This window comes from Pseudonocardia sp. Ae505_Ps2 (genome assembly GCF_001932425.1).
Classification (GTDB): Bacteria; Actinomycetota; Actinomycetes; order Mycobacteriales; family Pseudonocardiaceae; genus Pseudonocardia.
On the sequence record NZ_MCIP01000001.1, the window covers coordinates 215,471 to 330,813 of the forward strand.

Below are 115,343 nucleotides of genomic sequence, written 5' to 3' on the forward strand. Positions count from 1 at the left end.
TCAGGGTGCCGTCGAGATTCACGTGGGTGTGCCCGGCTGTGCGGGCGGCGAGCAGGGCTCCGTGCAGGCCGGGTGCGGCCGCGGCGAGGACGTCGATGCCTTCGTGCAGGTAACGGTAGGCCGTTGCAGTGCTGATCGCGTTGTCACCGGCCGAACATCGGACCCGGGTAGCATCACAGAACCAGCGGATCACCAGCACTGCCTGGGCGAACGGGGTCAACGCCCGCCGCCGGGTGCCACGTCGACGGCGTTGAAGGACCAGGAGCCGCGCCAGATAGGCCACGGTGCGCTCCCCGATCGGGAGGACAGCGGTGTAGGTGACAGGATCAGACATGCAGGACCTCGGTGACGGTGTCGATCTGTGCTGGACCGAACCGATCTACCGGGGTCCTGCCCCGTTCCCGCTCATCTCACCACCCTCGGCGTGTCGCCACGACCTGCCACCCCGCTACTGAGAACACCTCAGTGTCCCGCCGATGTCGCCGACGCGGCCACGGATCGAGCGGGACACCCCCATCCGGCCCTGCGCCTCGGCCTCGGCGAGGCGGCCCTCGGGGATGCCGGGGCCGTCGTCGCGGACGCTGACCTCGACCGCCCCGGGCAGCTCCTCGACCAGCACCCAGGCGCGCGCGTCCGGGCCCGCGTGCAGTGCCACGTTCGCGAGCGCGGCCCGCACCGCGCCCTCCACCTCGTCGACGACCGGCCCGCTCAGCTCGACCGGCCGTCCGGGGGCCGAGACGGTGACCCGGTCCGAGGCGAGGATCCGCAGCGCGGCGGCGAGGTCGCGGCGCCCGGACGCGTCGGTGGTCCCCGACCCGGACAGCAGCGCGCGCAGCGCGGTCTCCTGCTCCCCGGCGAGCACACCCAGCTCGGTCGCCCCGCCGCCCAGCTCCGCACCGCGGCGCTGGACGTGCGCCAGCACCTGCAGGACGCCGTCGTGCACGGCCCGGGTGAGCCGCTCGCGTTCGGCGGTCGCGGCCTGTTCGGCGACGAGGCGGCGCAGCCGGGCGGCGGTGCGCTCCAGCACGTGCGCGGCGAACCCGACGGTCAGCCCGGCCAGCAGGAGCAGCTGCATGTCGCCCAGCTCCAGCACCCCGAACCGCTGCTTGGACAGCACCAGCGCCACCGTGATCACGGCGGCGGCGAGCACGCCGCCGGTGATCCGGAACGCGACCGCGCAGGCCAGCACCGCGCCGGAGGTCCAGATCGACCCCATGCCGGGACCACCCTCGTCGAGGTGGGCGACGCGCACGACCAGTGGGGTCGTCGCCATGACCGCGACGCAGACACCGAGGTCGGCCAGGGCCAGCAGGCCGCGGCGGTCCGGGGCGCCGGGCAGCCCACCGAGGTAGCCCCACGACGTCACGGCCGTCCACGCCACCATCACGCCGAGCACGGCGACCGCGGCCAGCGGGCGCTCGTAGCCGGTGCGCAGGTGGTAGAGCGTCACGCCGACGACGGTCAGCAGGGTCAGCAGGCGGTAGGCGATGACGCCGCGCCAGAACGGCTCCAGCGGGTGCTCCACGTCGTCGAGTCTGACGGCGAGGGCGCCCCGGCGGGGCCGAACGCTCATCTCGGCTTCGTCCCGGTGATCAGCGCGTTGTAGAACCAGCTGCGCGGCACGACATGGGTGAGCAGGTGCTCGTCGAGCCAGGACAGCCGCTGCCAGCCGTGGTAGGCGAACATCGCCCAGTTCCACCCGAGTCGCCCGGGCGGGACGGCGGCCTCGAAGGTCCGCACCGGCCAGCCGAGCATGGCCGCGGCGAACTCCTCGGTGTGCGCGGCGACGCCCTCGGCACCGGCCCGGCGGGCGGTGGCCTCCAGCGCGGCCGGGTCGAAGGTGTGGATGTCGACCACGGACTCCAGCGCGGCGGCACGCGAGGACTCGTCGAGCTCGTGCTGCGGGCGGCGCCAGCCCCGCAGCGGGCCGAGCTTGGTCAGCGTGGTGGTGGCCTTCCAGGTCCACTGCCCGAGCGTGCGGGCGTAGGCGTCGCCGACGGTGGTCGGCTCGCCCGCGAACACGAACCGCCCGCCCGGCTCCAGCACCCGCAGGACCTCGCGGAACGCGGCCTCGACGTCGGGGATGTGGTGCAGCACCGCGTGCCCGACGACGAGGTCGAAGCTGTCGTCGGGGAAGGGGATGTGCTCGCCGTCGACGACGGCCCCCTCCACCTCCAGCCCGAGGTGCTCGGCGTTGCGGGTGGCGGCGGCGACCATGCCCGGCGAGAGGTCGGTGACGACGCCGCGGTCGGCGACGCCGGCCTGCATGAGGTTCAGCAGGAAGAACCCGGTGCCGCTGCCCAGCTCCAGGGCGCGCAGGTAGGGGCGGCCGTCCCACGGGGCCGCGGCGCGGAAGCGGCCGACGGCGTAGTCGATGCAGCGCTCGTCGTAGCTGATCGACCACTTCTCGTCGTAGGTGCCCGCCTCCCAGTCGTGGTAGAGCACGTTGGCGAGCTTCGGGTCGTGCCAGGCCGCCTCGACCTGCTCGGCGGTGGCGTGCGGGGTGGGCGCCGGGTCCGAACTCATGAGTAGGAGTTTTGCAGAACGGCGCCGCCGACCCGCTCCCCGCCCGGGCGCGTCGCGCGTCCGGGCGGGGCGGTGCGGCTCAGCGGCCGGTGAAGGTGGCCTTGCCGGGGCCGTTCTCGACGAAGCTGGCCATGCCGGCCTTCGCGTCGTCGGTGGCGAACACGCCCGCGAACAGCTCGGACTCGATGTCCAGGCCGGTGCGCAGGTCGGTGTCGAGGCCGTTGTCGATCGCCTTCTTCGCGGCGGCGTAGGCCAGGGCGGGGCCCGCGGTGAACTGCTGCGCCCACGCAACGGCGCGGGTGTAGACCTCGTCGGCGGGCACGACCTCGTCGACCAGGCCGATCGCCAGGGCCTCGTCGGCCTTGACCATGCGGCCGGTGTAGATCAGGTCCTTGGTGCGGGACGGGCCGATCAGCCGCGCGGCGCGCTGGGTGCCGCCGCCGCCGGGGAAGATGCCGAGCAGGATCTCCGGGAAGCCGAGCTTGACGTTGTCGCCCGCGATGCGGCGGTCCGCACCGAGCACGACCTCCAGGCCGCCGCCGAGGGCGTAGCCGGTCACCGCGGCGACCGTCGGCTTCGGGATGGTGGAGATCGCGCCCAGCCCGGCGGAGAGCTTGCGGGCCTGCGGGGCCATGTCCGAGTAGGACATCGACGCCATCTCCTTGACGTCCGCTCCCGCGGCGAAGGTCTTCTCCCCGCCGTGGACGACGACCGCACGCACGTCGGCGCGGGTGGCGGCTTCGTCGGCCACCTCCAGCAGCTCGCCCTGGATCTGGCGGTTCAGGGCGTTCATCGGCGGGCGGTCGATCCGGATCGTCCCGACGCCGGCGTCCACGGACAGGCTCACGAATTCGGTCACGCAGCGGACTCTAACGGGCCCCGACGCCGGGTTCCCACGGCTCGGGAGCCAGCCCGGTGAGCCGGCCCGCCAGGTGCGCGACGACCAGCTCGCGCCGGTTGCGGCAGCCGGTCTTGCCGAAGAGCCGGGTGAGGTGGTTCTCGACCGTCTTCTCGCTCATCGTGATCCTGGCCGCGATCTGCCGGTTCGAGCGGCCCTCGGTGATGAGCTCGACCAGCTGCATCTCCAGCTCGGACAGCCGCTGCTCGGTGAGCTCGGGGGTCCGCACGGCGATCCCGTACCGCGCCATCGCCCGCCGCACCGAGCGCCGGAGCCGGACCGCCTTCAGGTCGTCGGCGATGGCGAGCGCCTCGTGCAGCAGGGGCTCCGCCTCCTCGGCCCCGACGACGTCGGCGGCCTGCAGGCACGCCTGTGCCAGGTCCGGCAGGCTGCCCCGTTCACGCCACCACGCGACGCCCCGGCGGGCGGCGGCGGGGTCGTCGTGGAGCATCGCCCGGATCAGATCGCCGTACTCCGGGCCGACCGACTCGGGCTCCGCGGCGACCGCCTCCTCGACCGCCTCGCCGATCCGGCGCCGCCACCCGTCGTCGCCGCTGCTGCGGGCGAGCATCGCCAGCCAGTTCAGGACCTCACCGGCGTGCGGCCCCGGGGAGCCGCGCCGCAGCTCGCGGCAGTACACCGCCCAGGTCAGGGGCAGCGCCTCCAGCGGGTTCTCCCCGGTGTAGGCGAGCCGCGCCTGCGCCCACTCCCGCAACGCGGGCACGGCGGTGTCGGTGTCGGTGTCGTCGAGCTCGGGGATCATCTGCGCCCACGCCAGTGCACGCCGTTCCCGGCCCCGGTAGCGATGGACGGCCGCGGCGGCCAGCGCCGCCCACGGCCGGGAGACCAGGTCCGCGGACTCCTGGGTCTGCAGCAGCCGGGCCGCCGACAACGCCCGGTTCCAGCGCCCGTCCCCGTAGGCGATCATCATGCGCTCGAACGCCGCGAACGGGCCCTCGGCCGGCGGCCGGTAGCCGGGTCCCTGCAGCCACCGGAGCAGCGGCACCAGCCGCCGCCGGGAGTACGCGTGCCGGACGTCCGCGGGCACCCGCAGCGAGTCCGCGGACAGGTCCCGCAGCGTCGACACCGGCCCGCCGGGCGCGAGCGGCGCGAAGCCCCGCACCAGCTCACCGATCGAGAGGTGGTCACCGCGCCACCAGCGCTCGCACAGCTCCAGCGGGCAGTAGGGGTCCCCGATCCCGGCCAGGGCCGAGCGGACCGGCGTGCTCACCCGGCGGCCGAGCTGCAGGGCGGCGAGCGCGGCGGCCGCGGTCAGCTCGGTGCGGGAGCCCGTCGTCCGGTACCCACCCTCGTCGACGGCGTCGGCGACGAAGTCGGCCAGCTCGTCGAAGCGGCCCGCGGCCCGGGTCGTGCGGATCAGCTCGGTCTGCACACGACGCCGGCCGTGTCCGGGCCCGGCGTGCCGCCACGCGGACCGGAGACGGGTGATCGCGCGGTCCGGGTCGCTGTCGGCGACGCGGACGGCCTCGTCGTGCAACACGACCGTCAGCCGCTGCTGGGCGGGCCACGCCGTTCCGGCCGCGGCGACGTGGTCGGCGAGTGCGGACAGGTCGTCGCGGCCGCTGAGCTCGACCGTGGACTGCAGCCGGCGGCCGATCCGCACGTGCAGGTCGCGCAGCGCGTCCTCCCCCGGCCCGGCCCGCACCGTGGTCCCCAGCGCCCGGCACAGCGGTGTCAGGCGCCCCCGGAAGTCGCACTCGAGCGCGGACTCCGCGGCGAGGGCGTCGACGACGGCGCCACAGCCCACCGCGGTCCGCCCGGTCGCCCCGGCGACGGCGTCGAGGTCGGCGATCCGGAGCCCGGTGGGGCCCGCCGCGAGGGCGACGAGCTCCTCCGCGACACGACCTGCGGTGCGCACCGCCTCCACCAGGAAGTGCCCGGTCGGGAGCCCGATCGGCGCGCGGTCGTCGCGGAGGCAGAGGTTGCGGTCCACGCGCACGACACGGTCGTCCGCACGCAACGCGGCCAGGGTGGAGATCAGGGTTCCCGGGCACCCGAACAACAGCCCGAGCGCGCCCCGCAGGGCGTCGACGAGTCCCGGGTCGACCGGGCCGCCCGCCGCAGGATCTCCACCGATGCCTCGTCCGGCAGCATCGGGAGGTCGATGATCTCGTCGGCGACGTCACCGACCTCGGCGACCTGCTCGGTCGGGAGCTGTGCCGTCCGCGTCGCGGCGAGCACGCGGTGCCCGGCGCGTCGGGCCTCCGCGAGCACGAACAGCGGAGCCTCGACGTGGTCGGCGTCGTCGACGGCGACGGTGACCGGGCCCCGGGCGCCGACCGCGGCGAGGAGGCGACCGGTCTCCGCGCGCAGCCGGGAGCGCCCGGCGATCGACTCGTAGGTCTCGGCGGTGGCCAGGTGGCGCACCGACCGCATCGCCCCGGGCAGTTCGAGCCCGGGGTCGAGCTGCTCGAAGGATCGACGGACCGCGGCCAGCAGCGGGCGGACCCCGAACCGGTCCCAGTCCGCGTGGTCCTGGACCGCGTCCACGAACAGGACGGTGGAACCCGACTCGCGCAGCTCGTCACCGATCCGGGTGAGCAGTGCGGTCCGTCCGCTGGAGGTGGGGCCACGGAGGACCGTCAACGACGCCCCTGGAGTGCCGCGCAGAGCGTCCAGCACCTCGTCCCGACCACAGAGCTCGATCCGTTCCCTGCCCACGTCACCGTCCCTGTCGTGCGGCCCTGTCATGCGGCCCCGCAAGCTGCGACGATCATGACATGTAGCGCGGAACGGTACGATCGACCGACGAGGCACGATCCGCACCGCCGCGACCGGCCCCCGGGAAGACCGGGCACCGGCCCGATGTCCGCTCGTCGTCCGCGGTGCGAGGACTCCCCCGTCCTGTCACGCCGTCGTCGACGACCGCCCTGTGGAGGCACCCTTGCCCGTCCCGGACCTTCCGGACGACGGAACCCGCCCGGCCCTCGTGCACGGACCGCCGGGTATCGGGCGCACCGCCCTGCTCGACCGGCTGGGCGCCGGGATCGGGGACCGCGGCGGCGAGGTCCTGCGCCTGCGCTACACCCCCGACGGTCCGGTGATCGACGGGAGCACGGCCGTCCTCGACCGGGTCCCGCCGACGCTGCTGCACCCGGTCGACGGCGCCCGGCACTCCCCCGCCCTCGCCGCCCGGGTGGCGGCACCGATCGCGATGGTGCTCGACCGGCACCGGCTGACCCTGCTCGTCGACGACCTGCATCGCAGCGATCCCGACTCGGTCGCGGTGCTCGCCGCGCTGGTGCCGTCCCTGGCCGAGGCCGGAGTCCGGGCGGTGTTCACCGTCCAGACCCCGGTCCCGGGGTTCCTGCGTCCCTTCGTCCCGGTGGTCCGTGCGCTGCGTCGCGACGGCGTCCTCGACTCGCACCGGCTGCGGCCGCTCGACCGTGCGCAGATCGCGCGCCTGCTGGCCGAGCAGCTGCGCAGCCGTCCGGCACCCGAGCTGGTCGACCTCGTGCTCGCGCGGACGCGGGGGGTGCCGGAGGCGGTGCTGGACCTGTTGGGAAGCCTCTCGGCGGGAGGCCGGGTGGTGATCTCCGACCGGCACGCCTACCTCGGTCCGGGGCAGGGGCCGACCCCCCGTCCGGACGGGCCGCTGCTGCGCCCGGTGCGTCGCCTGGGACCCGCCATGTGGCCGGTCGCGACCGCCGTCGCCCTGCTCGCGCCGCTCGGGCCCGCACTGCCCCGGCTGCTCGCCGCGAGCCTCGACATCGGCGTCGAGCAGGCCCACGACCACCTCGGCGAGCTCGTCGACGCCGGAGTGCTGCACCGTGGCGGGGCGGACGGCGGCTGGCGCTTCCCGGTCCCGCAGGTGGCGGTCGAGCTCGCCGCCTGTCTGGGCCCCTACGAGCGGCGCTGGGTGGCCGTCACCGCCGTCGTCGCGGTGTGGACGGGCGCCGCCCGCGCCGAGGACCCCGACTACCTCACCGACCGGATCGCCGAGGCGGGCGCGCTGCTGGACACCGGCCGGGCCCGGACCGAGCTGGTCCAGCGGGCCACGATCCGTGCCGCCGACGACCCGGGCCGGACGAAGGCCTGGTGGCTGGCCGCCGCGGAACTGTCCTCCGACCGCGCCGACGAGGCGATGGCCCGCTGGATGTACGCCACCAGCTGCTACCGCACCGGTGACTACGCCACCGCCGTCACGATCATCGAGTCCGTCCTGGACGACCTCGGCGACGTCCTGCCCGAGGAGTGGGTGATCGACGCCGGTGCGACGCTGCTCGGCTCGATGCGCAGCCTCGGCGACATCGAGGGGCTCCGCGCCGTCGCCCACGGCCGCCGCGAACTCCCCGGTGACGTGGCCGCCCGGTCCTCGTGGCGGGCGCTGGCCCTGTTCATGCTCGGCCGGTGGCGGGACGCCCTGGAGCTGCTCGACGAGACACGGTGGGCGTGGCGCGGTCCGGGGGCGAACTCCTACCTCGGGGACACGATCTCGATGATGGCCGAGCTGGGTGCGGGACGTCCGGCGACGTTCGAGACGCTGCTCGCCGACCGCGAACTGTGGCCGAAGGACAACTCCGCCCGTCGGCAACTGGCCTTCGTCCAGGGGCTGGTCACACTCCTGCTCCAGCTCAGCGAGGTCGACCGGGCCCGCCGACTGATGGCGAGCGAGGGGCTGACCCCGGAGATGCTGAGCCTGTCCGACCGGGCCTCGCTGGCGTTCCTGGAGGGCCGGACCACCGAGGCGAAGGACCTGGCCCGCCGCTACCGCGTCGGTGGGCTCGTCGTGGGGCACGACGCGGGCCTGGAGCTGACCCAGCAGCACCACGCCTTCCTGCTGCTGGCCCGGGGCGACATCACCCGGGCCCGGGAGTTCCTGGACGAGGCGATCGCGGCGAAGTCGTCGCTGCGACATCTGCTCGCCGCCCCCCGTGCCCTCGCCGACGTCGCCGTCGGGGACCTCGACGAGGCGATGGACCGGCTGCAGAGCTCGGTCGCCGACGCGGAGGAGCGCGGTGTCCTCATCGGGACCGAGGCGACCCACCTCCAGGTGGCGCGCATCGCCATGGCTCGCGGCGACGCCGACGGCGCACGGCGCGTGGGCGGGGCGCTGGAACGTCTGCACGGGATGCTGGGAACCTCGCGGACGGAGCTGTACCTGCTGCTCGTGCGCTCTTTCGTCGACCGCGACGGGGCGACCGTCGAGAGCTGTCTGCGGCTCGCCCGGGAGCGCGGGATCCCCCTCGAACTGGCGACGGTCATCGGCATGCTGGGCGAGCTCGATCTCGTGGGGCCCGACGACCTGTGGGAGTGCTACGACCTCTTCGGGGAGCTCGGCGCGCTGCTGTGCCGCAGCTGGGTCCGCGGCCTGATGACCCGCGCCGGCGTGACCGTGCCGGGCCGGGCCTCGGTCGTGGCGGAGAACGAGCGGCTGCTGGGCCTGCTGGTGGGGCAGGGCTTCGGCAACCGGACGATCGCCACGATCCTCCAGGTCAGCGAGAAGAGTGTGGAGGGCAGGCTGGGCCGGATGTTCGCGCGCGCCGGCTACCGGTCGCGCACCGAGCTCATGACGGCGATGCAGGACCCGGGGTTCTCCGGCTGACCGGTCGAGCCCCGGACCTGCGACGGCCTCAGACGGCGAGTTCGAGGTCATCCACGGTCAGCAGTGTCAGGTCGGCGGGATCCACGGCGCCGCCGGAGCTCAGCCGGGACGCCTGCCGGTCGGCCATCCGCTCGAACACCCGACGGGCGGTGCGCCCGTTGCCGAACGTGCCGTCCTTCGGAATCCGTTCGAAGTAGGCGAGCAGGGCCTGCTCGGCCTCCGGGGCGAGGCGGTAGTCGTGGCGCTCGCACTGGCTGCGCACGATCGTGACCAGCTCGGGGGCGTCGTAGTTGGCGAACTCGATGGTCCGGCTGAAGCGGGACTCCATGCCCGGGTTGGCCTCCAGGAACTGCTGCATCTCCTTCGAGTAGCCGGCGGCGATGACGACGACGTCGTCGCGGTGGTCCTCCATCAGCTTGACCAGGGTGTCGATCGCCTCGCGCCCGAAGTCGGGGCCGGTGCCGCCTCGTCCGCTGGACAGCGTGTAGGCCTCGTCGATGAACAGGACACCGCCCAGCGCGCTGGTGAACGCCTCGGTGGTCTTGATCGCGGTGCCGCCGATGATCTGGGCGACCAGGTCCGCGCGCGCCACCTCGACCAGGTGCCCGGACCGCAGCACCCCGAGGCGGGCGAGGATCTCGCCGTAGAGCCGGGCGACGGTCGTCTTGCCGGTGCCGGGCGCGCCGGCGAACACCAGGTGGCGGGCCATCGGCGGGGCGGACAGCCCGGCGTCGACGCGGCGCTTGGCCATCTTGTTGAGGTTCACCAGCGAGGTGACGTCGGCCTTCACCCCCTCCAGACCGACGAGCGCGTGCAGGGCGTCGAGCGGGTCGTTGGTCGGCCGCCGGGCCGATGTCGCGCCCGGTGCGGGTGCGGCGACCTCCGTGGGGCCGCCGTCGGCCACCGCGGCCTGGCCACCGGACCGGGGCCCCGGCGCGTCTGGGATCCCGTTGGCGAGGCTGGCCAGCCGTTCGACGGTCAGCGACGCCGCGGGGGCCGTGACCCGCAGCCCGGCACCGGCGTTGCCCTGTGCGGTGCAGCCGGTCAGCCGGACCGGTTCGGCCGTGGCGACGACGATCCCGTCCGCTCCCCCGTCGACGGCCCCGCAGCCCTCGAGGGTGCCGCCGGAGCCCGTGCCCAGGCGGAACCCGGCGCCCGGCGCCCCGACGACACGGCAGTGCTGCAGGGTCAGGTCGGCGCCGGTGCCGGCGGTGACGCCGTCGCCGCCGACCGCGGACAGGTCGCCGTCGGCCAGCGACAACGCCGCACCGCCGACGGCCACACCGGACCCGGTGGCGCCGCGCAGGCGCAGCCCGTCGATCTGCGGGCGGGCCCCGTCGGTGACCCGCACCCCGTCGGCGCCCGCGCGTTCGATCTCCACGTTCTCCAGGCGGCCGCGGGCACCACCGGAGACGACCAGGGCACAGGTCCCGGCGTCCAGGACGCGCAGCCGGCGCAGGAACGGGTCGGCGCCGTCGTCGACGACGACACCGGCGCCGGTGTCGCCACTGGTCTCGACGGCGTCGAGCTCGGGGGTGCTGCGCCCGGTCACCCGCAGCCCGTCGCCCTCGGTGGACCCGACGGTGCATCCGGTGGCGGTGCCCGAGGCCCGGCCGGTCCACAGCAGCCCGGCCCCGGTGGCGGCGCGCACGGTCAGCGCGCGCAGCTGCGGGCGGCAGGCCTGGTCGACGTGCACGCCGACGGCGCCGCACGGCCCGATCTCGGCGCCGTCGACCTGCACCGCGGCACTGCTCGCGAAGTACAGCCCGGCCCCGGCGGTGTCGGTGACCCGCAGGTCGGAAGCGGTGAGCGCACCCTCCTGCTCGACGGCGACGGCCGGCTTGCCCGCCGCGGACACCGACGTCCCCGAGAGCGTGAGCCGGCCCCGCTCGTGGACGAACACGCCGTTGCCGGCGGGGTTCTCGATCCGGGTCGCGGCGAGGTCCAGCACGCCGTCGCCGGCCACCACGACCGCGGTGGTGCCGACGTCGGTGATGCGGCACAGCGACACGGTGCTGCCCACCGGGGAGCTGACGACGACCCCCGCGCCCGTCGGGGCGGTCAGCGTGCAGTCGCGGGCGTGCACCGCGCCGTCGTCGCGGGCGAGCACCGCCGACCAGCCCGCGCCGGTGACCGCGCACTCGCTCAGCTGCAGCGCCCCGCTGGTCACCAGCACCGCCGCGACCACCCCCTCGGCGCCCGCCACGGTGATGCCGGACAGCTGCGCGGTCGCCGACGGCGGCCCGGCCAGCACCACCGCGACCCCCTCGCGAGGGGCGATCCGGACGGTGCCCGGGCCCTCCTCGGCGAGGATCGTCACGGCCTGCCGCAGGACGAGGGGCTCGGTGTAGGTTCCCGGCGCCACGCTGATGACGGCACCCTCGGGTGCCGCGGCCACGGCGTCGGCGAGGCTGCGGTGCCCGGTACCGCCCATCGGCGAGACGGCCAGTGCCGCGCTCATCGCGGCACCGGTCCCGTACGGCGTCGCGGCTCCATCGCGCCCCTTCGGCAGAGTCGGTTCCGGCGGTCCTCCCCTGTCTAGTGCGGGCCCCGGCACCGCGGAGCGACGACGGGACCCCACGCGCGCGCCACGGGGGAGATCCCCCGCGAACCGGTCACCCGGTGGGGGCCCCGCCCACGAGCGAGCGCAGCCTCGCGGCCGGGATCAGCGCAGGGGCGGGCGAGTCGGGGTTGACCACGATGTCGACGCCCTCGGTGGGGAGGGCGGCGGCCAGCTCCGCGGCGGTGGTCTCGCGCCAGGACGCGACGCCGGTGACCCGGTCGCGGTGCGCGGCGGCGGTGACGACGGGGACGACTCCCCCGCCGGGTGCCGCCCGGACGACCGCGACGCCGTTCTCGTCGAGAGCGACGCCGAGCCGGGCCTCGACCAGCACCGTGTCGAGCAGCTCCATGGTCTCGTCCTCGGGGCGCAGGCCGTCCTCCCGGTCGAGGGCCAGGATCTGCAGGACGGCGTCGACGGGGTCGGTCGGTGACCCGGGGTCCGACGGGACGTAGTCGGGGTTGCTCTGGAACCCCTCGATCCCGCCGTCGGCGCGCAGGATCCAGGCCCCCACCACCTGGGCCGGCCCGGGATCGGGCTGCCCGGGGGTCGGCCGCCAGCCCGGGTCGATGAGGTAGGCGATCTGGTCCTCGGCCGTGTCGGGGACCTCGGGCTCGGCGGGCCCGCCATCCGGGGTGGGCGTGTGGCCGGGGGAGGTGCTCATGGACAGCGCTCCGTTCGGGGGGCGGTTCGTGGTGTCAGCGGGCGGGCGGCCGGGGCGCTGCCACGCGTGGGTCGGGACGCCCCAGGTCCCGGATCGCGTCCACGTGCCGCGCACCGGGTGCCGTCCTTGCCGTGGGCCACACGCCCGGCCGTCGCGGGGCCGACCGGATCTCCGGCAGGTCCCACATCGACAGCACGGCGGGAGCCTACGGCGTCGGGGGTGTCCGGGCGGACTGACCGCTGTGCCCGGCCCGGACGGCGTCGTCCTCGTGGGCCGACCGGACGGGCTCGCGAGTGGACACGTCGCCGTCGACGTCCCAGCTCGGAACCGCCTCGGAGACCCAGCTCTCGTGAGCCGGCGGGACCGCGGGGCCGGGTGGCACGCCAGGACCGTCGGCGGGGGCGGGGTCACGCGGGGGGTCCCCTCGCATTGGGAGGGGGCTGTCGGAACGGGTGCCGGTCCGGGCCAGCTCGGCGTCGTAGTTCCCCTTGGCCGACCACCAGGCCTCGGCGGCGGCCCGCTCGCGCTCCGCGGCGGCCGACTGGTCGTTCGCGGCGGCATCGGCCCCGGTGCCCCTCTCCGCGGCCCGCAGCTCCGACCGGGCCCGGCCCCACTCCCGGTCCCTGACACCCAGCTGGTGCACCGCGGCCACGAGCGCGGCGGGCAGGCTCTCGCCGCGGTCGGTGCGCCGGACCACGTACCCCTGGTCGAGGTCGACGTCGACGACGCCGGTCCGCCGGCCGGAGCCGAGCGGCACGGACCGGGGCTCGGCGACCACCCTGAACCGGGTCCCGTGCGTGTGGAGGGTGCTGATCGGGCTCACGTCACCCGGCCCGCGTGCGGGGCGTTCGGTGCCGCCCGAGGAGGTCGCGCCGCGCTGCTCGTGCTCGGCCCCGGCCGCGCCCAGCGGCTCCAGGCCCAGCGCCCAGCCCGAGGCCTGGCCGAACGGCTGCCGCCCCTCGGAGTAGGTGTTCGACTCGGGCGGGTGCGGGACCCCGCCGGACACGACGGGCATGGCACCGACGAGGTGCTCGCTGGCGGACCCGTACTCGACGTGCTCCGCGCCGGTCCGGGCGGTGGAGCCACCCAGCCGGATGCGGTCGCTGGCCCCCACCAGCTCGCCGGTGTCGGGGAGCACGGCGTGCAGGGTCAGGTCGAAGCCGGAGCTGGTGGGGACGACCAGGGGCATCCCGTGCTCGAGCTGTTCGCGGGCCGAGGCCGTCAACCGGCTCGGGGTCAGGTCCGCCTGCAGGGCACGGGTGGTCGCCGCGGTGACCGTCCCGCCGCCCTCACGGACGGCCTGCTCGGCGGCCCGGACGAGGTCGCCGGTGTCGCCGGCGAAGTCGACGGCCCGGGCACGGGCGGGATCGGCGGGCAGCGCGGCCGCGTCCGCGGACCGCCAGGCCGCCAGCGCGTCCGGCCGGGCCTCGTCCGCCGACCGGATCGTGGTCCGCGAGGCCGGGACCTGCCGGTGGGCCTGCGGCATACGACCGGCCGGCGTGTCCTCGACCAGGGACCGGAGCTCGACCGTCCGGACCGCGGGGGCAGCGGCGATCCGCTCACCGTGCCGCTCGATCCGCACGTCGAACAGGACCTCTGCACGGTGTGCCGCCAGGACCCCCGACGCCGTCTCCGAGGATTGCCGGGCCGTCGCCCACTCCTCGACCGTCTGCCGGGTCTGGGCCAGCCACTCCCCGACGTAGGCCAGCCCCAGACCGGCCGCGAGGTACGGGGCACCATGTCGAGCGGTACCCGCCTCGGTCGAGGGGACGAACATCCCGCCCGGCACCACGGTCATGATGACCTCGGCCAGGACCCGGCGCAGGGTGCGCGCGGCGGTCCGGGTGAACGTGGAGACCGTCGTCGTCGTGAGCTCGCCGTGGGTCACGCCCAGCGGCTCGGGCGGTGCGAGCAGCTCGGCTCCGACGCGCAGGTCGTAGGTCCGGCCGCTGAGCCGGTCCTCCAACCTCAGCGCGATACCCACCCCGTCGGCCATCGCGTCACGCAACGAGCCCTGCAGGGCCGACAGCAGGGTGTGCGCCTCGCGGTGGCCGTCGTGCGGGGTCGTCACGGCCGAGGACGAGAGCAGTCGTTCGGCCCGCTCCGGCCCGAGCCGGTGCACCAGCTGCTCGCGCAGCAGCGGGAGAGTGTCGCTGAAGTCGACCGGCTGCAGGACGCCGCCCACCCGGTCCGGCGCCGGCAGCGACCGCCCCTCGGGCACCGGTTCGACCGCCGGACGCGACGAGGCGGCCAGGATCGACCCGCCGGGGGTGTGGTCCAGGACCAGCTCCGGCAGGCGGGGCGGTCCGGTCTCCGCGGCGCGGAGGGCGTCCTCCTCCGCCTGCAGGGTCCGGATCGCGTGGAGCTTCTCGTCCGTCACCAGGGCGTGCACTGCTCCCGGCAGCGTGAAGCGCTCCGCGGAGCGTCCCACCGGGGACCGCCCGAACACCTCCCATCGGTCGAGGTTGCCCCGGCGGCTCGCCTCGGCGGCGACGGTGGAGCCCAGGTCGGCCCGGATCAGGTGCAGTGCCCGGGGCTCACCGGAGATCGTGCGTGTGGTCTGCGCGGCAGCACTCTCCCCGTCCCGGAAGGACTGCGAGCCACCCCACAGGCCGATCTCGCCGAGGAACAGGCCGATCGCGTTGCCGGCACCGCCACCGATGGCGCCCGGGTCGCCCGTGGCGAGGTACGCCGGTTCGATCGAGTTCGTCAGCGACCAGCCGCTCCCGGCCTCGCGGGCCAGGACGCTGCCGCCGGTGATCGCCCCCGAGGGCTGCTCCCACACCGTGTCCAGCACCTGAGGTTCGCGGAGGGAGAACGAGACCGCCGCCGCTGCCTGGGTGTCGGCCCGGCGACGCGCCCAGCCGAGCCCGTCCAGGTGCACCGGCCGGGAGAACAGGTGCGGGTCGCCGCGCAGCGCGCTCTGCGAGAGCGCGGTGTCGATCAGGCCGGAGTTCGCTCCGTCGGCGAACCCGAGGGCCGGGTCACCGGAGGCGTCGACGGTCTGGTCGCGCACCGAGGTCCGGACGTGTTCGAGGCCGTGCACCGACAGCAGCCGGATCCCGTCGAGCTCGCGGGACGTGCCCCGGCGCAGCGCCGGGTCCCCGTTCAGCGCGATCCCGGGGAGGGCGGTGCGGTCGGTCGGTACGACGGTGCGCTCCAGCTCGGCGCGCACGGCGGCGGCATCGGACCCGGCGGGCAGTTCGAGCACGACGTCAGCGACGACCGTCCCCGGCGCACGTCCGGCCTCCGCGGCTCCGGGATCGACGATGGTCAGGTCCTGACGGGTCGGGACCCCGAGGCCGGAACCGCCGACGGTGACCCCCCGGACCAGGGCGTTGGGCCGGGACCAGTGGTGCCCGGTGACGGTGTACTCGACCCGGGCCCGGTACCGGTGCAGGGGCTCGGGCACCGGCGCGCCGTCGGCGTCGAGCCGGGGGCCGCGGGCCCCCCCGACGTCGGACCCGGTGGTGTGCCTGATCGTCGTCGAGGTGGAACGGTGGTACCCGAGCTTGCTGTAGAAGGTGGCCAGTGCGAGGTTCCCGGCAAGCTGCGAGTACACCCGGCCGACGACTCCCCCGGTGACCGACCAGCCCCGCTTCGCGGTGTGCTCGCCGCTACCGGTCTCGCCGATCCGCGTGGTCGAGGGGCGCTCCGGGGCGGGGCCCAGGTCGACCAGCTCGCCGTCGAGCCGGGCCGAGACCCGCAGCGCGACGTGGTAGTCGTGGCCGCGGCCGGGTTCGGGGGTGAGCTCGACGGTGAGCGGCCCGTCCACGAGCAGGTCCGGGGTGATGCGGGGCAGCCGGTCCGCCGACAGCGCCGCCTCGACCGCGTCCGTGCGGCCGAGTTCGCGCTCGTGGCGGTCGGAGATCCCGCCGCTCAGCCGGGTGTCGTCGAAAGAGGTGGCGAAGGTCGAGTCCCGCCACGACCACCGGTGGTGGCCCGGCAGCAACGCCACCGAGTCCCGCATGATCGCGGCGAGCTTCTCGCTCGTCGCCTGCGGCTCGGGAGACGCCGACGGGCCTCCCGGGAGGCCGTCCGCCGTGGGGAGGACGCCGGTGCCGGCCGCCTCCTCCGGGGTTGTCCAGTGCTGCGCGGTGAGCGCACGGTCGAAGGTGATCGGCGCCTGGCCCGGGAGGCGGGCCTCCAGGTCGTAGACCGTGCGGTAGCGCACGACCGGGCCCGTCCGGTCCTGCGTCGACTCGTGGGTGGTCGTGCGGTCGTGGGCGTGGGAGGTCTCGGCCGAGCGGCCGCCCGCCCCGAGCGGACCGGCCGCCGCGGTGACCAGGCCGACGTCGACGCCCGCTCCGGCCCCGAGTGAGCCCTCGCCCGCCCGGCTCGCCCGGGTGCCGCCGGCGGCCGTCGCGGCGCCCTTCGTCGTGGTGGACCAGCTCGCTCCCTCGATGGTCTCCAGGTACTCGACCTCCCGGGCGACCGCCCGCAGCTGGAGCCTGCGGCCGTGCGAGCTGAACAGCGAGAGCAGCGGGTTGCTCTTGGGGAGCAACGACACCGAGTCCACCCAGCCGGCGCCGCTGCCGGCCTGGCGCGGGCCGACCGCCATCCGTGGCAGCTGCGAGGCGAGGCCGTCCGCGCTCAGCGCCGTCCGCAGCGCACGCAGGGTGTGGGGGTTCGCCGACCCGATGTGCTCGGCCAGCTGTCGCGCCACGTCCGGCGTCCGCTCCGGGGTGGCGGGCAGTGCCGTCCGCTGGTGCCGTCCGGGCGTCGAGGAGTCCAGGTGCGCGCCCTCCACCAACGACGGAGGCAGGGTCGGCGGCAGCGGCACCGTCGTCCCGGTGCTGCGGAGCCCGACAGGCACGGTCATCCCGGCCGAGACCCGGGGGTCACCGGGACGGTCCCCGACCGTCGTCGTCGGGCCGATCGGGTCGCCTGCGGCGTCGACCCTGGTGAGGCTGAAGCGCAGCGGCACCTCGACCGTACGCATGCCCCGGAACCCGGTGCCGCCCTCGGGCCGCTCGGGCAGCGTCACCGAGATCGCGACCTGCTCGGACTCCGAGCGGACGGCCGTGCGGTGCGTCGACGCCCCGGTCGGCAGGGTCACCCCACCGAGGCCGAACAGACCGGGGACCGCCGGGACGAAGAGGAACCAACGGGTCATCGGCGACCGCGACGACGACGTCGCCGCCGAGGAGCCCCGGTGGGACTCACGGGACGCGCCTGCGGGCTCGGGTGAGCCACCGTGGACCGGGGTCGCCGCCGACCAGTCCGGGGCCACGGTGACGAGGACCTTCTCCCGGCCGACCCGCACGATGCGGCCGTCGAGCAGGGCACCCACGTCGTCCCGGACGGCGTGCCGCAGGGAGGCGAGATCGTTGTCGGCGGGCGGGCGCGGCAACAGTGCGGCGGCCACCGTGACGACGTGGTCGACGCCCGTGGTCGGACCGCTCTGGGTCGCTGGGGCCAGGGTGTTGCCCGGGGCGGGGGCGTAGGCCGGCTCGGGCGTGGGAGCAGCTTCGGGTGCGGGGGTGGGTTCCGGGGCGGCGTCGGTGGGCACGACGTCGGTGGGCACGACGTCGGTGGGCACGCCGTCGGTGGGCACGCCGTCGGTGGATACGCCGTCGGTGGATACGCCGTCGGCCGGCGCGGGATCGTGCAGTCGCAGCAGGTTGCCGTCGCGGCCCGTCGCGACGGCCGAGACGACCACGCCGGCGCCCGGCTCCCGCCGCACCGCGGCGACGACGCCGCCGTCGGACGGAGTCAGCACGACCACGGCTCCCCGGCTGTGGATCATCGACACCGTCTCGGTCCGTCCCGTGGCCGGGTCATGCATCCGGACCAGCGCCGAGCTGCCGTCACCGCCGTGGACCAGGCCGTTGTGGACCTGCACCCAGGCGGCGACGCCGGTGCCGATCTCCGCCAGCGGGGCGCCGAACGTCTGCTCGACCGCATCCGCGGCGGGCTCGGCGACGACCTCCCGTGGGCGTCCACGCCACAGGTCGTGCAGCGCCAGGTGCCCGTCGAGACCGCTGCCCGCCAACTCCTCCCACGCCCCACGATGCAGCGCGAACCGGTCCGTCCGGTCGGTGGTGAACGGGAGCAGATCGCGCACCAGGTTGCGCATCTCGGCCAGTGAGACGGTCGCCCGGGCGAGCGTGTCGACGTCGAAGGGGAGCGGAGAGGTCCGCCGCCGCCACGCGTCGTAGGCGTCCAGCAACGCCGTGCGGTAGGCCTCGTTCCCGTGGTACGCCGCGCGGTCCCGCGCGGTCGCCGCGGCATCGCCGGACGCGGTCGGGTGGTCCGGGGCGGTCGGCTCCGGACGATCGTCCCGGACGACGGGGAGACCCAGCTCCCTCAGCACGTTCTGGATCGCTGCCCACTGGTGGTTGCCCGGCACCAGCCGATCCCGGGCCGTCGGCGTGGTGACCGACGGAAGCGGCCTGCTCGGCAGCTGTGGCCCGCCGAACAGGGCGTCGAGGCGTGCCAGATCGGCCTCGGTGTACACCAGGATGCCGTCGGGGCCCATCAAGGCGCCGTACGTGACGGTCCCGCCGACGGCCGCGGCGTTCCCGTGCGGGCCGTACCTGTCCGGCAGGCCGAACACGTGGGAGAGCTCGTGCGCCGCGACGGCGGACCCCATCGCCTTCAGGCTGCGGATCTGGTCCAGCTGCCAGCGCTCCTGGTGCGACGTGGGCGACTGCCCGCGAACCCACGGCACGTCCTCCACCACGACGACCTGATGCTCGGGGCGGGTGGGCGAGAGATCGAGACTCAGGTACAGCTGGTCCCCGCCGGGAAGCCGGTAGCGGTAGTTGAGCAGCTCCAGCTGTTCGACGGCCAACGCAGTGGCCTCGGCGACCGCGGCCGGGTCACCCACCAGCCGCACTGCGGCGGTGAGCTCACGGACGAAGTGCCCGGGGAACACCTCGTAGCGGCGCACCTCCACCGGCGCGAGGTCGGCGAACCGGGAGATGCCGACGTCCCGTTCACCGGGCGGGAGCACCGTGATGGCGTCGGCCCGCACGAGGGTCACCGGTGCCGCGGCCCGCTGGGCGTCCCAGACGACGTCGCGGCGGTGCAGCTGCTCGGAGTCCGCCGCAGGCTCGTGCCCCTGCTGCCACCGGGGGCCGGTGCGGTGCAGCGGCTCCGCGCGCCCGGAGCGGGCGGCCGGAACCGCGTCCACGGGGGGCGCCTCGGGCACCGATGGCCCGGGCACGAACGGTTCCGGCTCGTCGGCCGGGACGGCCCGCACACGGTCGCCCGTGCTGGTGACCCCTACCGCCGTGAGGCGCGCATCGTCGGGGACGACGACGTGCTCGGCGAGGACGACGCCGCCGTCGGACGGAGTCAGTACGAGCACGTCACCCTCGACCTGCAGCAGGGAGAGCGTCTCGACGCGCCCGTCGCCGGGGTGCTCGATCCGGACCAGCCCGGAGCCGCCGTGGCCACCGCCGTGCAGCGCGTCGGCGAACCGGGCCCACGCGTCCGGGCCGGTGCCGATCTCGACCGGCGGGAACCCGAACGTCCGCTCGATCTCGTCCCGGACGTTCCTCCGACCCCGGTCGCTCTCGGTCGGAGCCCGGGTGCCGACCGGATCGGGGGTCGCGGCCGGTGCGGGCGTCGCGCCAGAGTCCGGCGTGGCGCGGGGGCGGCCCCACCAGAGATCGTGCACCGCCAGGTGCCCGTCGAGACCGGATCCCCGCAGCTGTCGCCAGATCGGCTCGTGCAGCCCGAACACGGCCGTCGGGTCGTCGGCGAACGGGGGCCGCGGAACGGACCGGTGGTCTGTCCGGGGGAAGACCAACGGCACGCCGTCGGCGCCGGTCCCGACCGCCTCGACCCGGCCCAGGTAGCTCAGGTGGTCGGCGGTGGCCGGGACGACGTCGCCGGTGCGCAGCTCGACGAGCTGCACCGTGCCGCCGTCGTTGAGCAGGTTCCAGTGGGTCGGCCCGATCAGCCGGGGGTGTCCCTCTCCGGTCGGTGGAACGGCGGGGTCGCGCTCGAACGCGCCCCAGACCACCGCGTCGGCGCCCGGCCCGGCGGCCCGGACGGTGTCGATGACCGCGCCGAGCGCGGCCGGACCGGTGCCGACCGCGGTCCACGGAGCGCCGAAGGTCCGTTCCAGAATCCGACGGGTACCGACGGGCCCGGACGGCTCCTCGCGCGGGGCGTGCGGCTGCCCGTGCCAGGCCTCGTGCAGCTCGGCGGCGGCGGTGGGACGGGATCCGGAGTAGGTCCAGGCCAGGTCGTCCACCGTCCGGGGCGCCGACGACGTCGTCGTGGCGGAGCCCACCGCGCCGGGATCGAGGACGACGAACGGCGGCACGGTCGGGCTCTGCGTTCCGGACCCACCGGGTTCGGTCGGGTCGCCGGGGCGATCCCCCTGGGGCAAGGAGGACCCGGCGGGGCCGGACCGGTCCGCCGCGGGGTCCGCGACGGCGGGCTCCGGCCGAGGGGTCGGCTCCGGGGTCGGCTCCGGGGTCGGCGCGGTCTCCGGCACGGCCGAGTGGCTGGGCAGCGGCAGCGGCGCCCGACCGCCGGTGACCGCGGCGGCGCGCACCTCGCGGACGGCGGGCAGACCGTCCGGCCCGACCCGCGTCGCGGTACCGGCCCGCGGATCGACGAGCCACTGGGTGTCCCCGTCCTGGAGCAGCACCCAGATGGCGGGAACCGTGCGCGGTCCCCGGCCGGTCTCCCGGGCGGCTTCCACGACGGCCGAGGCGCCGTGTCCCGCGCCCCGGACGGCCGCGGACACCGCGGCCCACGCGTCCGCGCCCACCCCGACGGTGGTCAGCTCGGTGCCGAGTCCCGCGGCGACGACGTCTTCCGCCACGCGGCCGTGGTCCGAGTCGGGTAGCCGGGGAGTCCCGTGCCAGGTCTCCACGACGGCCACGGCGGCGTCCGCGGGGTCGCCCTGCAGCAGGTGTGCCCAGCGGTCCGGCGTCACGAACGGCTGCGGCCGACCGTCCCGGTCGGTGATCGCGGCGGCGAGACGTCCCTCGGCGGTGTGGCCGTTGCGGTCGGCGTGCTCGACCGCGGCGCGGGCCAGCTCGGTCGGCGACGGCGGTACCGGGAGGCCCTGCTCGCGCCAGCGCTGGTAGATCTCGAACGAGTCGTCCCGGCTGGAGCGCAGCCCACGGCCGTCCAGGGCGACGCGGATGGCGTCCATCTGCGGTCGCGTCGGCGTCTCCGGTGCCCGGAAGGGCTGGTGCACGACCGTCCCGGGGTCTCCCGGGGCCGTGCTCCTCCCCGACCGGGTGGGCGCCGGGGGCTCGTCGTCCTCGGGGATCGTGCCCAGCCGCCGCGCGCGGGGCGGCAGCGGCGCGGGCGCCACCGGACGCTGCTGCACCCACTGGGCGGTGCGGCGGTCCAGCTCGGTCTTGGCCTCGGCCCACTCGCGGGCGGCGTCGGCGTAGCGTTCGCCGGCCACGCGGAGGTCGGTCGCGATGCGGCCGGTCGCCTCACCACGCAGGCTCTCCAGCCGACGGCGGTCCTCCGCGGGCGTGTCCAGCCAGAGCTCGTCGTAGCGGTGCTGGACCGCGACGAGCTCCGTGTCGGCGGCGCGCCAGGCGTCGGCGCGCACCTTCTCGTCGGTCATCGCGGCACGCACCTCGGCCGGCATCGGCCCCAGCAGCGCCTCGGCGTCGCGTTCGCCGATGAACAGGCGCAGGTCCCCGCCCCGGACCGTGCCCGTGATGTCCAGGTCGGCGCGACCGGGCCGGGTGAGGACCGCCCCGACCTCGTAGCGGTAGGAGCCGCCGAGGATGCGGACCGAGCCGCCGAGCTTGGTCTCGTGCTCGCGTCCGGTCAGTGGGAGCTGCATGGACCGGTTGCTGGCCGACGACTGTCCCTGGGCGTCGCCGCGCAGGTCGCCGCGGGACTCGTCGACGGTACGGCCGTCCCCGACCAGGCCACTCCGGACACCGCTGGAGACCTCGCTGTAGGGACCGGCGACCGTCGAGGTCATGGAGTTGGACTCCGCACCGACCCCGAGCTGGGCCGACACGGCCTCGGTGTGCAGCGACTCGGGCACGATGCGCAGCCGCGGCGTCAGCGTGGAGCCGGGCAGGCTCGGGTGCGCGACCGGCGGCAGGTCGGTCGGGCCGTCCAGCAGCAGCGGGATCCAGGGGTCGAGGTACTCGGGGGTGAACATCGCGTCGAGGGCGTGGTGGGCGGGCGCCCCCGGGGCCGTCCAGGCCCGAGGGACGTCCGCGGCCCGCAACGCCTGCTGCAACGCGGTCCGGGCGCGCTGCGCGTCGCCGCGGATGTTGCCGAGGACGGTCTCCGGGTCGACCGCCGCCGCCGGACGCATCTGGTTCGGCGGCGGGACCGCAGGGTCGGGCAGGGTGGACAGGAACGACGCCGGGACCCGCTGACGCAGGGTGAACGGCACCGAGGCCAGCGACGGGGTGGTCGTCCCGTCCCGGGACACCGACAGCTCCAGATGTCCGTCGCGGCCGAGGATCGCGGTCGGGCCGTCGGACCCCAGCCAGCGCCAGCCGCGGTAGGTGTGGGCCGTCGCGTCGGGGCGGTGGCTCGTCGACGACCAGGATGCGCCCCCGGCGGCGAGCCCGCCGCCGTAGTGCGGGCTCCCGTCGACGGAGCCCTCCCGGCCCCCCGCGCTGCCACCGATGTCGGCGCTCGGCCCGGACGACACCGCGGTCACACTCATCCGCTGGTCGCTGAGGTACTGCTCGACCTTGGGCGCGTGCCCGTCGTGGACGACCCGCTCCACCCGCGCGGCGTCCGGCGCCGGGTCGGGCACGAACCGCAGGGTCCCGGTCAGGTCGTGGTGGCCGACCACACCGCCGCGGGAGCCGGTGAAGGTCAGGCCGTTGCCGGCCAGGCTGTCCTGCATGCCCTTCAGGTCCGAGGCGGTGAACCCGCGCTGCGGATCGGTGAACCGCTCGGTCACGGTGCGGATGTCGGCCTCCGACAGCACCCCGTCGAAGTGCGCGGGGATCTTCGCCGCCAGGTCGGCGAGGGGTCCGGCGACGCCCTCGTCCATGGCCCAGCCGAGGCCGCCCACCGGCGACGCGGCGCGCAGCCGCGACGGCACCTGCAGCGGCACGTCGGCCGTGTCCGGACGCGGCAGCTCCGGGGGCAGCAGGCCCCAGTCCCGCAGCTGTGCCTCACCCGCGGACACGTAGACCTGCCGGGGCAGGTTCACGTAGCGGGTCGCGGTCCGCTCGGTGGGCGTGCGGAACAGGTCCAGCGCCCGGTTGGTGGCCGTCGTGCGCGCCGTCGCCTTGAACACCCCGTCCATCACGACGACGTAGGAACGGCTGCTGCCCAGGTCGTGGAACGTCTCGCTGGCCCCCGACGTACCGCGCGAGCGGCCCGCCCGGTGCGACGCCCGGTAGCCGCCGTGCACGCCCCCCGATCCGGTCGGGTGCCCGTTCGCGGCGGCGATGTCCTGTGCCGTCAGCGCCGTGTCGTTGGCCTCGACGCCTGCGGTCCCGGTGACGGTGTGCGTGCGGTTGCTGCTGCCCGACGCCAGGCCACCGCTGAAGACGACCTCGCTGCGGGAGCGGTCGACGGGTGGTGCGTGGTCCACCGACAGGATCCGCGGGCGGAACAGCATCAGCTCGCCCTCCCCCGTGCCGCGCTGGTCGAACAGGCGACCCTTGTGCACGAAGACCGGTGTCCCGATCCCCTTCTGCGTCACGGTGCGGTCGTTGGCGATCCGCTCCGGGCCGAAGGTCATGTCGAGGGCGCGGCCGTCGTCGGTGCCGGACCGGGCGAGCACCCCGGCCCCGGTCGTGGCGTCGAAGGCCTGCTCCATCGCCGCGCGGCGGGCGGCCGCCCCGCCGACCCAGGTGAGGATCGTGTCGGGTCGCAGGGTCGGGGCGAGGTTGGTCCTGTTCCGTCCGATCGGGGTCGCCGTCGGTGCGCCCGGCATCGGGACGCGCTGCAGACGCGACGGCGTCCCCGGCTGCAGCATCTCCTCCTTCGGCACGTCGAGGGCGAACGGCTCGGCGACGGGCGGCTCGGCGACGTCGGGCACCGGGGTCCGTTCGACGGCCTGCAGGCCCGGCCGGCCGATGCCGGTGACCCGGCCGAACGCGTTGGTGACGGAGAACCTCTCCGCCGTGACGCGGTAGGTGTTGAGTCCGGTGACGCGGTGCGCGTCGCCGCCGGGGCCTCCGACGCTGCGCCGGCCGGTGACGGTGCCGACCGCGTTCCCGGCGTCGCCGCCGTGGGCGTAGCCGGCACGGGCCGTCCCGCCCAGGTACATCGGGCCGACGTCGAAGCTCAGGCCGAACCGGGCGCCGAAGCCGGCGTCGAACGCGCTGGCCGCGCTCGCCGTGGACTCCGTGCGGTGGCCGGCGCTGCTCTTCGCGGCGACGCCGGCCCGCGGTCCCTCGTCGACGACGCCGGACATCTCCGCGTCGACGCGGACGTGCAGATACTCGGTGTGCCGCACGCCGTCCCGGGCGAACAGCAGGTGCACGCCGCCGTCGTGGAGCTGGTCCGCCGTCGCACCGAGGACGGCGTGGGTGGTCTGGTGGTCGAGCATCCGCCAGCTCTCGCCGAAGCCCTCGACGGTGCCGGCCTTCGACGCGGTGCGGTGTGCCCCGTCGTGGTCGACCAGCGAGGCCATGCCGCCCTCCTCGGAGGCGGCGATCCGCTCGATCCGCTCCCGCAGCCGGGCCGGGGCGTCGCCGAGGGAGTGCACGTGGGCGCGACCGATGCCGCGGCCCGCAGCGAGGTAGGGCGGCAGGGTGTCGGTGCGGGCCGAGCGGGGGGCGTCGCGGATCTCGTCGGGCACCGGGAGACCCGCGTCGCGGGCGTTGTGCGGGTCGTCGGCGAGCAGCGTCTCGACCGGCACCCGCACCGGCGGGGCGGTCTCGCTCGTCGAACCCCAGGCGACCTTCATCTCCAGGTCGAAGTCGACGTCGAAGGCCTGCAGGCGGGTCTGGTCGACGTTGCGCCGGGAGGCGCTGATGTGGTTGGCGGACCACCCGCGGCGGTGGCTCCAGCCCGCACCGACATAGGGACCCAGGTTCAGGAACAGGAACTTCGGGGCGACCCGCCAGCCGCCGCGCAGCTCACCGGACACACCGCGGCCCCGGCTGCGGCCGGACTCGACGCCCCAGTCGATGCGCTGGGACAGCGTCGTCTTGCCGGCGATCGGGCCGCGCCACGACCCGGCCCTGGGGACCAGCCGGGCCATGACGTACGCCGACCGGCCACCGCCCACGCTCAGCTCGTCGGACTTCATCCAGCCGCCGGTCAGCCGCTGGAAGTGGTGGGTGAGGGTGTTGTCGGACAGGAAGTGGGCAAGCCGGTTGTGTCCCGGCGTCCCGGGCCTGACCAGCTCCGGAGGGAGCTGGCCGGCCAGCCGGGCCAGTGCTGCGTCGACGCCGGGGGTGCGGATGTCGAGGACCGTGGCGTTGGACAGTGCGGGGCCGGCGGTGCCGTCGAGCCGGGCGGGGACGCGCCCGCCGGACCGGCGGTCGGCGGTGTCGAACCAGCCGCTCGCGGTGCCGGCGAGGGTACGTGGGCCCGGTCCGACGAGGGCCCCGGTGTCGTCGCGCAGCGTCACGGTGAACCGCACCGGGACGTCGCCGGCCGGGGGGTGCTTGCCGTCGTAGCCGATGTCGACGTTCACGGTCTTGCGTGTGCGGTGGTGCACGGTGTCGCTGCCGCCGAGGGTGACCCCGCCGCCACCGAAGCCGGTGATGGAGCCGCCGGTGCCGACCACCGGGACCGACAGGCCGGAGGTGTGGGCGAGGCCCTCGACGTAGGTGGCGGTGCCCCGGCGGATCTGCTCGGTGCCGTCGGTCGCGGCCGGGGCGTCGGGGCCGCGGACCGGGCCGGGCCGGGCCGGGTCCTGGTCGATCGCGACGACGGCCTCGAAGACGCGGCCCCCGACCCGGACGTCGAACGGCAGGCCGCTGTGCAGCGCCTCCGGCCGGGCACGCAGCATCTCGTCGAGCTGCTCGGCCACCGCCGGTTCCCGACGGCGGTGGCGGCCGGGGACCATCTCGTCGATCAGCTCGGCGACGGCGCGGCGCTGGTCGGCCCCGACGGTCCGCACACGCAGCAGCCGGTCGGGCCCCGGGCCGGCGGTGCGGGTCGCCGATCCCGTCCCGGCGGGCCCGGCGCCGCGCCGGGGGCCGGGGTCCGGGCCCGTCCAGGGGGCCAGGACGTCGTCGTCGAACCGGTAGCGGCCCGACTCCAGGTCGTCGCGCAGCGCGCGCACCGCGTTCGGGTCGCGGGGCGCGTCGAGGTCCACCAGACCCCGGGTCTCCAGGTACCCGTGCAGACGGCCGGCGACGAAGCCGTCCTCGGCCAGGCGCGGGGAGCCCAGCAGCGCACCGAGGAACGGGGACCCGGGCGGGGCGACCATCAACCCGGTGGGCGGCGTTCCCGAGCCGTCGTCGGGGCGGGTGAGCAGGGGGAACAGCGGCTCGCCGTCGGTGAGACCGCGGGGCATCAGCGGCATCACCTCAGGCAGCGGCTCCAGGGTGTCCGGGAGGACACCGGGCTCGGCCCAGATGCCCCCGTCGCGGTGCAGGACGGCGACGGCGACGTCGGCGCCGGCCCGGTCGAGGTCGTCGGTGAGCAGGCGGCTGAGGATGCGGTCCGAGGCGCGGGTTCCGGCGGGGAACTCGGTGGCGACGTCGCGGACGGTGAACCCGCGTCGGTCCAGGCTGACCCGCGCGGTCTCGGTGAGTCGTCCCGCGTCGGTCCAGACGTGCACGGCGGCGGGGTCACCGGTCCGCTGCGCCCACGCGGCCAGCGACCGCAGGCTCCGGGAGTCGAGCCGGCCGTTCAGCAGGGGGACGTGCACCCGGCGCGGGACGTCGGCGAGGTGACGCCCCTGCGGGTCGCCCATCACGGTGCGCCGGACCGGCTGGTCGACGAGCGCCTGCACCCCGCGCGACGGGGGCGGGACGACGCCGTCGGGCGCGTCGACGGCGGACCGGGCGGTGACCCGGACCCCGCCCTCGACGTCGGCGAGCAGGCCGCGCAGGTACACGGCGGCCGCGGTGGCGCGGGCGTGGCCGGTGGCGCGACGGTGCGCGACGTCGTCGCGCGGGCGGCCCGCCCGGTCGGTGTCGGCGTCGCCCAGCTGCCGGCGCACGGCGCCGAGGAGCCGGTCGGCGTGGTGTCCGATGCCGTCGCCGACGAGCTGTAGGCGGGGCGGCGGCAGCCCCAGGGCGCGGGCCAGGCGGGCCCGTTCGCGGACCTGTTCGGCGATGCTCTGCAGCTCGCGTCGGGCGGCGGCGTCCAGGCGGGTGGCGCCGCTGCGGAACGGCACGTCGTGCACCGAGTCCACGGCGGTGACGTCGGAGGTGTCGTGTCCCAGCACCGCGACGCGGTGCTCGGCCGGGGACGCCCCGGGCGACGGCGGCCGCACCGTCCCGGTGGCGACGATCCGGAAGTCGCGCTCCGCGAGCCCGTCGGTCCCGCCGTCGGCGATCCGTGCGCGCAGGCGGGCCCGGGCGATCGCCTCGACCGCGCGGGCCCGGTCGAGGCCGGTCCGCTCCGCAGCGGTGCGGTCGGCCCACGCCCGGGACGCCGACCGGGAGCCGTTGCCGTGCCCGGTCACCGTCAGGGCGGGAGTGGGACGGCCCTCGTTGCGGGCCGCGACGACGTCGTCGATCCACCGGTCGGTGGCGGCCTGCACGGCGACCCGCCCGGTCGGGTCCACGCGGTGGTCACCCTCGCCGAACGCGACGGTGAGCCGGGTCGCGTCGTCGGGCCCGTGAGCGGTGTCGGTGTCGTACGCGGAGTCGGTGTCGTACGCGGAGTCGTACGGGTGCTCCGAGCCGGGTGTGCTGTCGCGGTCGCCGGACGGGACCGGGCCCCAGTCGAAGGAGTCCGGCGCGATCGGTTCCCCGTCGGGACCGCGGCGCGCTGCCGGGCTCCCCGCGACCGGCGGTGCGGCGCTCCTGGACCCCGGCAGCGGCAGATCGTGGGTGGGGGCCTGGCGCGCGACCTGGTCGATCCGGGCCAGGTCGGCGTCGGTGAGCAGCGTGCTGCGCCAGTCCGTGCCCATCACGCCGGTCGCGTCGACGGCCCCGCCGAGGACGGCACCGGGGACCCGGTAACGGTCGGGCAGACCCACGCGGTGCAGCAGCTCGTGGAACGTGCGGCCGACCGCGAGTGCGGGGTCGTCGCCGCGCTCGAGGTGCTCCAGCCGCCAGTGCAGCGACGTCGAGTTCGCCCCGGTGTAGTCCGGTTCGGAGGTCACCAGGACGCGGTTCGCGTCGGCACGCGTGGACGGCTCGATGCGCAGGTGCAGCTGGTCGCCGCCGGGCAGCTCGTAGCGGCCGTCGACGTGCTCGCGCAGCGCCTGTGCGGCCAGGTCCGTGGCGCGGGCGACGTGTGCGGGGTCCCCGACCAGGTGCAGCGGCAGGGTCAGCTCGCGCACCCAGCGTCCCGGCTCGACCTCGATCCGGCGTACGTCGACGGTCACCGGGTTGCCCTGCGGGGTCAGGGTGCCGTCCGGCTGCCGCAGCACGCGGACGAGCTCGGTGTGCGCGGTCCCGGACGGCGCGTCGCCGCGGCGTGCCTCCCACTGCGCGGGCAGCAGCGGGTCCGGCAGCTGCGGGGCGGCGGCCGTGGTCCCGTCCGTGTGCCACAACGGGCCCGGCCGCCACGACCGGGTGGGGGCGGGCGGCCCGGTCGTGGTGTCCGGGCCGTCGCCGGGCGGGCCGGTCTCGGGGCGGGCCCCCGCTCCCGGGGAGCTCGCAGCGGCCCCGGACGCGTCGTCGGAGGCGAACCGGATCGGGGCCGCATCCGGATCGGCGCCCACGGCGAACACCCGGCCGGTCCGCGGGATCGAGTCGGGACCGGCGACGGCGGCCGTACCGGTCCGCGGGTCGACGATCCAGACGGTGCCCTCGTGGTTGACCAGGTTCCAGACACGGCGCACCGGCCCGACCCACTCGTCGCGGCCGTAGGAACGACGGGGGTCGGCTGCCGCCGGATAGGCGTGGACGATCGCGTCGGCCCCGTGGCCGGCGTGGCGGACCCGGTCGACGACGGTGGTGAACGCCGCCGGCCCGTCCCCGACCGGGGCCAGCCGGGCACCGAAGGCGTTCTCGACCTCGGCGACGGCCGCCGGGACCCGGGTGGGGTCGGTGCCTGGGGAGACCGTCGGCCTCCCCCGCCAGGTCTCGTGGGCGGCGACCCCGGCGCCGAGGCTCTCGCCGCGCACGGCACGGGCCCAGGTCCCCGGGGCGGCGAACGGCGTCGCCTCGATCGTCTCCTGTACGCGCAGTGCCTCCGCCGCGGCGTAGGCGTTCCGGCTCGCCGCACCGATCTCACGGATGCCGGTCAGCACGTCCTGGCGGCCGGCCAAGGGCGACCCGCCGACGTGCAGGGAGCGCGGCCCCTCCTGGCGCATCTCCCCGACGGCGGCGGGCGGGTCCAGGCGGGGGGTGCCGTTCGCGGCGCGGTTGTGGTCGAGCTCCGGCAGCACCGTGTGGATGCCCAGTGCCTCGTCGGGACCCACCCGGCGCCGGTGCGGGTCGTCGCCGAACCCGCCGTACAACCAGTCGCGCAGGGTCGCGGTGCTCCGCTCGGTGTCGTCTCTCCAGCGTGGCGGGAGCCGTCGGTCGAGCAGGCCGGCGTCGGGGTCACCGCGCCCCTCGCCCGTGTCCACCGCACGGAACGTCGAGGCGAACCGGTCCATCACCGTGGCCGAGTGGCGGCGCAGCCAGGCCGCGCCCTCCGGGCCGGTCCCCTCGACGACGTGGTCGGGGAAGTGCCGCAGGTTGAACGCGGAGAAGTTCTTGGTCAGCGACACCCCGGCATTGGCGTGCAGATGCTGTGCCATGGCCGCGAACTGCAGGTACAGCGCGGCGACGGTGCCGTGCACGGCCGCCCGGGTCGCGGCCCAGGTGTGCGGCGCCCGACCGGCGAACGCCGGGTCCGTCGCCATCTCCTCGGCCAGCCGCCGTCCCAGGTCCAACCCGTCCGCCAGGTGCAGGCGCGCCGCGCGGGCCGGGAACACGTCGACCGCTGCCGGACGACCGGACAACCACGTCAGCAGGTCGGCGAGACCCGCGACGGCGGTCCCGGCGGTGTAGTGGGGCGACACCGCCACGCCGACGCCCCCCGTCGTCGGTTCGACCCGGACGCCGTCGGCATCGGGCGAGAGCCGGTACTCGGGCGAGGGGAAGATGGTGGAGAGCGGCGTGGACCCGGTCATGGCCGCCAGCCGGTTCAGCACCCCGTCCAGGGCCGCCGTGCTCTCCTCGACGGGGATCCGGTCGACGTCGCCGTCGAGGAGGCGAGCCGGCTCGGTGATCAGCTCCAGCGTCATCCCCGCCGGGCCGATCTCGGCCACCGCGGTCAGCGCCGCGGAGCCGGCGAGCTCGTCGCCGGAGGAGACGTACTCCTCGAGGTTGACCAGCCGGTGGCGCAGGAACTCCGCCTCCACACCGATCGCGTGGGCCCCGGGTCCGTCGCCGGCCCGGTCCGGGTTCGCGACGGCCGCGGCCAGCGACCAGTCGCCGCCGCGCGGCATCGGCTCGCCGCGCCCGCGCCACTGCGTGTACGCCTCGCGCACCTCGTCCGGGCCGGACGGGCGGTCGTAGACCTGCAGGGCCCGGCCGATCGCCGCGGCCTGGGCGTCGGTGGGCACCTCGGGCACCGACGGGTGCGGCACGGCCGGGGGCGGCGGCGCATCGCTCGGCGGCGGAGGGGCAGCACGTGTCGGTGCGGGCGGCGGGACGTCCCGGGCCGGCGCAGGGACCGGCGGGGCCGGGCGGTCCGGAGGGGGTGGCGGGGCCGGACGCACGGGCGGGGGCGGGACGGCATCGTCGCGGCCGGTACCGGGGCTCACCCATTCACGGACGCGGCGGTCGAGGTCGGTCTTGGCCCGTGCCCAGGCCCGGGCCGCCTCCTCGAACCGGGTGGCGGCGGCCCGGCGGTCGGCGTCGATCGCCGCGATCTCGGTGGCTCGGTCCCGGGCGAGGGTCGCGCGACCGCGGGGACCGGCGTCGAGCCACAGCTGGTCGTTGCGACGCTGCAGCTCCACCAGGGCGGCGTCGGCGGTCCGCCACTCCCCGGCGCGGGCCTTCTCCTGCTCCATCGCGGTGCGCACCGTCTCGGGCATCGGGCCGAGCAGGTCCGCGGCGTGCCGTTCGGCCAGGAAGAGCTGCATCCCGCGGCCGGTCACCGTCGGCACCGTGAACGTCTGCGGCGCCCGGCCCGGCCGGTTCAGCTCCAGGTCGACCCGGTACTCGAACCGGCCGCCGAGCAGCCGGACGGGATCACCGAGCTTCGTCTCGTGCTCGCGGGCGGCCAACGGGGCCTGACCGCCGCGGTTGCTGGTCGCGGCGCCCGCCGCACCCTCGGCGCGCGCGTCACCGCGGCTGCTGCCGACGTCACGGCCCTCGCCGATGACCGAGCCGACGACGTCACCGGAGTGGCTCTGCGACGAGGCGGTCTGGTTCCCGATGTGGAGGTTGGACTCGGCGCCGAGGGTCAGCGCAGCGGACACCCCGTCGGTGTGCAGGGACGACGGGGTCACCGAGATCCGCGGGGTCAGCGTCACCCCCACCTGCGTGGGGTGCACGACCGGCGGGAACGTCGCCGGGCCCTTCAGCATCGACGGGATCCAGGAGTCCAGGTGCTCGGGCGAGAACAGCACGTCGAGCTGGTGGCGGCCCGGTTCGCCGGGCCGGCGGAACGCGTCCGGCACGTCCACCGTCGCGAGGTGGTCCTGCACAGCGCGGCTGATCGCGACGCCGTCAGTGCGGACGGTGCCCATCGTCGTGTCCGGGTCGATCCGCGGCGCGTCACCGCCGGGGGCGGCGGGGCGGGTCTGGTCCGGCGGCGGCTGCGGAAGGTCCGGCAGCGAGGACAGGAAGGCCGCGGGTACGCGGTGCCGGAGCGTGAACGGCGCCGACGTCGGCCCGGGGATGGTCTCGCCGTCGCGGGCGACGGTCAGCGCGAGGCGACCGGTCTGCCCGATGATCGCGGTGGGCCCGTCGTAGCCGAGGAAGCGCCACCCGCGGACGGTGTCGGCCGTGGTGTCGGTGTGCGTGTCGGTCCGCGACGAGGACGCACCCAGCCCACCGGAGCCGCCGCCGTAGTACGGGTCCTCGCCCCCGCTGCCGCCGCGGCCGCCGAGTGCGCCGCCGACCTGCGCGACCGGTCCGGAGGTGTGCGCCGACGTCGACGACACCTGGTCGGCGAGGTACTGCTCGACCTTGGGCGCGTGTCCGTCGTGGACGACCTGCTCGACGCGGGTGGCGCCCGGCGCGGTGTCCGGCACGAACGACAGGTGCGCGGACAGGTCGTGGTGGACGAAGAAGCCCCGCCGGGAGGCGGCGAGCGGCACCCCGTCCCCGCCGAGGCTGCTGTGCAGCCCCTTCAGGTCGGCTGCGGAGACACCCCGCTGCGGATCGGTGAGGCGCTCGGCGATCAGCGCGACGTCCTCGGCGTCGAGCCGGCCCGCGAAGTGCCTCCGGAGCTGCCGCTCGATGTCCCCCAGGGGGGCACGCAGCCCGTCGTCGGTCGGCCAGCCCAGCCCGCCGACGGGGTCGTCACCGCGCAGCGTCGGCGGCACCTGCAGGTCCACCGGGGCCTGGTGCGGGCGGTTCTCCTCCGCCGGGAGCAGCCCCCACGCCCGCATCTGTTCCTCTCCGACGGAGAGGAACACGTGGTCGGGCAGGTCGACGTAGCGGGTCGCCGTCCGGCGGGTGGGGGTGTGCACGGTGTCGAGGAGCTGGTTGCTCTCCCAGGACGTCGCCCGATGGGTGACCACGCCACGGGCCTTCACGACGAACGACCTGCCGCCGGACCCGTCGTTGAACGTCTCCCGCGCGCCGAGGGTCGCCCGGGCCTCGGTCTCGCGGGCGCCGACCTGGTAGCCGCCGTAGATCCCGCCCGACCCCGTCGGGTACCGCGAGGACCGTTCCAGCTCCTGGGCGGTCAGCGACGAGTCGTTCACCTCGAATCCCCCGCGGGCCTGGGCGCCCCGGGCGTTCGAGGAGGAGCCGGAGGCCAGGTAGCCGCCGTAGACGACCTCGCTGCGGGCCCGCTCGGTGGACGGCGAGTGCCGCACGTCGACGACCCTCAGGTCGTAGAGGCCCAGCGTGGACACGACGGTGCCCCTCCGGTCCCGCCAGCGCCGCTTGTGCACCTGCTCGGGCGTGGCGATTCCGCGTTCGGTGACCCCGCGGTCGTTGGACACCCGCTGCGGGGCCAGGACGGCTTCCAGCGCGCGGCCGTCCTCCGTCCCGCGGCGGCCCAGCACCGCGTCGCCCCCGGCGGCGGCGGCCAGCGCGGCCTCGGCGGCGGTGCGGCGTTCCTTGACCCCGCCGATCCAGGTGAACGTGCTGTCGGCCAGCAGGGTCTGCGCGAAGTCCCGTTGCCGGGGGCCGACGGGACTGTCCATGGTGATCCGCGGGCGGCTCCGGATGCGCTGGGCCTCGGGCGGTGTGCCCGGCGTGAGCATCTCGTCGACCGGCACGTCCAGCGCGAAGGGCTCCCGGATCGGCGCGGCGTTGTCGGGCAGCGCCACCGGTGTCCTGGGGCTCACGTGCCGACCGGGTGCCCCGATGCCGGTGAGCCGCCCGAGCGCGTTGGTCTCGCTGAACCGCTCCGCGGTGATCGTGTAGACGTTCTGGCCGGTGACCCGGTGCGAGGGGCCGGCAGGACCGGCGACCGCGCGACGACCGGTGATGGTGCCGCCGGCACCGCTGTCGCTGTGGCCGAGGGCGGCCGAGGCCCGTCCTCCCAGGCCCGGGTAGGCCACGCCGGCCTCGAACCCCAGTCCGGCCCGCAGGCCCAGCGAGCCCTCGATCCCGGTTCCGGCGCCGCTGACGGACTCGGTGCGGTTGCCGGCGCTGGTCTTGACGCTGATCCCGGACAGCGGGCCCTCGTCGCCGACGTCGCGCATCTCGGCGCTGATCCTCAGGTGCAGGTACTCGGTGCGGCGGAAGCGGTCGCGCGCGAGCACGAGGTCGACGCCGCCGTCGTAGAGGGAGTCGGCGCTGCTTCCCAGCACTGTCTGGGTGGTGTTGTGGTCGAGCATCCGCCAGGTCTCACCGAGGTCGCGGACCGTCGAGCTGCTCGTCGACACACGGTGGCTGCCGTCGCCGACGGCGAGGTCGGCGAACGGGCCGCCCACCGAGGCGATGATCTGGTCGATCCGCTCCCGCAGCCGGGTCGGTGCGGCGCCGAGGGAGTGCACGTGTGCCCGGCCGATGCCCAGGCCCGCGGCCAGGTAGGGCGGGAGGGTGTCGGTCCGGCGGTCGGTGTTGCGGGCGTCGCGGACGGCGTCGGTGACGGGCAGGCCGGCGTCGCGGGCGTTGTGCGGGGAGTCGGCGAGCACCAGCTCCACCGGTGTCCGGGCCGGTGGCGCGACGGCGCTGGTGGACCCCCACCGCACCCTGGTCTCGCGGACGAACTCGACGTCGTAGGCGCCCAGGGAGCTCTGGTCGACGTTGCGCCGGGAGGCTCCGATGTGGGTGGCCGCCCACCCACGGCTGCGCTGCCACCCCACCCCGAGGTACGGGCCCAGGTGCAGGAAGGCCAGCTTCGGGATGAACCGCCAGCCCCCGCGCAGCTCCCCGGACACGCCGAGCCGCGAGCTGCTGCTGCCTTCGACACCCCAGTCGATGCGCTGCTGCTTGGTGGTCTTGCCGTCGAGCTCGGCCAGCCACGACCCCTTCTTCGGCACCAGCCGGGACTCGACGTAGACCGGTGGTCCACCGGGGTTGCGCAGCTCGTCCGAGCGCACCCAGCCCGTGGTGAAGCGCTCGTAGTGGTGGGCCAGGTTGTTGTCGGAGAGGAAGTGCACCAGCCGGTTGCGGCCCGGCGAGTCGGGGCGCAGCAACCCGGGCGGGAGCTGGTCGGCCAATGCAGCGAGGACCGCGTCGGGGCCGGCCCCGCGGACGTCGAGGACGGCCGCGTTGGACAGCGCCGGGCCGGCGGCGGGACCGAGCTCGACGGCGGGGCGGGCGCCGGGGTTCGGTTTCGGTTCGTCGAACCACCCGGTGGCGGTGCCGTCCAGGGCACGCGGCCCGGGCCCGACGACGGCGCCGGACTCGTCGCGCACGGTGACCGTGAAGCGGACCGGGACGTCGGCGGCCGGGGTGTGCTTGGCGTCGTAGCCGACATCGTTGTTGACCGTCTTGCGGGTCCGGTGGCCGACGGTGTCGCCCCCGGACACGGTGATCGCGGCGCCGCCGTACCCGGCGAGCGACCCACCGGAACCGGCGATCGGGACGGCCCGGCTGCTGTCGTCGTAGCGGCCCTCGACGAGGTTGTCGGTGCCGCGCCGGATCTGCTCGGTGCCGTCGGTCTTCGGCGCGGCGGGATCGGGCCCCTCGGCCCGCCGTCCGGGGACGTGGTCGATGGCGACGACGGCCTCGTAGCGGCGGCCGCCGATCTCGACGTCGAAGGGCAGCCCCTGGTGCAGCGCCGACGGCCGGTGGGTGAGCAGTGCGTCGAGCTGCGCGGACGTCGCCGTCCCCGACCGGCGTGCCGATGCACCCGGGACCATCGACGCGATGAGGTCCGCCACGGCCTGCCGCTGCTGTGGGCCCACCGACTGCACCCGCAGCATCGAGCGGGAGGCGGCGGCCGGGGCGGGCACGTCACGGCCGGTCCACGGCGACAGGACGTGGTCGTCGACCCGGAACCGGCCGGCGCCGAGGTCGGTGCGCAGGTCGGCCTCGGTGCCGCGGTCGGCCCGCGCCGTCAGGTCCACCGGGCGCCCGTCGAGGTGCTCCTGCAGGCGGCCGGTGAGGAACCCGTCCTCGCCGAGCCGGTCGGAGTTGAGCAGGGTCTGCAGCAACGCCGAGCCCGGAGGCGCGACGAACAGTCCGGTGCCGGGCCCCGCAAGGCCGTCGACATGGCCGGTGAGCAGCGGGAACAGCGGTTCCCCGTCGGTGACGCCGGCGGGCATGCGCGGCATCGTCGCCGGGAGCGGAGCGGGTGGGCCGTCGCCGGTGGCGCGCACGGCCGGGTCGGCCCAGATCCCACCCTCGGAGTGGATGACCGACAGCGCGACGTCCGTGCCGACACCGGTGAAGGACCCGGTGCGCACCCGGTGGTGGAGGATCCGGTCGGTGGCACGGGTGCCGGACGGGAGGTCGGTGGAGATGTCACGGACCGTGACCCCGAGCTCGGTCAGGCGGCGCCGGGCCATGTCCGAGAGGCCACCGGGACGACCGGGGGCGTCGGCCCACACATGTACTGCGGAGGGGTCGCCGGTCCTGGCGATCCACAGGTCCAGCGCGCGGCGGACGTCGGCGGTGAACCGGCCGCCCAGCAACGGGACGTGCACCCGGCGGGGCACGTCCTGCAGGTGACGGCCCTGCGGGTCGCCCATGACGGTGCGCGGCACCGGCGCGTCGACGTGCGCCTGCACGCCGCGGCTCGGCCGGGGCACGACACCGTCCGGTGCGTCGACCGCGGCGCGATGCACGATCCGCACCCCGGGGACATCGGCGAGCTGCCCGCGCAGGAACACGGCCGCGGCCAGTGCCCGCGCCCGGCCCGTCGCCAGCCGCTGGGCCACGTCGTTGCGGGGACGCCCGGCCCGGTCGGTGTCGGCCCGACCGACGAGGGACTCCGCACCGCCGCGGAGGCGGTCGGCGCGGTGGCCCATCCCGTCGCCGACCAGCTCCACCCGCGGCGGGGGCTCCCCGGCCTCGGCGGCCAGGCGGGCGCGTTCGCGGACCTCGCCGGCCAAGGTCGTGAGGTCACGGCGGGCATCGTCGCCGAGGCGGGTGACGTGGGAGTCGAAGGCGACGTCGTGCACCGAGTCGGTGCGGGTGACGTCGTCGGCGCGCTGCTCGATGACGGCGACGCGGCGCTGCTCGGCGGGCGCGTCCGGGGTGGGCGGGAGCGCGCTGCCGGCGGACACGATGCGGAAGTCCTCGCGGGTGAGACCACCGGGCCGGTCGGTGCGCAGCCGCTCGGCCAGGCGCTGCTCGACGACGTCGTGCACCGAGCGGGCCCGGTCACGGCCGGTGACCTCGGCGCCGGTGCGGTCGGCCCACGGCCGCACGACCTCACGTGACCCGTTGCCGTGCCCGGTGACCACCAGCGCGGGCGTCGGGCCCCCTGCCCTGCGGGCGGCGACGACGTCGGCGATCCACGCATCGGTGGCACGGTCGACCGCCGCGCGGTGGCTGTGGGCGATCCGGTGGGAGCCCTCGGCGAACGGGATGTGGACGGGCGCGGCGGCGAGGGCGGCGTCGCTCAGGGCGGCATCGCTCAGGTCACTGTCGCTCCGCCCGCTGTCGCTCCGCCCACTGTCGCTCCCGTCGCCGTCGCGGGCGCTGTCCCGTTCGAGGTCACGGAGCCCGTCACGAAGCCCGTCACGGTCGCGCGGGGGCGCGAGGTCCTCGCCGGGATCGCGGCGTCCGAGCGTCTCGGGCCGGCGCGCCGCGTCCTGCTCGACGACGGCCCGCACCGTCCGCGACGGCTCCGGGACCGAGCCGTCCGGGGTGTCGACGGCGGCCCGGGTCGCGATGTGGACGCGGTCGGCCTGCGGGCCGAGCAGCTCGCGGAGCCGCTCGGCGACGTTGCCGGCCCGCTCCCGGCCGGCGACACGCCGTTGCTCCAGGAGCGCCTCGGGCCCGGGCGACGGCGGCCGGACCACCCACCGGCTGGGGGGACGGGGGTCGTCGGCGGGGTGGCTGACCAGGTCGCGGGCCCACTTCTCGGCACTGCCGAGCCGGGTCTTGGCCACCCGGCCGGACGACTCGATCAGTGCCCCGCCGTGGTGCGCCAGCCGCTGCGCCGGACGGCCGGTGCCGTCACCGATGATCTCCGCCCGGACCGAGCCGCCGCCGCGGAGGCGTTCGCGGATCTGTCCCGCGAGCGCGACGATGTCGGCGTCGGCCCCCGGATCGGGGCGGTGCTGGCCGGAGCCGAACGTCACCGTGCTCTCCGACCGGGTGCCGGCGACGTCGTCGGTGGTGTAGTCGATGATCGCGACCCGGTTCGTGTCGCGCAGCGCCCCGGACGTGAGCGGCGTCGCGTCCGCTCGTACCAGGACGCGGAACTCGGAGGGCTCCCGGCCGCCCAGGCCACCCTCCCTCGCGAGCTCGTCGAGCCGCTCCAGGACGACCGCCCGCACGGCCTCGGCGCGGGCCCGTCCGGTGGAGGTGCCGTCGACCGACCAGGGCATGCGGCGCATCGACCCGTTGCCGTGGCCGGTGATCGTCATGGCACGGGCCGGGCGGTCCGGGGGTGTGGTCAGGACGTCGCGGACGAACGCGTCGGTGGCGTCACGGATCGGGCCGCGGGCGTCCTCACCGACCGCGCTGCTGAACTCACGGAAGCCGACCGGCGTGACCGGCGCGCCGTGCTCCGGGCGTAGCGATGCGGACCGTCCCCCGTCGTCGCCGCTGCGTGGGGCGGGCGGACCGACGTCGGCGGGATGGGGGGCCGGCACCGGCAGGACGACCGCGGAGTCCTCCTCGTCGCGGGTGCGCGTGCGGCCGGCCGACGTCGCCGGGCGCGACTCGGTGCCGCGGGACTCCCCGTCCGGGGTACGGGAGGTGGTCGTGCGGTGCTCGCCGGACGAGGGATCTCCCGTCCGCGCCGTGGTGTCCGTGCCGGTGCGTACCGCGGCCGGCGGGGCGCCGTCGGTGCGGGTCGCGGTGGACGTCGTGGCCGGACCGGCCGTCGTGGCCGGGGTGGCCGAGGACGCTGCAGACACCGGTGCGGGCGGGGCCGGTGTCGCCCCGGACGGGACCGGGGTGGGGACCCGAGGGGGCGTGCTGCTCGTCGGGGGGACGCTGCTCGTCGCCGGCGGCGTGCTGCCGGCCGCGGCCGGCGTGCTGGTCGTCGGGGGTGTGCCGCTGGTCGGCGTGTGCGACACGGTCGCCGGCAGGACCGGGGACTCACCGCGCTCGACGAGCGGGGACACGGCGTCGGTGGCGAAGGGGGATCCCGAGGTCTCCCACGTGGCCCGGTCCCCGTCGACCGGGCCGACCGGGGACACCTCGTCCCGGGGGCCGTCCCCGGCACGGGACCCGTCGGCGGTGACGGGATCGCCGCCGCGGCCGCCACTCGTCGGTGTGGGGGCGGTGGACCCGCCCCCGACGGTGCGCCCGTCCCCGGCCGCGGTCTCGACCGACAGCCCCGGACGACCGGAACGGGAGGTGCCCGCCCCGGACCCGGTGCCGGTCGCAGTGGTGTCGGTGCGTCCCCCGCCGGACGACGACGCGGTGTCCCTCCCGCCACCGGACGACGTCGTGGCGTCCCGGCCGCCACCGGACGGCGCGACGGCGTCGCGGCCGCCGCCCGACGTCGTGGGCTGCGGCGTCACCGCCGTGACGGACGTCGGCGCGGACAGGACGGAGCCGTCCACCGCACGGCCCCCGCTGTCGTCGGCGCTCCGGGGCGGAGACGCCTCGGGGCCGCTCGGGGCCGCGGTGCCTCCGGAGTCCCCCCTCGTGGTCTGCGCACCAGGGACCGGCTCCCGGGACACACCACCGGGGGAGTCGGTCGTCGTGTCGCGGGTGGCCGGCGTGGGCTCGGTCGGGCGGGTCGTGTCGACGTCCCGGGCGATGCCGGGGGTGGGCGGACCGTCGCCGGTGGAGACCGCGCCCGGCGTGGCACCACCATCCGGCCGCACCGTTCCGACGGCGCCGGGCGTCTCGGCACCGCGGCCGGAACCCTCACCCTCGACGACGGCGTCCCGGGGGGAGGTGCTCTCCCCACGGCCCTCGCTGACCGACGCGGGGGTCGGGGTCTCCGCGGAACCTCCGACCGCCGTTTCAGGGGTCGTCCCGTGGGCGTTCGAGCTGCTCCCGGGCGGGGTGTTGCCCGCCGCCCCGCCGCCCGTGGAGCTCCCGTTCGCCGTGGTGGCGCCGGGCGTGGCGGAGCCCGCCGCGCTTCCGCCGGGCGTGGCAGAACCCGCCGCGCTCCCGCCGGACGCGGCAGAGCTCGCTGTGGTGCCGCCGGGCGTGGCGGAGCCCGCCACACTGCCGCCGGGCGTGGCGGAGCTCGCCGCATCTCCGCCGGAGGTACTGCCGAACTCCGCGTTGCCGCCGGGGGTGCTGCCGAGCTCCGTGGTGGAGCCGTGCGCACCGCCGAGCCCGGTGTCGCCGAGACCGGGCTCGGCGCCGAGCACGCCGCCACCGGCCGCGTCGCCTCCGGACGTCCCGCCGGCCGTCACGTCGGCCCGGGGAATCGCCCCGCCCGTCGTGTCGCTGCCGCGGGTGCCGTTCCCGGCTGCCGCGTCGGTACCCGTGTCGGGGCCACTCGTGGAGGCGCCGCCCGTCCGATCGCCACCCGTCGGGTTCCCGGCCGCTGCGCTGCCCGCAGCGGTGCCACCGGCCGAGTCGATCCCCGCGGCACCACGGCCCGCCGGATCGCCGCCGGCCGCGCTGCCCGTCGCGTTCCCGGCGGCATCGTTCCCGGCGGCGCTGTTCCCCGCGGCGCTGTTCCCCGCGGCGCTGTTCTCAGCCGCAGTGCTGCCCGCGGCGCTGCTCCCCGCCGCGCTGCTCCCGGCCGCACTGCTCCCGGCCGGGGACGACGCGTCGGGGTCGACCACGGACGACGCAGAGGACGGCGCAGGGGACGGCGGAGCGGACGAGAACACCGGTTCCGGTCGGGCACCCGCGGCCGAGCTCCACGGCTGGGAGGACGCCGCGGACGATCCGGTGACGGCCCCCGGGGACGAGGACTCCGGCACCGCGGAGAGGGGGGTCCCCACCGTCGGCGCCGACGGGATCACCAGCGGCGGACGGTCCCCCACCCCCTGCTCCGGGGACCGCGTCGACGGCGAGGAGTCCCCGTCGTCGCCGCGGGTCGTCGTCCCGTCGTCGGCGAGCTGGGGCCCGGTCGGCGGCCCCCCTCCGTCGAACGTCGTGGGGGTGGTGACGCCGGCTCCCGGGCCACCGGAGGCCATCCAGGGCGGCGGGGTCGCGGAGGGCCCCAGCCCCTCCTTCTTCATGTGGTCCAGCAGCGAGGTCGGGCTCAGTGCGGGGAACTTGCTCGCGGCGATCCCGAAGTCGCCACCGGGCCGGCTGCGCATTCCGCCGAGCGCGCCGATGGCGCCGAAGAACGGGTTGGAGTCCTCCCCGAACACCGCGTTGATGACCGCACCGGACGCAGGCGCCGTCATGATCTGTGCGCCGGCGTAGCCGAGGATGCCGAACGCGCGGACGTGGCGGGCGAGCTGCAGGGGCGGGGTTTCCGGCCGGCGCGCCCGGTTGAGGTTGCGCATCGCGCTGTTGCTCCAGCTGCGGACGCCGCCGGCCGCCGCGCGCGCGAGCCCGGCGCCGGCCCCGCCGATCGCACCACCGATCGCGCTGTGCCCGATGGAGTCGAGGTCGTAGCCCTCGCGGCCACCCGCGCTGTTCTGCCCGACCTGGATGAGACCGTCGAGGCCGGCCATGAGCCCGGCGCCGCCCGCCCCGTAGAGCGCCGCCCGCTTGGTCGCCTCGGCGAGCGCCTTCGAGATCCCCCGCAGCAACGTCTGGGCGGACGCCTTGTTCAACCCCAGCCGCGCGACCGCCTGGATCATCTGCTTGACCATCTGCCGCAGCAGCGCCCACAAAGTGACCCGGGCCGCGGCGAGGACGGCCGGGACGAAGATCGCCCCGAACAGCGACACGAGCAGTTCGATGACGGCCGCGAGGGTCATCGCGGCCATCACGACCAGCATGATCTTGCCCTTTTGGATGTCCGCGGCGGCGTTCTTCGTCGCCTTCCGGAACTCGTCGGCGCCGTTGGCCAGCTCGGTGAGGCTGGCGGCGTAGTCCTCGCCGATGAGCTTCGCGTTCGCGGCGCCGGTGTCACCGCGCAGGACGTCGTCGAGCGCGTCACCGGACCGCCGCGCATCGAGCGCGGCCCGCTCGAGCGCGGCCGCGAGGTCGGCCCATGCTGCGCTCAGCTCTCGGAGGTTGCCCTCGTTGCCCTCCGGCCACTCCATCCCGAGGGTGACCTTGAAGAACTTCTGGAGGGAGTCGGGCAGCTCGGTCGATCCGCCTTGTCCTGCCATCGCAGGGATCCCTCCTTCCTCGTTCCGGGTGGTGCGATGCCCCGGCGCTGCCGCCGGGCGGGGTCGGGTCGGGCCGCCTCCGGGCCGGCGGACGGGTCCGCTGCGGGCTCCTCGGCGCCGGTGGGCACTACGCGGGCGTCCACGCCCCACCCGCAGGTGCGGGCCCGCACGGGTCGGTGCGGGTGGTCATCTCGCGTCGGGCATCGGCGGGACGTGCGAGCCGTTGTCCTCGTCGAGCCGCGTCAGGTTCTCCGCCGAGATCTCGAGGTTGTCGGCGTAGAGGTCGAGCCCCTCGGTCGTCTCGCCGACGCCGGCGCGGGCCTCGGTCGAGTCCGGCGAGTACTTCTCCCCGAAGGCCTTGCCGATGTCGTCGCTGCCCCAGCAGCCCTCGTACTGCGCGCTGAGTGCGTTCAGACGCTCCAACGGGCCCGCCAGGTCGCTGCGGATGCGACGCACCCCGTCGGCGTTGCGCCGGACGCCGGGGAGGTCGACGTAGGTCTCATCGGCCACGACGCTCACCCCGGGTCGGGTCCTCGACGCCCATCTCGGCGAACATCGAACCCATCAGGGACTCGATCATCTCGGCGGGGTCGACCTTGCCGGTCGCGAGTCCGACCAGGTCCAGCCCGTCCGCGCCGCCGCCCTCCTGGACGATCGCCGCGGTGCGCTCCAGGGCCTGCAACCGCCCGGACTGCAGCGTCGCGACGATCAGGTGCGCGAGCTCGGTGGGTGCCAGCGAGCGGTACCGGGTGCCGTGGAAGCTGAGGTCGGTGAGGTCACCACGGCCGTCGAAGGTCATGGTGAACGACCGGTCCTTGGCGACGACCGTCGTCTGCTCCTCCTTCCACACCCGGCTGACCTCGCCGACCCGCGCACGTTCCTGCTCGAGCTGGTCGAAGGACTCGTCGAGCCGCCTGGCGTAGTAGGCCTCGTGGTCGGTGGCGTCGCTCATGGGTGTCTCCTCCTCGTGTGGTCGGGCGGGTGCGGGACTCAGGTTCGGCCCAGCACGCCCGGTACGCCGTCGTCGCGCCAGTTGCTGGGATCAGCGGTCAGCGAGGTCTCGCGGGTGCGGTCGTCGTTCTGGTTCATCCCGCCGGCCATCCCGGCACCCATCGGCATGAACGGGGCCCCCGTCGGCCCGGCGCCGGGCGTTCCCACGTCGGCGCCGGCCGGGCCGAGGGGGAGGCGACCGCCGCTGCGGGGGTCCGGGGTGGGGGTGGTGACCGGCAGCGTCGCGATGGCCGCCGTGTCGCCGGTGACCGGAAGGGTCGGCATCCGGGTCGCCGCTCCCCCGGACGACGCGGGAAGCGAGGACGACGGAGCCGGCGCCGACGGCACCGGGCCCAGGTCCGGACGGACCCGCTCCGGGGTCGTGGAGGAGGCGGACACCCCCGCGGTCCGCGGTGCCTCGAGCTGCGGCACCGCCACGGCATCGACCGTCTCCGCGCCGGTCGCGCGCTCCGACCCGCGACGGGTCGCGTCGGTCCGCTCCACCGCCGGGGACGGAGCCGTCCCGGCCGGGGTCCGGCCTTCGGTCCCGCCGCGTCCGAGCACCCCGCCGGTGGCCATCCCGACGACGCCGCCCGGCATCGCGGCGTCGCTCTGGGCGGACGAGCCCGGGACGACGGCCCCGAGCGACCGCACGGGCGCGACGGGCTCCTGCGTGGCCGGAGCCGTCCGGGTGCCGTCCGGCACGGTGACCGTCGCCGGCGTGACCGCCCGGCCGGTCTCGGTCGGGCGTCCCAGCACCCCCGACGGGGCCACGGTCGGGGCCCGCGCGGCGAGCACCGGAGCGGACTGCAGCGTGCCGCTGGGAACCGCCGCGGCCGGAGCGGCGGCCGGGGCACCGAGCGCCTGACCACCGAGTGCGAACGCCGCCGGAGCGAACGCCACCTCGCCCGGCGCCGCGGGCGTGCCCTCCGGTACCGCGCCGACGGTCGCCGGGGTCGGGGTCGCCTGAACCGAGGCCGCACGGACGCCGGCCGCCTCCGGGCCGGGTGCGGTCAGCCCCGGGATCCCGGCCGTGGGGGCCGGCGAGGTCTGCTGCATCGCGGTGACCACCGTCGGCTGTGGCGGTGCGGTGGCCGACGTCGGCGTCGCCGTGGTGCCGCCGGCGGGCACCGATCCCGGCACCGCCGCGATCGGCTGCTGTGTGCCGCCGGCGGCGCCGAGCACGGTCTCCACGCGGGCCAGCTCGGCCCGGGCCGCCGCGGCGAAGGTCTCCTCGACCTCGGCTGCCTGCGGGTGCCCGGCCCAGGCGGCGCGCTGTTCACGCAACGACTGCGCCGCGCTGCGGGCACGGGCGAGCTCGTCGGCCGCGCGGCGCAGCGCGGGCGACCAGCTCCGGACGGCGTCCAGTGACCGTTCCATCGCGGCCGCCTTCGCCGCGGACTCGGCGACGAACCCGTCGGCGGTCGCGCCGAGCATCACCTCCTGGACGCGGTGGGTCTCGCGGCGCAGGCCGTCGCGGGCCGTCTCCAGCTCGGCGACGACCGCGTCGACCGCGGCCGCCCGCCGATACAGCACGTCCGGGTCGGCCGCGAGCAGCTGGGCGACGACCGCGTCGAAACCGGCGTCCACCGGTGGGACGCGGGCGGTCACGGTCAGGTCCGTCCGATCACACCGGGCGCGAGGTGGTCGGTGTCCTCGTCCCAGATCCCGCCCTCGGCCTGCAGCCAGGTGTGCGGCTCGCGGTCGCGCTCCTGTCCCATGCCCTGCGGCGACATCCCGGCGCCACCCATGGGCATGCCACCCATCGGCATGCCGCCACCCATCGGACCGGCGGCACCGCCGTTGGCGGCGGGCAGGACCTGCCCGTTCGGGATCCCACCGGGTGGGGTGCTGAAGCCACGTTCGGACGCGACGTCGGTGTCGAACTGTGCGTGGCTCGGGTCGAGGGAACCCGGGCCGCCACCTGCACCACCGCCGAGACCACCCCCGGCACCACCGGCGCCGTCGCCCGAGCCGCCGCCCGCGCCACCGCCGGTACCGTCCTCGCCCATCAGCTCCGACGACGACGGCAGATCCGGCGGCGTCACCGAGCTGCCACTGCCGGAGCCGCCTCCCGGGCCACTCCCGGCACCGTCGCCGGAACCGTCGCCCGCACCACCGCCGCTGCCGTCCTCGCCCATCAGCTCCGACGCCGACGGCAGATCCGGCGGCGTCACCGAGCTGCCACTGCCGGAGCCGCCGCCCTCGCTCGCCGTGCTGCCCCCGGCGTCGCCGCCGAGGCCGGTCTTGTCGGCCGCGTCCTGACCGAGCGCCTCGAACGCCTTGTCCATCGCGTCCGAGGTCCGGCCGTGCGGATCGTCGCCCAGGGCGTCGGTCGCCGTGTCCTTCAGCTCGTCCAGGACGGCCTGGCGGTGCGGGTCGCCGGTGGGGTTGCCCAGGTCGTCGATCGCCTTCTCGACGGCCGCCCGCCGCTCCTCCGGCGTGGCGTCCGCTCCCAGCTCGGCGAGTGCCTTGTTGGCCGCCCCGTGTGCCTGGTCGAGCAGGCCGCGGTCGCCGGGGTTCAGCGCCGTGTCGCCCTCGCGGCCCATGTCGTCGATGGCCTTGTTCGCGGCCTCCTTGGCCTGGTCGAGTGCCTCGTTGCGGGCCGGGTCGTCGGTACGCAGCTCGTCGATCGCCTTCTGGGCGGCCGACTTCGCGTCCTCCATCGCCTGGTCGCGCGTGGGATCGCTGCTCGCCCCGCCGGAACCGCTCCCCGTGTCGGAGCCGCTCCCCGTGTCAGAACCGCTCCCCGTGTCCGAGCCGCTCCCGTCGCCGGAGCCGCCCTCGGACACCGGATTCTGCAGATCGTCGATGGCCTCGTTCGCGGCCTTCTTCGCGTCCTCCAGGGCCTGGTCGCGCTTGGCTGCCTCCGCCCCGGACCCGCTGCCGCCGCCCGACGACGGTGACTTCGCCCCGCCGCCCGTCCCCGATCCGGGCGTGCCACCACCCGATCCCGGCAGGCCACCGCCCGATCCCGGCAGGCCACCGCCGGACGAACCGTCGCCGGGGCCACCGGCGCCGCCCGCCAGGTCGTCGATCGCACGGTTCGCGGCGTTCTTCGCGTCCTCGAGAGCCGAGTCCCGGGTCGGGTCGGAGCCCCCGCCGCGGAGGTCGTCGATCGCCTCTCCGGCTGCCTTCTTCGCCTGGTCGAGCGCGGCCTGACGCTGCGGGTCCGTGCCACCGCCGCCGGTCCCGCCGCCGGTCCCGCCCCCGGTGCCGTCCGCGGCGCCGCCGCCCGGCGACTCGGTGGACAGATCCGGGATCTCGGGGGCCGGGGCGCCTCCGCCGGAGCCGCCCTTCTCCCCGGAGCCGGAACCGGGGCCCCCACCGGTACCACTGCCCGGTCCCCCGCCGGTGGCGCCACCACCGGCCAGATCGTCGATCGCCTTGCCGGCCGCGTTCTTGGCGTCGTTCAGGGCCTTGTCGCGGGCGGAGTCGCCGCCTCCGCTCCCACCGCCGGAGCCCGTGCCACCGCCCGTGCCCCCGCCGGTACCGGAGCCCTCACCAGAGCCAGAGCCAGAGCCGTCGCCGAGGTCGTCGCCCAAGCCACCGGTGCCCTCGCCGCCGGACTCCAGTTTCTCGACCCGCTCCTCCAGCTCGTCGACGCGTTCCTCCAGCTCCTCGACGGCCGGAGACTTCTCCCCGTCCGTGCCGCCGTCCTTGCCCTCGTCGTCCTCGTCCTTGTACTTGTCGTCGTGCCTGTCCCTTTCGACCTCATCGTCGTCCTTGTCCTTGTCCTTGTCCTTGTCGCCGTCCTTCTTGTCGTCGTCCTTGTCGAGCTTGGCGACGGCCGACTTCGACCCCTGCGCCTTCTCGCCACGCACGATGTCCAGCGAAGCCATGTCCTTGGCCGCCGTCGAGTAGTCGTCCGCCAGCCCGCCCAGCTGCTTCTGGAGCTCCTTGACGAGCTTGTCCTCGTACTCGTTCTCGATGCGGCGGACCACGTTCTTGTACGTCTGCACGACATCGGCGATCAGGGACGTGTCCCCCACCGCCGCGGCGAGCGTCACGGCCGAGATGGCCTTCGCCCGCACCTTGTCCTGGGCCGCGCGACGGTCCTTCCAACTCTGCTGGACCGTCTCCCACCACTTGTCGCGGAACGCGGCGATGTCGGTGCCGATGCCGCGGACGGTGTCGGCGTACTTCTTGTCCGCCAGGACCGCGGCGAAGGCCTTGCTCTCCTTCAGCACGCCGTTCGCGTAGTCCTGGAAGGCCGATCCGGCCTGCCCCTCCAGCGCCTCGTCGACCTGCTTGACCAGCTTCGCGACGTCGTCGTTGATCGACTGGAGACGCTCGGTGGCGGTCTGGAACTGGTCGCCGAACTTCTTCCACGCCGCCGGGGCGGGCGACTGACCCTCCTGGGGCGCGATGCCCTCGACCTGGAACTGCAACGTCGTCCAGGTCTTGAAGTCCGCGGCGTCGAACGCCGGCGGGGGTGCGGTGTCCTGTCCGGCGAGGCCGAACGCGTCCGGGTCGTCGGCGTCAGGCATCGACGACCTCGTCACCGGGCAGGTCGGTCACCCGCGTACCGGAGACGACGTCGGTCTCGACCAGGTTGCGGGCGGTGTCGGCGAGGGCGCCGCCGAACTCCCCGAGCTCGGTGCGGAGAGCGGTGACGTGGTCGAGCAGCTCCCGGGTGCGCGCATCGGTCACCGCGTCGAGCTGCTGCGCCGCCGCGAACGGCCCCGAGGGCGACCAGTCCGCGCCGAGCCGGTCCCGGGAGGCCGAGCTCGGGGGCAGCAGAGCACCGACCGCGTCGGCAGATGCGGTGACGGCGCCGACGTCGACGCGTGTCTGATCGACCATGGTCCTGGGTGTCCTCTCGGGAATGCGGTGACAGCGCGGCGGAGACCGGGATCAGGAGCCGGGTTTGTCCTTCTTGTACTCGTCCAGGAACTCCTCATCAGTGGTGTCCTGGTCGGTGTCCTCGGTCTGGCTCGGGGCGTTGAGCACCTCGTCCTTCGGGACGCTGCCCACGCCCTCCTCGCCCTTGGGCACACCGGTGATGATCTGGCCCTGGGTGTCGTCGTAGCCGTCGCCGTCGGAGGTGTTGCTCGCCTCCGACTCGTCGCCGGTGGTGAAGTTGTGCTGCTCGTGCTCGATCTCGTTGGCGCGGTCGACGATCTGCTTGTCCGCGTCGGCGCGAAGCTGGTCGATGCGCTTGCCGACCGCGGCGGCGCTGTCGGAGTCGACCTCCGTGAGCAGCTTCGACACGTCCTTCAGCGAGGGCTCCATCGCGTCCAGGATCGTCTTCAGCCGCTTCGCGTGGTCGATCACGGCGTTGCGCCGGTCGTCGACCCGCCGCTCGACGTACTGGGCCACGGAGAACTTGCCCGCGTCCGGCCAGTGCGGGTCGAGATCGGTGAACGCCTTCATGTCGTCCATCAGCTTGCCGAGCTTGCCCGCGGCATCCTCGATGGCCGTCCGGTCGACCTTCGTGTCCTCAGCCATCTCTGCTCCGTTCCTCGCAGCGGAGACCGGCCGGTGTCACCCCGGTCCGGGGTGACACCGGCCGAGTCGTCAGAACCTGCCCGCGCCCGCACGGTCCTGGAGCTGCACGTCCTCGGCGCCCTGCTGGACCATCCGGTGGAGCTCGTTCAGGTGCTCGATCTTGGCCTGCAGCTGCCGCGAGAGCTCCACGGCCTTGCCGTCGTAGGCGGAGGCCGACTGACCGGTGTAGTCGTCCGGGGCCCCGACGAGCTGGTTCACCTCGCGCTTGAGCGACTCGGTCTCCTCCAGCATCGACCCAGCGGTCCGCTTCATCTCGGACACCGCCTCGCTGATGTTCTCGTACTCGTACTTGATGTGGTCCACGACGGATCTCCTTCGACGGTGACGACGAACGGTGACGTGCTCAGATCAGTTGGTGCCCTGCGGAATGCCCTGGGCGCCGGCCTCGTCCTGAGCGATGTTCTCGCGGGCGGTCTCCCGCATACCGGTGGCGAGATGCTGCAGCTCCTGCTGGTTGCGCTGGGCGAAGGTCACCAGGTCGTCCCACGCCTGGTTCGTCGCCACACCGAGCGCGCTGTTCTTGGTACCGAGCAGACCCTCAACGGTGCCGGCCGAGCGACTGACGAGACTCATGAGCGTCGAGCCGGTCTGCTCGTGCCGGGCCGCGACCTGCTCGATGACTGCCGCATTGGCCTTCGTGTTCTGCTGGGCCATTTCCGTCCTCCGGATTCCCGGCCCACCGCATCGGGGCGTGGGCGATGGTCCTTACACATGTCGATGGTCGGACGTTCTCCGATGCTGCAGATGCTGGTGGCCCCGCGTGAACACTCCGTTATCACCACCCCGGACGGGTGGATATCAGGGGATATCCCCCGCGGGTCGCTCGCGCAGGGTCATCGCCCTGCCCGGGACTGCGGTGACCTGGTCTGCAGCGCCGGTTCCCGGTCGAGCACCGGACCGGTGGGGAGCAGCTCCAGCAGCTGCTCGGGCACCGCGACCGCGCTGCTGCCCTGCATGCCCAGCGCGGACAGGGCGTCGTCGTCGTCGACCGGGAACCGCACCCCGATGTCGGTGACGAGGAACGCCGCTCCGGGCGCGGCCCCGGGCGCGGACGCCACCCGCGCGAGCACTCCGGACGCGGCGGGGATCCCGATCCGGTCGGCCTGCACCCCCGGCGTGTGCGTCCCGGCCGGGACGGTGGCCGCCGCGACCGCGGTGGCCGGCAGGGTCCCGATCCGCACCGGGGCGGCTGCGTCGGCGACGTCGACCCGGACACAGGGGACGTCCTCCTGGTGGGTCACCACCAACCGGGGCGGCACCGGGGGCAGGTCATGACCGAGCTCCACACCGGCCGCCCGTGGCACCGTCGCGATGTCCGCGGGGCCCACCCGGACCGTGCTCCCGCCGCTCGACATCGCCAGTGCGGCCATCGTCCGGGTGAGCGGGACGACGCCGTCGGCGCGCACCAGGTAGAGATCGTCCGAGGCGAGCGCGGGGTTGCTGACCTGGTACACCTGCCCGACCCGGCTGGGCCGCCCGGCGATGGTGGGCCCCGGGGCGCCGGGGGTGCTCACCGCCGGCGCGACGAGGTCCGGACCGGCCGGCACCGCCGACAGCCAGCCGGGTTGCACCGGTGCCGGGGCGACGTCGTCGTAGCCCAGCGCGGCGGCCACACGGGGTCCACCGATCCGGTGCCGACGGCCCTGCCAGACCAGGCTCTCCTGGCCGTCGGGGGTGGCGACGAGCAGTCCCTCGTCGTCCGCCGGCTCGGGACCGGCGGGGGCGCCGAGCAGCAGCGACAGGGTGGGCGGCCCGACGCTGCCCGCGGTGGGCGGGCTCGCACACACCGTCCAGGGGGCCCGGTTCAGCGAGGTGGCGCTGGGGAGGGAGTCCGGCGCGTCCGGGATGCCGATCGGTGCCCCCACCGGGGTGCCGGCCAGCGACGCGGCCGACACCGACGTCGGCGCCGCGGCCGAGCCGCTCGCCAGCCGGGCCGAGGCGAGGTTGAGCACCGGGTGCAGCGTCCCGTTCAGGTACACGAACCGGGCCCCGGAGGTCTTCTCGGTGACGAGCGCGCCCGCCGTGCGCCACGAGGTGTTCCCACCCGGCTGGAACAACCCGTACACGCCGAACCCCGCGCAGAGGACCGCCGCGATCAGCACGCCGATGGCGAGCCCGGTGCTGAGCCGGCGCCCCGGCGGACGGACGACGTCCGGCCGGCCGTGGGTGACCGCGGAGGTCATCCGCCCGACGACGTAGAAGTAGGCCTGGACCTGGTCCCGACGCGACTGCACCTGCTCAGCCCGCCAGTCCGCGCATCCAGGCGAACACGCCCAGCACCTGCAACAGCAGCGGCAGCACCGCGACCGCCGTGAGCGACTCGACGATCTCGACGGCCCGTCCCCAGTACGGCCGCAGCCGCTGGCCGGGCAGCCGCTCGGCCGCCACGGCGAGCATCGCGCCCGCCGCGAGCACCGGCAGCCACAGCCCCAGCACCCGGGCGGTCGGCGACAGCACCGGGGCGACCCCGACCGCGCACGCCACGAGCGCGGTGAGCACCGGCGCGAGCGCCGCCCACCGGGCCACCACCGAGTCCAGGTGCCGGGCACGCAGCGCCATCAGCGCCGCCACGACGAGCACGAACACCACCGCCCAGACGGTGCCCTCGACGAGCACCACGGGCAGCAGCACGAGCTGTGCCGCCCCGAGCCCGACGTGCAGGGCCGCGGTGTACCCGACCGTCGCCGTCCCCCGCTCCACGACGAGCGCGTAGGGCACCGGCTCGACGTCGTCGGAGAGCTGCTCGGGCTCCCCCGGCAGCAGCGGGAGCTGCAGGCCGGACAGCCGGAAGGCCATGGAGGGAACGAAGACCCCGGCCACCAGCGACAGCACCACCGCGATCGCCGCGGCCCTCGGCGCCGACACCCCGCCCAGCGCTCCGGCCAGGCCGGCGGCGGCCGTGACCAGGCCCGCCGTCGCGGCCCCGACGAACAGCAGCGCGCCGTCGGCGACCAGCGCGGTCCCGACGGCGAGTGCCATCAGGCCCAGGGCCGCGGCGCAGGCGACCACCGTCATCACCGGGGCGGCCGGCTCGATGAGCCGGATCAGCAGCGCACCACCGGTGGTGGCGTAGCAGACGGCGACACCGGCCAGCCCGGCCGCGGGCACCGTCCCGGCGCCGCTGCGCGCGACCAGCCCCGCCGCTCCCAGAAGGACCACCGCCGTGGCCCCGGCCAGCGCGAGCGCCAGCGCCGGCACGGTGACCTGGAGGACCAGCGGGACACCGGTCAGCAGCGCGAGCGCCGCCAGGAGTCGCAGCATGGCCCGGGTCCGGCCGTCGGTCCACGACCAGGGATGGTTGCGGACCTGCTCCCCCACACCGTCCACGACGTCGTCGTAGTCGATCGGGGCCAGCCCGTCGGCCCGTGGCCGGACGTGCACCACCTCGCCGTCGCGCAGGCCCAGCTCGCCGGTCGTGCGTTCCTCGTCGAACGGCGGGTCGCCCAGCCGTTGCAGCACCCAGCCCTCGTGCTCGGCACCCTGCTCGATCACGTCCCCGCCGAAGTGCGGCAGCACCGCCGGCAGCAGGTCGGCGAGCGGCACCTCGGCCGGCACGGTGATGTCCGCGGACTTCTCACCGAGGACGAAACGTAGCCGGGCCGAGCTGCGTGTGCGATGCTGGATCTGCTCTTGCGTCACGGTTCCTCGGGTCCTCTCCTGCCAGGGTGTCGACCACCGCGAACCGCCCGGAACGCTAGGTCCGCCCCCGCGTACGCACGCGGCGCCGCGGCCCCGCCCGGGCTTTCCAGGGGAGATCACCCACGAAGGGGAAGCGCGTGAGCACCGAACTGTTCGCCCGCCGGGCGCGCCGTCAGAAGCCCCCGGTGCCCGACGAGACCGTCGAGATCCAGGAGCCGCCCGCGGTCCCCGAGGAGACGGGCGGCGGCATGAGCTCGGCACTCATGTACGCGCCGATGGGCCTCGGATCGCTGGCCATGGTCATGATGTTCGTCCGGCCCGGCGGCGGACCGCTGATCTACGTCGGCGGCGGTCTGATGGTGCTCTCCGCCATGGGCATGATGCTGGTCGGGCTGCTGCGCAACTCCGTCAACCACAAGCAGAAGCTGCACGGGCTGCGCCGCGACTACGTCCGCTATCTCACCCAGCTGCGCGGTCGTGTCCGCCGCTCGCTGGCCGCCCAGCAGACGGCCGCGAAGTGGCTGCACCCGGATCCGCGCTCGCTCTGGTCGATCGCCCTGGGCTACCGGTTGTGGGAACGCCGTCCCTCGCACGACGACTTCGGCGAGATCCGGATCGGGCTGGGGACCCGGCGGTCGTCGCTGGCGCTCACGCCGCCGGAGACCAAGCCCGTGGAGGACCTGGAACCGCTGTCGGCACATGCGCTCCGCCGCTTCCTGCGCGCCTACTCGACCGTCCCCAACGCCCCGATCGCGGTCTACGTCCGCGGGTTCGCCCAGATCCAGATGAGCGGCGACGACGAGGCGGTCCTCGGGCTGGCCCGCGCCATGCTGGCCCAGCTGGTCACCGCGCACGGCCCCGCCGACCTGCGGGTCGCGGTGGCCTGCAGCGACGAGAACCGGCACCGCTGGGACTGGTGCAAGTGGCTGCCGCACGGCCAGGACCCCGACTCCCCCGACGCCGCAGGCGCGCGGCGGATCGTGACCGACAGCCTGGCCGAGGCGGAGGACCTGCTCGGTGGCCCGGCGTTCGCCGGACGCCCGCGGTTCGAGGCGGGCTCCCCGGTCACCGCGACCGAGCCGCTGGTCGTGCTGGTCCTCGACGGGGTCGGCGTGCACCCGGAGCACCGCTGTGTGCTGGAGGGCTACCGCAACACGGTGATCCTGGACGTCGGCGGGTCGCTGCCGTGGACCCAGCGGGCCGACGCGCTGTTCCTGGAGGTCGACCCGGACGAGGTCCGCACCGTGGTCTTCGACCGGCTGGGCCGCCCGCGACCGCGACCGCTCTGCCGCCCGGACAGGCTGGGGCCGGCCGCGGCCGCGGCGCTGGCACGCACCGTGGCCCGCTTCCGGATCGGGACCGCGACCGGGACGGCCGAGGAGCCGCTGGCCTCGGACTACGACCTAGCCGCGCTGCTCGGGCTCGGCGACGTACGGACCTTCGACCCGGTCCGCTACCGCAGCGGCCGGGCCGGCGCCCAGCGACGGCTGCGGGTGCCGATCGGCATCTCCGCCGCCGGTGCGCCGCTCGAGCTGGACCTCAAGGAGTCCGCCGAGGACGGCATGGGCCCGCACGGCATGTGCATCGGCGCGACCGGGTCGGGCAAGTCCGAGCTGCTGCGGACGCTGGTGCTCGCGCTGGCGACGACGCACACCTCCGAGGACCTCAACTTCGTGCTCGTCGACTTCAAGGGTGGTGCCGCGTTCCTCGGGTTCGACTCGCTGCCCCACACCTCCGCGGTCATCACGAACCTGGAGGACGAGCTGGAGCTCGTCGACCGGATGCAGGACGCGCTGACCGGTGAGCTGAACCGACGCCAGGAGCACCTGCGCCGGTTCGAGCACGCCTCGCGTCGGGGCTACGAGGCCGCCCGCGCCGCCGGGGCGCCGCTGGAACCGATGCCCGCCCTGCTCGTCGTCGTCGACGAGTTCAGCGAGATGCTGGCCTCCAAGCCGGAGTTCGTCGACGTGTTCGCCATGATCGGCCGGTTGGGCCGCAGCCTCGGGGTGCACCTGCTGCTCGCCAGCCAGCGCCTCGACGAGGGCAGGATCTCCAAGGTCGAGACCCACCTGTCCTACCGGATCGGGCTGCGCACCTTCTCCGCCGGGGACAGCCGCAGCATCATCGGCGTCCCGGACGCCTACGAGCTGCCCTCCGCCCCGGGCAACGGCTACCTCCGTCCGGACACCCAGACCCTGCTGCGGTTCAAGGGCGCCTACTCCTCGGCCACCTACCGCCCGGCCCGGCGGCGCCGGCGCCGCGACGACGTCGAGCAGCAGGTGGTGGCGTTCGGGACCGAGTACCTCCCGCCACCCGTCCTCCCGGAGGCCGAGGAGCCGGAGCCCGAGGAGCCGACCGAGACCCGCACGATGATCGACGTGCTGCTGGGGCGGCTGACCGGGATCGGGCCGCGGGCCCACCAGGTGTGGCTGCCGCCGCTCGTCGTCCCGGCCGCGCTGGACCAGCTGCTCCCCCCGTTGGTCGACGACCCGGAGCTGGGGCTGCGTGCCGTCGGCGCCCTGGACTCGGGCACCCTGCGCGCCCCGGTCGGGCTGATCGACCTGCCGGCCCAGCAGCGACGCGAGCTGCTGACCGCCGACCTGTCCGGGGCCGGCGGCAACGTCGGCGTCGTCGGCGGGCCGCAGACCGGCAAGTCCACCCTGCTGCGCACGGTCATCGCGTCGCTGGCGCTGACCCACTCCGCCGCGCAGGTGCAGTTCTACTGCCTCGACTTCGGCGGCACGCTGTCGTCGCTGTCCGGGCTGCCGCACGTGGGCTCGGTGGCGAACCGGCTCGACCGGGACCGGGTGACCCGCACGGTGCTGGAGGTGACCAACCTGCTGGCGAGGCGGGAGGCCCTGTTCGCCGAACACAACATCGACTCCATGGCGACCTACCGGCGCGCCCGCCGCGACGGCCGCTTCCTCGACGTCGACCCCTACGGCGACGTGATGCTCGTCGTCGACGGCTGGTACACGGTCCGGCAGGACTACGAGGAGCTGGAGGAACGGTTCCAGGAGCTGGCCGCGCGCGGACTCGGCTTCGGCATCCACCTGATCATCGCCTCCAACCGCTGGGCGGAGATGCGCCCCTGGCTGCGCGACGTCCTCGGCACCCGCTTCGAGCTGCGGCTCGGTGACCCGGTGGACTCGGAGGTGGGGAGCCGGGTGGCGGCGACCGTGCCGGAGGGGCGACCCGGCCGCGGTCTCACCCGGGACAAGCTGCACTTCCTGGCCGCGCTGCCGCGCATCGACGGTTCCGGCGCCACCGACGACCTGTCCGAGGCGACCGTCGAGCTCACCGAGGCCCTGACCACGCCACGGGCACCGGTCGCCCCTCCGGTACGGCTGCTGCCCGGGCGGCTCTCGCCCGCGGACCTGCCCGCGCCGACGGCGGCGAGCGCGACCGCGGAGATGCGGATGGCGCTGGGTGTCGAGGAGACCCGGCTCGGTGTGCAGTGGTGGGATCTCGACGCCAGCCCGCACCTGCTGGTGTACGGCGACACCGAGACCGGCAAGACGGGTCTGCTGCGCCACGTCGCGCGCAGCGTCGCCGCCCACCACACCCCCGACGAGGTCCGGATCGTGTTCGGCGACGTGCGCCGCGAGCTCTACGACGCGGTCGGCCAGGAGTACCAGCAGGACTACTCCGTCGGCGTCGACGCACTGACGACGGCACTGCGGACGGTCGGGGAGACGCTGCGCGCCCGGGTTCCCGGACCGGACATCACCCCGGACCGGCTGCCGCGCCGGGACTGGTGGACCGGCCCGCGCTACTACGTGCTCGTCGACGACTTCGAGCTGATGGAGGGCGGGATGGGCGCCGGCGCGCTCGAACCGCTGGTGCCGCTGCTCGCCCAGGGCGCCGACATCGGCCTGCACCTGGTGATCGCCCGCAGCACCGGTGGCGCCTCGCGGTCGATGATGAACGCCGGGATCCGGCGGATGTGGGAGCTCGGCACCCCCGCGCTGCTGCTGTCCTGCCCGCGCGAGGAGGGTCGCTTCCTCGGGACGGTGCGGCCGCGCACGCTGCCGCCAGGGCGCGGCCAGTTCGTCGACCGCAGGCGGTCGGTGCGCCTGGTGCAGACACCCCGCACCGACGACGGCGGGTGACCGGCGCGGTGCCGGCGCGGCGGGTACCGCGCCGGCACCGGGTCAGCCGAGCTGGTTGGTCGCGAACAGCTCCGTGATGTGCCCGCCGAGCCGCTCCCAGTGCTGCCCCGACGAGGCCGCGGCGGCCGCGCCGTCGCCGGTGGCGCAGAGGTCCACGAACGCGTCGTGGTGCTCGATCGTGTTGCGACCGCCCAGCAGCGTGGAGAACTTGCGGTAGAGGATCCGGTGGATCTGCGGGTGCAGCTGCTCGACGATCCGGGTCAGCGTCGGGTTGTCGGCGACGCGCAGCGGCACGCCGTGGAAGCGGTCGTCGGCCTCCAGGGCGGCGTCGGTGTCGTCGGAGACCACCGCACGCTCGAAGTCGCGGTTGGCCGCGCGCATCTCCTCCAGGTCGGCCGCGGTCATCCGGGGCACCGCGGTGCCGACGGCGAGGGTGTCCAGCGCCCGCAGCACCGCCAGCGCGCGCTCGGCATCGGTCCGGTCCAGCGGGGTGATCCGGGTGTAGACACCGGGCTTGGCCTCGACCAGCCCGGTGTCCGCCAACCGGTTGAGCGCCTCCCGCACCGGGGTCCGGCTCAGGCCGAACCGCTCCGCGAGCTCGGTGTCACGGACCTTCTCCCCCGGCAGCAGCTCGAACCGGACGATGGCGTCGCGCAGACGCGCGAACACCTCGTCACTGAGCAGGCGGCGCGGGACGGGAGCGATCTGCATGCAGCACACGATATATCAACGACACGTTAAATCGGTGCGGTCAACGCGACCATCGCCCGGGCCAGGATCCGTGCCGGGTCCAGCAGCGGCACCGTGACATCGGTCGTGGCCAGGCACAACGGGATCTCCGTGCACCCGGCCACGACCGCCTCCGCACCGGCCCGGGCGAGCCGGTCGGCGACCGCGGCCAGGACCGCGGTCTCGGTCGCACCGCGACGACCGGCCTTGATCGACAGGATCGCTGTCATCACGGCCTGCTGGTCGCGGGCGTCGGGCACGATCACCTCGACCCCCCTGCGGTGCAACCAGTCCTGGTAGAGCCCGGTGCCGACGGTCCCGTCGGTCGCGAGCAGGCCCGCGCACCGGACCGGCGGCGCCGCGCCGGCGAGGTGTCGGGCGACCTCGTCGATCATGTGCACGACCGGGACGTCGACGTAGCGCAGCAGCTCCGGAACGAACGCGTGGGCGGTGTTGCAGGGGATGGCGATGTGCGTCGCCCCGGCCTCCTGCAGCTTCTCCGCGCCCGCGCGCAGCCAGGGCAGGGGGTCCGGCCCGCGCCCCTGCAGGCTCTCGGTGCGGTCGGGCACCGTCGGGTCGGACCAGATGACGACCCGGCGGTGCTCCTGGTCCCGGACCGCGGGGGTCGCGTCCACGAGCTTGGCGTAGAAGTCCGCGGTGGCCGCGGGGCCCATGCCGCCCAGGATCCCGATCACCGGGGCATCCGGTGCGACGGGCCCGGTCGGGACCCGCGCCGCGACCGGCCCGGTCGCGTGCGGGGTGCGTTCCGGCGCGATCATCAGCCCTGCGATCCCTGCGTGGCGTCGACCCGCTCGTCCGGGGCGGGCGCCCCGGTACGGTCCGCGGTGACCGGCGCGGTGCGCACCGGACGCCCGTCCCCGGCACCCGCGGCCGCCTCGGTCCCGGCACCGCCGGCGTGGTCGGCGGGGTCGGCAGCAGCAGCGGCGTCGGCGGCAGCGGCCGCGTCGAGGTCGGCGGGCAGCGGCTCACCGCGCCGCCGGGCCCCCCGGATCTCCGACCGGTCGATGACCGCCGCCGCCAGCGAGTTGCCGACGACGTTCACCCCGGTACGGGCCATGTCGACGATGAAGTCGACGCCGAGCAGGAGCGCCACGCCCTCGGGCGGCAGCCCGATCGTCGTGCTCGCGGCGAGCAGCACGACCACCGACGCCGAGGCGACCCCGGCCATGCCCTTGGACAGCACGACGAGCACCCCGACCATCAGCAGCAGGCTGCCCCAGGAGGTGTCGAGACCGAAGGCGTTGGCGATGAACACGAGGGCGACGGCCTGGTAGAGCACCGAGCCGTCGGTGTTGAAGGAGTAGCCCAGGGGGACCACGAACGACGAGGTCGAGCGGCTCACGCCGAACTGCTCGAGACGACCCAGCAGCGGGGCCAGGACCGCCTCCGAGCTGCGGGTGACGAACGCCAGCCCGGCCAGGTCGCCGATCGAGCGCAGCATCGCGACGTAGCGCACGCCGTAGATCGCCGCGATGATCGGGAAGATCACGCCGAGGACGAGGATCAGCCCCAGGTAGACCACTCCGACGAAGCCGAGCAGGCTCACCAGGTTGCCGAAGCCGTAGTGCGCGACGTCGTAGGCGATGAACCCGAGCACGCCCAGCGGGGCGAACGCGATGACGTAGCCGACGACCTTGAACATGGCGCCGGCGAAGGAGTCGAGGACGTCGTTGACCGGGCGGGCCTTCTCCCCGAGCGCGGCCAGGGCGATGCCCACCAGCGTCGCGAACACGATGACGCCGAGCAGGTTGCCCTCCGCGAACGCCTGGAACACGTTCTTCGGGATCGCGTGCAGCAGCAGCTCGTGGAAGTCCACGCCCTGCTGAAGGTCGCCCACCGCGGCCGCGTCGCCACCCGAGGTCGGGGCGCCGACGCCGAGGTCGAACGCCTTCGCCAGGCCGACGGCCAGCAGCAGGATGACCGTGGTGACGATCTCGAAGTAGAGGATCGACTTGCCGGCGATGCGGCCGACCTTCTTGACCGACTCCATCCGGGAGATGCCCAGCACGATCAGCGGGAACACCAGGGGGACGACGACCATCTGGACCGCGTTCAGGAACGCGTCACCGAGGATCTTCAGACCCTCGCCGACCGCGGGGAACGCCCAGCCGACCGCCGCACCGAGGGCGACCGCGATCAGCGACTGGACACCGATCGGGTAGCGCCAGAAACGCCAGTGCACGCGTGCGGCCACGGAGCCGCGGCCGGCTCGTGGCGGCGGTGGCTCCTGGGGCGTCGACGGCGTCGGGGACACGGCCATTGTGACTCCTAGCTGCTGCTCGCATGCAATATATTGCACTCTGGGCTTTGCACTTCGCGTCCAACATTGAGTAGTCTGGCAGTCGTTGTCAAGAGTGGGGAGCAGCCATGAACGCGATGACGCGTACGGAGGGGGATTCCCTCGGCACGGTCGAGGTGCCCGCGGACCGGTACTGGGGGGTGCACACGGCACGGGCCGTCGCCAACTTCGCGGTGACCGGCGAGACGATCGGGGGTTTCCCGCGGCTGGTGCAGGCACTGGCCGCGGTGAAGGAGGCGGCCGCCCTGGCCAACCGGGACCTCGGGCGGCTGGACGGGCGCCGGGCCGACGCGATCGTCGCGGCCTGCCGGGAGCTGCGCGCGGGCGAGCTGGCCGACCAGTTCCCCCTCGACCCGATCCAGGGTGGCGCGGGGACCTCGACCAACATGAACGCGAACGAGGTCGTCGCGAACAGGGCCCTGGAGCTGCTCGGACACCGACGGGGTGACTACGCGGAGCTGGACCCGCTGACGCACGTCAACCTGGGCCAGTCGACCAACGACGTGTACCCGACGGCGATCCGGCTCGCCATCGGGTCCCACCTGCACGAGCTGATGGCCGCCCTGCAGCACCTGGCGGCCGCGTTCGCGCGCAAGTCCGCGGAGTTCCACGACATCGTCAAGATGGGGCGGACCCAGCTGCAGGACGCGGTCCCGATGACGCTGGGCCAGGAGTTCGGCACCTACACCACCATGCTGGGCGAGGACTGCCTCCGGCTGCGCGAGGCCGCCGAGCTGCTGCTCGAGAGCAACCTCGGTGGCACGGCGATCGGGACCGGGATCAACGGGCACCCGGACTACGCACGGCTGGCCTGCGCGCACCTGCGCGACATCACCGGCAAGGAGGTCGTCCCGGCGGGCGACCCGATCGAGGCCACCCAGGACTGCGGGGCGTTCGTCCAGGTCTCCGGGGTCCTGAAGCGGGTCGCGGTGAAGCTCTCGAAGGTGTGCAACGACCTGCGCCTGACGTCGTCGGGCCCGTCGGTGGGCCTGTCCGAGATCAACCTGCCTCCGGCCCAGGCCGGATCGTCGATCATGCCGGGGAAGGTCAACCCGGTCATTCCCGAGATGGTCAACCAGGTGGCGTTCGAGGTCATCGGCAACGACCTCACCGTCACCATGGCCGCCGAGGGCGGGCAGCTGCAGCTCAACGCCTTCGAGCCGATCATCGTCTACGGGCTGATCCGGTCGGCCTCGCACCTGGAGGCCGCGGCGCGGACGCTGGCGGACCGGTGCGTCGACGGGATCACCGCGAACCGTGAGCACCTGGAGGAGGGGGTGCGCGGGTCGGTCGGGATCGTCACCGCGCTCTCGCCCGCGCTCGGCTACGCGACCAGCGCGGAGATCGCCAAGGAGTCCCTGGCCACCGGCCGTCCGGTCGGCGACATCGCGGTGGCCCGGGGGCTGCTCGACCCCGACGAGGTCGGCGAGCTGCTCTCCCCCGCCGCGCTGACGGGCCTGGCCGCTCCGGCCCGGCCGCTGCCGCGCGACCTGGACGCCGCCCTGCACTGACCGCCGCCGCGGCACGGGCCCCGGTGCGCGGTCGACGACCGCGCACCGGGGCCCCCGTCGTCCCGGGACGACCCGGGACCCGCTCATCCGGCCCGGATGCCGGCGGGCCGCTCCGGCACACCGCCGTCGTCCGCCGGACCGCCCGCGCCACCGTCGGCCGGAGCGGGTCCACGGATCTCGACGCGCCGGGGCGGGGCCCACCGACGACGGCGCGCGGCAGGGCCCAGCCGGACCAGCAGCACGACCACCGCGGCCGTACCGGCGGCGGCGAGCACACTGAGCAGCGCCGTCAGCGGCCCCCACGACGGGGCGACCGGCTCGGGTGCGCGGACCGGTGGAGCCACGACGGCGGCCTCCCGCCCCGTTCCCTCCTCGGGCAGCACGGCCGTGACGGCATCGACCGGGTTCACCGTGCCCCAGCCGAGTGCCGGGTCGGGGAGCGGGACCGCGGGGTGCGTCGCGGTCGTCTCCAACCGGTGTTTGACCTGGTCGGCACGCAGGTCGGGCCGGTAGGCGCGGACGAGGGCCGCGGTGCCCGCCACGAACGGCGCCGCGTAGCTGGTGCCGCTGCCCTGCCAGTGGCCGGGCCCACCCGGTCCGATGCTGACGACGTCGCTGCCGGGGCCGACCAGGGACAGGTACGGGCCGGTCTGGGAGAAGTCGGCGCGCCCGCCCTCGGCGTCGACGGCACCGACCGCGATCACCGTCGGGTACGAGGCCGGGTAGGTGACGGGATCGCCCGTGCGTGCCCCGTTGGCGGCCGAGGCGACCACGACGACGTCGCGGGCGGCGGCGTGGGCCACCGCCGCGGCGAGCCCGGCGTCCGGGATGCTGGTGCTGGCCGACACGTTGATCACGCGGGCGCCCTCGTCCACGGCCCGGCGGATGCCCGCGGCCAGGGACGCGGCGGTCACTCGGCCGGCGTCGCCGTCCGGGCCCGGGACCGTGACCCGGATCGGCAGCAGCGTCGCGGCGGGGGCGATCCCGGCGAACCCGCTGCCCGCGACCGGCTGCGCGGCGATGATGCCGCCGACGAAGGTCCCGTGGCCGTAGCAGTCGTCGTCGGCGGGGCCGTCGGACACGACGTCGGCACCCGGGAGGACGTGTGCGCCCGCGAGCTGCGGGGTCCGGGCGTCGACCCCGGTGTCGACGACGGCGACGACCACTCCGGCACCCCGGGTCACCGGCCACACCCGCTGCGGCGCGAGCTGGCGCTGGGCCCAGGGCAGGGTCGGCTCGGTCACCGTGGGCGGGGGCAGGCAGCCCGGCCGTACCGCCGGGGCGGCGAGGGCCGGTGGCGCGGCGAGGGCCGGTGGGGCGGTCAGCGCCGTGACGAGCACGGCCGCACCGAGCGCCACGGCCCGGCCGACCGCGCGGGACCTCGCCGACCTCACGACGCGGCGGCCGAGTCGCCGGTCGCGCCCGCGTCGACCGTGAGGAGCGGGACGGTGAGGCGTCGGACCAGATCCGGGTCCTCCACCGTCCGCAGCACCATCCGGCGGCGACGCTCCAGGGCCCGCTCCAGTCGGGTCAGCGCCGCCTGGTCGCGCTCGCCGATCCGGGTCTCCTCGGTGCCACCGGTGCCCTCGCCCTCGTCCGCGCCGAGCTCTCGGACGAGAAGGGCGAGGCGCGGGGCCACCGGCCCGCCGTCGACGTCCTGGGGTGCGGGCGCATCCCGCACGCCGATGGTCCGGAACCGCGTACCGGCCTGGAAGACGACCTCGGCGACGGGGCGGCCCGCGACGAGCTCGCTCGTGCGGCGCGCCGTGGTCGGCCAGATGAGGACGTCGTACCCGGCGTCGGGGACGGTCACGTCGAGCTCGCCGGTGGCACTGAGGAAACCCGGTTCGGCGAGCGTCCCGCCCACCACGGTGTGGTCCGACGGCGGTTGCGGCGCCTGCCCCTGGCGCAGCACCGGGCGCCGGTGCGTCGGGAGGCGACGCAGCCCGGAGACCAGGCAGGCCAGCTGCCCCTCCGGCAGGTCGCGGCGGCCGGCGCGGACGCCCTCGTTGACGGCGCCTCCGCCACGGTCGCCGTCGCCGAGGTGCAGGCACACCGCGGCCAGGTCGGTCTTGACACCGGACGCGTCCCCGGTGCGCAGCGACGGCCAGGACGCCAGCGCAGCGTTGACCGTCGCCAGGGCCTCGGTGTACTGGTCCCCGGCGGCGGCGACGAACCGTTCGCGTTCCTTGCCCGTGCTGGGCCGGTCCTCGACGACGAGCGGTGGCAGCTCGGGTGGCCCGGCCCGGTCGGCGGGCCCGGTCGTGGCCGCGGGGGCCGTGTCCCCGGCACCGGGACCGTCGGCGGCGTGGTTCCCGGTGACGGGGCCGGTCGGCCCGACGTCGGCGGCGGGTCCCGTGGGCACGACGTCGTCGGCCGGGGGCGGGGCCGCACCGCCGGTCGCGCCGTCGCCGGCCTCCGACGGCTGCGGTGTGTCACCGAGGGTCGGGTGGCCGCCGGGGGTGGACGGTTCCGCGACGGCCGGGACGGGCATCGGGCGGCCGGCCGACTCGACCCGCAGGTCGGGCACGGTGGTGTCCCAGCTCGCCGGGGCCGGCCGGGGCAGCAGGCCGAGGGAGACGGCGCGGTCGGCGTCCTCCGGGGTGGCCCAGACCCCGCGGAGCCGGACCCGGTGGCGGGCGCGGCGCTCGTCGTCGAGGGAGTCGACGAGCGACCGAGCGGCGGCGAGGAGCTCCGCCCCGACGGGCTCGCCGTCGTGGCCGAGGTGGAGGGTCCAGACCGTCGGGTCGTGGGGATCGGCCGGCGCCGGCCCGGCGTCCCCGGCACCGAGGACCAGGCCCGAGGGGACGACCGTGGCGACGGCGTCGCCACGGACGTAGCCGCAGCCCCGCGCGGTCCACCCGGCGGGTGGGAGGCCGACCGACAGCACCTCCTGCCCCCCGTCGAGGCGTTGGCGCAGCACCGTCGGGAAGGGACGCATCCGGGTCTCCCGCCCGGGTTCGACGGCGAAGGTCTCCACCCCCGACGACGTCCGCAGCGCGACACCGGTACCCAGGGCGAAGTCGGTGCCGAGCGCCTCCCCCAGGGCCGCCGGGAACCCGTCGGTGAGCGCTGCGGGGGTGAGCGGCGCGACCAGGACGGGGCCGTCGGAGGTGATCGTCCGCGCGGCGGCGGCGACCGCCTCCGGCGACGGGACGGCACCGGCGCCGCCGACGAGCAGCTGCACGAAACGTCGGTCGAGAACGGCACGCAGCGCCACGTCGTCGTCCCCGGGGCCCTCCTCCGGCGCGGGGAGGCCGCGGACCGCGAGGCCGGCGGGCACCGGCTCGACGGCCGCGCCCTCGACGACCGTGGGCTCGTCGGGCAGCGCGCCCTCCCAGTCCGGGCGCGGGAAGCGGGTGCCGTGCGCCTGCGGGGCCACCCCCGGTGCGAAACGCACCCATCCCGCGCCGCCGACCGTGGGGCCGGTGAGGATGCCGGACCCGACGGAGAAACGCATGGCCCCCGACGGGGCGACGAGCGCGACACCGGTGGCGTCGACGACCTGTTGCAGCCTGGCACCCAGGGCGGCGATGTCGGTGACCGCGAGCCACAGCTCGCCGTCGGCACCCGCGGGGCCGGACATCACCTCGCGCAGCAGCCCGAGGAGCTCCGCCGCGAGGCCCGACCGGCGGTAGGCCGTCCCGACCAGCATGACGAGCGGCGGCCCCGACGGGCCCAGGCCGGACAGGAACCCGCGCTCCCGGGACGCCTCGGTCCCGTCGGCGATCAGGACGTGCGGCCCGACCAGGGTTGCGACCAGGGGGTCCACGACGGACTCGGCCCGGGCGTCGGTCACCGGTCCCACCTCGCTCTCCTCGGGCACGCGCGCACCGCCCCCGGCGGGACGGACCCGATCCACCGTCGATCATGGCCAGGCCGGTCCCGCGGTGTGCCTCCGTGCGTCGCGCGGCCACCGAACACAGGGGTTTCCCCCGTCGACGGCCGGTGCTCAGCCCTCGAAACCGTCGGTGATCCGGGCGGCGAGCAGGAGGACCGCGTCGACGGTGGCCGGCGCCAGCCGGGCCAGGTCGATCCGGCCACCGTGCGCGAGGTGCTGGTCGAACGGCAGCTCCACGACGGCGCGGACACGCGACTCGAAGTGCCTGCGGACCACGTCCCGGTCGATCTCCCGGCTCCACCGGTCCTGGGAGAGCACGACGACCGCCTGCTCGGCGAGCGCGGAGAACCCGTGCCCGTGGAGCCAGTCCAGGGTCCTCGACGCCCGCGTCGCCCCGTCCACGGTCGGGGTCCCCACGACGACGAGCGCGTCGGCCAGCGTCAGCGTCCCCTCCATCGCCGAGTGCACCAGCCCGGTGCCCGAGTCGGTGACGAGCACGTTGGCGAACCGGCCGATCAGCCCGCAGACCGCCTCGTACTCCTCCCGGCTGAACGACTCCCCCGCCGCCGGATCCTGCTCCGAGGCGATGACCCGCAGGCGTCCGGCCAGGCTGCTGAAGCGGTCGAGATCGTGGACCGACGACGCGTGCGCGGCGCCCGCGAGCAGCTCCCGGACCGTCGCGGAGGTGTCGCCGGTGAGCCGGTCCGCCAGGGTGCCCGCGTCGGGGTTGGCGTCGAGGGCGACGATCCGGTCGCCGCGGTTCTCCGCCAGCACCAGCCCCAGCAACGCCGAGACGGTCGTCTTGCCGACGCCGCCCTTGATCGAGGCGACCGCGATCCTGCGGACCCCGGCCAGCGGTCGACGGATCTGCTGGATGAGGTCCTGCCGGGCGAGCTGCGCCGGGGACGGCCCGGGGTTGTAGCGGCCCGCGGTGACGGCGTAGACGCCGCGACGCCAGCCGTGCATCGGCTGGTCCCCGGCGTAGCGGATCGGGGCGTTCGGCGCGACGGGCCGGACCGGACCGGCGTGCTCGACCGGCAGCGGGACCGGTGCGGGCCTCGTCCCGGCGGGCGGCGCGGGCCGTCGCGGCCGCGGCGGCGTGTCCGGGTGCTGCGGGACCGAGCGCGGCCGCCTCGGGCCGGGCGGCGGTCCGTCCGTCGACGCGGCGGTCGGCCGGGACGACGGATGCGCCCGACCGCGTGGCGGTGTCCGCCGGTCGGCCCCGTCACGGGGCACCGGACCGGTCGCGGAGCCGGTCCCCACCGGTGGGGTGGTGCTCCCGCCGGAGGGGGTGGTGGGGCCGGTGACCACCGGGATCGCCGTCGTCGCGGGGGTCGCGGGGGTCGCGGGGGTCGCGGGGGTCGCGGGGGTCGCGGTCTCCCCGGTCGCACTTCCCGTCCGCTCGGGGGACCTCGGCGGAGCCGCCTGCGGCGTCACCCGCAGGGCACGGGTCTCCGGATCGGCCGCGTCCCCGGCTCCCGCCTGCGGCCCGGGGGACCCGGCCGTCGTCGTGGTGTCCCGGACCGGCGCACCGATGTCGGCAGAGTCGCGGACCGGCGCACCGATGTCGGCGGAATCGCGGCCCGGGGGCGGGAGGAGGTCCGGCGCCGACGACGGGGCAGGGGGTGGCTGGACCGGCGGATCCGTCTCCGGACCGGCCCCGGGAGCCGGGCCGGAGACCTGTCCGGCTCCTCCGGTGGACCCGCTCGGGCGCCCCGCGTCCCAGGTCACCGTCCAGTCGACGGGCACCCACTCGTCGGTGGCATCGCCCGTCGCCGGGTCCTGCGCCGTCCGGTCCTGCACAGTCCGGCCTCCGTCCTCAGCCGACCGACACCTCGGTCGACCTCACCGACGAGGGGTCGACCGGCTCGTCCAGGGACACGGTCACCGAGGAACCGCTGATCGTCTTCGTCGCGGACGTGCCGCCGTCGTCGGTGCTCACGGTGACGTGAGCGGTACGGCCCGAGCAGTGCTCGTCGAATCCGGAGATGCGGACGGCCGTCACCTTGCCCTCGTCGTTCTGCTTCACCGAGACCGACAGCGACGACGCGTCGGTGGAGCACTGCTCCGAGGCCTGCTGCTCCTCGGCCTGCTGCCGCGCGGCACGCTCCTCGGCCGCCTGCCGTTCGGCTGCCCGCTGCTCGGCTGCCCGCTGCTCGGCCGCCTCCTGCGCGGCGGCCCTGCGCTCCGCGGCCTTCCGCTCGGCGGCCTTCTGCTCGGCGGCCTTCTGCTCAGCGGCCTTCTGCTCAGCGGCCTTCTGCTCGGCCGCCTTCTGCTCGGCCGCCTTCTGCTCGGCCGCCTTCTGCTCGGCTGCCTCTCGCTCGGCGGCCTGCTGCTGGGCGGCCTGCTGCTGGGCGGCCTGCTGCTGGGCGGCCTGCTGCTGGGCGGCCTGCTGCTGGGCGGCCTGCTGCTGGGCGGCCTGCTGCTGGGCCAGCATGAACTCGACCGCCTGCTGCTCGATAGCGCGGTCGGTCCCCTCCCCGGCACGCGGGAGGGCGACCCCGGCCGGGCCGGCCGCGTCCTGGGTGGCCACCTCCGCGGCGGTCCGGGTCGGCGTCGCGTCGTCCGCGGCGGAGCCGGTGGGGGTCCGGGCGGACGCGCCGTCGACACCGGGCGCGCGCTCCGACCGACCGGCGACGGCGGCCCCGCGGGACGGCGCCTGCGCGACCAGCTCGGACAACCGCCCGCGCTCGGTCGCCCCGGCCGACATCCGCGCGATCCACTGGTCGGCGAGCGAGAGCGCCTCCCGCTCCGAGACCTCCTCGGGTGCGGCGGCCACCGGAGCGGACTGCGGCGTGCCCTCCGCGGCGGGTGTCCCCTCCTCCGGCGCGGGATCGCTCGACGACGGTGCGGGCTGCGCGAGAACGGGCTGTTCCGGAGCGGATTGCGCCGGTGCGGGCTGTGCCGGTGCAGGCTGTGACGGTGCGGGCTGCTCGGGAGCGGGCTGTGCCGGGTCGGACTGGACCGGTGCGGCCTGCTGTGTGCCCTCGGCCACGGGCTCCTCCGTCTGCTGCGGCGAGCCGCTCTCCGCCGGGGCAGCGGGCTCGGGCAGCACGCCCAACGCGGTGAGGGCCTCGGCGACCTCCGCCTGCCGGGCGGAACCGGTCGGCACGTCCGCGGCCCCCTCGGACGTCGCGGAACCGGACGCCTCGGACGGCCGCTCAGCGGCGACGAGGGACGTGACGGGGGTGGCGGCGGAGTCCACGGACTCCACGGGCCGGTCGAGCGTCGTCGCGACGGCCCCGCCCACGGTGTCGGTGGCGTCTCCGGCGGACGCGGCCACGGTGTCGGTGGCCTCTCCGGCCGACTCGGCCACCGGCGTCACGACCTCGCGCACGGGTGCTGCCGGCGCTGGCAGCGAGACCGGAGCCGACGCCACGGGGACCGGCAGCGCGACGGGCGCGGCGGCCACCGGTGCGGACGCCACGACCGGGCCGAGCACGGACGGCGCCGACGGCACCGCGGGCAGCAGCGTCTCGGGGGCCACGACCTCCGGCTCGTCGACACCGACGCCGTCGAGCGAGGGCAGCTTCGGCTCCGCCGCGGCCGACGGGGTCGGAGCGGGCTCCGGCGCGGACTCCGGAGCGGCATCGCGCGACGCCCGGATCTCCGCGTCGTCCGGCTGCAGCGCCTCGTTCCGCTGTCCCGCTGCCCAGGCGGCCCACTCCTCGGTGGAGTCGCCGGTCTCCCCGGCCGGTGCACCGGCGACGGCCGCCCCGAACACCCCGACGGCGGTGAGCGCGGTCAGTCCCACGACCAGTGACTGCCGAGGGGCCGCAGTGCGGCGCTGGGGCCGCGTGGGGTCGTCGCGTCGGGGAGCCGACATCGGTGCACCTTCCGTCCGGTCGTCGTGCCGGCCGGGTTCTCCGGCCCGCAGCTGACCACGACCATCGCGCGCGACCGGCCCGGAGGTACCTCGGGAAGACGCCGAACGGCCCATCCCGAGGAAGATCCCTCGCCAACCGGCGCCTCCCCCACTGCCCGCGTCGCGGGGGGTCAGTCGCGCCGGTAGGCGGTGAACCGTCCGTTGCCACGACGCTCGACGGTCAGCGGCAGCCCGAACGTCTCCGACAGCGGCTCGGAGGTCATGACCTCGTCCAGGAGCCCCGCGGCGACGACACGCCCCTCGCGCAGCAGCAGACCGTGGCTGTAGTTCGGCGGGATCTCCTCGACGTGGTGGGTGACCAGCACCGACGCCGGGGCGTACGGGTCGTCGGCGAGATCGGCGAGCCGGGTGACGAGGTCCTCGCGGCCCCCGAGGTCCAGCCCGGCGGCGGGCTCGTCGAGCAGCAGCAGCTCCGGGTCGGTCATCAGCGCGCGGGCGATCAGGGTGCGCTTGCGCTCGCCCTCGGACAGCGTGCCGTAGGCGCGCCCGGCCAGCGGGCCCATCCCGAGCTGGTCCAGCAGCTGCCGGGCCCGGCCGGTGTCGTCGTTCTCGTACTCCTCGCGCCAGCGACCGAGCACGCCGTACCCGGCGGAGACGACGACGTCGGAGACGATCTCGTCGCCCGGGATGCGCACACCCAGGTTGGCCGAGGTGAGGCCGATCCGGGTGCGGAGCTCGAACACGTTGACCCGGCCCATCCGCTCGCCGAGCACGAAGACGGTGCCCGAGGTCGGGTGCAGCTCGGCACCGGCCAGGCGCAGCAGGGTGGTCTTGCCGGCGCCGTTGGGGCCGAGCACGACCCAGCGCTCGTCGAGCTCGACCCGCCAGTCGACGGCGTCGAGGAGCACGGTGTCACCACGACGGACGGTGGCGGCGTCCATACCGACGACCAGATCCTCGTCGTCGATCTCTGTGACACCGGGCGCGGCGGGGGTTCGGGGCGAAGTCACCCCCCTATCCTGGCCGATCGTGCCTGTCTTCCCCCTCGGTGCCCACCCCGACGACCACGGGACCCGCTTCGCGGTCGCCACCACCAGCGCCGAGACCGTCGAGGTCTGCCTGGTCGACGGCTCCGACACCGACGGCGAGGAGCTCACCGAGCGCCGGGTGGAGCTGCGCGAGCACACCTTCGGCGTGTGGCACGGCCACGTCCCCGGTGTGCGCCCCGGCCAGCGCTACGGCTACCGGGTGCACGGTGAGTACCGGCCGTTCCACGGTCTGCGTGCGAACCCGAACAAGATCCTCGTCGACCCCTATGCGGCGCGGATCACCGGCACCGTCACCGACCTCGTCGCCGCCCGCGGGTGGGACGGCGACCCGATGTCGGGGCGGCCCAGCACCGTCGACTCGCTCGGCTCGGTGCCGCTGTCGGTCGTCACCTCGACCGACCTCGCGCCGCGCCCGTCCCGGCCGGACGTGCCGTGGTCGGAGACGGTGATCTCGGAGATCCACGTGCGCGGCTGGACCCGGCTGCACCCGGAGGTGCCCGAGGCCCACCGTGGCACCTACCTCGGCCTGGCGCACCCCGCGGTGATCGCGCAGCTGCAGCGGACCGGGGTGACGGCCGTCGAGCTGCTGCCGGTGCAGGCGAACGCGCCGGAACCGTCGCTGCTGGAGCGGGGCGCGTCGAACTACTGGGGCTACGCGACGCTCGGGTTCCTCGCCCCGCACGCGGGCTATGCCAGCGACCCCGGCAACGAGGTCGCGGAGTTCCGCTACCTCGTCGACACCCTGCACGCGGCCGGGATCGAGGTCATCCTCGACGTCGTCCCCAACCACACCTGCGAGGGCGGGGTCGGCGGCACCACGCTGTCCTACCGCGGCCTCGACGCGCCGGCCTACTACTCGCTCGGCGGGTCCGGGCACGACGCCGACATCACCGGCACCGGCAACACCCTCGACGCCGGCTCCCCCACGGTGATCCGGCTCGTCTGCGACGCCATGCGGCACTGGGTGCACGCCTACGGCGTCGACGGGTTCCGGATCGACCTCGCCTCGGTGCTCGGCCGGCCGCGGTCGGGGCCGTTCTCCCCGGACTCGGCGCTGCTCACCGCGATCGCGCAGGACCCGACGCTGTCGACGACCAAGCTGATCGCCGAGCCGTGGGACGCCACCGGCGAGGGCTACCGGGTCGGCGGGTTCGGCGTCGCCTGGTCGGAGTGGAACGGCCGCTACCGCGACGCGGTGCGCGACTTCTGGCGCGGCCACGGCGGCGTCGCCGAGCTGGCGTCGCGGCTGACCGGCAGCTCCGACATCTACCAGCTGTCCGGACGCCGCCCGTGGGCCTCGGTGAACTTCGTGACCGCGCACGACGGCTTCACCCTGCGCGACCTCCTCTCCTACGAGCGCAAGCACAACGAGGGCAACGGCGAGGACAACCGCGACGGCACCGACGACAACCGCTCGCAGAACCACGGCGTCGAGGGCGAGACCGACGACGCGGGCGTCCGCGCCGCCCGCATCGCCACCGCCCGGGCGATGATGGCGACGCTGCTGCTGTCGATCGGCACGCCGATGATCACCGGCGGCGACGAGCGCTGGCGGACCCAGGGCGGCAACAACAACGCCTACTGCCGCGACGACGAGACGTCCTGGGTCGACTGGACCACCACCGACGAGACCACCGCGATGGAGGCGTTCACCGGACGCGTCGCCGCGCTGCGCCGGGAGTCGCCGGTGCTGCACCGCGACCAGTTCTACGTCGACGGCGAGGTCCTCTGGTGGGACCCGTCCGGGCGCCCGATGGAGCCCGGAGACTGGCACGACGGGGGCCGCCGCACTCTGGTCGTACTGCTGGCCGACTACTGGCTGCTGGCCCTGCACGCCGGGGAGGAGCCCGTCGACTGCGTGCTGCCCGCCGAACACGGCTTCGACCCGGTACTGGACTCCACGACGCCCGACGGCACCCCCGCCGACACCGCGCCGGTCGACGCGGGCGCGACGATCGTCCTGCCGCCCCGCTCGGTGCGCCTGCTGCGGAGCCGCTGACCACCGCACCCTCACCGCGAGGGCTGGGAGCGGCGCGGCCCGCGGCGTAGGCTCCGCGCATGCCGCGCTACGAGTTCCGCTGCCGCGAGTGCAGCACGACGTTCGAGGTCGAACGGCCGATGGCCGCGTCGTCGGACCCGGCGGACTGCCCGCACGGGCACGCGGACACCGTGAAGCTGCTGTCGACGATCGCGCTCGGCGACCGGTCCGGTGCCGCGCCCCGGCCCGCGATGGCGCCGGCCGGTGGCGGCGGGGGCTGCTGCGGCAGCGGGTGCTGCGGCGGCTGAGGTGTACGTCCCGCGGCACGGCGAGGTGGCGGGCGCTCATCCCCCACTCGACGTCTGTGGTTCCTGAGCACGACCGCCCTCGACACGACCGGACGACCTCCGCCCGCTGAGCGGGTCCGCCGCCGGGGACGGACCCGCCGGGCTCAGCCCGCCAGGACGATCCGCCCCAGCTCGACCGACGACGCCAGGTGCGCGTGGTGCGGCAGCACCCGCACCGTGTACCCGGTGAGCCCCGCGTGCGGCAGCGGCACGGCGACCTCCCAGGACCCGTCACCGCGGTGCTGCATCGCGACGGTCACCGGGTCCGCCAGCTCGTCGGAGGTGTCGACCCGCCCGACGACGGCCTCGACCGTCACGTCCGACGGGTCCAGCCCGGCCAGGTCCACCCCCGCCCGGACCGTCATCGGCGACCCGACGACCGGGGTGTCGGGCAGCCCGGACGCGTCGACGCCGGTGATCCGGACGTGGTTCCACGCCTTGTCCAGCCGGGCCCGGAACAGCGCGATGTCGCGGGCGACGGCGTAGTCCGACGCGGCCGCGTCGGCAGCGGCGCGGGCGGCCGGGGTGTACCAGTCCTGCACGTACTCCCGCACCATCCGGGTGGCCTGCACCTTCGGCCGCAGGGTGGTGAGGGTGTGGCGGACCATCTCGACCCAGCGGTGCGGGACGCCGTCGACGCGGTCGTAGAACGCCGGGCCGACCTGGGTGGCGATGAGCTCGTAGAGTGCGTTCGCCTCGAGGTCGTCGCGCCGGGTCGGGTCCTCGACGCCGTCCGCGGTGGGGATCGCCCAGCCGTTGGCGCCGTCGTAGAACTCGTCCCACCAGCCGTCGCGGATGGACAGGTTCAGCCCGCCGTTGAGCGCGGACTTCATGCCCGAGGTGCCGCAGGCCTCCAGCGGGCGCAGCGGGTTGTTCAGCCAGACGTCGCAGCCCCAGTAGAGGTAGCGCGCCATCGACATGTCGTAGTCGGGCAGGAACACGATGCGGTGGCGCACGCCGGCGTCGTCGGCGAAGCGCACGATCTGCTGGATGAGCGCCTTGCCGCCGTCGTCGGCGGGGTGCGACTTCCCCGCGACGACGAGCTGCACCGGCTGCTGCGGGTCGAGCAGCAGGCTGCGGAGCCGGTCGGCGTCGCGCAGCATCAGGGTGAGCCGCTTGTAGGTGGGGACCCGGCGGGCGAAGCCGACGGTGAGCACGTCGCGGTCGAAAACGTGGTCGGTCCAGCCCAGCTCCGGCTCGGAGGCGCCCCGCTCCAGCCAGGCGGCGCGGACCCGGCGACGGACCTCGTCGACCAGCCGGGACCGCAGCGTGTTGCGCAGCCCCCAGACCTCGGCGTCGGACACGTCGGCGGCGCTGCTGCCCGGCTCGCCGAGCATCTCGGTGACCTGGTGGGCCTCCCAGGTGGGACCGTGCACGCCGTTGGTGACCGAGCCGATCGGCACCTCGTCGCGGTCGAACCCGGCCCACAGCCCGCCGAACATCTCCCGGGAGACGCTGCCGTGCAGCCGCGAGACGCCGTTCGCCCGCTGGGCCAGGCGCAGGCCCATGTGCGCCATGTTGAACGTCTCGGGATCCTCCTCGGCGCCCAGCGCGAGGAGCCGGTCGGTCGGCAGGCCCGGCAGCAGCCGGTCAGTGAGGTAGTGCCGCACGAGGTCCAGGCCGAACCGGTCGATGCCCGCGGGCACCGGGGTGTGGGTGGTGAACACCGTGCCCGCACGGACGGCGGCGAGCGCCTCGTCGAAGTCCAGCCCGCCGGACGACGCCGACGCCGTCGCGGGGCCCGCGCCGTTCGACGTCACGGCCGAGCCGGTGCACAGCTCGCGGATCCGCTCACAGCCGAGGAACCCGGCGTGCCCCTCGTTGGTGTGGAACACCTCCGGCGTCGGGTGCCCGGTGAGCCGGCAGAACGCGCGGACCGCACGGACCCCGCCGACGCCGATCAGGATCTCCTGCTGGATGCGGTGGTTCTGGTCGCCGCCGTAGAGCCGGTCGGTCACCCCGCGCAGGTCCGCCCCGCCACCGGCGTCGGAGCTCTCCGCGGCGTTCTCGGCGATGTCGGTGTCGAGCAGCAGCAGCGGGACCCGCCCGACCGCGGCCTGCCAGATCCGCGCGTGCAGCGTGCGGTCCCCCGGCATCGCGACCTCGACGAGCTCCGGCGCGCCGGAGGGGTCGGTGAGCAGCTGCAGCGGCAGCCCCTGCGGGTCGATCGCCGGATAGTGCTCGAGCTGCCAGCCGTCGAGCGACAGCGACTGGCGGAAGTACCCCGACCGGTACAGCAGCCCCACCGCGACGAGCGGGACGCCCAGGTCGGAGGCGGCCTTGAGGTGGTCACCGGCGAGCACGCCGAGCCCGCCGGAGTAGTTCGGCAGCACCTCCGAGACGCCGAACTCCATCGAGAAGTACGCGACCGCCGACGGCCTGTCCGCGCCGGCCTCGGCGTACCAGCGCGGCTCGGACAGGTAGGTCTCCAGCTCCGCGGCCCGCTCGGCGACCTCGGCGGCGACCGCCTCGTCCGCGGCGAGCTCGGCCAGCCGCGCGGTGGGGATCTCACCCAGCAGGCGGACCGGGTCGTGGCCGCAGGCGTCCCACGCGTCGGGGTCGAGGGAGGCGAACAGGTCCCGGGTCGGCGCGTGCCAGGTCCACCGCAGGTTCGTCGCCAGTGTCTGCAGCGGCGCGAGCGGAGCGGGGAGCTGGGCACGGACGGTGAAACGGCGGAGGGCTCTCACGGCCGCGAGGGTAGCCGGGAACACCGACACGCACGCGGCGTCCCGCCCGGCCGGGACGGGGTCTCACCGGTAGGGTCGCACTGCCGCGGGATCGGTGGGTCCGTGCACGTCGAATCGGTTCCGTCCACATCCGTTCCGATCCGTTCACGCCGATGGTCCCGCGGGTGTGGCGACAGGTGACGTGGCGGCGTCAGACTGGCCGTCTCGACTCTGGTGGGGACTTCTACCGACGGTGACAATTTCCTGGGGGTGCAGCCGATGACCGGTCGGCTCGGAATCGACGACGTGACCCCGTTCGTGCAGAGCGGAGACCCGGCGAAGGCCGTGGTCGGTGAGGTCGTCCCGATCCGGGCGACCGTGTGGCGGGAGGGACACGACGCCGTCGCGGCGAACGTCGTGTTCACCCCGCTGTCGGCCGACGGGACGCCGGGGGACGCGCAGTACGTGCGGATGCAGCCCGACGGGGTGGGCACCGACCGCTTCGTGGCCTGGGTCCGCCCCGACGCCGAGGGTCGCTGGACCTTCCGCGTCGACGCGTGGAGCGACCCGTGGGCGACCTGGCGCTCGGCGGTGGAGAAGAAGATCGCCGCGGGCCAGACGGCCGAGGAGCTGGCCAACGACCTCGAGATCGGCGCGCGGCTGCTCGCCAGGGTCGGGCGTCGCCCGGCCGAGTCCGAGAACCGCGACCTGCTGCTCGGCGCCGCGAACACGCTGCGGGACACCGCGCTGCCGCTGCGCGCGCGGGTCGCCCCGGCCCTGTTCGACGCCGTCGTCGCGATCATGACCGAGCGCCCCGTCCGGGAGCTCATCACCCGCGGCCCGGAGCGGACGATCTTCGTCGACCGGCCCCGTGCGCTGTACGGGTCCTGGTACGAGTTCTTCCCCCGCTCCACCGGCGGCCGCGACGAGACCGGCCGCCCGGTGCACGGCACGTTCGCGACGTCGTCGAAGGAGCTCGACCGCGTCGCGCGGATGGGCTTCGACGTCGTCTACCTGCCGCCGATCCACCCGGTCGGCACGGTGCACCGCAAGGGCCGCAACAACTCCACCCACGCCGAGCCGGGCGACGTCGGCTCCCCGTGGGCGATCGGCTCGGCCGCGGGCGGGCACGACGCGATCGACCCGGAGCTGGGCGACTTCGACGACTTCGACGCGTTCGTCGCGCGGGCGAACGAGCTCGGCATGGAGGTCGCGCTCGACCTGGCGCTGCAGTGCGCGCCCGACCACCCCTGGGTCACCGAGCACCCGGAGTGGTTCACCGTGCGCCCGGACGGGACGATCGCCTACGCGGAGAACCCGCCGAAGCGCTACCAGGACATCTATCCGCTCAACTTCGACCGCGACCCGGCCGGCATCTACGCCGAGTGCCTGCGCGTGGTGCTGAAGTGGGTCGAGCACGGGGTGAAGATCTTCCGGGTCGACAACCCGCACACCAAGCCGCCGAACTTCTGGCACTGGCTGATCTGGGAGGTCAAGCGGACCCACCCGGAGGTGCTGTTCCTGGCCGAGGCGTTCACCCGCCCGGCCCGGCTGTTCGGGCTGGCGCGGCTGGGCTTCACCCAGTCCTACACGTACTTCACGTGGCGGACCGAGGCCGAGGAGCTCGCCGACTTCGCGACGATGCACGCCGAGCACGCCGACGAGTGCCGCCCCAACCTGTTCACCAACACCCCGGACATCCTCCACGAGTCGCTGCAGACCGGTGGCCCGGCGATGTTCGCGATCCGGGCGACCCTGGCCGCGACGATGGCGCCCACCTGGGGCGTCTACTCCGGCTTCGAGCTGTACGAGGGCACCCCGGTCAAGCCGGGCAGCGAGGAGTACCTGGACTCGGAGAAGTACGAGCTGCGTCCGCGGGACTTCGAGTCCGCCCTGAACCAGGGCCGCTCGCTGGAGCCGTACCTGACCCGGCTCAACGAGATCCGCCGCGCCCACCCGGCGCTCCAGCAGCTGCGCGAGATCCACTTCCACGAGGTGGACAACACCAACATCATCGCGTTCTCCAAGCTGGACCCGTCCACCGGCGACCAGGTGCTGGTGGTGTGCACGCTGGACTCGCACGCGCCGCAGCAGGGCACCCTGAAGCTGGACATGCCGGCGCTGGGGCTGCGCTACACCGACGTCGTCGAGGTGCACGACGAGGTGTCGGGCGAGACCTACCGCTGGGGCGAGTACAACTTCGTGCGGCTGGTCCCGACCGACCACGTCGCGCACGTGATCGCGCTGCCGGCGCAGGCCCCGCTGCTCTGAGCCCCAACCCCTCGTCGCGTGAACGGGCCCCTCGTACGAGGGGCCCGTTCATGCGGTAGGGCTCAGGCGGCTCCCGCGTCCTCGGCCGGGGGCTCCAGGACGACGGCGGTCGCCCGGAACGGCGACATCCCGATCCGGAACCCGTTCAGGTCGTCGACGACCCCCAGGTCCTCGCCGGAGAACAGGTCGGTGACCGTCGCGCCCGGCGCCAGGTGCTCGGACCGGACGAACGCGTCCACCTGCTCGTCGGCGAAGTTCAGGACGGTCACGCTGGTCCGGTCGTCGTCGAGCAGGTGCACCATCACCAGCAGGCCGCGGTGCGACACGTCCGGCACGTCGACCTGGCGGGCCGTCGCCACCCCGGAGCGCTTGCGCACGGCCAGGATGGCCTGCATCTGGCGGACGAAGCTCGTCTCGTCGGCCAGCTGGTCGGGCAGCGACCCGTAGAGGCTGCGCCCGCGGGGCATGCCCGACGAGGACCGCTCGGCACCCGGCCGGCGTCCCATCAGGTCGTGCGCGGGCCGCGAGATCCACCGGGTGTCCCCGGAGTTCAGCAGGTCCGAGACCGACTCCGGCGGCAGCGTCAGCATCCCGAGCAGGTCCCAGCCCGACAGCGCGAAGACCCCGGGCTGGAAGGCGTTGAACATGACCAGCAGCAGGTGAACCCGCCGGATGCGCTCGACGTCGTCGGGCCCGATGTCGTCGAGCGCGGAGATGCCGAGCGACGCGGCGATGACGGTCGCGGTGGTGCAGGCGATCCCGTTGGTCGTGAAGATCAGGTTGTAGGGCGCGTCCGGCCCGGTGAGCACGTCGCACAGGTCGCGGCGGATCGTGTCGGCCAGGTCCCCGCCGCGCATCTCCTCACCGCGGAAGTGGAACAGCTCCTCGGTGTGCCCCGCGGTCCAGTGCACGAGCTCGTAGGTCAGCTCGTCGTGGTTCTGCAGCGCGTGCACCAGCGACGCCGGGTCGATGCCCAGGTCCAGCGCGGTGCGCAGGGTCAGCCGCAGGAACTCGGTGTCCGAGGTCGCGAGCGCGTGGTGGTAGGCGGGGCGGTTGATGAAGTCGTAGGACAGGTCCGCGCCCGCCTCGGAGGTGACCTTGATGTCGTCGACGGTCAGGTTCAGCTCCTGGAAGGTGAACCCGCCGACCTTGCGGACCATGCTCGCGATGAGGTGGTTCGCGGCCTCGGACAGCGGGTGGCCCTCGGACCAGCCGGGGTTGCCGGAGCCCGCCTTCTCCACGCCGAGGAAGCCGTTCGCGTCCAGGCGCAGCGCACCCGACCCGAGGTCGGCCAGCGAGTGCAGGGCGTCGCCGATGACCATCCGCATGCCCGCGAAGGTCGGGTCCAGCCAGTTGACCGACGGCTGGCCGTCCTTGAAGTAGTGCAGGTACACCCAGCGCCGTACGACGCCGTCGACGCCGGTGACCTCACCGGTCGCCGACCAGTTGGTCTCCTTCACGCCCTCGCGGTAGAAGATGACCCGCTGCAGCCGGCCGACGATGTAACCGGCCTTCTCCAGCGCCTCCTCGGTCGCGGCGTCGAGGTTGGCCGAGTCCTTCCCCGGCGGCACGTCGGGCAGCATCCCCCAGTCGGACGGTTCGATCTCGACCATGTGGTAGATGCCCGGGTAGTCGCCGTAGGCGAGCTCGGCGAGCCGGAAGTCCGGGCCCTTGCCGGTGTGGCCGGGGACGATGTCGTCGATGATCGTGCCGCCGTGCCAGGTGGCGGTCGCGCACATCGCGCGGAACTCCTCCTCGGTGCCGAAAGCCGGGTCGAGCTCGTTGGAGATGCGGTCGAAGTGGCCGTCGACGCTCGGGGTGGGCTGCCAGCCCGAGAGCCCGCCCGCCTTCTTCACCGGCCCGGTGTGGACGCCCTCGATGCCGATCGTCTCGAACGCCTGCCACAGCTCCTCGTCGCCGAGGGCGGCCAGGAACGACTCGCCCGAGGCGGTGATCAGCGAGATCGGGTAGGCGGTGAACCACACCGACGCCGTCTCGACCGCGTGTCGCGGCCCGGGGCTGGCGTAGGGGTTCTGCCACATCGAGCCCTGCCCGGAGAACTGGCGGGCCAGCTCGTCGGCGTGGCCGAGCATCGACTGGGACAGCAGCCACAACACGTAGACCGGGTTCTCCCCCGACGCCGGCCCGTCCTGGGCCACCGAGCGGCGCCGCACCGTGGACCGCACCCGGGCCCGGTGACGCAGCGTGCGCGGGCGTGCTTCGTGGTAGTACTCGACGAAGTTCACGTCCGGTGGCTCCGGGACGTGTTCGGCCTCGGCGGGCACCGGTTCGACGGCGGCGAGCGGATCGGCCGGGGTGATCCGGGCCTGGGTCTCCGGGATCGTCGGGGGGATGTCGGCCTTCGACTCTCGCTCGGTCACGCCGCCGGTCCTCCGGTCGCTCTGGGGGCAGGTCAGGGCAGGTACTGGGCACGTCGGGCCCACGGTGCGCCCTGCGACGGAGATCCGCACGCGGGCGCGTGCGCACCGTCGCGGGGTACCCGCGGGCACCACGTCCAGTATGGGTTTCCGGGCACGGGGATGCCGGACGGAAGCGCGATCACCGCCCGTGACCAACGGGTGGTCGATCCGACACGGACAGTACCGCCCACCCGACGTCCTGACCCGGCCGGGTCGGCCTGTCCCGGTTAGGGTTTTCACCTGCGGGCCCGGGGGGCTCCGCCCGGTGCTCCGACGTGGTGCGGGCGGTCCCCCGAGACGTCCGCGGTGGGTGTCACACGCCGGGCGGACGGCCCGGCAGGAGGGGGACGACGCGTGCGGCCGAGCGGAGCATCCGAGGACCTGACGACGCTCCCGGGGCTGTTGCGCGACTGGCTGCCCGGGCGTCGCTGGTTCGCCGAGAAGGGGCGCCCGCTGACCGGCGTCGCCGTCGCGGCACGGCACCCGCTGCCCACCGCGGAGGGCGTCACCCGGCTCGAGGTGCTGGTCCTCGCCGTGTCCTTCGCCGACGGCCCGGACCGGCACTACCAGCTGCTGCTGGCCCGTGCCCCGCACGCCCCGGTGGGGGCCGCACCGATCGGCGACCACGACGGGCAGGTCCTCTACGACGGCCTGCACGACCCGGCCGTCACCGCGCTGCTGCTGCGGCTGGTCGCCGAGGGCGCGACCGTCGGCGACCTGTCGTTCGTCCCCGAGCCGGGCGCCGTCCTGCCGCTGTCCGAGACCGGCCGCGTCGTCGACGCCGAGCAGTCCAACACCTCGGTCCGCTGGGGCGAGCGCTCCATCCTCAAGGTCTACCGGCGCCTGTCGCCGGGCCTGAACCCCGACCTGGAGCTGCACCGGGCGCTGCGCGCGGCCGGGTCGACCTCGGTCGCGGCGCTGCAGGGCGGGATCGAGGGCGTCCTCGACGGTGCGCCCGCCACCTTCGCGCTGCTGCAGGAGTTCGCCGCCGGCTCCCACGACGGGTGGGAACGGGCCACCGCGGCCGTGCGCGACCGGGTCGACTTCACCGGCGAGGCCCGCGCGCTCGGCGAGGCACTCGCCGACGTGCACGTCGCGCTGCGGGCCGAGCTCGGGACCAGCGAGGCCGACCCGCGTGAGCTGGCGGCGTACTGGACCCGGCGGTGCACCGAGATCGCCGACCAGGTGCCCGTGCTCGCCCCGCACGTGCCCGCCATCCGCGCCGTCTACGACGAGGTGGCCGCGCTGGGCGCGCCCGTCGTCGTGCAGCGGGTGCACGGCGACCTGCACCTCGGCCAGACCCTGCGCCGCCCGGACGGCCGCTGGCTGATCATCGACTTCGAGGGCGAGCCCGCCGCCTCCCCGCAGGAGCGGCGCGCGCCGGACTCCGCGGTGCGCGACGTCGTCGGGATGCTGTTCTCCTTCGACTACGCAGCCTTCCACCACCTGCTGACCCGGTCCGACACGCCCGAGGCAGGTCTCGGTTCGGACACCGCCGAGGCGCGCCTGGCTCACGACTGGTCGGCCGCGAACCGCGACGCGTTCTGCGCGGGCTACGCCGCCCGCGCCGGTGAGGACCCGCGCGCGCACGCCGCGCTGCTGCGGGCCTACGAGCTGGACAAGGCCGTCTACCAGGTGCTCTACGAGACCCGTAGCCGTCCGACCTGGCTGCCCATCCCGCTCGCCGCGATCGAGCGGGACACCACCGCGTAGCAACTCCGGGCCGCCGGCGACACCCGGTGGTCACCGGAGCTTCCGCGCCACGACGCCGGGGCGACGCCCGACTCCCCGGGCGGCCCGGCACGGGATCGTGGAATCCTCCCCGACCAGGAGGACATCCACCGTGAGACGACCACCCACCACACGGCCCGGGGACCTGTCGTGACCCCGGCCGGTCTGCTCGGTGTGGACGGTCTGGACGGCGTCCTGGGCCTGGTCCAGCGGCCCGACGGGCCCACGCTCGGCGTGACGCTCGCTGTGCTCTTCCTCGGTGTGCTGGTGGAGGGCCCGGTGGTCAGCGTCGTCGCGGGCTCGCTCGCCGGGGCCGGGCTGCTCGACTGGTGGGCGGTGTGGCTGGTGGCCTTCGCCGCCGACGTCGTCGCCGACACCGTCTTCTACGTCCTCGGCCGCGGCGGGCGCCGCCCGGGCATCGCTCCGCTGCTGGTCCGGCTGGGTCTGACCGCGGGTCGCCGGGAGGTGCTGCGCGCAAAGGTGGGGGGCCGTCCGGGCAGGGTGGTGCTGGGCGCGAAACTGGTGGACGTCGGCGCGATCCCCGCGTTCCTGGCCATCGGCCTGGCCGGAGTGTCGTACCGGCGGTTCGTGGCCTGGGTGGTCCCGCTGACGGCGGTGCGTTCGGCGCTGCTGGTCGGGATCGGCTGGGTGGTCGGGGGCCGGTTCGCCGCGGAGCTGGCCGACCGGCCGTGGATCATCGTGGCGGTGGGGCTGGGCGTGGGCCTGGTGCTCGTGGCCGGGCGCGCGCTGTGGGTGCGTGCCACGACCTCGCGGAAGGAGAACGCGTGCGCGTCCTGATCGGGGCCGACACCTGGGCACCGGACGTCAACGGGGCCAGCTACGCCGGCCAGCGGCTGGCGGCCGAGCTCGCCGCCCGCGGGCACGAGGTGCACGTGGTCGCGCCCTCGCGCGGCCTGCGCAGCAGGCCGCCGTGCCGGGTCGGGCCGGTGATCGAACACCGGGTCCGCTCCTGCCGCGTCCCCAAGCCGCCGGGCTTCCGGCTCTGCCCGCCGCCCGGGCTGCGCCAGACCTGCCGCGCGATCCTGCGCCGGGTCCGGCCCGACGTCGTGCACGTGCAGAGCCACATGGTGCTGGGCCGGATGCTGCTCACCGCGGCCGCCGACCTCGGCGTCCCGTCGATGGCGACCACGCACATGATCCCGGAGAACATCATCCCGGCGATCAGCTTCCTGCACCTGCCGGAGTCCGGGCTCAAGAAGCTGTTCTGGTGGGACGCGGTGCGCGTGCTCAGCCGGGCGGGGCTGGTCACCGCGCCGACCCCGCTGGCCGCGTCGATGGCCGAGCAGGGCGGTGTCCCCGGCCCGGTGCTGCCGGTGTCCAACGGTCTGGACCTCGGCCGCTTCCGGCCCGACACCACCGGTCGCGGGCCCGCGTTCCGGGCCCGGCACGGCATTCCCGCCGACGTGCCGCTGGTCGGCTTCGTCGGGCGGCTGGACCGGGAGAAGCACGTCGACGAGCTGGTCCGCGCCACCGCGCTGCTGCGCGCCGGTGCGGTGCCCGACGCGCAGCTGGTCGTCGTCGGCGACGGCGAGGAGCGGGCCCGGCTGGGCGCGCTGGTCCGCGCCCAGCACCTGGAGCACGCGGTCACCTTCACCGGCCGGCTCACCGACGACGAGATCCCCGACGTCTACCCGGCCCTGGACGTGTTCTGCAACGCCGGCACCGCCGAGCTGCAGAGCCTGGTCACGCTGGAGGCGATGGCGACCGGGAAGCCGGTCGTCGCCGTCGACGCGGGTGCGCTGCCGCACCTGGCCCGCCCCGGCGAGAACGGCTGGCGCTACCCGCACGGCGACGTCACCGCGCTCGCCGACCGGCTGGCCCGGGTGCTCGGTGACCCCGACGGCGCCGCCGTGCTGGGGGCGGCCAGCCTGCGGATCGCGTCCGAGCACTCGCTGGCGGCCACGGTGGACACCTTCGAGGAGCTGTACCGGACGAAGGCCCGCCCGGTCGTCCCGGTGCGTGCGTTCCGCTCGGGGCGCCGCGCCCGCCGGCACGCGGACACCCGGCGGTGACCGCCACGCTCACGCCCGCCCTCGAGCGCCCGGTCGACGGTGCCCGCACCGTCGTGCACACCTTCGGCGACCCGGACGGGGCGCCGGTGCTGGCGCTGCACGGACTGCGCGGCAGCCACCACGGGCTCGCGCCGCTGGCGTCGCGGCTGACCGGGTATCGGGTCGTCGTGCCGGACCTGCCCGGGTTCGGGGCGTCACCACCGTTCACCGACCGCACCCACGACGTCGACGGTTACGCCCGATGGGCCTCGGCGCTGCTCGCCGACCTCGGCCCGGACACGGTGCTGCTGGGGCACTCGTTCGGGTCGATCGTCGCCGCGGCCGTCTGCGCCGCGGCCGCGACCACCCCCCGGGCCCTGGTGCTGGTCAACCCGATCGCCGAGCCCGCCTCGGGTGCCGGCGGCATCACCGGCCTCGGGACGGCGGCCACCGCGCTGCTCCACGAGGGAGCCGCCCGGCTCGGCCTCGACGGCGTGCTGCGCCACCGGCTGCTCGCCGACGCCGCGACCGTCTCGATGACCACCACCCGCGACCCGCTGCTGCGGCACTGGATCTCCGACGAGCACCGTGCCCACTTCGGCACCTTCGCCACGACGGCGTCGCTGCTCGAGTGCTTCCGCGCCGCCGGTTCCGGCTCGGTGCGGCCGTGGGCACCCCGCATCACGGTGCCGACGCTGCTGCTGGCCGGGGCCCGCGACCGGGTCGCCCCACCGGCCGGGCAGCACGCGCTCGCCGCCGCCTTCGCCGACGCCCGGCTGGTCCTGCTGCCCCGCACCGGCCATCTCGTGCACTACGAGGCCCCGGCGTGGGCGGCCCGGGAGATACGGGGTTTCCTGCAGCGGTGAGGGTGCTCGTCGACTGCCGCTACATCCGTCCCGGACGCCCGGACGGCATCGGCCGCTACACCACCGGACTGGTCCGCGCGCTGGACCGGATCACCCCGGTGGAGCTGCTGGTGTCCGACCCGCGCCAGCGCGACGGGCTGCCCGACCGGCCCGCGCACACCCTGCCGTCGCCGACCGGGGCCGGGGAGCCGCTGGTCGCGCGGCGGGTGAACCGGATCCTCGCCGGGACGTCCGGCACCCACGGCACCGCCGGGACGTCCGGCACCGACGGCACCGACGGCACCGACGGGTCACCCGATGCGGTCGTCTTCAGTCCGATGCAGACGATGGGCACGCTGGGCCGCCGCTACGCGGTCGTGCTGACCGTGCACGACCTCATCTACTACCGGCACCCGGCGCCGCCGCCGTGGCTGCCCGCCCCGGTGCGGGCGGTGTGGCGGGCCTACCACCTGTCGTGGTGGCCGCAGCGGCTGCTGCTGGCCGGCGCCGACGCCGTCGCGTGCGTGTCCGCCGCGACCGCGGCCCTGGTCGCGGAGCACCGGCTGTCGCGCCGGGAGGTCTCCGTCGTGCCGGACGCCACCGACTTCCACCTGCCGCCCGGCACGCCGACGCGGTCCCGCCCGTCGGGGAACCGGATCGTCTACGCCGGGTCGTTCATGCCCTACAAGGACGTCGCGACGCTGGCCAGGGCCGCGGCCCGGCTGCCGGACCACGAGCTCCACCTGGTCTCCCCCGTCCCGCCGGGGGTGCGCACGGAGCTGGAGCTGCTCGCCGCGCCGGCCCGGCCGGTGTTCCACGACGGCGTCGACGACGACGGCTACCGCGCCCTGCTCGACGGCGCCACCGCGCTGGTCTCCGCCTCCCGCGACGAGGGTTTCGGGCTCCCGATGCTGGAGGCCATGGCGCGGGGCTGCCCGGTCGTGGTCACCGACATCCCGGCCTTCCGCGAGGTCGCGGGCGACGCCGGGGTGTTCGTCGCACCGGGTGACGACGCCGGGTTCGCCGCCGCCGTGCGCGGGCTGGACACGACGTGGACGCAGCGCTCCGACGCGGTGCGCGCCCGCGCCGCCGAGCAGACCTGGGACGACGCCGCCGTCGCGCTGCAGGCGGTCCTCGAACGGGCACTGCGGCGCCACCGGCGACGGCGCGGGCGGGGCTGACCCGGCTCCGCTCACGCTCGACTGCGATCCGGCAACACTGTGCGACCGCACGCGGCGAGCATCCGTCACTCGCAGTACGGTTCCGCCGTGACCTCCGAGGAGACCCGAGCGACCCGCTCCGAGACCGATGCGTACGCACCGGACCCGGCGACGACCGACCGGCTCCTGGGCGGTGCCCACCACGACCCCCACTCGGTCCTCGGCGCGCATCCGCACGTCGACGGCACCGTGGTCCGTGTCCTGCGGCCGCACGCCGTCTCGGTGGCGGTGCTGCCGAACGGTGACCGCGCGCAGGCCTGCGAGCTGACGAGGGTGCACGACGCCGGACTGTTCTCCGGCCTCGTCCCCGGCTCCGGCGGCGACTACCGGCTGCTCGTGACCTACGGCGACGGCGCCGGCGGCACGACCGAGCAGACGGTCGACGACCCGTACCGCTGGCTGCCGACGCTCGGCGACATGGACCTGCACCTCATCGGCGAGGGACGGCACGAACGACTGTGGGACGTCCTCGGCGCACACGTCCGGGACTACGAGACCCCGTCCGGCCCGGTCGCCGGGACCAGCTTCGCCGTCTGGGCCCCGAACGCCCGCGGTGTGCGGGTCACCGGTGACTTCGACGGCTGGGCAGGCTGGGCGCTGCCGATGCGCTCACTGGGCAGCTCCGGGGTCTGGGAGCTGTTCCTGCCCGGCGTCGGTGTCGGCGACCGCTACAAGTTCCGCATCCTGGGCCCCGACGGCCGGTGGCGTGACAAGGCCGACCCGATGGCCTTCGCCACCGAGATCCCGCCGCAGACGGCGTCGGTCGTGACCCGCGACGTCCACGAGTGGGGCGACGACGCGTGGATGACCGCCCGCGCGCAGGTCCGCCCGCACGAGGAGCCGATGAGCATCTACGAGATGCACCTCGGCTCCTGGGTGCCGGGCCTGGACTACCGCGAGATCGCCGAGCGGCTGGTGGCCTACCTGGACACCACCGGGTTCACCCACGTCGAGCTGCTGCCCGTGGCCGAGCACCCGTTCGGCGGGTCCTGGGGCTACCAGGTGACGTCGTACTTCGCCCCGACCTCGCGGTTCGGCACGCCCGACGACTTCCGGTACTTCGTCGACCGGCTGCACCAGGCGGGCTACGGCGTGATCGTCGACTGGGTTCCCGCGCACTTCCCGCGCGACGAGTGGGCGCTGGCCCGGTTCGACGGCACCGCCTGCTACGAGCACGCCGACCCGCGCCGCGGCGAGCAGCCCGACTGGGGCACGCTCGTGTTCGACTTCGGCCGCAACGAGGTGCGCAACTTCCTCGTCGCGAACGCGCTGTACTGGCTGGAGTCCTTCCACATCGACGGCCTGCGGGTCGACGCGGTCGCCTCGATGCTCTACCTGGACTACTCCCGTGCCGACGGCCAGTGGCTGCCGAACGTCCACGGTGGCCGGGAGAACCTCGACGCGGTCGCGTTCCTGCAGGAGATGAACGCGACCGTCTACCGGGAGCACCCGGGCGTCGTGACGATCGCCGAGGAGTCCACCGCCTGGCCGGGCGTCACCCGGCCCACCTACATGGGCGGTCTCGGGTTCGGGCTCAAGTGGAACATGGGCTGGATGCACGACACGCTCGACTACACCGGGCGCGACCCCATCCACCGCAGCTACCACCACAACCAGATGACGTTCTCGCTGATGTACGCGTTCAGCGAGAACTACGTGCTGCCGATCAGCCACGACGAGGTCGTGCACGGCAAGGGGTCGCTGTGGACCCGGATGCCCGGCGACGACTGGAACAAGGCCGCCGGGGTCCGTGCGCTGCTGGCCTACATGTGGGCGCACCCCGGCAAGCAGCTGCTGTTCATGGGCGGTGAGTTCGGGCAGCCGCGCGAGTGGTCCGAGCAGCGGTCGCTGGACTGGCACCTGCAGAGCGACGACCCGCTGCACGGCGGGATCACCACGCTCGTCGCGGACCTGAACCGGACCTACCGCGCGCAGTCCGCACTGTGGTCGCGGGACACCACCCCGGACGGTTTCGCCTGGATCGACGCCAACGACGCGCAGGGCAACGTGTTCTCGTTCCTGCGCCACGGCGTCGACGCCGAGGGCCGTGCCACCGTGCTGGCCTGCGTCGCGAACTTCTCCGGTGCCCCGCGTGAGGACTACCGGGTGGGGCTGCCGTTCGCCGGGAACTGGACCGAGGTCGTCAACACCGACGCGTCGGCCTACGGCGGGTCCGGGGTGGGCAACCTGGGCCGGGTGCGCGCCGAGCAGGTCATGTGGCACGGCCAGCCCGCGTCGGCGGTGCTGCGGCTGCCGCCGTCGGGGGTGCTGTGGCTGGTGCCGGAGGACACCGGCGGCCCGGTGCTGTCCGTCCCGGCACAGGAGGCCGCCCCGGCCGCGACGGTCCCGCCGCCGCTGCCGGCCGCCGCGCTGCCCGACGAGCCGGAGGACACCGACGTCGAGGCACCGGCGACCCCGGACGACGACCTGCAGGTCGTCGTCACGCCCGCCGACCTCGTCGACCCGGGGCCGGACGACGCCGAGGACGCCCCGGACCCCGGTCCGGTCTCCACCTCGGTCGCGCCCGCACCCGGCACCGTCGGTGTCCGGGCGGTGCGCACCGGCTCGTTCGTCGACGGGAGCTCCGGCACGGGCGCCTCGGACACGGGGACCACCGCGGGCGACTGATCCCGTGGGGCCCGGACCGTCAGGCCGGTGCGCGGGACGGCTCGTCCGCAGTGCGGACGGGACCGCCGGGCACCGGCCCGACGGCCGGGCGCAGCAGGGACCACCAGGTCGCCAGGAGCACCGCCGTGTAGAGCGCCCGTCCGAGCGGGGTCGCCCAGCCGCCGTCGGCCCACAGGTCGGACCAGCTCACCGGGACGACGGCGACACACCCGATCGCGACGACGACCCGGCGGCGCGTGTCCCCCGCCCGCCCGGACGCGGCGAGCGCCAGCAGCCCCGGCAGGAGCAGCAGCAGGTAGTTGTGCCAGGCGATCGGCGCCGCCAGCAGACCGGTGGCGAGCACGGCGAACAGCGCCGTCCCACCCGGGTCGGTGCCCGCGGCCGGGTCGGGGCCGTACCGGCGGGTGCGCCGCCCGAGGTGGACGAGCGTGCCGACCACGATCGCCGCGCCCACCAGGGTGCCGACGACGGTCGGGACCCCCCAGCGGAGCGCCTGGCCCGGCAGGGACGCGTTGTCCGGGGTGGGGCCGACCGGCTCGGCCAGCGCCATCGTCAGCCACTGGAACGCCGTCGGCCACCCGGCGACGGCGACGCCGACCAGCGTCGCGACCGCCGCGGCGGCGATCCCGGCCAGGAACGGCCGCCGACGGGCCTGCACCGCGGGGAGCAGCAGCACCGGCGCGAGCGAGGGCTTGAGGGCGACCGTCACGCCGTAGCAGACGGCGGCCAGCAGTGGATGCCCGCGCCGTTCGGCGACCCAGCCCGCGGTCAGCCCGGCCAGCAGCAGCGGGTAGATCTGGCCCAGCAGCAGCGTGCCGTGCAGCGGCGACGACGCCAGCACCACCACGAGCGCACCGGTCGTCCACCGACGGCCGAGCCGCAGCTCCCGGCAGACCAGCAGCACCGACCCGACGACGAGCAGCACCGACAGCGCCGTCAGCAGCCGGTAGCCGGTGACCGGGTCGAGCAGGGCCAGCGGCGCGAGCAGCACCGACAGCAGCGGCGGGTTGAGGTTGTGCAGCCGGGCGCCGGTGTCGTAGATCGCGGCGCTGCCCGGACCGTGCTGGAGCAGCGCGTACGCCGAGGCCCGGAAGGTGTCGAAGTCGACGTGCATCCGCGCGATGTCGGTCGCCGGGATCCAGCGCAGCAGCGGCGGGCCGCCCAGCACGAACAGCAGCGCCGCGGTCACCAGCGCGGCGACGGCGACGACCGGCGCCACCGGCCGCGCGAGACGGTGCACGCGGTCGCGCGCCGCGGACGCCCACCGCGGAGCCGGCGTCCCGGCAGGAGCGGCGACGGTCACCGCGGGCGCCGGTGCCTGCGGCCGTGGGCCATCGGGGCGGGTCCGGCTCAGAACAGGGCGCGGGCGAGCGCGCGCCGGGCCGTGGCGACCCGCGGGTCGTCGGCCGGGAAGAGCTCGAAGAGCCCGACGAGGTGCCCACGGGCCCGGTCACGGTCCTCGCCCGCGGTCCGGGCGACGGTGTCGACCAGCCGGGTGAAGGCGGCCTCGACCCGGTCGGCGGCCAGCTCGGCGTCGGCCGCGGCGAGCTGGGCGTCGACGTCGTCGGGTGCGGCGTCGGCCCGCGCGATCGACGACGGGTCGGCCTGCTCGGCCCGGGCGAGGAAGCGGACCTGCGCCAGCGCCGCCTTCGCCTGCTCGTTGGCGGGCTCGCTGTCGAGGATCGCGGTGTAGGCGGCCTCGGCGGCCGCGTAGTCGCCCTGCTCCAGGGCGTCCTCGGCGGCGGTGAAGCGCGGGTCCTCGGGCTCCTCGACGGGCTCGTCCGGACCGGCCGCGGCCGCCCGGCGCTCGCCCTCGGCGATGGCGGGCATCCGGTCACGCAGCGCGTCGAGCAGGGACTTCACCCACTCGGCGGCGCGGTCCTCGGGGATGGCGCCGTTGACCGCGTCGACGGGCTGACCGCCGACGAGCACGACCAGCATCGGCACCTGCTGCACGCCGAAGGCCTGGGCCACCCGCGGCTGGGTGTCGATGTCGACCCGGGCCAGGCGCCACGCACCACCACCGGTCGAGGCGAGGCGCTCCAGCACGGCCGACAGCTGCTCCTCGCGCGGGTAGCGGCTGGCCCACAGCTCGACGACGACCGGCACCTGCAGGGACGGCTCGAGGACCTCGGCCTGGAAGCCCTGCTCGGTCGCGTCGACGACCCAGGAACTCCCGCCCCCGCCGGGCGCGGGCGGACCGCCCCCGGCACCGCCGGACGGGGCGGGCCGGTTCGCCGCATCGGCACGGGCCTTCAGCCCGGAGAGGTCGACCGCCCCGGCCATGGCCGAGGAGATCGCCGCACTCTGGGCCGCCTGACGAGGATCTGGGCGAGACACGCCATCCATCCTGGCACGTCCGTGTGTCCGGCGTGACCCGCCCCGCCCGGTCGGACGCACCCCCGCGCGACGCGTCCCACGTCTCCTAGCCCCGCCCCGCCGTCCCGGGATGTCCGCCGGGGTCCGACGCCCGCACGGCACCGCCGATGCCGCAGCTGCACCACCACGCCCCGGGAGAGAGCCGGCGGCACCCACCTGCGTGAACTCGCTTACCCGGTAAGCGAGTTCGCACCGGGACAGGTCCCCGGTGACCGACCGACACCCACCCGTGCCCGCAGAGCCGACGACGGCACGGAGCCCCGGAACCCGGCGGAACCGGCGGGGTCGCCCCCCACGATCACCGGACCGGCGGAGCAACACCGGGCCTCGCCACTCGTTGAACACCCTGCAGGGACTCGATGCTGACTCTGCGTGATCGCGGCGGGGCGTTCCCCCGGTTGCCCCACCCCGCGGTTCCCTTCCCCGACAGAACGACCGCCGGCTCCCCGGCGCACAACGGAGGGCTCCACCCCGATGAGCAACATGCAGACGACCGACAAGCCGACCCTGGCCTACGCGTCGGTGGCGCTGGGCATCATCGCGATCGCCGCGTTCCTCGTGCCGATCGCCGCCTGGATCCTGGGTGCCGCGGGCCTGGTCACCGGCTTCCTCGCCTACCGCAAGCCGGGCATGACCAAGCTCGCCCAGATCGGCATGACCGTCAGCTTCGTCGGCATCCTCGCCGGCGTGTACTACTTCTCGACCATCATGGCGGGCTGAGCACGTCCTTCCTCGCGGCACGCCGCGACGACGACACGGCCTCCGGACCCGGTCCGGGCGCCCGACGGCCGGTGACGGGCCTCCCGCCACCGGCCGTCGTCGTCCCGGCGCCCGGGCCGTGGCACCTCCCGTCAGGCGGGCGCGGCGAGCCCGGCCAGCAGGTCGGCCGTCTCCTCCGGCCGGGTGAGCATCGGGAAGTGCCCGCCCGCGAACTCGACGAGCCGCGCCCCGACCCGCTCCGCCTCCCGCCGCCCCGCGACGGGACTGACGACCCGGTCCCCCACGCACACCACCGACACCGTCGGCACCGCGGGCCACGACGGCACCGGGCACGGCTCGACGAGCAGCGACCAGTCCTGGGGTCGCAGCTGCGCCGCCGCGTCCGCGACCGCGGCCCGCCCGTCACGTCCCGCCGCGTCGAGCTCGTCCGCGACGCCCCGGTAGAGCCCGTCGGCGACCGTCCGCGCGTCAGGCCAGTACGTGCTGACCCCCTCACCACGACGGACCTCGGCGTCGTAACCGGCGACCATCAGGTCGCGCTCGGCACGCATCCGGTCCCGGTAGGGACGGCCCGGCTCGGGGACGAGTGCCGCGACGAGGACCAGTGCCCGCACCCGGTCGGCGATGCGGCCGGCGGCCGCGGTGGCCACGAGACCGCCGAGCGAGTGGCCGACCAGCACGACGGGCGGACCCTCGCCCCGGGGCACCGACCCGTCCGGACCGCCACCGGCGACGGCCAGGACCGCGTCGACGAGCTCGGTGTGGCCGACCCCCGCGACGTCGGACGGGAGATCCGGCGCGACCGCCTCCACCCCCCGGGCCCCCAGGGCCTCGACCACCGGCGCCCACGACGCACCGCGGTGCCAGGCGCCGTGGACGAGCACGACCCGGGCCGGGCCGGGCTCCCCGGCTCCCGGTGCGACCGGGGCGCTCACGCACCGCCCCCGCGCAAGTGCTCCTCGACCCGCTCCACCTTGGCCTGCAGCTGCCCCCGGTACCCGGGCCGGATGTCGGCCTTGAGCACCAGGCTCACCCGGGGCGACACGGCGGTGACGGCCTCGACGGCACGTTTGACCACCGCCATCCCCTCGTCCCAGGTCTCGGACTCGATGGTGGTGAACATCGAGGTGGTCTCGTTCGGCAGGCCGGACTCGCGGACCACCCGGACGGCCTCGGCGACGGCGGCACCGACGCTGCCGTCGCCGGAGTCCGAACCGGACGGGGCGATGCTGAAGGCGAAGAGCATGCCGACACCGTGCCACGCCCGGCATGCGGAACGGACCCGGTCACGGCACTTGCTAGCGTCGGACCATGGCATCCCGCGGGTCGCTCCCCTTCGACCCGATCCAGCGTGCGGCCGAACTGTGGGAGGAGCGGGTCGGCCCCGCCCGCACGATGGCGACGGTCACCAGCGTGATGCGCGTGCAGCAGATCCTGCTCTCGGCCGTCGACACGGCGCTGCGGCCGCACGGGCTGACGTTCGCCCGCTACGAGGCGCTGGTGCTGCTGGACTTCGCGCGCCGCGGCAGCCTCCCGATGCGGGTGATGGGCGAGCGGCTGCAGCTGCACCCGACGAGCGTGACCAACATCGTGGACCGGCTGCAGGGCGACGACCTCGTCCGCCGGATGCCGCACCCCACCGACCGCCGCGCCACCCTGGTCGAGCTGACCCCCGAGGGGCGTGCCCGGCTGGAGAAGGCCACCGCCGCGGTGACCGGCATCGACTTCGGCCTGACCGGGCTGGACCCGGCCGAGGAGGAGCAGCTGACCGCGCTGCTGCGCTCGGTGCGCCGCGCCGCCGGCGACTTCGCCTGACCCGCCCACCTCAGCCCGGCCGTCTCCGCCGGCGCGGCCCACCCGATGGCGGGCCGCCGTGTCCCGGACCACGCCAGCTGCGCATCACCGAGCCGCGGGGCGGCCGGGGCCACAGCATCCGACGCGCCGCGGCCCGCCCGGCCAACGCGCCGCTGAGGCCGGACAGGCCCACGCACGCCAGGTAGTCGATGAGGTCCATGGGGCACACTCCGGGGTGCCGAGGCAGGTGATGACGCGGGTTGCGTCAACGGTGTTGACCCTACGACGGGGCACCGACAGAATCGGCCGCGTGCACGCTCCTCCGCTCCCGTCCGACCGGCCCGGTGCCGGCCCGGCGCTGCGGGCCGCGCGCGACCGGCGGGGCTGGTCCCAGTCCGAGGCGGCCCGTGCGCTGGCCGCGCTCGTCGCCGGGAGCGGCGGCACCGCGCGGGCCGCGAGCCTGAAGACCCAGCTGTCGCGCTGGGAGAACGGCCACGCCGTCCCGGACGCCGCGCACCGCTCGCTCCTCGCCGAGCTGTACGAGACCACCCCGGCCGGTCTCGGTCTCGCCGACGAGCCCGGGCCGGATCCCGTCGACGGGGCCACGCGGCTGCGCGCGGCGCTGGAGCGGACCGCCGCCGTCGGGGAGGAGGAGCTGGACCTGCTGCGCGCCCAGTGGGCCGCGACCAGCGCACTGGACGACCGGCTGGGCACCGCCGCCGCCCACGACGCGGTGTCCGCCGTGGTCACCCAGCTGCGCGAGCCGGCCGCGCACGCGCGGGACCCGCACCTCCTGCGGGCGCTCGGCGGGCTGCTCGCCGCGGCCGCACTGCGGCTCGGGGACCAGGAACGCGACCGCGCCGCCCCGGACCGGGCGTGGGCGGCCTACGTCGAGGCGGAGTCCGCGGCCCTGCGGGCCGGGGACCCGGACACCGCGGACACGGCGCGGCACCGGCGGGAACGCCTGGCGGCCGAGCTGCCGGGCGTCGCCGCACCGGACGCCGACACCGAACAGGCCGGCCCGACCGATACGACGGCGCTGCCGACGATCGACGTCCACACCGCCCCCGCGTGGCTCACCGTCGAGGACGGCCCACCGCAGCGCCCGGTCCGCGAGCGCACCGATCTCGCACTGGGCGAGGTGCTCGCCGCCCTGCGTGCCGGCGACGGCGCCGCCGCGCGGGCCGCCCACGCCCGGGCCAGGGCACTCGCCCTGCGAACCGGGTCGCAGCGCGTCCTCGACCGGCTCGCGGCGCTGTCCGGGACCACGCTCCCCTGATCGGAGGCGGGTCGGCTCAGTCCGCCTGGTCCAGCAACTCGTCGGCGGCGGCCCACGGGTCCAGCTCCCCGCCCAGCACCCGCTCGGTGAGGGCGTCGAGCGCGTCACCGCCGCGCACGCGTTCCATCCGGGCCCGGACCTGCTCCATCCCGATGCCCTCGATCTCGCGACGCGTCCGCTCACGGCGCCGTCGTTCCCGCTCGCCGGACTTCTCGGCCCAGGCGTGGTGCTCGTCGAGGGCGTCGGCGACGGCCGCGATCCCCTCCGCGCGGGACGCGACCGTCGAGAGCACCGGGGGCTCCCACGGCTCGGTACCGAGGCCGGGTGCGTCCGCGCCTCCCTCGCCGCCGTCCGGGAGGCGCAGGTGCAGCATGTTCCGCAGCTCGCGCACCGTGCGGCGGGCCCCCTCACGGTCGGCCTTGTTGACCACGAAGACGTCGCCGATCTCCAGGATCCCGGCCTTGGCCGCCTGGATGCCGTCGCCCATCCCCGGCGCGAGCAGCACGACGGTCGTGTCGGCGAGGCCGACGATCTCCACCTCGGACTGCCCGACGCCGACGGTCTCGATCAGCACGACGTCGCAGCCCGCGGCGTCGAGCACCCGCAGGGCCTGCGGCGTCGCCCAGGACAGCCCGCCCAGGTGCCCGCGCGTGGCCATCGACCGGATGAAGACCCCGTCGTCGTCGGCGTGGTCCCCCATCCGCACCCGGTCGCCCAGCAGCGCCCCGCCGCTGAACGGCGAGGACGGGTCCACCGCCAGCACCCCGACCCGGCGCCCGCGCGCCCGCAGCTCGGTGACCAGCGCCGACGTCGACGTCGACTTGCCCACCCCCGGCGAGCCGGTCAGCCCGATGACGTGCGCCCGTCCGGTGTGCGGGGACAGTGCCGCGGACACCTCGCGCAGCTGCGGACCGGCGTTCTCCACCATCGAGATCAGCCGGGCGACGGCGAGCTGCTCACCGCGGCGGGCGCGCTCCACCAGGTCGCGGGGGTCCGGCGGTCCGGGCACGGTCGGGCTCCTTGTCGGGACGGACGGGCGTCGGGACGGACGGGGTGGATGCACGTCGGCCCCCGCCGAGGCGGGGGCCGACGTGGACCACACGGAGGTCGGGACGGTCAGGCGGAGGGGACGCGCACGATCAGCGCGTCGCCCTGGCCGCCGCCGCCGCACAGCGCGGCCGCGCCGACGCCGCCGCCGCGCGCCTTGAGCGCGAGCGCCAGGTGCAGCGCGATCCGCGCACCGGACATGCCGATCGGGTGACCGAGGGCGATGGCGCCACCGTCGACGTTCACCTTCTCCTCGTCGATGCCGAGCTTGCGGGCCGAGACGATGCCGACCGCGGCGAACGCCTCGTTGATCTCGACGAGGTCGAGGTCGGCGGGCTGGATGCCCTCCTTCTCGCACGCCTTGGCGATCGCGTTCGCGGGCTGCTCGTGCAGCGAGGCGTCCGGACCGGCGACGACGCCGTGCGCACCGATCTCGGCGATCCAGTCCAGGCCCAGCTCCTCGGCCTTGACCTTGCTCATCACGACCACCGCGGCCGCGCCGTCGGAGATCTGCGAGGCCGATCCCGCGGTGATGGTGCCGTCGGCGGCGAAGGCGGGGCGGAGCTTGCCGAGCCCCTCGGTGGTGGTGTCGCCGCGCACGCCCTCGTCGGTGGAGAAGACGATCGGGTCGCCCTTGCGCTGCGGGATCTCGACCGGGGCGATCTCCTGGTCGAAGGTGCCGTCCTGGGCGGCGCGGGCGGCGCGCTGGTGCGAGCGGGCGGAGAAGGCGTCCTGCTCCTCGCGGGTCAGGCCGTAGCGCTCGTTGTACTTCTCGGTGGAGGCACCCATCGCGACCTGGTCGAACGCGCAGAACAGACCGTCGTAGGCCATGTGGTCGGTGAGGGTGGTGTCGCCGAACTTGGTGCCCTCGCGGGACTTGGTGAGCAGGTGCGGCGCCTGGGTCATCGACTCCTGGCCCCCGGCGACGACGATGTCGAACTCGCCGGCGCGGATGAGCTGGTCGGCCAGCGCGATGGCGTCGACGCCGGACAGGCAGACCTTGTTGATCGTCAGCGCCGGGACGTCCATCGGGATGCCGGCCTCGACCGCCGCCTGGCGCGCCGGGATCTGTCCCGCGCCTGCGGTGAGGACCTGGCCCATGATCGTGTACTGGACCTGGTCGGGAGCCACACCGGCCCGCTCGAGCGCGGCCTTGATGGCGACACCGCCCAGCTGGGCCCCGGAGAAGCCCTTCAGGGAGCCGAGCAGACGGCCCATCGGCGTGCGGGCGCCGGCGACGATCACGGTTCCGGACACGGGGTCCTCCATCAGGCTTCGTTGTCAGGTGGGCCGCCACCATACCCACGGCGACGACCCGTCCGGACGCACCGAACGGTGGGGGTGACCAGCGGCACAGACTCCTACCGGCGAGTAGAACCGGTAGCTTCAGCCCCCATGACGACAACCGAGGACGCCCTGTCGCCGCTGGTCGTGGCCGTGGACCACGTGGGCATCGCGGTACCCGACCTGGACGAGGCCATCCGCTGGTACGCGGACAACCTGGGCCTGGTCGCGGTGCACACCGAGACCAACACCGAGCAGGGCGTGCGCGAGGCCATGCTGGGAGCACCGGGCGAGGCGGCCGGCGCCACGAAGGTGCAGCTGCTCGCCCCGCTGAACGAGGACTCGACGATCGCGAAGTTCATCGGGCGCAACGGCCCGGGCCTGCAGCAGGTCGCCTACCGGGTCACCGACGTCGCCGCCGCGGCGGACGCGTTGCGGGCGAAGGGCCTGCGCCTGCTCTACGACGCCCCGCGCCGTGGCACGTCGAACTCGAAGGTCAACTTCGTGCACCCGAAGGACGCCGGCGGAGTGCTGGTCGAGCTCGTCGAGCCGGCCGCGGACGCGCACTGACGGGCGGAGGGACGGCCGGGGCACGACCCCGTCCCGAAGGACAGTACGGGCGTCCGGTGGGGTGGATCACGAAGTGCGCTTCGGGTATCACCCTCACCGTCGACCTACGGTTAAGATACTACGCAGTAACTTGCGGTATCCCAAGCACCATTGGGTGAGCCACCCGACTCCCCTGACAACGTCGCCATCGGAGGCCAGCAGTGAAGGACATCCGCGACGCCATCCTCGCCGGGCAGTTCACCGACGTCGGAGGCCTGGAGGTTCCCGAGCACTATCGGGGCGTCACCGTCCGCGCCGAGGACGTGGACATGTTCGAGGGTCTGACCACCAAGGAGAAGGACCCGCGCAAGAGCCTGCGCGTCGAGGACGTCCCGGTCCCCGAGCTCGGCCCCGGTGAGGCGCTCGTGGCCGTGATGGCCAGCGCGATCAACTACAACACCGTCTGGACCTCGATCTTCGAGCCCGTCTCGACGTTCAGCTTCCTCAAGCGCTACGGCAAGCTCTCGCCGCTGGCCAAGCGGCACGACCTGCCCTACCACGTGGTCGGCTCCGACCTCGCCGGCGTCGTCGTGCGGACCGGCCCCGGCGTCAACACCTGGAAGCCCGGCGACCAGGTCGTCGCGCACTGCCTCTCGGTCGAGCTGGAGAGCCCGGACGGGCACTCGGACACGATGATGGACCCGGAGCAGCGCATCTGGGGCTTCGAGACCAACTTCGGCGGCCTCGCCGAGCTGGCCCTGGTCAAGTCCAACCAGCTGATGCCGAAGCCGGACCACCTCACCTGGGAGGAGGCCGCGTCCCCGGGCCTGGTCAACTCCACCGCGTACCGCCAGCTGGTGAGCAAGAACGGCGCCGACATGAAGCAGGGCGACGTCGTGCTGATCTGGGGCGCCTCCGGCGGCCTCGGCTCCTACGCCACCCAGTTCGCCCTCAACGGCGGCGCCACCCCGATCTGCGTCGTCTCCTCGGAGGAGAAGGCCCAGATCTGCCGCGACATGGGCGCGGAGCTGGTCATCGACCGCAACGCCGAGGGCTACCGGTTCTGGAAGGACGAGACCACCCAGGACCCGAAGGAGTGGAAGCGGCTCGGCGCGAAGATCCGCGAGCTGACCGGCGGCGAGGACCCCGACATCGTCTTCGAGCACCCGGGCCGCGAGACCTTCGGTGCGTCGGTCTACGTCACCCGCAAGGGCGGTCAGATCGTCACCTGCGCCTCGACCTCGGGCTACATGCACGAGTTCGACAACCGCTACCTGTGGATGAACCTCAAGCGGATCGTCGGCTCGCACTTCGCGAACTACCGCGAGGCCTACGAGGCCAACCGGCTCGTCGCCAAGGGCATGATCCACCCGACCCTGTCGCGGGTGTACCCGCTGGCCGAGACCGGCCAGGCCGCGAACGACGTCAAGCAGAACCTGCACCAGGGCAAGGTCGGCGTGCTGGCGCTGGCCCCCGAGGAGGGTCTCGGCGTGACCAACCCGGAGAAGCGCGCGAAGCACCTGGACGGCATCAACCGCTTCCGAGGCGTCTGACGCCGCCGGGGTTCGTCCCCGCGAAGGGCCCGTCCGTGTCACACGGACGGGCCCTTTGTCCATAGCGGGGTGAACCCGGTGACCCCCGGCCGTGAACTTACGGTCCGGCAACCCCCGCGACGGTACGGTGAACGACATGGCCGGCGACCACGACGTACCCGTACCCCGGACCGGTTTCTCGATCGCGCGCCGCGGCTACGACCAGGCGCAGGTCGACAGCCACCTGCGACGGCTCGACGCCCAGGTGCGCATGCTGGCCGCCGACCGTGACGCCGCGGTCGCCCAGAACACCCGGCTGAGTCGTGAGCTCGACGACGCGCGTACCCGGGCCGAGGCCATGCAGCAGCAGGTCAACCGGCTCGCCGGCCCGCCGCAGAACGTGCAGGGCATGAGCGAGCGGCTGCGCTCCATGCTGCGCCTCGCCGAGGACGAGGTCTCCGAGATGCACGCCAAGGCCGACCGCGAGGTCGCCGACCAGCGCCGCCGCGCCGAGGAGCAGGCCCGCGCCCTGATCGAGGACGCCAGGGCCCGGGCCGAGCAGACCGTCGCCGACGCCGAGGCCCACGCGGCCGAGGCCGCCCGCCGCTCCGCCGAGCGCGACCGCGGCCTCGACGAGAAGCAGGCCCGCGTCGAGCGCGAGCTCGCCGAGCTGCGCGAGCGCACCGAGACCGAGCTGACCGAGCTGCGGACCACGACCGAGCGCGAGCTGGCCGAGCGGCGCAGCACCACCGAACGCGAGCTCGCCGAGGCCGAGCGCACCGTCACCGAGCGGATCACCACGGCCGACGCCGAGGCCAGGGAGAACCGCGAGCAGGTCGAGCACGACTTCCGGATCGCGATGGACCAGCGCCGCGCCGAGGCACTGACCTCGCTGTTCGCCGAGCGCGACGCCCTCGAGGCCGACATCTCCCGCCGGGAGCGCGAGGCCGCCGACCGCATCCGCCGCGACCTCGACCAGGCCCACGCCGACGGCGAGAAGATCCGCTCCGACGCCCGCCGCGACGCCGAGGAGACCACCGCCGCCGCCCGGCGCCGGGTGGAGCAGCTCACCGGGCTGCGCGCCCGGCTGACCGAGCAGCTGCGCGCCGCCCGCGCGCTCATCGAGTCCGGCGTCGACGACCTCGACGCCGGCCCGGACCTGGCCGACCTGCCCGTCGACCAGCCGCCCGCCGAGCGCTCCTCGGTCGACCGGCTGCCCGCCGAGCAGGCCCCTGCGGGGTCCGGGGCGGCCGCGACCGACACCGCCGGGGCTCCCGCGTCGGGTTCGGCCGACACCCCGGCGAGCGCACCCCGCACGGTCGAGGAGGCCGTCGCGGCGCGGGAGCGCCGCTCCGCCGCGACCGCGGAGGACGAGTCGGGGTCCCCGACCGGGTCGACGGGCAGCGGGTCGTCCGGATCCGGCCGCCCCCGGCCCTCGCCGCGGGCCCGCAGCGGCTACAGCGGCGGCAAGCGCGCCGCACGCACCCGCTGACCCGGGGTCGGCCCGCTCGGCTCAGTGCCGCCGGAACCCGGCGCGACGACGGTCCCGCGCGTTCCAGCACGGCAGGTGCCAGTGCCGCCGCTCCTCGACGCCGCGGCCGTCGTCGGCGGGCCAGGTCACCACGTGGGGCATCCCCGAGGGCAGCAGCTGGTCGCAGCCGGGGCACCGGTAGTGCTTCACCGTGGTGCCGCCCGGCACCCGGCGGACGTAGTGCTCGCCGTCGCGGCCGCTCTCCAGGTCGGTCGTCATGCCGCTGCCCAGCGGTGGCGCGACGGGACGGCCCCGCCCCCGTTCCGAGGGGCGGGGCCGTCTGCCGCGTCCACGAGCCATGCGACCAGTGTCGCAAGCGCTACCGCTTGGTGTAGTCCCGGAAGCCGTGACCGGTCTTACGCCCGAGCCGACCCGCCGTGACCAGGTGCTCCAGCAGCGGCGCGGGGGCGAACCCGGCCTGGTGGAACTCGGCGTACAGGGACTTCTGGATCGCCAGCGAAACGTCGAGCCCGACGACGTCGAGCAGCTCGAACGGCCCCATCGGCAGCGCGCAACCGGTCTTCATGGCCGCGTCGATGTCGTCGGCGGTGGCGTAGTGCGCCTCCAGCATCTTCACCGCGTCGTTCAGGTACGGGAACAGCAGCGCGTTGACGATGAACCCGGCCCGGTCGCCGCAGCTCACCGGCACCTTCTTGAGCTTCTGGCACACGTCGAGGACGGTGGCCGCCACGTCGCGCGAGGTGCCGATCGTGGACACGACCTCGACCAGCTTCATCACCGGCGCCGGGTTGAAGAAGTGCATGCCGATCACGTCGCCCGGGCGCTGGGTGACCGCGGCACACTCGACGACGGGCAACGAGGAGGTCGTCGTCGCCAGGATCGCGCCGGGCTTGCAGATCTCGTCGAGCGCGCCGAACATCGCCCGCTTGACGTCGAGCTCCTCGGCGACGGCCTCGACGACCAGGTCGACGTCGGCCATGTCCTCCAGCGCGGTGGTGCCGCTGATCCGGGCGAGGACGGCGTCGCGGCCGGCCTCGTCCAGCTTCCCGCGGGCGACCGCCTTGTCCAGGGACTTGCGGACCAGCGCGACCGAGCCCTCGACCTTGGAGTCGCTGCGGCCGCGGACGACGACGTCGTAGCCGGCCTTGGCGAACACCTCGACGATGCCCGAGGCCATCGTGCCGGTGCCGATCACGCCGACCCGCGCCACGTCGCGCAGGGTCACGTCCTCGGGAACGGTGGAGGCCGGGGTCTCCCCGTCGGGGACGACGGTGGAGCTGTGCGGTGCGGAGTAGGTGTAGAAGCCGCGCCCGGTCTTCCGGCCGAGCAGGCCCGCGGTGATCATCTGCTTGAACACCGGGTTCGGCGCGTGCATCAGGTTGCGCGACTCGCCGTACATCGTCTCGAGGATCTCGTAGGCGGTGTCCAGGCCGATGAGGTCGAGCAGGGCCAGCGGGCCCATCGGGTAGCCGCAGCCGTAGCGCATGCCGGCGTCGAGGTCCTCGCGGCTGGCGTAGCGCTCGGCGTACATCTTCGCGGCGTGGTTGAGGTAGCCGAACAGCAGCGCGTTGGCGATGAAACCCGCGCGGTCGCCGATGACGACCGGGACCTTCCCGAGGGAGTCGGCGAACGCCTGGACGTCGGAGATGACGTCGGGCTCGGTGACGACGGTCCGCACGACCTCGACCAGCTTCTGGACCGGCGCCGGGTTGAAGAAGTGCATCCCGACGACCTTGCCCGGGCGCGTGGTGCGCACGGCTAGCTCGGTGACCGACAGCGACGAGGTGTTCGAGGCGAGGATGGCGTCCTCGGCGACGACCTTGTCGACCTCGGCCAGCAGCGCGGTCTTGGCGTCCAGGCTCTCCGGGATGGCCTCGACGACCAGCTGCGCCGGTGCCAGGTCGGCCAGGGTGGTGGTCACGGTGATGCGACCGAGGAGCTCGTCGGCCTGCTCCCGGGTGAGCTTGCCGCGCTCGATGGCGCGGTCGGTCGAGGCCGCGAGGTGGGCCCTGCCGCGCTCCCCCGCGGCGTCGTCCACCTCGACGGCGATCACGTCGAGACCGTTGCGGGCGAACACCTCGACGATGCCTGCCCCCATCGTGCCGAGGCCGACCACTCCGACGGTCCGGAACTCACGTGCCACGCTGCAACCTCCACCGATTCGACAACCTTGTCTTCCGCGTCGGCGCCGATCCTGTCATCCAGAGGTGCTACCAGATCCTGTCATCCAGAGGTGCTACCAGTGGGTAACATGCGGCCAGGACCACCCCGCCGTGCGGGAAGGGCCCTGGTCGTCGGGGGAGGAAGGGCGCCTCAGCGCCCGTGCCGGGCCTTCACGATCCCGACGAGCGTCTGCATCGTGCGCGCGGTCCGCTTGAAGCTGGTGACCACGATCGGCATCCCGAACCGCTGCCGGGCGATCGACTGGGCGCGGGTGAACTCGCGCAGCCCGTCGGCGCCGTGGATGCGGCCGAAGCCGGACTCCCCCACCCCGCCGAAGGGCAGCGACGGGATCCCGGCGAAGGAGATCACGCCGTTGATCGAGACCATGCCGCAGCGCAGCCGCTGCGCGATCTGCTCCCCGCGCTTCGCGGAGAACACCGTCGCGCCGAGGCCGTATCCGGTGGCGTTGGCGCGGCGGACCGCCTCGTCGACGTCGGGCACCCGGTTGACCACGACGAGCGGGCCGAAGGTCTCCTCGGTGACCGCGACGGAGTCCTCGGGCACGTCGGCGATGACGACCGGGGAGATCGACCCGCCCTGGGCGGGCACCGAGTCGGCGCCACCGACGATCGCGCGGCCGCCGCGCTCCAGGGCGTCGGTGACGTGCCGGCGCACGATCTCGGTCTGCGACGGCATCGTCATCGGCCCGAGGTCGCCCTCGTTCGTGGCGGTGCCGACCTGCAGCGCCGACGCCGCGGCCCGCACCTTCTCCAGGAACCGGCCCGCGACGGACTCGACGACGTAGACCCGCTCCACCCCGACGCAGGTCTGCCCCGCGTTGGACATCCCGCCCCAGACGGCGGCGTCCGCGGCGCCGTCGAGGTCGGCATCGGCGTCGACGATCAGTGGGTCCTTGCCGCCGCACTCCATGAGCACCGGCACCAGGTTCTCCGCGCAGGCGGCCATCACCCGGCGTCCGGTCGCGGCGGACCCGGTGAACGCGATCTTGCCGATGCCGGGGGCGCGGCACAGCTCGGCGCCGGTCGGCCCGAACCCGGTGACGACGGTCAGCAGCGGGTACCGGCCCACCTCGGGGACCGCCTCGGCGAGCGTGCGGGCGATCTCGTGGCCGACACCCGGGGTCAGCTCCGAGGGCTTGAACACCACGGTGTTGCCGGCGGCCAGCGCGTAGGCGATCGAGCCCATCGGCGTGAAGATCGGGTAGTTCCACGGCCCGATGACGCCGACGACGCCCAGCGGCCGGTACGCCACCGACGCCGCCTGGTTCGCCATCAGCAGGCCCGGGGACACCGAGCGCCGCCCGAGCACCTTCTTCGCGTTCGCCGAGGCCCAGTCCAGGTGGTCGATGGCGAGCACGACCTCGAGCCGGGCGTCGTCGAGCGGCTTGCCGGTCTCGGCGGCGACGACGCCCGCGACCCGGTCCAGCTGCGCGACCAGCACCTTCTTCCACGCCGCGAGCCTGCGGCGGCGCTCGTCGAAGCCGAGCCCGTCCCACCAGACGGCGGCCTCGGCGGCGTCCCGGACCCGGGCACGGACGTGCTCGCCGTCGTGCACGAGGTAGCGGGCCAGCTCCTCGCCGGTCCGGGGCGAGAGCGACGCGAAGTCCCCGGAACCGGGGACTGCGGCCGTCGTAGGGGTGGAGTCAGCGGCGGTGGCACTCACGTCGCCAGGCTAGACGCCGCGGCAAGGCCCGGCCGGGCCCGCGCTGGCCCGGCGGGGCCGCACCGGCCCGGTGAGGCCGCCTCGGAACAGCCGCCTCAGAACAGGAGCAGGTCGTCGCGCGCCATGCCCCGCAGCGCGTCGTAGTCGACGGTCACGCAGCGGATCCCGCGGTCCACGGCCAGCGTGCGGGCCTGCGGCTTGATCTGCTGGGCCGCGAACACCCCCTCGACCGGCGCGAGCAGCGGGTCACGGTTCATCAGCTCCAGGTACCGGGTGAGCTGCTCGACGCCGTCGATCTCGCCGCGGCGCTTCACCTCGACCGCGACGTGCGCGCCGTTCCCGTCGCGCAGCAGCAGGTCGACCGGGCCGACCGCGGTCATGTACTCGCGCCGGACCAGCGTGTGGCCCTCCCCGAAGGTCTCCGGGTGCGCGGCGAGCAGCTCCTGCAGGTGCGCCTCGACGCCGTCCTTGACCAGGCCCGGGTCGACGCCCAGCTCGTGGCTGGAGTCGTGCAGCACCTCGTCGATGGTGATGACCAGCGACTCGTCGGCCTTGTTGCGCACCGTCCACACACCGGGCTCCTCGGTGAGCCAGCACGGTGGGGACATCCAGTTGAGCGGCTTGTAGGCACGGTCGTCGGCGTGGATGCTCACCGAGCCGTCCCGTTTGACCAGCAGCAACCGGGGGGCCATGGGCAGGTGGGCGGTCAGCCGTCCGACGTAGTCCACCTGGCAGCGGGCGATGACGAGACGCACCCGCCTCACTGTAGGGCCGAGCGGATGGATCACCCTGGGCGGGTGATCGAGCAGACCTCGACCCGGCAGGTGTACGCCAACGACTGGATGACCGTCCGCGAGGACGGCATCCGGCTCCCGGACGGCACCGAGGGTTTCTACGGCGTCGTCGACAAGCCCACCTATGCCCTGGTGATCCCCCGCGACGACGACGGCCGCCTGCACCTCGTCGAGCAGTACCGCTACCCGGTGGGCGGCCGCCGCTGGGAGTTCCCGGCGGGAACCGCGCCCGACCGGGCCGACCAGGACCCGGCCGAGCTGGCGGTGCGTGAGCTCGTCGAGGAGACCGGGCTGGCCGCGGAGCACATGACCCTGCTCGGCACGCTCGACTGCGCGCCGGGCATGTCCAGTCAGCGCGGACACGTCTACCTCGCGACCGGGCTGACCGCGGGGCCGCCGCGCCGTGAGCACTCCGAGCAGGACATGCGCGCCGCCTGGTTCACCGCCGCCGAGCTGACGGCGATGATCCGGCGCGGCGAGCTCACCGACGCCCAGTCACTCGCCGCCTGGACCCTGCTCACCCTGCACGACGCGGGCACCTGACCGGCGCCCACGGCCGCCGTTCGTGATCGCCGCTCCATGATCGGCAGGAGTGGAGCGCCGGGTGCAGTCGGCTGCGCCCTGGGCTCCACTCCCGGCGATCACCCGGCGATCACCCGACACGCACCGGCAGCGCCGCGACCCGGCTGAACCCGGGGCGGGGCAGCCACACGACCTCCTCGGCGGGCACGGCGAGGCGCAGGCCGGGGAACCGTTCGAACAGCATCCGCAGCCCCACCTCGCCCTCCTGGCGGGCCAGCGCAGCGCCCAGGCAGTAGTGCGCGCCCTGCCCGAACCCGACGTGCCCCTCGCCACGGCCGGTCGGACGGGCGAGGTCCAGCTCGTCGGGACGGTCGAAGGCCCGCGGGTCGTGGTTGGCCGGGAGCAGCCCGGCGATCACCGGGGTCCCGGCCGGGATCGCGGTGCCGCCCAGCTCGACGTCGACGGTCGGGTAGCGGAGCTGGGTGAACTGCACCGGGCCGCGGGCCCGCATCAGCTCGTTCACCGCCGCGGGCCAGCCGGCCGGGTCGGCCCGCAGCGCGGCGAGCTGGTCCGGGGCGCCGAGCAGCGCCAGCGCACCGTTGCTGAGCAGGTGCGCGGTCGTCTCGTGCCCGGCCATGACGATCGCGAAGATCATCGTGACCATCTCGCGGTCCGAGAGCCGATCGCCGTCGTCCTCCTGCGCGGCGACGAGCGCGCTGATCAGGTCGTCGGCCGGCTCGGCCCGGCGGGCGTCGACGAGGGCGTGCACGTGCGCGATCGCCGCCCGCAGCGCGGGGCCGGTCCGCTCGCGGTCCATCGTCGTGAGGATCTCGCCCCACTCGTGCCACTGCGCGCGATCGGCCTCCGGCACCCCGACGAGCTCGCAGATCACCGTGATCGGCAGCGGGTAGGCCAGCGCCTCCACCAGGTCGACCGGTGCCCCGCCGGCCCCGGCGGCCACGACCTGGTCGAGCAGTGCGGTGGTGATCTCCTCGACCCGCGGGCGCAGCGCCGCGACCCGCCGCACGGTGAACGCCCGCGACACCAGCCTGCGCAGCCGGGTGTGCTCCGCGCCGTCGACGGTGAGGATGGTGCGCAGCAGGTAGTCGGCGACGTCGTCGGGGACCCCCATCTGCTTCATGATCATCTCGCGGTTGTCCGGCCCGCCAGCCAGCGCCGGGTCGGTCACGAAACGCGGATCGGTCAGGACGGTGCGGACGTCGTCGTAGCGGGTGACCAGGACGGCGGGCGGGCTGCCCATCATCGTCACGGTCGTGGTCGGGGCCTGTTCGCGCAGCCGCCCGTAGGCCGCGTACGGGTCGGTCGTCACAGCCGGGTCCAGCAGGTCCACGGCTCCACCGGGAGTGCTCGGTGCAGTCATCTCACCACTGCCTCTCTCGCGCGCTCGGGTCGGCGGGCGCGTCGTCTCCACTCCTCGTCGATGTGGTCGACGAGCGGTCGGTACAGCGCGGCGACCTCCGCCGCGACGCCCGCGGCGCCGGCCGCGGGGGCGGGCCCGGCCAGCAGCCGGGACAGGCCGTGCTCGATCAGGGCGGCGGTGTGCTCGGGCCCGGATGGCGCGAACGTGCCACCCGGGCCGTCGGAGAGGAGGAACCCCCGGGACGCCGCGCCCCACACGTGGATCTGCTCGTCGACGGGCAGGTCGTCGTCGACGAGACCGGCGGCGCGCAGCAGCAGGAAGTGCTCCCGGATGGCGCCGTCGTGGTGGCGCCCGAGCCCCTCGAGCGTCCCGGCGGCCTCGTGCGCGAGCCGACCGAGGACCTCGTCGTCGCCCCGGTAGAGGGCCCGTGCGACGTCGTCCTCCGCCAGCCGCAGATAGAACATCCGCGACATCCCCCAGGGCAGCGCGACCACCGGTTCGACGAGCATCCGGTCGGCGAGGTCGGCGAACAGCCGCCGCTGCGCCCGCAGCAGCACGGTGAGGAACAGCGCGTCCTTGGTGCGGACGTGCAGGTAGACGGTGCCCTTGCCGATACCGGCCCGGCGCGCGACGTCCTCGATGGTCACCCGCCGGTAGCCCTGCCGCACGAGCAGCTCGCCCGCCGCGTCGAGCACCCGTTCCGTCCGGGCGGTGTCCTCCGCACCCGGTCCGTCCGATACCGCCACCGCTCCCCCTCCGTGCTCCATGACTGGATCGACGAATCCGGTCACAGGGTCAAGGTAGCGCGCCGGGGTCTCGGCGGCGAGCGGATTCCGGGCTACCGTTCCCCGCATGACCGACTACGAGCACCTGCTGGTCAAGCAGGACGGCGACACGGTCCGGATCACGATGAACCGCCCACAGCGACGCAACTCCCTCACCGAGGGCCACCTGCGGGAGCTGCTGGACGCGTTCGAGAGCGCGGGACGCAGCGACGCGACCGGGATCGTGCTGGCCGGGGAGGGCAAGGCGTTCTCCTCCGGCCACGACTTCGGCGACGTCGCCGAGCGCGACCTCGCCGGGGTGCGCACCCTGCTGCGCCTGTGCACCACGGTCATGCACACCGTCCAGTCGGTGCCCCAGGTCGTGATCGCCCGGGTGCACGCGACGGCCTGGGCGGCGGGCTGCCAGCTCGTCGCGTCCTGCGACCTCGCCGTCGCCGCGGAGTCCGCGACGTTCGCGCTGCCCGGCGGCAAGGGCGGCTGGTTCTGCCACACCCCGGCCGTCCCGGTCGCGCGGAACATCGGCCGCAAACGCCTGATGGAGCTGGCCCTGACCGGGGACCCGATCGACGCGGCCACCGCCGCCGACTGGGGTCTGGTCAACTACGCCGTCCCCGACGACGACCTCGACGCCCGCGTGGACGAGTTGCTCGCCCGCGCGACCCGGGGCAGCAGGCTGTCCAAGGCCGTCGGCAAGCAGACCCTCTACGCCCAGCTCGACCGTCCCGAGGCCGACGCCTACGCCGTCGCGGCCGAGGTGATGGCGTCGATGTCGCAGTCCGGGGGTGCCCGCGAGGGCATGGCGTCGTTCCTGGAGAAGCGGGCCCCGCAGTGGACCGACTGATCGGCACCTAGGCTCGCGGGACCATGCACATCCGCACCACCACCCGGCTGAGCCGGCGCCGTCTGCTGGGGGCGGCCGCCGCCCTCGGCGGGACCGCGCTGGCCGGGCCGCTGCTGGGCGGCTGCGGCGGGCCGTCGGACCCGCTGTCGCGGCTGCGCGCCGGCGGCGACGTCGTCGTCGGGCTGTCCGGGGAGCGCCCGTTCGGCTACACCGACGGCTCCGGGCGGGTCACCGGGGAGAGCCCGGAGGTGGCCCGCGCGGTCGTCACCGACCTCGGCGGCAGCGGCCTGGCCGCGGTCCAGACGAGGTTCGACCAGCTCATCCCCGGTCTGCTCGACGGCCGCTTCGACGTCATCGCGGTCGGGCTGACCATCACCGCGCTGCGCTGCCAGCAGGTCGCGTTCTCCCGCCCCGACTACGTGGCGGGTACCGGCCTGGTGGTCCCGGTCGGCAACCCCCTCGGGGTCGCGACGCTGGCCGGGGTCCGCCGCTCCGGGGCGACGCTGGCGGTGCTCGAGGGAAGCGCCGAGCAGGAGTACGCACTCGCCGCGGGCATCCACGCCGACCACATCGTCACCGTCGACTCGCAGGGAGCGCTGGTGCGCGAGGTCGCGAACGGCGGCGCGCAGGTCGGCGCGCTCACCCGCATCGCGCTGCTCGACGAGGTCCGCCGCAATGCGGGCATCGGGCTGGAGGTGACCGCCGCGTTCGCCCCCGAGGTCGCGGGACGCCCGGTCGTCGGGGCCGGGGCGTTCGCCTTCCGCCCCGCCGACAGTGCCTTCCGCGAGGAGTTCGACCGCGGGCTCACCGCGTTGCAGGAGTCCGGGCGCTGGCTGGAGCTCGCCGCGCCGTTCGGGTTCACCGCGGCGAACCTGCCGCCGCGCGATCTCACCGTCGACGAGCTCTGCGCCCGCACCCCGGACTCGTGACCGACGCGCGCCGCCGGGGAGTGCAAGGATCCCGGTCATGGCACTGCGTATCGCGGGGATCCACGTTCCCGGCCCGTCCGACCTGCTCACCGGCGCTGCGTCGGTGGTCGAGGCGACCGGCGAGCTCGCCGGGACCGTCGCCGGGCTGCCCGCGCGGGCCGGGGAGCTGCTGGAGGAGGTCGGCGCGCTGGTCGGCCGGATCGGCACGATCGCGACCCGCGCCGAGCAGCTGCTCGACCGGGTGGACGGCGTCGTCGACCGGGCCGAGGGGCTGATCGGGACCGTCGACACCGTCGCCGAGGAGGCGACCGGGCTCGTGTCCCGGATCCGCCCGGTCGCCGAGCAGGCCGAGGCGCTCGTCGCCCGGGTCACCGGCGTCGCGGGGAACGCCGAGGAGCTCGTCGGACGAGTCACCGGCGTGGCCGGGAACGCGGAGGAGCTCGTCGGGCGGGTCACCGGCGTCGCCGGGAACGCCGAGGAGCTGGTGGCGCGGGTCGGCGGGGTCGCCGACGAGGCCGACACCCTGGTCCGCAAGGTCACCACCGTGTCCGAGCAGGCCGACGGCCTGGTCCGGCGGGTCACCACCGTCTCCGACGAGGCCGGCGAGCTGGTCCGGCGGGTCACCACGGTGTCCGAGGAGGCGGGCGACCTCGTCCGCCGGGTCACCACGGTCTCGCAGAACGCCGAGGGCATCGTCGAGCAGGTCTCGGTGGTCACCGGGAACGCGAGCGGGCTGCTCGCGCGGGTCGACACCGTCACCGGCGAGGCGGGCGGGCTCATCCGCACCGTCGGCGAGATCAGCGAGCGCGCCGGCGGCCTCATCGGGCAGGTCGAGACCGTCACCACCGACGCGACCGGTGTCGTCACCGCGGCGAAGGCGGTGTCCGACCGCGCCGGAGAGGTCGTCGGGCAGGCCGCGGGCGCCAGCGAGCAGGCCGGTGAACTGCTGGACCTCTACGGCCCGCTGGCCCGCCGGGCGGCGCCGCTGGCCCAGCGCTTCGTCGACGAGCTCTCCGAGGAGGAGGTGCGCGCCGCGATCCGGCTGGTGGACCAGCTCCCGAAGTTCACCGAGCACATGGAGGACGACATCATGCCGATCCTCACGACGCTGGACCGTGTCGGACCGGACGTGCACGAGCTCCTGGACGTGCTCAAGGAGGTCCGGCAGGCGATCGTCGGGATCCCCGGGTTCAAGCTGCTCAGCCGCCGCGGGAGCGAGAAGGAGGAGGGCTGAGCTCCCGGCCGGGCGGCGCGTACCGCCCGGCCGGCGCGGTCAGCCCAGACCCTGCGACTCCCGGATCAGGGTGACGATCTCGTCCATCATCCCGGTCAGGCGGAAGTTCTTCGGCGTGAACACCGCCGCTACCCCGCCCTCACGCAGCCGCTTCTCGTCCTCGGGCGGGATGATCCCGCCGACGACGACCGGCACCTCCCCGGCCCCGGCGTCACACAGCCCCTGCACGACCGCGGGCACGACCTCCAGGTGCGACCCGGACAGCACCGAGAGCCCGACGGCGTGCACGCCCTCCTGCACCGCGGCCGCCACGATCTGCGACGGCGTCAGCCGGATCCCCTGGTAGACGACCTCGAACCCGACGTCGCGGGCGCGCACGGCGACCTGCTCGGCGCCGTTGGAGTGGCCGTCGAGCCCGGGCTTGCCGACCAGCATGCGCAGCCGCTGGCCCAGCTCCTCGCCGGTGGCGCGGACCCGCTCGCGGACCTCGGAGATCTCGGTGGCGCCCTCGCCGGACATGCTCGCCCCCGCCACTCCGGTCGGGGCCCGGAACTCCCCGAACACCTCGCGCAGCGCCCCGGCCCACTCGCCGGTGGTCACGCCCGCCTTGGCGCAGTCGATCGAGACCTGCATGAGGTTCTGCTCGGTCTTGGCCGCGTCGCGCAGCGCCCGCAGCGCCTCCTCGACGGCGTCCTGGTCCCGCGCGGCCCGCCACTCGCGGATCGCCTCGACCGCGGCCCGCTCGGTGGCCGGGTCGACGGTGAAGATCGCGTCGGCGCCCTCGGCCTGCAGCGGGCTGGGCTCGGTCGTGTCGAACTTGTTGACCCCGACCACGACCTCCTCACCGGACTCCAGCCGGCGACGGCGGGCGGCGAGGGAGTTGACCAGCTCGCCCTTCATGTAGCCGGACTCGACGGCCGCGACCGCGCCGCCCATCTCCTGCACCCGGTCGATCTCGGCGCGGGCGCCCTCGACGAGCTCGGACACCTTCGCCTCGACGACCCGGGAGCCGTCGAAGATGTCCTCGTACTCCAGCAGGTCGGTCTCGTAGGCCAGCACCTGCTGCATCCGCAGCGCCCACTGCTGGTCCCACGGCCGCGGCAGGCCGAGCGCCTCGTTCCAGGCCGGCAGCTGCACGGCGCGGGCACGCGCGTCCCGGGACAGGGTGACGGCGAGCATCTCCAGCACGATGCGCTGGACGTTGTTCTCCGGCTGCGCCTCGGTCAGCCCGAGCGAGTTGACCTGCACGCCGTAGCGCAGGCGTCGCTGCTTGGGGTTCTGCACGCCGTAGCGCTCGAGGGTGATCTCGTCCCAGAGCCGGCCCAGCGCCCTGAGCTTGCACATCTCCTCGACGAACCGGATGCCGGCGTTGACGAAGAACGAGATGCGTCCGACGACGTCGCCGAACTTCTCCGGCGGCACCTGCCCGGAGTCGCGCACCGAGTCCAGGACGGCGATCGCGGTCGACAGCGCGTAGGCCAGCTCCTGCGTCGGCGTCGCCCCGGCCTCCTGCAGGTGGTAGCTGCAGATGTTGATCGGGTTCCACTTCGGGATCTCACCGACCGACCACGCCACCATGTCGGTGATCAGCCGCAGGCTGGGCCCGGGCGGGAACACGTAGGTGCCCCGCGACAGGTACTCCTTGACGATGTCGTTCTGGGTCGTCCCGGCGAGCTTCGCGCGGACCTCGGCGTAGTCCAGACCGGACTGCTCCGCCTGCTCCTCGGCGACGGCCACGTACAGCGCGAGCAGCCACATCGCCGGGGCGTTGATCGTCATCGAGGTGTTGGCCTCGGCGACCGGGATCCCCTCGAACAGGGTGCGCATGTCCCCGATGTGGCTGACCGGCACGCCGACCTTGCCGACCTCGCCCTTGGCGAGCTCGTCGTCGGGGTCGTAGCCGGTCTGGGTCGGGAGGTCGAAGGCCACCGACAGCCCCGTCTGGCCCTTGGCCAGGTTGCGGCGGTACAGCTCGTTGGACTTCTCCGCCGAGGAGTGACCGGCGTAGGTGCGGATCACCCACGGACGGTCGCGCTCACGATCGGTGGGGTACGGCACCGGGACCTCCGTGTCGTCGCGGGAGCACAGTCGGCACTGCCTGTGATGCGGACAGATCCTACTCGTCAGTAGCCGACGGCGGGCACGGAGTCGTCCCTCGTCACAGTCGGCATGTTCGGCAAAGTACGCGATCCGCACGGGAAACCGAGCGCTGGATCGGTTCACCACCCGCCCCCTCGGACAGGGCGTGTCGCCCGTCCGGGTGCGACGATCGGCGGATGGAGCTGGACCTGGTCCCGCGGCTCGGCGCGGTCATCGGCATCGCGATCGTGCTGGCGGTGCTCGCGCTGCTGCTGCGCTGGACCTACGGCCACCAGAAGCACCACGCGCTGCCCACCGACGACCCGGACGACCCGGTCGCGACCGGCCTGCTCACCGAGGTCTCCCGGGTACCCGGGCCGGAGGCGGCGCAGGTGCTGCGCGACCGGCTGCGGTCCGAGGGCATCCGGGCGACGACCTCCCGCGCCGACGACGGCGGCTGGGCACTGCTCGTCTTCCCCCGGGACGTCGGGGACACCCGCGTGGTGCTCAGCCGTCGCTCGCTGGACTGAGCGCTCAGCCCACCCGGTGGTAGCGGGCGTCGAGGAAGCAGAACACGCCGTAGCAGGCGATCCCCACGCCGACCGCGACCAGCAGGAACACCCCGTAGGGCTGTTCGCGCAGCGCCTTGAGCGCGGAGTCCAGCCCGTTGGCGCGCTGCGGGTCGAAGGTCAGTGCGGCGACGCCCAGCAGGACGCCCAGCACGCCGATCGCGATCCCCTTGGCGATGTACCCGACCTGTCCGGTGCGGGCGTTGATCCGCCGCAGCCGGGTGTCGGCGCCACCGAGGTCCTGGTCCTCGGTGAACGTCGTCCGGTAGCCGTTCCAGGCCATCACCCCGCCGCCGATCAGCACCCCCAGCCCCAGCAGCGCGGTGAGGACCTGCCCGCCCGGCAGGCCCAGCAGTCCGGCGGTCGCCCGACCACCGCCACCACCGGACGTGCGTCCGCTGATCGCGGTGGTCGCCGCGGTGACGGCGAGCACCGCGTAGACGACGGCCTGCCCGCCGGCGACGACCCGCTTCACCGTGCGCTTGGTGCCGTCACCGATGTAGTGGAAGCCCCACACCGCCGAGACGGTCCGCCACAGGACGACCGCGGCGAAGCCGACCACCAACGCCCACAGGAACACCCGCCCCGCCGGCTCGGCGGCGATCGCCCCGAGGGCGCCGTTCTGGTCGGCCTGCCCGCCCGAGCCGAGCGCGATCCGGACGGCGAGCCAGCCGATCAGCAGGTGCACCACCCCGTTCGCGGCGATGCCGGCCCGGGCGGCGACGCGCACCGGTGTCGAGTGCGCGGCGTCCCGCGCCCCGCGGCCCGCCTTGCGGCCGGCCTGCGAGACGTCGGCGGCGTCGGGGGTGCTCACCATGACGGGCCTCCTCGTCGAGTTGACGCGAAGGGTGACACGGCGCGGGCCGGCCCGCCGGGCTGCTGGGCCGTTCGGAGCAGCAGCGGGCGGACCCGCCCTACCGCTCCGGCTCGCCCGCGACGCGCCGGATGTCGGCGCCCAGCGCGGACAGGTTCTCCACGAACCGCGGGTAGCCGCGGTCGATGTGCGCGACGTCCCAGACCTCGGTGGTGCCCCGCGCGCACAGCCCGGCCAGCACCAGCCCGGCGCCCGCCCGGATGTCGCTGGCCCACACCGGCGCGCTGGAGAGCTCGGGCCGCCCGCGGACGACGGCGTGGTGGCCGTCGGTGCGGGCGTCCGCACCCAGACGCACCATCTCGTCGACGAAGCGGAAGCGCGCCTCGAACACGTTCTCGGTGATCATCGAGGTGCCCTCGGCGACGGCGGAGAGCGCGATCGCCATCGGCTGCAGGTCGGTGGCGAAGCCCGGGTAGGGCAGCGTCACGAAGTCGACCGCCTCCGGGCGCCGGGACATCGCGACCGAGAACTCCTGCTCGCCGGTGGTGATCTCGGCGCCCGCGCTGCGGAGCTTGTCCAGGACCAGGTCGATGTGGTGCGGGTCGACGCCGCGCACGGTGACCTCGCCACGGGTCATGGCGGCAGCGAACGCCCAGGTGGCACCGACGATCCGGTCCCCGATGACGCGGTGCGTGGTGGGCTGCAGCCCGGCGACGCCGTGCACGGTCAGCGTGGAGCTGCCGACACCCTCCAGCTTCGCGCCCATCTGCTGCAACATCACACAGAGGTCGACGATCTCCGGCTCGCGGGCCGCGTTGTCGATGACCGTGGTGCCCTCGGCGAGCACCGCGGCCATCAGGATGTTCTCGGTCGCCCCGACGCTCGGGAAGTCCAGCCAGATCTGCGCGCCGTGCAGGTCTCCCGCCGTCGCGGTGACGCTGCCGTGCACGATGTCGGTGGTCGCGCCGAGCTTGCGCAGCCCGTTCTGGTGCATGTCCAGCGGCCGCGAGCCGATCGCGTCGCCGCCGGGGAGCGGGACGACCGCCCGCCGGCACCGCGCCACCAGGGGCCCGAGCACGCACACCGACGCACGCAGCTTGGACACCGACCGGTAGTCGGCCTCCGCGCCGGGATCGGCGGGCACGTCGATGTGCACGGTCGATCCCTCGATCGCGACCGTGCAGCCCAGGCTCCGCAGGACGTCGGCCATCAGCGGCACGTCCAGGATCTCCGGGCAGTTCTCGAGCGTCGTCCGTCCCTCGGCCAGCAGTGCCGCCGCCATGAGCTTGAGCACGCTGTTCTTCGCCCCGACGACGTCGACGGACCCGCTCAGCCGGGCCCCGCCGTTGACCGCGAAATGCTCCACCACGCCCGGAACGGTAACGGGACCGTCACCGCGCCGGATGCCCGCCCCGGACGGCCCTGCACCTTCGGACCGTCCGGCGCACCCCCGCGTCTGGTCGCCGGAGCACCGGCGCGCCTAGCCTGTCGGGGTGGCGGTGAACCTGACGCGGATCTACACGAAGACCGGCGACGACGGTACGACGGCCCTGGGCGACTTCAGCCGGGTCCGCAAGACCGACACCCGGCTGGCGGCCTACGCCGACACCGACGAGGCGAACGCCGCGATCGGCGTGGCGGTGACGGTCGGCGGGCTCGCCGAGCGGGTCGCCGACCCGCTGCGGCAGATCCAGAACGACCTGTTCGA

General features: G+C 74.9%; 67 protein-coding genes and 1 pseudogene (1 of these 68 cut by a window edge). 24 read left to right on the forward strand and 44 right to left on the reverse strand.

Translation table 11 applies throughout. The features are described from left to right. The 6 genes and pseudogenes from Ae505Ps2_RS31700 to Ae505Ps2_RS01045 form a co-directional block, all read right to left on the reverse strand. A pseudogene (locus Ae505Ps2_RS31700) lies at nt 1-334 on the reverse strand (IS5/IS1182 family transposase); the annotation flags it as partial. Between the two features lie 114 nt (nt 335-448). Then, the gene (locus Ae505Ps2_RS01025; protein WP_084786176.1) at nt 449-1,573 is read right to left on the reverse strand and encodes a DUF5931 domain-containing protein; all 1,125 of its coding nucleotides are present in this window, start codon (nt 1,571-1,573) and stop codon (nt 449-451) included. Beyond that, nucleotides 1,570-2,526: a class I SAM-dependent methyltransferase gene (locus Ae505Ps2_RS01030; RefSeq protein WP_020624500.1), complete on the reverse strand. Its 957-nt coding sequence runs from the start codon at nt 2,524-2,526 to the stop codon at nt 1,570-1,572. The genes Ae505Ps2_RS01025 and Ae505Ps2_RS01030 overlap by 4 nt, the downstream gene beginning before the upstream one ends. Before the next feature lie 79 nt (nt 2,527-2,605). Continuing rightward, entirely contained in the window at nt 2,606-3,385 is a 780-nt protein-coding gene (locus tag Ae505Ps2_RS01035; protein WP_020624499.1) for an enoyl-CoA hydratase/isomerase family protein, read from the reverse strand. Between the two features lie 10 nt (nt 3,386-3,395). After that, nucleotides 3,396-5,405 carry a helix-turn-helix transcriptional regulator gene (locus tag Ae505Ps2_RS01040; RefSeq protein WP_139320107.1) on the reverse strand — a complete coding sequence of 670 codons (2,010 nt, stop codon included), beginning with the start codon at nt 5,403-5,405 and terminating at the stop codon, nt 3,396-3,398. Between the two features lie 17 nt (nt 5,406-5,422). Then, nucleotides 5,423-6,106 carry an AAA family ATPase gene (locus Ae505Ps2_RS01045; protein ID WP_075553335.1) on the reverse strand — a complete coding sequence of 228 codons (684 nt, stop codon included), beginning with the start codon at nt 6,104-6,106 and terminating at the stop codon, nt 5,423-5,425. A 223-nt stretch (nt 6,107-6,329) separates the two neighbouring features. Here Ae505Ps2_RS01045 and Ae505Ps2_RS01050 point away from each other — a divergent pair, with 223 nt between their 5' ends. Continuing rightward, nucleotides 6,330-8,990 carry an AAA family ATPase gene (locus Ae505Ps2_RS01050; RefSeq protein ID WP_139320108.1) on the forward strand — a complete coding sequence of 887 codons (2,661 nt, stop codon included), beginning with the start codon at nt 6,330-6,332 and terminating at the stop codon, nt 8,988-8,990. Between the two features lie 28 nt (nt 8,991-9,018). Here the strand turns inward: Ae505Ps2_RS01050 and Ae505Ps2_RS01055 are convergent, their stop codons facing one another. The 13 genes from Ae505Ps2_RS01055 to eccD all read right to left on the reverse strand — a co-directional run bounded on the left by Ae505Ps2_RS01055 (nt 9,019) and on the right by eccD (nt 52,259). Continuing rightward, nucleotides 9,019-11,451 (reverse strand): right-handed parallel beta-helix repeat-containing protein, encoded by a 2,433-nt coding sequence (locus Ae505Ps2_RS01055; RefSeq protein ID WP_075333803.1) that lies wholly within the window; start codon nt 11,449-11,451, stop codon nt 9,019-9,021. 154 nt (nt 11,452-11,605) lie between these two features. Then, nucleotides 11,606-12,214 carry a type VII secretion system-associated protein gene (locus Ae505Ps2_RS31705; RefSeq protein ID WP_158071527.1) on the reverse strand — a complete coding sequence of 203 codons (609 nt, stop codon included), beginning with the start codon at nt 12,212-12,214 and terminating at the stop codon, nt 11,606-11,608. Nucleotides 12,215-12,419: 205 nt separating this feature from the next. Then, complete coding sequence (locus Ae505Ps2_RS01065) at nt 12,420-42,119, reverse strand: toxin glutamine deamidase domain-containing protein (protein WP_075553337.1); 29,700 nt, start codon at nt 42,117-42,119, stop codon at nt 12,420-12,422. 186 nt (nt 42,120-42,305) lie between these two features. Further along, nucleotides 42,306-42,629, reverse strand: coding sequence for a hypothetical protein (locus Ae505Ps2_RS01070; RefSeq protein ID WP_139320109.1), 324 nt, complete (start codon nt 42,627-42,629; stop codon nt 42,306-42,308). Continuing rightward, nucleotides 42,619-43,071: a hypothetical protein gene (locus Ae505Ps2_RS01075; protein WP_020625943.1), complete on the reverse strand. Its 453-nt coding sequence runs from the start codon at nt 43,069-43,071 to the stop codon at nt 42,619-42,621. Before Ae505Ps2_RS01075 ends, Ae505Ps2_RS01070 begins: the two co-directional genes overlap by 11 nt. A 38-nt stretch (nt 43,072-43,109) precedes the next feature. After that, entirely contained in the window at nt 43,110-44,720 is a 1,611-nt protein-coding gene (locus tag Ae505Ps2_RS01080) for a hypothetical protein (RefSeq protein ID WP_075553338.1), read from the reverse strand. Between the two features lie 2 nt (nt 44,721-44,722). Continuing rightward, on the reverse strand, nt 44,723-47,599 hold the full coding sequence (locus Ae505Ps2_RS33930; protein ID WP_075553339.1) for a hypothetical protein: 2,877 nt from the start codon (nt 47,597-47,599) through the stop codon (nt 44,723-44,725). Beyond that, entirely contained in the window at nt 47,592-47,915 is a 324-nt protein-coding gene (locus Ae505Ps2_RS01090) for a hypothetical protein (RefSeq protein ID WP_075310575.1), read from the reverse strand. The genes Ae505Ps2_RS33930 and Ae505Ps2_RS01090 overlap by 8 nt, the downstream gene beginning before the upstream one ends. A 51-nt stretch (nt 47,916-47,966) precedes the next feature. Continuing rightward, nucleotides 47,967-48,560 carry a hypothetical protein gene (locus Ae505Ps2_RS01095; RefSeq protein ID WP_075310573.1) on the reverse strand — a complete coding sequence of 198 codons (594 nt, stop codon included), beginning with the start codon at nt 48,558-48,560 and terminating at the stop codon, nt 47,967-47,969. Nucleotides 48,561-48,629: 69 nt separating this feature from the next. Then, nucleotides 48,630-48,923 (reverse strand): WXG100 family type VII secretion target, encoded by a 294-nt coding sequence (locus Ae505Ps2_RS01100; RefSeq protein ID WP_075310571.1) that lies wholly within the window; start codon nt 48,921-48,923, stop codon nt 48,630-48,632. A gap of 45 nt (nt 48,924-48,968) precedes the next feature. Beyond that, on the reverse strand, nt 48,969-49,274 hold the full coding sequence (locus tag Ae505Ps2_RS01105; RefSeq protein ID WP_075310569.1) for a hypothetical protein: 306 nt from the start codon (nt 49,272-49,274) through the stop codon (nt 48,969-48,971). 179 nt (nt 49,275-49,453) lie between these two features. Further along, nucleotides 49,454-50,854, reverse strand: a complete 1,401-nt coding sequence (eccB, locus tag Ae505Ps2_RS01110; RefSeq protein WP_075310567.1) for a type VII secretion protein EccB — start codon at nt 50,852-50,854, stop codon at nt 49,454-49,456. Between the two features lie 4 nt (nt 50,855-50,858). After that, nucleotides 50,859-52,259 carry a type VII secretion integral membrane protein EccD gene (eccD, locus tag Ae505Ps2_RS01115; RefSeq protein ID WP_075310565.1) on the reverse strand — a complete coding sequence of 467 codons (1,401 nt, stop codon included), beginning with the start codon at nt 52,257-52,259 and terminating at the stop codon, nt 50,859-50,861. Nucleotides 52,260-52,396: 137 nt separating this feature from the next. Here eccD and eccCa point away from each other — a divergent pair, with 137 nt between their 5' ends. Further along, entirely contained in the window at nt 52,397-56,371 is a 3,975-nt protein-coding gene (gene eccCa, locus Ae505Ps2_RS01120; protein WP_075553340.1) for a type VII secretion protein EccCa, read from the forward strand. 42 nt (nt 56,372-56,413) lie between these two features. On the opposite strand, the gene Ae505Ps2_RS01125 is transcribed toward eccCa, so the two are convergent. Genes Ae505Ps2_RS01125 through Ae505Ps2_RS01135 form a run of 3 tightly spaced genes read right to left on the reverse strand, consistent with a single transcriptional unit; the run spans nt 56,414 to nt 59,381 of the window. Beyond that, complete coding sequence (locus Ae505Ps2_RS01125; protein WP_020624679.1) at nt 56,414-57,082, reverse strand: GntR family transcriptional regulator; 669 nt, start codon at nt 57,080-57,082, stop codon at nt 56,414-56,416. Nucleotides 57,083-57,108: 26 nt separating this feature from the next. Further along, nucleotides 57,109-57,879, reverse strand: coding sequence for an amino acid racemase (locus Ae505Ps2_RS01130; protein WP_075333811.1), 771 nt, complete (start codon nt 57,877-57,879; stop codon nt 57,109-57,111). Further along, nucleotides 57,879-59,381, reverse strand: a complete 1,503-nt coding sequence (locus Ae505Ps2_RS01135; protein ID WP_083695219.1) for a dicarboxylate/amino acid:cation symporter — start codon at nt 59,379-59,381, stop codon at nt 57,879-57,881. Before Ae505Ps2_RS01135 ends, Ae505Ps2_RS01130 begins: the two co-directional genes overlap by 1 nt. A gap of 116 nt (nt 59,382-59,497) precedes the next feature. Between Ae505Ps2_RS01135 and Ae505Ps2_RS01140 the strand changes: the two genes are divergently transcribed. Continuing rightward, nucleotides 59,498-60,931, forward strand: coding sequence for an aspartate ammonia-lyase (locus Ae505Ps2_RS01140; protein WP_198932337.1), 1,434 nt, complete (start codon nt 59,498-59,500; stop codon nt 60,929-60,931). 83 nt (nt 60,932-61,014) lie between these two features. Here Ae505Ps2_RS01140 and mycP read toward each other — a convergent pair whose 3' ends face one another. From mycP to Ae505Ps2_RS01165, 5 genes are all read right to left on the reverse strand, one after another. Beyond that, on the reverse strand, nt 61,015-62,289 hold the full coding sequence (mycP, locus tag Ae505Ps2_RS01145) for a type VII secretion-associated serine protease mycosin (protein ID WP_075553341.1): 1,275 nt from the start codon (nt 62,287-62,289) through the stop codon (nt 61,015-61,017). A gap of 32 nt (nt 62,290-62,321) precedes the next feature. Next, entirely contained in the window at nt 62,322-64,730 is a 2,409-nt protein-coding gene (locus Ae505Ps2_RS01150; protein ID WP_139320110.1) for a hypothetical protein, read from the reverse strand. A 153-nt stretch (nt 64,731-64,883) separates the two neighbouring features. Further along, a complete protein-coding gene (locus tag Ae505Ps2_RS33000; RefSeq protein WP_249265198.1) occupies nt 64,884-66,575 on the reverse strand; it encodes a MinD/ParA family protein in 1,692 nt (563 codons plus the stop codon). 16 nt (nt 66,576-66,591) lie between these two features. Beyond that, complete coding sequence (locus Ae505Ps2_RS30105) at nt 66,592-68,598, reverse strand: hypothetical protein (RefSeq protein ID WP_139320112.1); 2,007 nt, start codon at nt 68,596-68,598, stop codon at nt 66,592-66,594. A 170-nt stretch (nt 68,599-68,768) separates the two neighbouring features. Next, nucleotides 68,769-69,539 carry an ABC transporter ATP-binding protein gene (locus Ae505Ps2_RS01165; protein ID WP_083695224.1) on the reverse strand — a complete coding sequence of 257 codons (771 nt, stop codon included), beginning with the start codon at nt 69,537-69,539 and terminating at the stop codon, nt 68,769-68,771. Between the two features lie 88 nt (nt 69,540-69,627). Here Ae505Ps2_RS01165 and glgX point away from each other — a divergent pair, with 88 nt between their 5' ends. Further along, nucleotides 69,628-71,646: a glycogen debranching protein GlgX gene (gene glgX, locus Ae505Ps2_RS01170; protein WP_075553343.1), complete on the forward strand. Its 2,019-nt coding sequence runs from the start codon at nt 69,628-69,630 to the stop codon at nt 71,644-71,646. 59 nt (nt 71,647-71,705) lie between these two features. Further along, nucleotides 71,706-71,933: a zinc ribbon domain-containing protein gene (locus tag Ae505Ps2_RS01175; protein WP_075553344.1), complete on the forward strand. Its 228-nt coding sequence runs from the start codon at nt 71,706-71,708 to the stop codon at nt 71,931-71,933. 143 nt (nt 71,934-72,076) lie between these two features. On the opposite strand, the gene glgP is transcribed toward Ae505Ps2_RS01175, so the two are convergent. Next, nucleotides 72,077-74,659, reverse strand: a complete 2,583-nt coding sequence (gene glgP, locus Ae505Ps2_RS01180; protein WP_075334337.1) for an alpha-glucan family phosphorylase — start codon at nt 74,657-74,659, stop codon at nt 72,077-72,079. Between the two features lie 258 nt (nt 74,660-74,917). On the opposite strand from glgP, the gene Ae505Ps2_RS01185 reads away from it, so the two are divergent. Further along, the gene (locus Ae505Ps2_RS01185) at nt 74,918-76,909 is read left to right on the forward strand and encodes an alpha-1,4-glucan--maltose-1-phosphate maltosyltransferase (protein WP_075312885.1); all 1,992 of its coding nucleotides are present in this window, start codon (nt 74,918-74,920) and stop codon (nt 76,907-76,909) included. Nucleotides 76,910-76,971: 62 nt separating this feature from the next. Here the strand turns inward: Ae505Ps2_RS01185 and treS are convergent, their stop codons facing one another. Beyond that, nucleotides 76,972-79,290, reverse strand: coding sequence for a maltose alpha-D-glucosyltransferase (gene treS, locus Ae505Ps2_RS01190; protein WP_249265199.1), 2,319 nt, complete (start codon nt 79,288-79,290; stop codon nt 76,972-76,974). 393 nt (nt 79,291-79,683) lie between these two features. Between treS and Ae505Ps2_RS01195 the strand changes: the two genes are divergently transcribed. From Ae505Ps2_RS01195 to glgB, 6 genes are all read left to right on the forward strand, one after another. Further along, entirely contained in the window at nt 79,684-81,042 is a 1,359-nt protein-coding gene (locus Ae505Ps2_RS01195) for an aminoglycoside phosphotransferase (RefSeq protein ID WP_249265200.1), read from the forward strand. 168 nt (nt 81,043-81,210) lie between these two features. Continuing rightward, nucleotides 81,211-81,858, forward strand: coding sequence for a hypothetical protein (locus tag Ae505Ps2_RS01200; RefSeq protein WP_075310547.1), 648 nt, complete (start codon nt 81,211-81,213; stop codon nt 81,856-81,858). Beyond that, nucleotides 81,846-83,093: a glycosyltransferase gene (locus tag Ae505Ps2_RS01205; protein ID WP_158071528.1), complete on the forward strand. Its 1,248-nt coding sequence runs from the start codon at nt 81,846-81,848 to the stop codon at nt 83,091-83,093. The genes Ae505Ps2_RS01200 and Ae505Ps2_RS01205 overlap by 13 nt, the downstream gene beginning before the upstream one ends. Further along, nucleotides 83,090-83,938 (forward strand): alpha/beta hydrolase, encoded by an 849-nt coding sequence (locus Ae505Ps2_RS01210; protein ID WP_075310543.1) that lies wholly within the window; start codon nt 83,090-83,092, stop codon nt 83,936-83,938. Before Ae505Ps2_RS01205 ends, Ae505Ps2_RS01210 begins: the two co-directional genes overlap by 4 nt. Further along, entirely contained in the window at nt 83,935-85,098 is a 1,164-nt protein-coding gene (locus Ae505Ps2_RS01215; protein ID WP_075553345.1) for a glycosyltransferase family 1 protein, read from the forward strand. Before Ae505Ps2_RS01210 ends, Ae505Ps2_RS01215 begins: the two co-directional genes overlap by 4 nt. A 165-nt stretch (nt 85,099-85,263) precedes the next feature. Beyond that, a complete protein-coding gene (gene glgB / locus Ae505Ps2_RS01220) occupies nt 85,264-87,765 on the forward strand; it encodes a 1,4-alpha-glucan branching protein GlgB (RefSeq protein ID WP_337819579.1) in 2,502 nt (833 codons plus the stop codon). A 19-nt stretch (nt 87,766-87,784) separates the two neighbouring features. Here glgB and Ae505Ps2_RS01225 read toward each other — a convergent pair whose 3' ends face one another. Together Ae505Ps2_RS01225 and Ae505Ps2_RS01230 are read right to left on the reverse strand one after the other, a co-directional pair. Continuing rightward, nucleotides 87,785-89,068: a glycosyltransferase family 87 protein gene (locus tag Ae505Ps2_RS01225; protein ID WP_075553346.1), complete on the reverse strand. Its 1,284-nt coding sequence runs from the start codon at nt 89,066-89,068 to the stop codon at nt 87,785-87,787. A gap of 47 nt (nt 89,069-89,115) precedes the next feature. Next, the gene (locus Ae505Ps2_RS01230; RefSeq protein ID WP_249265201.1) at nt 89,116-90,105 is read right to left on the reverse strand and encodes a tetratricopeptide repeat protein; all 990 of its coding nucleotides are present in this window, start codon (nt 90,103-90,105) and stop codon (nt 89,116-89,118) included. A 513-nt stretch (nt 90,106-90,618) separates the two neighbouring features. Here Ae505Ps2_RS01230 and Ae505Ps2_RS01235 point away from each other — a divergent pair. After that, nucleotides 90,619-90,864 carry a hypothetical protein gene (locus Ae505Ps2_RS01235; protein ID WP_020623302.1) on the forward strand — a complete coding sequence of 82 codons (246 nt, stop codon included), beginning with the start codon at nt 90,619-90,621 and terminating at the stop codon, nt 90,862-90,864. A gap of 131 nt (nt 90,865-90,995) precedes the next feature. On the opposite strand, the gene Ae505Ps2_RS01240 is transcribed toward Ae505Ps2_RS01235, so the two are convergent. Together Ae505Ps2_RS01240 and Ae505Ps2_RS01245 are read right to left on the reverse strand one after the other, a co-directional pair. Continuing rightward, the gene (locus tag Ae505Ps2_RS01240) at nt 90,996-91,799 is read right to left on the reverse strand and encodes an alpha/beta hydrolase (protein WP_075310533.1); all 804 of its coding nucleotides are present in this window, start codon (nt 91,797-91,799) and stop codon (nt 90,996-90,998) included. Continuing rightward, nucleotides 91,796-92,110, reverse strand: a complete 315-nt coding sequence (locus tag Ae505Ps2_RS01245) for a thiamine-binding protein (protein ID WP_020623304.1) — start codon at nt 92,108-92,110, stop codon at nt 91,796-91,798. The genes Ae505Ps2_RS01240 and Ae505Ps2_RS01245 overlap by 4 nt, the downstream gene beginning before the upstream one ends. A gap of 65 nt (nt 92,111-92,175) precedes the next feature. On the opposite strand from Ae505Ps2_RS01245, the gene Ae505Ps2_RS01250 reads away from it, so the two are divergent. After that, nucleotides 92,176-92,679, forward strand: a complete 504-nt coding sequence (locus Ae505Ps2_RS01250) for a MarR family transcriptional regulator (protein WP_020623305.1) — start codon at nt 92,176-92,178, stop codon at nt 92,677-92,679. Nucleotides 92,680-92,968: 289 nt separating this feature from the next. Then, on the forward strand, nt 92,969-93,937 hold the full coding sequence (locus Ae505Ps2_RS01255; protein ID WP_075310531.1) for a helix-turn-helix transcriptional regulator: 969 nt from the start codon (nt 92,969-92,971) through the stop codon (nt 93,935-93,937). A 16-nt stretch (nt 93,938-93,953) separates the two neighbouring features. Here the strand turns inward: Ae505Ps2_RS01255 and meaB are convergent, their stop codons facing one another. Together meaB and Ae505Ps2_RS01265 are read right to left on the reverse strand one after the other, a co-directional pair. Continuing rightward, nucleotides 93,954-94,946, reverse strand: coding sequence for a methylmalonyl Co-A mutase-associated GTPase MeaB (gene meaB, locus Ae505Ps2_RS01260; protein WP_083695227.1), 993 nt, complete (start codon nt 94,944-94,946; stop codon nt 93,954-93,956). Between the two features lie 107 nt (nt 94,947-95,053). Then, entirely contained in the window at nt 95,054-96,241 is a 1,188-nt protein-coding gene (locus Ae505Ps2_RS01265) for an acetyl-CoA C-acetyltransferase (RefSeq protein WP_075334338.1), read from the reverse strand. Between the two features lie 138 nt (nt 96,242-96,379). Here Ae505Ps2_RS01265 and mce point away from each other — a divergent pair, with 138 nt between their 5' ends. The 3 genes from mce (at nt 96,380) to Ae505Ps2_RS01280 (ending at nt 99,841) form a co-directional block, all read left to right on the forward strand. Then, on the forward strand, nt 96,380-96,838 hold the full coding sequence (gene mce, locus Ae505Ps2_RS01270; protein WP_020623309.1) for a methylmalonyl-CoA epimerase: 459 nt from the start codon (nt 96,380-96,382) through the stop codon (nt 96,836-96,838). Between the two features lie 200 nt (nt 96,839-97,038). After that, nucleotides 97,039-98,370, forward strand: a complete 1,332-nt coding sequence (ccrA, locus tag Ae505Ps2_RS01275; RefSeq protein WP_020623310.1) for a crotonyl-CoA carboxylase/reductase — start codon at nt 97,039-97,041, stop codon at nt 98,368-98,370. Nucleotides 98,371-98,506: 136 nt separating this feature from the next. Continuing rightward, nucleotides 98,507-99,841: a hypothetical protein gene (locus tag Ae505Ps2_RS01280; protein ID WP_075333818.1), complete on the forward strand. Its 1,335-nt coding sequence runs from the start codon at nt 98,507-98,509 to the stop codon at nt 99,839-99,841. A 21-nt stretch (nt 99,842-99,862) separates the two neighbouring features. On the opposite strand, the gene Ae505Ps2_RS01285 is transcribed toward Ae505Ps2_RS01280, so the two are convergent. The 4 genes from Ae505Ps2_RS01285 to nucS form a co-directional block, all read right to left on the reverse strand. After that, nucleotides 99,863-100,099 carry a hypothetical protein gene (locus Ae505Ps2_RS01285; RefSeq protein WP_020621449.1) on the reverse strand — a complete coding sequence of 79 codons (237 nt, stop codon included), beginning with the start codon at nt 100,097-100,099 and terminating at the stop codon, nt 99,863-99,865. Between the two features lie 100 nt (nt 100,100-100,199). Continuing rightward, nucleotides 100,200-101,984 carry a 3-hydroxybutyryl-CoA dehydrogenase gene (locus tag Ae505Ps2_RS01290; RefSeq protein WP_075310527.1) on the reverse strand — a complete coding sequence of 595 codons (1,785 nt, stop codon included), beginning with the start codon at nt 101,982-101,984 and terminating at the stop codon, nt 100,200-100,202. 170 nt (nt 101,985-102,154) lie between these two features. Further along, entirely contained in the window at nt 102,155-103,687 is a 1,533-nt protein-coding gene (locus tag Ae505Ps2_RS01295) for an aldehyde dehydrogenase family protein (protein WP_075310525.1), read from the reverse strand. A 95-nt stretch (nt 103,688-103,782) separates the two neighbouring features. Beyond that, the gene (gene nucS / locus Ae505Ps2_RS01300; protein ID WP_020621452.1) at nt 103,783-104,442 is read right to left on the reverse strand and encodes an endonuclease NucS; all 660 of its coding nucleotides are present in this window, start codon (nt 104,440-104,442) and stop codon (nt 103,783-103,785) included. 87 nt (nt 104,443-104,529) lie between these two features. On the opposite strand from nucS, the gene Ae505Ps2_RS01305 reads away from it, so the two are divergent. Further along, a complete protein-coding gene (locus Ae505Ps2_RS01305; RefSeq protein ID WP_233147794.1) occupies nt 104,530-105,024 on the forward strand; it encodes an NUDIX hydrolase in 495 nt (164 codons plus the stop codon). A gap of 109 nt (nt 105,025-105,133) precedes the next feature. Here the strand turns inward: Ae505Ps2_RS01305 and Ae505Ps2_RS01310 are convergent, their stop codons facing one another. Beyond that, on the reverse strand, nt 105,134-106,354 hold the full coding sequence (locus Ae505Ps2_RS01310) for a cytochrome P450 (RefSeq protein ID WP_249265202.1): 1,221 nt from the start codon (nt 106,352-106,354) through the stop codon (nt 105,134-105,136). A gap of 26 nt (nt 106,355-106,380) precedes the next feature. Beyond that, nucleotides 106,381-107,130: a TetR/AcrR family transcriptional regulator gene (locus Ae505Ps2_RS01315; RefSeq protein WP_075553347.1), complete on the reverse strand. Its 750-nt coding sequence runs from the start codon at nt 107,128-107,130 to the stop codon at nt 106,381-106,383. A gap of 106 nt (nt 107,131-107,236) precedes the next feature. Here Ae505Ps2_RS01315 and Ae505Ps2_RS01320 point away from each other — a divergent pair, with 106 nt between their 5' ends. The 3 genes from Ae505Ps2_RS01320 to Ae505Ps2_RS30110 are packed head-to-tail and all read left to right on the forward strand — an operon-like array spanning nt 107,237 to nt 110,173. Next, a complete protein-coding gene (locus Ae505Ps2_RS01320) occupies nt 107,237-108,010 on the forward strand; it encodes an enoyl-CoA hydratase-related protein (RefSeq protein WP_020621456.1) in 774 nt (257 codons plus the stop codon). Nucleotides 108,011-108,033: 23 nt separating this feature from the next. Continuing rightward, entirely contained in the window at nt 108,034-108,939 is a 906-nt protein-coding gene (locus tag Ae505Ps2_RS01325) for a transporter substrate-binding domain-containing protein (RefSeq protein ID WP_020621457.1), read from the forward strand. Nucleotides 108,940-108,976: 37 nt separating this feature from the next. Next, a complete protein-coding gene (locus Ae505Ps2_RS30110) occupies nt 108,977-110,173 on the forward strand; it encodes a methyl-accepting chemotaxis protein (RefSeq protein WP_083702456.1) in 1,197 nt (398 codons plus the stop codon). A 39-nt stretch (nt 110,174-110,212) separates the two neighbouring features. Here the strand turns inward: Ae505Ps2_RS30110 and Ae505Ps2_RS01335 are convergent, their stop codons facing one another. After that, a complete protein-coding gene (locus Ae505Ps2_RS01335) occupies nt 110,213-112,231 on the reverse strand; it encodes a protein meaA (RefSeq protein WP_075310515.1) in 2,019 nt (672 codons plus the stop codon). A 218-nt stretch (nt 112,232-112,449) separates the two neighbouring features. Here Ae505Ps2_RS01335 and Ae505Ps2_RS01340 point away from each other — a divergent pair, with 218 nt between their 5' ends. Then, on the forward strand, nt 112,450-112,782 hold the full coding sequence (locus Ae505Ps2_RS01340; RefSeq protein ID WP_084786179.1) for a hypothetical protein: 333 nt from the start codon (nt 112,450-112,452) through the stop codon (nt 112,780-112,782). A 4-nt stretch (nt 112,783-112,786) separates the two neighbouring features. On the opposite strand, the gene Ae505Ps2_RS01345 is transcribed toward Ae505Ps2_RS01340, so the two are convergent. Together Ae505Ps2_RS01345 and murA are read right to left on the reverse strand one after the other, a co-directional pair. After that, entirely contained in the window at nt 112,787-113,638 is an 852-nt protein-coding gene (locus tag Ae505Ps2_RS01345) for a DUF1206 domain-containing protein (RefSeq protein ID WP_075310513.1), read from the reverse strand. A gap of 97 nt (nt 113,639-113,735) precedes the next feature. Continuing rightward, nucleotides 113,736-115,004, reverse strand: coding sequence for a UDP-N-acetylglucosamine 1-carboxyvinyltransferase (gene murA, locus Ae505Ps2_RS01350; protein ID WP_020621462.1), 1,269 nt, complete (start codon nt 115,002-115,004; stop codon nt 113,736-113,738). A gap of 124 nt (nt 115,005-115,128) precedes the next feature. Here murA and Ae505Ps2_RS01355 point away from each other — a divergent pair, with 124 nt between their 5' ends. Then, nucleotides 115,129-115,343: the beginning of a cob(I)yrinic acid a,c-diamide adenosyltransferase gene (locus Ae505Ps2_RS01355; protein ID WP_020621463.1), read on the forward strand. Its footprint extends 379 nt past the window's final position; the window shows 215 of its 594 coding nt (coding positions 1-215); it begins with the start codon at nt 115,129-115,131; its stop codon lies beyond the right edge, outside the window.

Coding starts and splice junctions, on each gene's coding strand:
- Ae505Ps2_RS01025 (WP_084786176.1), bottom strand. CDS start 1,573: ATGAGCGTTCGGCCCCGCCGGGGCGCCCTCGCCGTCAGACTCGACGAC.
- Ae505Ps2_RS01030 (WP_020624500.1), bottom strand. CDS start 2,526: ATGAGTTCGGACCCGGCGCCCACCCCGCACGCCACCGCCGAGCAGGTC.
- Ae505Ps2_RS01055 (WP_075333803.1), bottom strand. CDS start 11,451: ATGAGCGCGGCACTGGCCGTCTCGCCGATGGGCGGTACCGGGCACCGC.
- Ae505Ps2_RS31705 (WP_158071527.1), bottom strand. CDS start 12,214: ATGAGCACCTCCCCCGGCCACACGCCCACCCCGGATGGCGGGCCCGCC.
- Ae505Ps2_RS01065 (WP_075553337.1), bottom strand. CDS start 42,119: ATGGCAGGACAAGGCGGATCGACCGAGCTGCCCGACTCCCTCCAGAAG.
- Ae505Ps2_RS01075 (WP_020625943.1), bottom strand. CDS start 43,071: ATGAGCGACGCCACCGACCACGAGGCCTACTACGCCAGGCGGCTCGAC.
- Ae505Ps2_RS33930 (WP_075553339.1), bottom strand. CDS start 47,599: ATGCCTGACGCCGACGACCCGGACGCGTTCGGCCTCGCCGGACAGGAC.
- Ae505Ps2_RS01090 (WP_075310575.1), bottom strand. CDS start 47,915: ATGGTCGATCAGACACGCGTCGACGTCGGCGCCGTCACCGCATCTGCC.
- Ae505Ps2_RS01095 (WP_075310573.1), bottom strand. CDS start 48,560: ATGGCTGAGGACACGAAGGTCGACCGGACGGCCATCGAGGATGCCGCG.
- Ae505Ps2_RS01105 (WP_075310569.1), bottom strand. CDS start 49,274: ATGGCCCAGCAGAACACGAAGGCCAATGCGGCAGTCATCGAGCAGGTC.
- Ae505Ps2_RS01125 (WP_020624679.1), bottom strand. CDS start 57,082: ATGCAGATCGCTCCCGTCCCGCGCCGCCTGCTCAGTGACGAGGTGTTC.
- Ae505Ps2_RS01130 (WP_075333811.1), bottom strand. CDS start 57,879: ATGATCGCGCCGGAACGCACCCCGCACGCGACCGGGCCGGTCGCGGCG.
- Ae505Ps2_RS01135 (WP_083695219.1), bottom strand. CDS start 59,381: ATGGCCGTGTCCCCGACGCCGTCGACGCCCCAGGAGCCACCGCCGCCA.
- Ae505Ps2_RS01140 (WP_198932337.1), top strand. CDS start 59,498: ATGACGCGTACGGAGGGGGATTCCCTCGGCACGGTCGAGGTGCCCGCG.
- Ae505Ps2_RS30105 (WP_139320112.1), bottom strand. CDS start 68,598: ATGTCGGCTCCCCGACGCGACGACCCCACGCGGCCCCAGCGCCGCACT.
- Ae505Ps2_RS01165 (WP_083695224.1), bottom strand. CDS start 69,539: ATGGACGCCGCCACCGTCCGTCGTGGTGACACCGTGCTCCTCGACGCC.
- Ae505Ps2_RS01175 (WP_075553344.1), top strand. CDS start 71,706: ATGCCGCGCTACGAGTTCCGCTGCCGCGAGTGCAGCACGACGTTCGAG.
- Ae505Ps2_RS01185 (WP_075312885.1), top strand. CDS start 74,918: ATGACCGGTCGGCTCGGAATCGACGACGTGACCCCGTTCGTGCAGAGC.
- Ae505Ps2_RS01235 (WP_020623302.1), top strand. CDS start 90,619: ATGAGCAACATGCAGACGACCGACAAGCCGACCCTGGCCTACGCGTCG.
- Ae505Ps2_RS01245 (WP_020623304.1), bottom strand. CDS start 92,110: ATGCTCTTCGCCTTCAGCATCGCCCCGTCCGGTTCGGACTCCGGCGAC.
- Ae505Ps2_RS01250 (WP_020623305.1), top strand. CDS start 92,176: ATGGCATCCCGCGGGTCGCTCCCCTTCGACCCGATCCAGCGTGCGGCC.
- mce (WP_020623309.1), top strand. CDS start 96,380: ATGACGACAACCGAGGACGCCCTGTCGCCGCTGGTCGTGGCCGTGGAC.
- Ae505Ps2_RS01280 (WP_075333818.1), top strand. CDS start 98,507: ATGGCCGGCGACCACGACGTACCCGTACCCCGGACCGGTTTCTCGATC.
- Ae505Ps2_RS01285 (WP_020621449.1), bottom strand. CDS start 100,099: ATGACGACCGACCTGGAGAGCGGCCGCGACGGCGAGCACTACGTCCGC.
- Ae505Ps2_RS01305 (WP_233147794.1), top strand. CDS start 104,530: ATGACCGTCCGCGAGGACGGCATCCGGCTCCCGGACGGCACCGAGGGT.
- Ae505Ps2_RS01320 (WP_020621456.1), top strand. CDS start 107,237: ATGACCGACTACGAGCACCTGCTGGTCAAGCAGGACGGCGACACGGTC.
- Ae505Ps2_RS01325 (WP_020621457.1), top strand. CDS start 108,034: ATGCACATCCGCACCACCACCCGGCTGAGCCGGCGCCGTCTGCTGGGG.
- Ae505Ps2_RS30110 (WP_083702456.1), top strand. CDS start 108,977: ATGGCACTGCGTATCGCGGGGATCCACGTTCCCGGCCCGTCCGACCTG.
- Ae505Ps2_RS01340 (WP_084786179.1), top strand. CDS start 112,450: ATGGAGCTGGACCTGGTCCCGCGGCTCGGCGCGGTCATCGGCATCGCG.
- Ae505Ps2_RS01345 (WP_075310513.1), bottom strand. CDS start 113,638: ATGGTGAGCACCCCCGACGCCGCCGACGTCTCGCAGGCCGGCCGCAAG.